Source organism: Paraplanobispora takensis, from assembly GCF_016863195.1.
Lineage (GTDB): Bacteria > Actinomycetota > Actinomycetes > Streptosporangiales > Streptosporangiaceae > Planobispora > Planobispora takensis.
The window spans coordinates 56,505-165,500 of the sequence record NZ_BOOK01000007.1 but is presented as its reverse complement, the minus strand read 5'-3'; the positions used below and the strand labels follow the sequence as shown (position 1 = coordinate 165,500).

The 108,996-nt window shown below is 72.5% G+C and carries 86 protein-coding genes (1 of these 86 cut by a window edge); 43 read left to right on the top strand and 43 right to left on the bottom strand.

The features are described from left to right. Positions 1–103: 103 nt before the first annotated feature. The 8 genes from Pta02_RS06725 to Pta02_RS06695 all read left to right on the top strand — a co-directional run bounded on the left by Pta02_RS06725 (position 104) and on the right by Pta02_RS06695 (position 14,555). The gene (locus Pta02_RS06725) at positions 104–4,345 is read left to right on the top strand and encodes a fibronectin type III domain-containing protein (protein WP_275423563.1); all 4,242 of its coding nucleotides are present in this window, start codon (positions 104–106) and stop codon (positions 4,343–4,345) included. A gap of 358 nt (positions 4,346–4,703) precedes the next feature. After that, positions 4,704–5,444: a hypothetical protein gene (locus Pta02_RS06720; RefSeq protein ID WP_203873805.1), complete on the top strand. Its 741-nt coding sequence runs from the start codon at positions 4,704–4,706 to the stop codon at positions 5,442–5,444. Between the two features lie 1,795 nt (positions 5,445–7,239). After that, positions 7,240–8,157 carry a hypothetical protein gene (locus Pta02_RS41845; protein WP_275423561.1) on the top strand — a complete coding sequence of 306 codons (918 nt, stop codon included), beginning with the start codon at positions 7,240–7,242 and terminating at the stop codon, positions 8,155–8,157. Then, the gene (locus Pta02_RS06715; RefSeq protein ID WP_275423562.1) at positions 8,067–9,965 is read left to right on the top strand and encodes a DNRLRE domain-containing protein; all 1,899 of its coding nucleotides are present in this window, start codon (positions 8,067–8,069) and stop codon (positions 9,963–9,965) included. Before Pta02_RS41845 ends, Pta02_RS06715 begins: the two co-directional genes overlap by 91 nt. Continuing rightward, on the top strand, positions 9,962–10,348 hold the full coding sequence (locus tag Pta02_RS06710) for a hypothetical protein (RefSeq protein ID WP_203873803.1): 387 nt from the start codon (positions 9,962–9,964) through the stop codon (positions 10,346–10,348). Before Pta02_RS06715 ends, Pta02_RS06710 begins: the two co-directional genes overlap by 4 nt. Before the next feature lie 261 nt (positions 10,349–10,609). Further along, positions 10,610–10,984: a hypothetical protein gene (locus Pta02_RS06705; RefSeq protein ID WP_203873802.1), complete on the top strand. Its 375-nt coding sequence runs from the start codon at positions 10,610–10,612 to the stop codon at positions 10,982–10,984. Between the two features lie 253 nt (positions 10,985–11,237). Continuing rightward, the gene (locus tag Pta02_RS06700) at positions 11,238–13,409 is read left to right on the top strand and encodes a hypothetical protein (protein WP_203873801.1); all 2,172 of its coding nucleotides are present in this window, start codon (positions 11,238–11,240) and stop codon (positions 13,407–13,409) included. A 141-nt stretch (positions 13,410–13,550) separates the two neighbouring features. Beyond that, positions 13,551–14,555, top strand: coding sequence for a M28 family metallopeptidase (locus Pta02_RS06695; RefSeq protein WP_203873800.1), 1,005 nt, complete (start codon positions 13,551–13,553; stop codon positions 14,553–14,555). Positions 14,556–14,687: 132 nt separating this feature from the next. Here the strand turns inward: Pta02_RS06695 and Pta02_RS06690 are convergent, their stop codons facing one another. The 12 genes from Pta02_RS06690 to Pta02_RS06635 form a co-directional block, all read right to left on the bottom strand. Further along, a complete protein-coding gene (locus Pta02_RS06690; RefSeq protein WP_203873799.1) occupies positions 14,688–16,298 on the bottom strand; it encodes a monocarboxylic acid transporter in 1,611 nt (536 codons plus the stop codon). Beyond that, positions 16,295–16,585, bottom strand: a complete 291-nt coding sequence (locus Pta02_RS06685) for a DUF485 domain-containing protein (RefSeq protein ID WP_307837450.1) — start codon at positions 16,583–16,585, stop codon at positions 16,295–16,297. The genes Pta02_RS06690 and Pta02_RS06685 overlap by 4 nt, the downstream gene beginning before the upstream one ends. A gap of 19 nt (positions 16,586–16,604) precedes the next feature. Beyond that, positions 16,605–17,744 carry a hypothetical protein gene (locus Pta02_RS06680; protein ID WP_203873797.1) on the bottom strand — a complete coding sequence of 380 codons (1,140 nt, stop codon included), beginning with the start codon at positions 17,742–17,744 and terminating at the stop codon, positions 16,605–16,607. A 68-nt stretch (positions 17,745–17,812) separates the two neighbouring features. Then, the gene (locus Pta02_RS06675; protein ID WP_203873796.1) at positions 17,813–18,595 is read right to left on the bottom strand and encodes a hypothetical protein; all 783 of its coding nucleotides are present in this window, start codon (positions 18,593–18,595) and stop codon (positions 17,813–17,815) included. 74 nt (positions 18,596–18,669) lie between these two features. Further along, complete coding sequence (locus tag Pta02_RS06670) at positions 18,670–20,169, bottom strand: sodium/solute symporter (RefSeq protein WP_203873795.1); 1,500 nt, start codon at positions 20,167–20,169, stop codon at positions 18,670–18,672. A gap of 124 nt (positions 20,170–20,293) precedes the next feature. Beyond that, a complete protein-coding gene (locus Pta02_RS06665) occupies positions 20,294–20,737 on the bottom strand; it encodes a hypothetical protein (RefSeq protein WP_203873794.1) in 444 nt (147 codons plus the stop codon). A gap of 51 nt (positions 20,738–20,788) precedes the next feature. Continuing rightward, positions 20,789–21,550: a LytR/AlgR family response regulator transcription factor gene (locus Pta02_RS06660; RefSeq protein ID WP_203873793.1), complete on the bottom strand. Its 762-nt coding sequence runs from the start codon at positions 21,548–21,550 to the stop codon at positions 20,789–20,791. 55 nt (positions 21,551–21,605) lie between these two features. Beyond that, the gene (locus Pta02_RS06655; protein ID WP_203873792.1) at positions 21,606–22,907 is read right to left on the bottom strand and encodes an MFS transporter; all 1,302 of its coding nucleotides are present in this window, start codon (positions 22,905–22,907) and stop codon (positions 21,606–21,608) included. 164 nt (positions 22,908–23,071) lie between these two features. Then, on the bottom strand, positions 23,072–24,268 hold the full coding sequence (locus Pta02_RS06650; protein ID WP_203873791.1) for a sensor histidine kinase: 1,197 nt from the start codon (positions 24,266–24,268) through the stop codon (positions 23,072–23,074). Positions 24,269–24,340: 72 nt separating this feature from the next. Then, positions 24,341–25,501 carry an acyl-CoA dehydrogenase family protein gene (locus tag Pta02_RS06645; RefSeq protein WP_203873790.1) on the bottom strand — a complete coding sequence of 387 codons (1,161 nt, stop codon included), beginning with the start codon at positions 25,499–25,501 and terminating at the stop codon, positions 24,341–24,343. 33 nt (positions 25,502–25,534) lie between these two features. Next, on the bottom strand, positions 25,535–26,032 hold the full coding sequence (locus Pta02_RS06640; protein ID WP_203873789.1) for a MaoC family dehydratase: 498 nt from the start codon (positions 26,030–26,032) through the stop codon (positions 25,535–25,537). A 131-nt stretch (positions 26,033–26,163) separates the two neighbouring features. After that, positions 26,164–27,303 (bottom strand): acyl-CoA dehydrogenase family protein, encoded by a 1,140-nt coding sequence (locus Pta02_RS06635; protein WP_203873788.1) that lies wholly within the window; start codon positions 27,301–27,303, stop codon positions 26,164–26,166. An 87-nt stretch (positions 27,304–27,390) separates the two neighbouring features. Between Pta02_RS06635 and Pta02_RS06630 the strand changes: the two genes are divergently transcribed. From Pta02_RS06630 to Pta02_RS41075, 4 genes are all read left to right on the top strand, one after another. Next, positions 27,391–28,065 carry a winged helix-turn-helix transcriptional regulator gene (locus Pta02_RS06630; RefSeq protein ID WP_203873787.1) on the top strand — a complete coding sequence of 225 codons (675 nt, stop codon included), beginning with the start codon at positions 27,391–27,393 and terminating at the stop codon, positions 28,063–28,065. 675 nt (positions 28,066–28,740) lie between these two features. Continuing rightward, entirely contained in the window at positions 28,741–29,517 is a 777-nt protein-coding gene (locus Pta02_RS06625) for a carotenoid biosynthesis protein (protein WP_239129751.1), read from the top strand. Next, positions 29,505–30,962 carry a phytoene desaturase family protein gene (locus tag Pta02_RS06620; protein ID WP_239129749.1) on the top strand — a complete coding sequence of 486 codons (1,458 nt, stop codon included), beginning with the start codon at positions 29,505–29,507 and terminating at the stop codon, positions 30,960–30,962. Before Pta02_RS06625 ends, Pta02_RS06620 begins: the two co-directional genes overlap by 13 nt. Before the next feature lie 37 nt (positions 30,963–30,999). Beyond that, positions 31,000–32,289 (top strand): glycosyltransferase family 2 protein, encoded by a 1,290-nt coding sequence (locus tag Pta02_RS41075; RefSeq protein WP_275423560.1) that lies wholly within the window; start codon positions 31,000–31,002, stop codon positions 32,287–32,289. Here Pta02_RS41075 and Pta02_RS06610 read toward each other — a convergent pair. Continuing rightward, positions 32,237–32,836, bottom strand: a complete 600-nt coding sequence (locus Pta02_RS06610; protein ID WP_203873786.1) for a glycerol-3-phosphate acyltransferase — start codon at positions 32,834–32,836, stop codon at positions 32,237–32,239. The two genes, Pta02_RS41075 and Pta02_RS06610, sit on opposite strands and share 53 nt — an antisense overlap. 40 nt (positions 32,837–32,876) lie before the next feature. Between Pta02_RS06610 and Pta02_RS06605 the strand changes: the two genes are divergently transcribed. Beyond that, entirely contained in the window at positions 32,877–33,662 is a 786-nt protein-coding gene (locus Pta02_RS06605) for a spheroidene monooxygenase (RefSeq protein WP_239129746.1), read from the top strand. A 119-nt stretch (positions 33,663–33,781) separates the two neighbouring features. Here Pta02_RS06605 and plsX read toward each other — a convergent pair whose 3' ends face one another. The 5 genes from plsX to Pta02_RS06580 all read right to left on the bottom strand — a co-directional run bounded on the left by plsX (position 33,782) and on the right by Pta02_RS06580 (position 38,473). After that, positions 33,782–34,750 carry a phosphate acyltransferase PlsX gene (gene plsX, locus Pta02_RS06600; protein ID WP_203873784.1) on the bottom strand — a complete coding sequence of 323 codons (969 nt, stop codon included), beginning with the start codon at positions 34,748–34,750 and terminating at the stop codon, positions 33,782–33,784. A gap of 43 nt (positions 34,751–34,793) precedes the next feature. Next, complete coding sequence (locus tag Pta02_RS06595) at positions 34,794–35,708, bottom strand: phytoene/squalene synthase family protein (RefSeq protein ID WP_203873783.1); 915 nt, start codon at positions 35,706–35,708, stop codon at positions 34,794–34,796. After that, positions 35,705–37,162, bottom strand: a complete 1,458-nt coding sequence (gene crtI / locus Pta02_RS06590) for a phytoene desaturase family protein (RefSeq protein ID WP_203873782.1) — start codon at positions 37,160–37,162, stop codon at positions 35,705–35,707. Before crtI ends, Pta02_RS06595 begins: the two co-directional genes overlap by 4 nt. A gap of 346 nt (positions 37,163–37,508) precedes the next feature. Next, positions 37,509–38,075 carry a DUF3618 domain-containing protein gene (locus Pta02_RS06585; RefSeq protein ID WP_203873781.1) on the bottom strand — a complete coding sequence of 189 codons (567 nt, stop codon included), beginning with the start codon at positions 38,073–38,075 and terminating at the stop codon, positions 37,509–37,511. Beyond that, complete coding sequence (locus Pta02_RS06580) at positions 38,072–38,473, bottom strand: phage holin family protein (RefSeq protein ID WP_203873780.1); 402 nt, start codon at positions 38,471–38,473, stop codon at positions 38,072–38,074. The genes Pta02_RS06585 and Pta02_RS06580 overlap by 4 nt, the downstream gene beginning before the upstream one ends. Positions 38,474–38,857: 384 nt before the next feature. On the opposite strand from Pta02_RS06580, the gene Pta02_RS06575 reads away from it, so the two are divergent. Then, on the top strand, positions 38,858–40,090 hold the full coding sequence (locus Pta02_RS06575; RefSeq protein WP_203873779.1) for a sensor histidine kinase: 1,233 nt from the start codon (positions 38,858–38,860) through the stop codon (positions 40,088–40,090). Continuing rightward, entirely contained in the window at positions 40,087–40,755 is a 669-nt protein-coding gene (locus Pta02_RS06570) for a response regulator (RefSeq protein ID WP_203873778.1), read from the top strand. The genes Pta02_RS06575 and Pta02_RS06570 overlap by 4 nt, the downstream gene beginning before the upstream one ends. 55 nt (positions 40,756–40,810) lie before the next feature. On the opposite strand, the gene Pta02_RS06565 is transcribed toward Pta02_RS06570, so the two are convergent. Further along, positions 40,811–42,757 (bottom strand): ABC1 kinase family protein, encoded by a 1,947-nt coding sequence (locus Pta02_RS06565; protein WP_203873777.1) that lies wholly within the window; start codon positions 42,755–42,757, stop codon positions 40,811–40,813. 147 nt (positions 42,758–42,904) lie between these two features. Between Pta02_RS06565 and mads6 the strand changes: the two genes are divergently transcribed. After that, positions 42,905–44,383, top strand: coding sequence for a methylation-associated defense system protein kinase MAD6 (gene mads6 / locus Pta02_RS06560; RefSeq protein WP_203873776.1), 1,479 nt, complete (start codon positions 42,905–42,907; stop codon positions 44,381–44,383). An 87-nt stretch (positions 44,384–44,470) separates the two neighbouring features. On the opposite strand, the gene Pta02_RS06555 is transcribed toward mads6, so the two are convergent. The 3 genes from Pta02_RS06555 to Pta02_RS06545 all read right to left on the bottom strand — a co-directional run bounded on the left by Pta02_RS06555 (position 44,471) and on the right by Pta02_RS06545 (position 48,526). Continuing rightward, positions 44,471–44,644 (bottom strand): hypothetical protein, encoded by a 174-nt coding sequence (locus tag Pta02_RS06555; protein ID WP_203873775.1) that lies wholly within the window; start codon positions 44,642–44,644, stop codon positions 44,471–44,473. A gap of 66 nt (positions 44,645–44,710) precedes the next feature. After that, positions 44,711–45,649, bottom strand: coding sequence for a diacylglycerol/lipid kinase family protein (locus Pta02_RS06550; protein ID WP_203873774.1), 939 nt, complete (start codon positions 45,647–45,649; stop codon positions 44,711–44,713). A gap of 84 nt (positions 45,650–45,733) precedes the next feature. Beyond that, positions 45,734–48,526, bottom strand: a complete 2,793-nt coding sequence (locus Pta02_RS06545) for an immune inhibitor A domain-containing protein (protein ID WP_203873773.1) — start codon at positions 48,524–48,526, stop codon at positions 45,734–45,736. A gap of 206 nt (positions 48,527–48,732) precedes the next feature. Between Pta02_RS06545 and Pta02_RS06540 the strand changes: the two genes are divergently transcribed. From Pta02_RS06540 to Pta02_RS06485, 12 genes are all read left to right on the top strand, one after another. Beyond that, entirely contained in the window at positions 48,733–50,094 is a 1,362-nt protein-coding gene (locus Pta02_RS06540; protein ID WP_203873772.1) for an FAD-binding oxidoreductase, read from the top strand. Positions 50,095–50,217: 123 nt separating this feature from the next. Continuing rightward, positions 50,218–52,095 carry a serine/threonine-protein kinase gene (locus Pta02_RS06535; RefSeq protein WP_239129743.1) on the top strand — a complete coding sequence of 626 codons (1,878 nt, stop codon included), beginning with the start codon at positions 50,218–50,220 and terminating at the stop codon, positions 52,093–52,095. Positions 52,096–52,261: 166 nt separating this feature from the next. Then, a complete protein-coding gene (locus Pta02_RS06530; protein ID WP_239129756.1) occupies positions 52,262–53,794 on the top strand; it encodes an acyl-CoA carboxylase subunit beta in 1,533 nt (510 codons plus the stop codon). A 5-nt stretch (positions 53,795–53,799) separates the two neighbouring features. Beyond that, the gene (locus Pta02_RS06525) at positions 53,800–55,920 is read left to right on the top strand and encodes an acetyl/propionyl/methylcrotonyl-CoA carboxylase subunit alpha (protein ID WP_203873770.1); all 2,121 of its coding nucleotides are present in this window, start codon (positions 53,800–53,802) and stop codon (positions 55,918–55,920) included. Between the two features lie 34 nt (positions 55,921–55,954). Next, a complete protein-coding gene (locus Pta02_RS06520) occupies positions 55,955–56,779 on the top strand; it encodes an enoyl-CoA hydratase-related protein (RefSeq protein WP_203873769.1) in 825 nt (274 codons plus the stop codon). A 16-nt stretch (positions 56,780–56,795) separates the two neighbouring features. Further along, the gene (locus Pta02_RS06515) at positions 56,796–58,346 is read left to right on the top strand and encodes an SDR family oxidoreductase (RefSeq protein ID WP_203873768.1); all 1,551 of its coding nucleotides are present in this window, start codon (positions 56,796–56,798) and stop codon (positions 58,344–58,346) included. A 73-nt stretch (positions 58,347–58,419) separates the two neighbouring features. Further along, the gene (locus Pta02_RS06510) at positions 58,420–60,246 is read left to right on the top strand and encodes an acyclic terpene utilization AtuA family protein (protein WP_203873767.1); all 1,827 of its coding nucleotides are present in this window, start codon (positions 58,420–58,422) and stop codon (positions 60,244–60,246) included. 201 nt (positions 60,247–60,447) lie between these two features. After that, a complete protein-coding gene (locus Pta02_RS06505) occupies positions 60,448–61,479 on the top strand; it encodes a phosphotransferase family protein (protein WP_203873766.1) in 1,032 nt (343 codons plus the stop codon). A gap of 122 nt (positions 61,480–61,601) precedes the next feature. Next, positions 61,602–61,808, top strand: coding sequence for a hypothetical protein (locus Pta02_RS06500; RefSeq protein WP_203873765.1), 207 nt, complete (start codon positions 61,602–61,604; stop codon positions 61,806–61,808). Positions 61,809–61,928: 120 nt separating this feature from the next. Then, positions 61,929–62,801, top strand: a complete 873-nt coding sequence (locus tag Pta02_RS06495) for a helix-turn-helix domain-containing protein (protein ID WP_203873764.1) — start codon at positions 61,929–61,931, stop codon at positions 62,799–62,801. Between the two features lie 45 nt (positions 62,802–62,846). After that, complete coding sequence (locus Pta02_RS06490) at positions 62,847–63,107, top strand: hypothetical protein (protein ID WP_203873763.1); 261 nt, start codon at positions 62,847–62,849, stop codon at positions 63,105–63,107. Between the two features lie 157 nt (positions 63,108–63,264). Beyond that, complete coding sequence (locus tag Pta02_RS06485; RefSeq protein WP_203873762.1) at positions 63,265–64,593, top strand: S1 family peptidase; 1,329 nt, start codon at positions 63,265–63,267, stop codon at positions 64,591–64,593. A 151-nt stretch (positions 64,594–64,744) separates the two neighbouring features. Here the strand turns inward: Pta02_RS06485 and Pta02_RS06480 are convergent, their stop codons facing one another. The 7 genes from Pta02_RS06480 to Pta02_RS06450 form a co-directional block, all read right to left on the bottom strand. After that, positions 64,745–65,392, bottom strand: coding sequence for a TetR/AcrR family transcriptional regulator (locus Pta02_RS06480; protein WP_203873761.1), 648 nt, complete (start codon positions 65,390–65,392; stop codon positions 64,745–64,747). 155 nt (positions 65,393–65,547) lie between these two features. Further along, positions 65,548–67,650, bottom strand: a complete 2,103-nt coding sequence (locus Pta02_RS06475; RefSeq protein WP_203873760.1) for a mannosyltransferase YkcB-related protein — start codon at positions 67,648–67,650, stop codon at positions 65,548–65,550. After that, complete coding sequence (locus Pta02_RS06470; RefSeq protein ID WP_203873759.1) at positions 67,650–68,840, bottom strand: bifunctional glycosyltransferase family 2/GtrA family protein; 1,191 nt, start codon at positions 68,838–68,840, stop codon at positions 67,650–67,652. Before Pta02_RS06470 ends, Pta02_RS06475 begins: the two co-directional genes overlap by 1 nt. Before the next feature lie 160 nt (positions 68,841–69,000). Next, the gene (locus tag Pta02_RS06465; protein WP_203873758.1) at positions 69,001–70,488 is read right to left on the bottom strand and encodes a HAMP domain-containing sensor histidine kinase; all 1,488 of its coding nucleotides are present in this window, start codon (positions 70,486–70,488) and stop codon (positions 69,001–69,003) included. Next, on the bottom strand, positions 70,485–71,192 hold the full coding sequence (locus tag Pta02_RS06460) for a response regulator transcription factor (RefSeq protein ID WP_203873757.1): 708 nt from the start codon (positions 71,190–71,192) through the stop codon (positions 70,485–70,487). Before Pta02_RS06460 ends, Pta02_RS06465 begins: the two co-directional genes overlap by 4 nt. An 89-nt stretch (positions 71,193–71,281) precedes the next feature. Beyond that, positions 71,282–72,802: a phytoene desaturase family protein gene (locus Pta02_RS06455; protein ID WP_203873756.1), complete on the bottom strand. Its 1,521-nt coding sequence runs from the start codon at positions 72,800–72,802 to the stop codon at positions 71,282–71,284. 193 nt (positions 72,803–72,995) lie between these two features. Further along, positions 72,996–73,901 carry a LysR family transcriptional regulator gene (locus Pta02_RS06450; protein WP_203873755.1) on the bottom strand — a complete coding sequence of 302 codons (906 nt, stop codon included), beginning with the start codon at positions 73,899–73,901 and terminating at the stop codon, positions 72,996–72,998. Positions 73,902–74,165: 264 nt separating this feature from the next. Here Pta02_RS06450 and Pta02_RS06445 point away from each other — a divergent pair, with 264 nt between their 5' ends. The 4 genes from Pta02_RS06445 (at position 74,166) to Pta02_RS06430 (ending at position 78,759) form a co-directional block, all read left to right on the top strand. Then, on the top strand, positions 74,166–75,104 hold the full coding sequence (locus tag Pta02_RS06445; protein ID WP_203873754.1) for a pseudouridine-5'-phosphate glycosidase: 939 nt from the start codon (positions 74,166–74,168) through the stop codon (positions 75,102–75,104). Between the two features lie 16 nt (positions 75,105–75,120). Further along, positions 75,121–76,062 (top strand): carbohydrate kinase family protein, encoded by a 942-nt coding sequence (locus Pta02_RS06440; protein WP_239129754.1) that lies wholly within the window; start codon positions 75,121–75,123, stop codon positions 76,060–76,062. 64 nt (positions 76,063–76,126) lie between these two features. Then, positions 76,127–77,878 (top strand): hypothetical protein, encoded by a 1,752-nt coding sequence (locus Pta02_RS06435; protein ID WP_203873752.1) that lies wholly within the window; start codon positions 76,127–76,129, stop codon positions 77,876–77,878. A 98-nt stretch (positions 77,879–77,976) separates the two neighbouring features. Further along, a complete protein-coding gene (locus Pta02_RS06430) occupies positions 77,977–78,759 on the top strand; it encodes a class I SAM-dependent methyltransferase (protein ID WP_203873751.1) in 783 nt (260 codons plus the stop codon). Positions 78,760–79,012: 253 nt separating this feature from the next. Here the strand turns inward: Pta02_RS06430 and Pta02_RS06425 are convergent, their stop codons facing one another. From Pta02_RS06425 to Pta02_RS06415, 3 genes are all read right to left on the bottom strand, one after another. Next, entirely contained in the window at positions 79,013–80,356 is a 1,344-nt protein-coding gene (locus tag Pta02_RS06425) for a glycoside hydrolase family 6 protein (RefSeq protein ID WP_203873750.1), read from the bottom strand. Between the two features lie 245 nt (positions 80,357–80,601). Then, complete coding sequence (locus Pta02_RS06420) at positions 80,602–81,162, bottom strand: hypothetical protein (RefSeq protein ID WP_203873749.1); 561 nt, start codon at positions 81,160–81,162, stop codon at positions 80,602–80,604. Between the two features lie 105 nt (positions 81,163–81,267). After that, positions 81,268–81,903, bottom strand: a complete 636-nt coding sequence (locus tag Pta02_RS06415; RefSeq protein WP_239129740.1) for a peroxiredoxin-like family protein — start codon at positions 81,901–81,903, stop codon at positions 81,268–81,270. 42 nt (positions 81,904–81,945) lie between these two features. Between Pta02_RS06415 and Pta02_RS06410 the strand changes: the two genes are divergently transcribed. Beyond that, positions 81,946–82,563: a TetR/AcrR family transcriptional regulator C-terminal domain-containing protein gene (locus Pta02_RS06410; RefSeq protein WP_203873748.1), complete on the top strand. Its 618-nt coding sequence runs from the start codon at positions 81,946–81,948 to the stop codon at positions 82,561–82,563. Between the two features lie 4 nt (positions 82,564–82,567). Here Pta02_RS06410 and Pta02_RS06405 read toward each other — a convergent pair whose 3' ends face one another. Beyond that, the gene (locus Pta02_RS06405; RefSeq protein ID WP_507763414.1) at positions 82,568–83,275 is read right to left on the bottom strand and encodes a DUF8817 family protein; all 708 of its coding nucleotides are present in this window, start codon (positions 83,273–83,275) and stop codon (positions 82,568–82,570) included. Positions 83,276–83,436: 161 nt separating this feature from the next. After that, positions 83,437–84,369, bottom strand: coding sequence for a class I SAM-dependent methyltransferase (locus tag Pta02_RS06400; protein ID WP_203873746.1), 933 nt, complete (start codon positions 84,367–84,369; stop codon positions 83,437–83,439). Between the two features lie 47 nt (positions 84,370–84,416). Between Pta02_RS06400 and Pta02_RS06395 the strand changes: the two genes are divergently transcribed. Further along, positions 84,417–84,989 (top strand): helix-turn-helix domain-containing protein, encoded by a 573-nt coding sequence (locus Pta02_RS06395; protein WP_203873745.1) that lies wholly within the window; start codon positions 84,417–84,419, stop codon positions 84,987–84,989. Positions 84,990–85,008: 19 nt separating this feature from the next. Here Pta02_RS06395 and Pta02_RS06390 read toward each other — a convergent pair whose 3' ends face one another. Continuing rightward, positions 85,009–85,413: a VOC family protein gene (locus tag Pta02_RS06390; protein ID WP_203873744.1), complete on the bottom strand. Its 405-nt coding sequence runs from the start codon at positions 85,411–85,413 to the stop codon at positions 85,009–85,011. Positions 85,414–85,594: 181 nt separating this feature from the next. On the opposite strand from Pta02_RS06390, the gene Pta02_RS06385 reads away from it, so the two are divergent. Next, positions 85,595–86,026: an enediyne antibiotic chromoprotein gene (locus tag Pta02_RS06385; RefSeq protein ID WP_203873743.1), complete on the top strand. Its 432-nt coding sequence runs from the start codon at positions 85,595–85,597 to the stop codon at positions 86,024–86,026. Between the two features lie 149 nt (positions 86,027–86,175). On the opposite strand, the gene Pta02_RS06380 is transcribed toward Pta02_RS06385, so the two are convergent. The 4 genes from Pta02_RS06380 to Pta02_RS06365 all read right to left on the bottom strand — a co-directional run bounded on the left by Pta02_RS06380 (position 86,176) and on the right by Pta02_RS06365 (position 92,156). After that, positions 86,176–87,330: an acyl-CoA dehydrogenase family protein gene (locus Pta02_RS06380; RefSeq protein WP_203873742.1), complete on the bottom strand. Its 1,155-nt coding sequence runs from the start codon at positions 87,328–87,330 to the stop codon at positions 86,176–86,178. Positions 87,331–87,335: 5 nt separating this feature from the next. Beyond that, complete coding sequence (locus Pta02_RS06375) at positions 87,336–88,250, bottom strand: hydroxymethylglutaryl-CoA lyase (RefSeq protein WP_203873741.1); 915 nt, start codon at positions 88,248–88,250, stop codon at positions 87,336–87,338. Between the two features lie 118 nt (positions 88,251–88,368). Continuing rightward, entirely contained in the window at positions 88,369–90,465 is a 2,097-nt protein-coding gene (locus Pta02_RS06370; protein ID WP_203873815.1) for an acetyl/propionyl/methylcrotonyl-CoA carboxylase subunit alpha, read from the bottom strand. Positions 90,466–90,548: 83 nt separating this feature from the next. Next, the gene (locus Pta02_RS06365; RefSeq protein ID WP_203873740.1) at positions 90,549–92,156 is read right to left on the bottom strand and encodes a carboxyl transferase domain-containing protein; all 1,608 of its coding nucleotides are present in this window, start codon (positions 92,154–92,156) and stop codon (positions 90,549–90,551) included. A gap of 89 nt (positions 92,157–92,245) precedes the next feature. Between Pta02_RS06365 and Pta02_RS06360 the strand changes: the two genes are divergently transcribed. The 3 genes from Pta02_RS06360 to Pta02_RS06350 all read left to right on the top strand — a co-directional run bounded on the left by Pta02_RS06360 (position 92,246) and on the right by Pta02_RS06350 (position 94,971). Continuing rightward, positions 92,246–92,845 (top strand): SACE_7040 family transcriptional regulator, encoded by a 600-nt coding sequence (locus tag Pta02_RS06360; protein WP_203873739.1) that lies wholly within the window; start codon positions 92,246–92,248, stop codon positions 92,843–92,845. 267 nt (positions 92,846–93,112) lie between these two features. Continuing rightward, positions 93,113–94,087, top strand: coding sequence for an ATP-binding cassette domain-containing protein (locus Pta02_RS06355; RefSeq protein ID WP_203873738.1), 975 nt, complete (start codon positions 93,113–93,115; stop codon positions 94,085–94,087). 29 nt (positions 94,088–94,116) lie between these two features. Next, a complete protein-coding gene (locus Pta02_RS06350) occupies positions 94,117–94,971 on the top strand; it encodes an ABC transporter permease (protein WP_203873737.1) in 855 nt (284 codons plus the stop codon). Between the two features lie 289 nt (positions 94,972–95,260). Here Pta02_RS06350 and Pta02_RS06345 read toward each other — a convergent pair whose 3' ends face one another. Further along, positions 95,261–96,367 (bottom strand): hypothetical protein, encoded by a 1,107-nt coding sequence (locus Pta02_RS06345; protein WP_203873736.1) that lies wholly within the window; start codon positions 96,365–96,367, stop codon positions 95,261–95,263. Between the two features lie 207 nt (positions 96,368–96,574). On the opposite strand from Pta02_RS06345, the gene Pta02_RS06340 reads away from it, so the two are divergent. After that, positions 96,575–98,785: a thiamine pyrophosphate-dependent enzyme gene (locus Pta02_RS06340; protein WP_203873735.1), complete on the top strand. Its 2,211-nt coding sequence runs from the start codon at positions 96,575–96,577 to the stop codon at positions 98,783–98,785. A 10-nt stretch (positions 98,786–98,795) separates the two neighbouring features. Here Pta02_RS06340 and Pta02_RS06335 read toward each other — a convergent pair whose 3' ends face one another. Then, a complete protein-coding gene (locus Pta02_RS06335) occupies positions 98,796–99,938 on the bottom strand; it encodes a magnesium and cobalt transport protein CorA (protein WP_239129739.1) in 1,143 nt (380 codons plus the stop codon). Positions 99,939–100,150: 212 nt separating this feature from the next. Here Pta02_RS06335 and Pta02_RS06330 point away from each other — a divergent pair, with 212 nt between their 5' ends. The 4 genes from Pta02_RS06330 to Pta02_RS06315 all read left to right on the top strand — a co-directional run bounded on the left by Pta02_RS06330 (position 100,151) and on the right by Pta02_RS06315 (position 106,468). Continuing rightward, complete coding sequence (locus Pta02_RS06330; RefSeq protein WP_203873734.1) at positions 100,151–100,870, top strand: M50 family metallopeptidase; 720 nt, start codon at positions 100,151–100,153, stop codon at positions 100,868–100,870. Positions 100,871–100,984: 114 nt separating this feature from the next. Beyond that, a complete protein-coding gene (locus tag Pta02_RS06325; RefSeq protein WP_203873733.1) occupies positions 100,985–102,202 on the top strand; it encodes a hypothetical protein in 1,218 nt (405 codons plus the stop codon). Next, entirely contained in the window at positions 102,192–103,367 is a 1,176-nt protein-coding gene (locus Pta02_RS06320) for a hypothetical protein (protein ID WP_203873732.1), read from the top strand. The genes Pta02_RS06325 and Pta02_RS06320 overlap by 11 nt, the downstream gene beginning before the upstream one ends. Before the next feature lie 83 nt (positions 103,368–103,450). After that, positions 103,451–106,468: a coiled-coil domain-containing protein gene (locus tag Pta02_RS06315; protein ID WP_239129737.1), complete on the top strand. Its 3,018-nt coding sequence runs from the start codon at positions 103,451–103,453 to the stop codon at positions 106,466–106,468. A 21-nt stretch (positions 106,469–106,489) separates the two neighbouring features. Here the strand turns inward: Pta02_RS06315 and Pta02_RS06310 are convergent, their stop codons facing one another. Both Pta02_RS06310 and Pta02_RS41840 read right to left on the bottom strand, forming a co-directional pair. Beyond that, complete coding sequence (locus tag Pta02_RS06310; protein ID WP_203873731.1) at positions 106,490–107,956, bottom strand: GGDEF domain-containing protein; 1,467 nt, start codon at positions 107,954–107,956, stop codon at positions 106,490–106,492. A 167-nt stretch (positions 107,957–108,123) separates the two neighbouring features. Continuing rightward, on the bottom strand, positions 108,124–108,996 hold the 3' end of the coding sequence (locus Pta02_RS41840) for an AAA family ATPase (RefSeq protein WP_275423559.1). 3,714 nt of this gene lie beyond the right edge of the window; the window shows 873 of its 4,587 coding nt (coding positions 3,715–4,587); the start codon falls outside the window, past its right edge — the gene reads right to left on this strand; its stop codon occupies positions 108,124–108,126.

Sequence of the window (108,996 nt, the reverse complement as noted above, 5' to 3'; positions counted from 1 at the left end):
CATCATGCTGCAAGGCGCCAACGAAAGCGACCCCACCTCCTTCCGCAAATTCAAATCCGCCGAGACCACCACCCCACCCGCCTTGGTGGTCACGTTGGAGCAGGTGGTGAGTTTGGCGCCGGTGGCTGATACGTTCATCTACTCCCTGCAGCCGGCCACCAACTACGCCGCCAGCACCGCGGTGGAGACCGGCACCTGGAGCGGCGCCAACCGCTCGCGCGGGCTGATCGCTTTCGATGCGGCCGCGCTGACCGGCAAGCGCGTCGTGTCGGCGCAGCTGAAGATGTGGAACTACGCCGCCAACCAGTGCGGGGCGGCCGGGGTGGGCGTGCAGGCCCGGCGGGTCACGGCGGCGTGGACTGCTGCGACGGTGACGTGGGAGAGCCAGCCGGCCACCACCGATGCGGGCGCATCGGTGACCAAGGATGCCTTCGGCTTCAGCACCGCCTGCCCGGCCGCGCACATGACCTTCGACCTCACCGCCATCGCCCAGGCCTGGGCCGACGGCCAGCCCAACCACGGCATCATGCTGCAAGGCGCCAACGAAAGCGACCCCACCTCCTTCCGCAAATTCAAATCCGCCGAGACCACCACCCCACCCGCCTTGGTGGTCACGTTGGAAGAGGACGCCGCTCCGGGCGCGCCGTTCATCACTGACGTCTATCCGCGCGATGGTGCGGTGCGGGTCAGCTGGTCACCGCCGGCCACTGGCACGAGCGGACTGAGCGGGTATGTGGTGCAGGCTAGTCCGGGAACGGCCGCGGTCACGGTGAGCGCCAGCGCCTCGGAGGCGATCGTCACCGGGCTGAGCAACGGCACTGCCTACACCTTCACGGTGAAAGCCGTCAACGGCGCCGGTGAGGGTGCGGCCTCCTGGCCGTCGAATCCGGTGGCGCCGCAACCGGCCCGGGTGCCGCTGCGCCCGGCCAATGTGCAGGCCTTTGCGTTGGATCGGCGCATCGAGGTGCAGTGGGTGCCGGTCGGCGATGGCGGGGCGCCGATCACCGGCTATGTGCTCACCGCCCAGCCCGGCGACATCACCGTGAGCGCCCCGGCCGAGGCTTCGACTGCCGCGTTGACCGGCCTGGCCAACGGCACCGCCTACAGCATCACCGTGGTGGCCCGTAATGCGGCCGGTGTCAGCAAGCCCTCCACCATCGAGAACATCACCCCGGCTGCCAGCCGCCCGCCCGCCGCTCCCACCCGGCTGCAGGTGGGGGTGCCGAGCACGGGAACGGCCGAGGTCTCCTGGCAGGCACCGGCCGATAGGGGCACCAGCGCCATCACCGGCTACACCGTGACCGCCAGCCCGGGCGGGCGCAGCATCACCACCACCGCCGCTGCCACTGCTGCCACCTTCACCGGCCTGGATCCGGCCCTCGCCTACACCTTCACGGTGCGGGCCGCCAGCGCCGCCGGCACCGGAGCCGCCAGCATCGCCTCCTCACCTGTCACCCCCAAGGCCACGATCAAGCAGGAGCCGGTGCAACTGTCAGCGGCGGCGCTGGCCAGTCTGCGTGAGGTACGCCAGGACGGCACGCTCGTCTTCGCCAACCCGCCGGCGCAGGTGACGGGGCTGAAAAACGGCGACATCCTCCTGCTCAGCGATGCCCCCCAGGCACCAGAGGGCTTCTTGGGCAAGGTGGTCGGCAGCGCTGCTTCTGGTGACGGGTTCGTCGTGCACACTGTGGCCTCGTCGCTGGATGAGATGTTCACCGACGTCAGCTTCGCCGCCGACATCAGCCCCGATAACAGCGATGAGGTGCACTTCACCGCCGCCCAGCCGGGGGTGCGCCTGGCTCAGCCGCAGGCCGCTGCCGCCGGACCCAACGGCGCGCCCACCGTCTTCATCCGCCAAGGCGGCATCCTGGTCATCGACCTGGCCTGGATTGTGCGGGACAAGGGCCGCACCGCCACCCAGATCAGCGGATGGGTGACCATCGATCCTACCTTCCGCATCGGCATCAGCCCGTATCACGTCGGGACCGAGCAGAGTGTCAAGCTCTCCTCGGAGATGCGATTGGACCACGGTTTCCGCCGCGGTTTCACCGAGAAACTCACCCTCGGGGTGGTGAAGGGCCCATGCGTCAAAATCCCCCTCCCCCGCGGCAAGACCACGGTGTGCACGCGCTTTTACGTCAGCTACACCGTCTCCGGGGAGGTCTCGGTCGGCCTGAGTTATGCCGCCCACTGGGACAAGGAGTTCGGCACCCGGTGCACCATCACCAAAACCAGCACCGGATGCGACGTGGTCAAGAACACCGGTGAGGGGTTCTGGCTGGACAACTGCACCGGCCCCTCGGTGGTCAACTGCCTGGGCCTGTATGGGGACGGCCAGATCAGCACCGGAATCGAGACCGACGTGGCGTTCATGCTGGAAGGGCGCGTCGGCCCGGCCTTGACCGTGAAGTTCCCCCACTTCCAGCTGAAGATGAGCACCACCCAAAATCCCTGGTGCGAACTCAAAGCCCTGGCCGGGCTGGGCGCCGCGATCGACGTCCGGGTGATCGGCAAGACCTACTCGCCCTGGCGCAACAGCGACCTCATCCCGCTGGCCGGGACCTCACGCACCTGCGGCGACACCTTCCAGGGCTTGAAAATCAACCCGCAGGTCGGCCAGGTGGAACCGAGCCAGAGCCTGCAGCTGACCACCGCCGTGTCGGGCTATCCCGATGATGTCACGGTGCGCTGGTCGGTCCGGAGCGGGCCGGGCACCATCACCGAAGGCGGCCGCTACACCGCGCCGGCCAGCGCGGGCGTGGCCGAGATCGAAGCGGTCAGCCCGGCCACCGGCGGCCATCCCGAACTGCGGGCGCGGGCCGCGGTGGAGATCGGCACCTACGGCACGCCCAGCCCGCCGCGCAGCGATGACTGGAGCCGGCCCGGACATCGGTCGCTGACTGTCAGCTGGCGCCGCCCCGAATACCAGGGTGCCAGCGCGATCAAGGACTATGCCGTCGTGGTGCAACGGGCCATTCCCTATGGCCCGTATGTGGGCCCGCCGCCGATCCCCGACGACACCAAGACAATCTACGCGCCCAGTACCGCCACCCACGTGCTGGCAGAGGATCTGGCGCCGGGGGCGACGTATCGGGCCACGATATATGCGCGCAACGCCAACGGCATCAGCGGCCCCTCAGAAACCCTGCTGCTGACCACCGTCGATCTGACCTTCCCGGCTCCGCCGATCCCCGGCATCCCGCAGAGCGGCACGAAAAACATCGTCACCGGTGCAGAGACGCCTCGGCCGCGCCCCGACACCAGCGGATGGGCGCGCGGAGTCGTCTCCGGTGACGGCCGCTATGTGATCTACCTGGCCCAAGGCCGCAGCAACACCGCGGTGGCGCCGGTGGCCAGTCCCGGCAACTACAATTTCTACCTGTTCCGCAAGGACATGATCACCGGTGAGCGCATCGTGGTCTCCAAAGACCTGAGCGGCGCTCCGGTGCCGGCCGCGCAGGTCTTTGCCGCCAGCCGAGACGCCTCCGCGGTGGCCTTCCTCGATTCCGGCGGGACCCTGATCGTCCACCGCATCACCGCGGGCACCAGCTGGAATGTCGGCAGCGGCCTGTCTCCGCAGGCTGTCAGCAGCAACGGCGAGGTCGTGCTGTATCGCAAGCAACTGGCCGGCACCGCCAAGCACAACATGTTCCGCCATGCCGCCGGCGCCGCCGCCCAGCAGCTGGATCACACCTGCACCACCGGCGCCGATGACCAGGACTGCGCCGAAAACACCGCCAGCATGTCCGATGACGGGGCCAAGGTGGTCTATGGCACCCTCGGCAGAGCCACCAGCGGCTATCAGTGGCGGATCTGGCTGTTGGACGCCGCCGGCGCCCGCAGGGAGATCACCTCCGACAGCGTGGTGCCCCGGCTGGAGCATCCGATCATCTCCGGCGACGGCAGCACTATCGCCGCCAACTACACCTGGTGGAACAGCTCCCCCGCCTCCGCGCCTCTAATCAGCGGAACCGTCGTCAAACGCCTGGGCAGCGGGCCGATCATCCGCGCCGACATCGTGGTGCCCCACATCGAAGACACCTCCGGCCAGGGCGGGTCGACCTACCGCGAGTGGGCCACCCCCACCGCTTTGAGCAGGGACGGCCGGGTGCTGGCCTACCACCAGCGCACCAAGGCCGGGCCGGCCATCGGCGAGTCCGTCAACACCTTGCGCGTCTACCGCGCCGGCGGCTTGATGCACATCGCCGGCGGTTCCCCGCTGACCGAGCCGCTGGAGGTCAGCCTGACCGATGATGGCCGCTGGCTGGTCTACAGCCTCACCGGTGCTCTCAGATCCGGGCTGGGCACCATCCCCGGGGTGTGGCAGGACGATCTGCTGGGCTGATGCGCTGAGGCTGCATCTGGGCGCGGGCCCGAGGGCTGGCGGTGGCCAAGGCGGCCCGGGCGGCGGCCGCGCCGGCGACGGCATCGCCGCGGGCGGCCTGGCGTGCGGCGCGCTGGGCGGCCGCCAGTTGCTGGGAGCGTGAGGGCCGAGGAGCGCCATCCACCAGCACTACCTCGAGCGTGTTGCTTGCCTGGAGCGCCCTTACGGGCTGCTGTCGGATGCTCAGCTGCAGCAGCAGATCATCACCGCTACCGCGACCGTTGACACGCTCGCCGAACAGGTCGCCGCCGTCACGGCGGACGCGCAGCTGCGTGGCCAGCGGCGCCTGGCCCACCAGGAGCAGGCGAGCGCCGACCTGATGGCCGAACGCGAGGACCTGGCCGCGCAGCTGAAGCGCATCACCGCAGCCGAGACCGCCCAGGTGCGGGTCGAGAGCGCCGAGGCGAAGGTCGCGCACATGAGTAAGATCGTCGATCGGCGTGAGGACGCCCTGATCGAGCGCTACGGCGGGCCGCTCTCGCAGTTCAAGGTCAGTGGCACCCGCACCCGCATGGAACAGGCGCTTGATCGTGCCGAGACCGAGTTGGCCCGGGTCCAGCAGGTCGCGGTGGCGGCACACCGCCACTACTCCGCTGCCCTGCAGACGGCTCCCGCGCCCGAGCAATGGGCGCAGATCCGTGCCCGGCACGCCGAGCTGGCCAACCAGCGCCGCTTCAACGAGGCGGTGCGCACCGAGGCCGCCGCGCGGGTCCGCCGTGAGTTCGGCGATCCGGACCCCGGCAGCCCCGAAGCCCGCATCCGGGCCGCTAACCTGCGTCCCCCCGGTGTCGGTTTCTCCCAGCTCAGCCAGGCCCGGCAGACCTTGTCGGTGCTGACGGCCGAACAGCACTACCGCCAGGGCTTGAGCCCGGCCGAGCGCCGAGGCGAGGAGAGGGCCCGGCGCGATCCGGCCGCCGCCCGCCACTTGGAGGTCCTGCGCGCGGCCGAGCAGGCGCACCAGGCGCAGCAGGAGCGCAGCCGGCGACAGCGCGAGCGCCAGAGCTACTCCCCCGGCCCGAGTCTGGGGGATTCCTTCCGCCATCGAGGCCCGCGCCTGTAAAGACGAGACGCCGTGTCAGCTTGGACTGCCTTAATAGGCAACCTTCCGAAGACGGGAAGAGGCCGTCCGCCCGGGGCCTGCTCCGCCCTATACCAACGCGCTACGCCGGCAGCGGCTGCCTCAGTATGGCCGCACGGCTAGCTCGGCATATGCGACATAGCCCTACATACAGACAAGATGACGGGATAACTCTTGACGATTTGGCAGTTAATTGTACCGATCTTGTTAAAGAGGCTGTTGTGCGAGCGGCCCCAGGCTTAGCCTGGGGCCGCGTTTCTATCTCTTCGCTGAGTGCTTACCTCAGCAGCAGCCAGGTCGCGATGGCAGTCGCGATCAGGGCGCAAAGCCGGATGGTTCGGGAGGTGCTGCCCAGCGCCTCCTGGACCACTCCGGCGAATCGGCAGGCTGCCTCAGCCCACGTATTTCCTTCCTCCTCTCCGTCAGCCACCTCATTTGGGGACTGATCCTGGTCGCGAGGCACGGGCTGCGCCGTTACCTCGGGAAGCCCCACGTCATTGGGGGGCTCGTGAGCTTCCATCAGTTCTCCACTTTTCTGTTGTCGGAGCGCTCCAGTAGCGCCCCTGGGACTTCTGGATACGCGAAGGGCTCGCCGTGTCCCCACCATCTCGTTCGGCAGCGGAGCTTCAGCGAGCCCGTCTTCGCACGCTAGATCGTCGTCGCAGAGCATGCCGGGCGCATCGGCGCGCACGACCCCTGCTGAGATCCAGGTGCGTAGATGTGTCTACTCCTGAGAAGAGGGCTACGCAAGCAGAACACGCCCAGTTCGCACCCACTGTCCATGTTGTAGTGGAGTCGTCACGATCTGTGAATAGCGCTTCGTCCCGATAACGCATCGGTCATGCTCGTATGGACGGCCCATGAAGAAGCTGCACAACCGAATGGCGCTTTAGATGTGAGGAGGATCACACGTTCGCGGTCTTACGCTCCGTAAGGAGCATGAGGTCAGAACGCTCCTCACGGAAGAGGGGGAGCTGCTGAGCAAGCTTCCTACCGTGGATCACTTACGTAAATATCAACCCTAAAGCAACTTCTGTAACAGGGGTATAGAGACGTATCAGATGGCCACCGAGCCTGCGGTGACATCTGGAGCAGAACTGAAAAGCGGCCGCCGGCCTTGCTCCGGCGTCCTGACCTATTTCTTCCAAGACTTGTATCTGGAGCGTGGTCACGCCGCCAGTACGCCGATGCCCTGCGCGCGGCTTCCGCGCCCGGTACTCCGAGCTGGCCAGCCAGCGCTGTCTTGGCGAGCGCCGGCCCGTCGCCTCCTGCGTTGGCACAGGGTCCATCGAGCACAAGGGCAGGGCGTTCGATCCGCGCCCGGGGCGGCCGCGGCCGGTAACTGGACCCAAAGGTGGCAGACCGGTGCAGCTCTGACGATCACCAGCAGCTGGCTGGGCGCCGACCGGGGTCGGGGCGATCGTCGGGCCGTCACCTCCTGCGGTGACGCTGTGTTATTGGACAGCCTGCACCCGGCTGGCGTTGTAAGGGTGTTCGTCGGCGATGCCGCCTGGCTGATCGAGATCGGCGCGATCTGAGCCGCAAAGGCCTCAGGTGAGCCTGGAGGAGAGGTGTCACGCACCGTGTCTGAGACAGGAAGCAGCTTTTGGTAGCAGTGTGCTCAATAGAAATTGCTCTATGTAGCGAAATGGCCCTTTCGGTGGCGCCTCTTGCCTCGCCCTGGTCCACCAATTAGAGAATATGGACTTTCTGTACGAAACATGCATAAAGCGGACATAAGGTGATGGGGCTTTGTCACACCCAGTGAGGACCCTCTGTGATCCCATCTCCCGCCGCACGGCGACCGCTGCGCACGATGGCCGCCGCATTGGCGATAACCGCCATGACCTCCACGGGCCTGGCCACCGTGACCGCATCGGCCGCGGCCGACCCGCAGCCGGCCCCGGAAACCGACACGACCGCCTCATCAACGATCGGCAAGCAGGCCGCCAAGAAGGCCGCCCGCGAACGCGGCCGGCCGGTGCGCATCGATGAGCTGCTGGCCGAGCAGTCCACCACCTGGGCCATGCCTGATCAGACGCTCAAGACCGAGCTGCACGCCGGCCCGGTCCGCCTCAAGCACAACGGCACCTGGCGCGACATCGACACCACCCTGATCCACGACGGCGGAGTGCTGCGGCCCAAGGTGGCCAAGGCCGCAGTGGAGATCTCCGCCGGCGGCGCGGGGCCGTTCCTGCGCCTGCGCCACGGCAACGGCAAGGCCTTCGGGGTGCGCTGGGCCAAGACCCTGCCCGCGCCGCGCATCGACGGCGACACCGCGACCTTCGCCGACGTCATCCCCGGCGGTGACCTGGTGGTCACCGCCCTGTCCACCGGCTTCACCCACGATGTGGTGCTGCGCAAGCGGCCCACCGGCCCGCTCGAGATCCGCATGCCGCTGGAGCTGACCGGCATGAAGCTGGCCCGCACGGCCGCCAAGGGCGCCAAGCGCGGCGAAGGCCGCCTGGAGCTCACCGATGAGGCGGGGGCCCTCATCGGTGAGCTCCCGACCCGCAGATGTGGGACGCCGCGGCTGAGCAGTCGCCCGACGCCGGCCGGCGCGCGGTGGTCACCACCGAGATCGTCAAAGAGCGCGGCCAGCAGGTGCTGGTATTGCGCCCGGATGCCGGCTTCCTGGCCGACCCGGCCGTGCACTACCCGGTGCGCATCGATCCGTGGACCTCGCTGGCGCTGAGCACCGACACCTTCGTCTCCACCGACTACCCCAGCCCCGGCAACGCCTCCACCTGGCTGCACGCCGGCAAGTTCGGCAACGGAGCCAAGGTCGCCCGCACCTACCTGAAGTTCGACACCACCGCGCTGACCGGCAAAGCCATCCTCAACGCCGATCTGAAGCTGTGGAGCTACAAGTCCAACGCCTGCGGCATGGTCGTCGGCTCCGGCATCCAGGTCCGCCGCATCACCTCGGCCTGGACCAAGGTCACCTTGTCGGCCCAGCCGACCACCACCGCCGAGGACGCCATCACCAACCGGGCCTCCTACGGCGCACCCAACTGCAAGGAAGAGTGGCTGTGGTGGTCGATTGAGGGCATCGTGGCCGACTGGGCGAACGGCGCTCCCAACTACGGCCTGCAGGTGCGCGCGGCCAATGAGAGTGACGTCACCAACTGGCGGATGTTCCACTCGGCCGAGTTCGCCGGCGGCCACCCGCCCACCCTGGTGGTCAAGTACGAAGACCAGGGCATCGTGGCTCCGGCCGGCGCCGATGGGGTGGAGGTCTTCCGCGGCAACGGCGAGGACGTGCCGCAGATGTCGGATGCCCTGTCGGCCGCCCTGGACAAGGCCACCGAGGCCGCCGAGGCCAATCCGGTCGACCTGGCCCAGCCGTATGCCGATGCCGAGACCGGCCAGCTCATCACCCCGGCGGTGACCACCACCGGGCAGACCCTGGCCGCCAAGACCCTCACCGGCCAGGCCGTCACCGGCGAGGGCAGCGACGATCCGACGGTCCCCGGCGCGGTGGAAGCCTCCGAGGAAGGCGATGCCGCAGAGATCCCGGACACCTCGGCGGCCACGACCGTCTCCTACAGCATCACCTCCGCGGTGGCCAACGCCAAATACAGCGCTGGATCGCTGCAGGCGATCGCCGATGAGATCGCCGACCTCGACGCCACGCAACTGCCCGGCGCCGGCGACATCCACATCAGCGGGGTGCAGCCGCAGCGCAACCGCGTGGTGGTGGAGGCCACCAGCGCCAGCGTGGAGATGCGCCAGGCCCTGGCGGCTCGTTACGGGCTGGACAAGGTCGCCATTCGGTTGATCGACCCTGCCCAGGTCCCGATCACCACCGAATCACGCAACAACGACATCGGCGACTACATCGCCGGAGGCGCCGCCTACGGCCCGTGCACGACCGGGTTCGCGTGGATGGACGGTAGGACCGCGGCCATGCTGACCGCCGGGCACTGCCACGACAGCACCGGTGCAAGCTTGGGCCTGGTTGCTTACGACACCTATGGCCCCAAGGGAACGGTGAAGCTGTCCGGGCAGTCGAAGTACCGCGGTGATCTGGCACTGATCTACCTGACCCAGCGCAAGGGAGGAGGATCGGCCTCGGTTTGGATCGGCAGCCCCACCTCCACGCAGCGTCGTTATGTCTCCGGGGTGTACAGCGAGTATGCGAAGGTCGGTGATCGATACTGTGTCTCGGGAAGGGTGAGTGGAGAAACCTGTGGCTGGACGGTGAAAGAGGTGGGCAAGAGCGTCCGCTACGGCAACAGCGAGACCGTCCGCTACCTGGTCATCGGCGAGAAGTCTTCCGGCACGTGCACCCAGCCAGGCGACTCCGGCTCCCCGGTCTACACCATCCGGCAGCAGGACGGGCGGGTCGTGGCGCGCGGTATCACCAGCGGCGGCCGAAGGGATCAGACAGAGGCGAACTTCTTCCTGCCCTGCCGTCACCTGTTCACCGACATCCGTCATGCGGTCAACGCCATGCCCGGAAGCATCAAGCGGACCACGCAAACCGGAATCGCCCGATGAAGTGCCACCGCAGCAGCGCGCTTCGACTGGCCATGGTGGCGACACTCACCGGTCTGCTGACCGCGGGATGCGTGCACAGCGAGCGGCTGGCCGTGATCACCGAAGCGGTGATCTCGCCTGATGAGCGGACGGTGAGCGTCACCTTCACCGGGGATCGCATCGACGGGAAGGTGTGCACGGCCGTCGATGACACTGAGGTCACCGAGACGGCTCAACGCGTCACGATCGGGATCCACCTCGCAAACGTCTGTGAAGGAAGCCCCACCGAGCTCGTCGCCGGCACCGGTGTCGAGCAGACCGTGCAGATCCATCTGACCGCCCCGTTGGGGGATCGGGTGGTGGAGATGCCCGATGGGCAGTCCATCACCATCCGCCGCCCGTAACCGAAACACCCCTCTGTCCCTGCCGAGCTGCCGATGCGCGGCAGGGACAGAGGGGTACGGCAAACTATCCGAAGGGCTTGCGCCTGGTATTTGCCGCGCTTAAGGGCGATGACGACCTAGTGGGTCCCTTCATCGGTGCCATCACGGGCATCGTCACAACCCCAAAGACAACCTTCCACGCGGAAGGCGGCTGCCAGGGCGCTCGAAGCACGGCAGCATCAAGCGGGGCACCCGTACCGGCATTATCCGATAGGACCGGTCATGATCCGTACGCTTCGCCCGGCCATGGTGGCGGCGCTTCTCGGGGTGCTGATCACCGCCTGCGGCCACCAGCCATGGTCGGCCCGCATCACCAAGGCCTCCATCGCCGGTGACGACCAGACGGTCACTGTGACGTTTGAGGGCGAACGCTTCACCGACGGCCCGGTCTGCACCGAGGTCGACCGGACTGAGGTGACCGAGACCTCCGCCGTGGTCACCGTCGAGGTGTTCATCAACTACAGCTGCGTAGAGCCGGGAGATCCTTTCCGGGGCACGTCTGCTGAGCAAAGCACCCACATCCGGCTGGAGAGCCTGCTGGGTGAGCGCAGGCTCGAAACCCCGGACCGGCAATCGATAGCGATCACCCGCCCCTAACAGGGCGTTTCATCCTGCAGAGTCCGTCTGTCGGGGCTGTGCGGTGGCGGGTTAGGTGCCGCGCCAGGTAGGAGTGGCACCTGAGTACGGATCAGACGGAAATCACGGGATCAAACACCCACTTAGGGAAATCCCTAGGTCCCCCACGGAAGCGGTGACGGCGCCGCCGTTCCTAGGGTGAGAAGCCACTGCAGGCTCTCTTTCCCCCTCTTCTCCGTCGCATTGGTCTCCGGCCCACCGAGGAGCGCGTGCCATGGCGAGCAACCAGCAACCGAGTGACGGCACCGCGGATCCCCTGCGCGTCGCACCCGACGTCGGGGACACGGTGCGCGACGACGTCCTGCGCCGGTACGACGATCCGGCCGGGACGCGACGGCGGGCCGCCTCGGCCCGTGCCGCCATCGAGGAGTTCATGTCGGGGCGGGCGGGCGAGATGAAGACCGCCGGCCTGGACCTTCGCGAGACCGGCGCCACCGAGGGCGTCAACACGCTGCGGATCAGGTACCAGCAGTTCCACAACGGCCTGCCGGTCTTCGGCGCGGGGGTGCAGGCCGTCGCCGACATCCGGCTCGCCGGCGTCACGAACGTGGACAACTCCACCGACGAGCAGCTCGCCTCGGCGCCCGGCCCCGGACAGGCGAGAGCGCCCGACGAGATCGGCGCGGCGGCCGTGGCCCCGTTCGCGGAGTACGCGGCCGCGGCCGAGGTGACCGGGCAGACCCTGGGCTACACGCGGGACGACCGAAGGCCGCCGCTGCCCGAGCACGACTATCCGACCGCGCCGCTCTCACTGCTCCGCACGGGCGCCGGGGCCGACGGCCGCGTCCACCTGGTCTACGACTGCCAAGTGCGGACCACCGGGCCCTACGAGCAGTTCAGCGTGGTCGTGGACGCCGTCTCCGCCGAGGTGCTGTGGGTGGCCCTGCTCGGCAAGTACGTCACCGCCAACCTGCGGGTCTTCATGCCCGACCCGGTGACCGAGTCCGATGACGCCACGCTGGGCTCGGCCTCCCCGGCGGGCACCCTGGACGCCTTCCGGCACACGGTGCAGGCCGAGGTCGACCCGGCCGACGACGGCACGTTCACGCTGAAGGGCGAGTGGTTCCGCTGCGTCGACTGGGACACGCCCGCCTTCCCCCAGCCGGGTGAGGCCACCCCCGACTTCGTCTACCAGACCCATCCCGCGGACCGGCGCTTCCTCAGCGCCAACGCGTACTACTGGCTCGACACCTTCGCCCGCTACCTGCGCGGGCTCGGCCACCCGGCGCTCAACGCGAACATGCGGCGCGTCGATGTGGATCCGCAGGGGCTGAACGGGCAGGACAACAGCCAGTGGGTGCCGGGAGACCCGCCGCGGATCCGCTTCGGCGAGGGCGGCACGCCGGACGCCGCGGACGCGGGGGTGATCCTCCACGAGTACCTGCACGGCGTGTTCGAGTTCCTCGACAGCAACCACGGCGGCTCGGGGTCCTACGAGCACAGCTTCTGCGACGCCATCGCGGCGGTCTTCCGGGACAGCGCCGCCATGGCCCGGCACCGGCGCACCGAGACCTTCCCCTTCGACAACAACGCCACCGACCGCTGGAGCACGGAGCGCACCCTCGACCGCGCCGAGCGCTTCGACGACGCCGCTTTCTTCCGGTACGGCGCCAACCTGCGCAACTCGATGCTCGGCACGGCCCTCTGGCAGGCGTATCTCGGGCTCGGCGGCGACTCCGACGACCGGGACCTGCGGCAGCGCGCCGCCGACACCGTCATCAGGACGTTCGTGGAGATGCTGACCCTGGTCCCCGACAACACCTCCACCGGCGCCGCCCACGCCGTCCAGCTCGCCCAGGGCATGATCAGCGCCGACCACCGGCTGACCGGCGGCCTGCACGGCAAAGTGCTCGACGCGGTCTTCGTGGCGCGCGGCCTGTGGGCGCCACGGGCCGTGGACGTCTACATCACCGACAGCGAGGAGGACACCGGCCTCATCCCCGGCCCGGTGTCGCACCGGAGCTCGCCGGACATCTGGGTGCGCACCACCGCCCCGGAGGACGGAGACGACCCCGAACTCGGGCACCAGCCCCCGGCCGGCGGTCAGCCGAACCACCTGTATGTGCGCCTGCGCAACCGCGGCAGCCAGACGGCCGCGGCGGGCTCCTTCACCGTCGAGGCCTTCCGGTGCGACCCGGACACGGAGATGATCTGGCCGACGCACTTCCAGCCGCTCGGCACCCTCACCGTCACCGACCCCGTCCCGCCGGGCGGCACCGCCCGGGTCGGCCCGTTCGTCTGGACACCGCAGAGCGCCGGGCCCGTGCTCCTGCTCGCCGTGGCCCACGGCGCCGAGGATCCGGCGGTTCCCGCGACCCTCACCACGCCGGTCCCGCACGACCGGATCGTCCGCTACGACAACAACGTCGGACGGCGCAGCGTGTAGCCGCGGCCGCCGGTTCCCGAGCGGGGACGCTCCGGTCCGCGGCGGCGACGGCCGCGCGCTCCACCCGCCCGCCATCACCACCGACCGAGGCGGAGACATGACGGCATCCGTACCACCATCCAGGCGATCGGCGGCGGCATCATGACCGGGCCGGACGACTCCCCCGCCCCCGGCGGCTATCCCGTCCCCGACAAGCGCCGTCCGCCCTCGCCGAGCGTGCTCGTGCCGGCGCCCGCCGCCGAGCGGACGGACACCGCGGCCCACGAGCGCATCACCGCGCTCGTGCGGCTCGTCTCCGCCGACCGGCTGCGCGAGCACGTGACGGCGTTGACGGCCTTCCACACCCGGCACACGTTCTCGCCGAACCTCGCGGCGGCCGCGGAGTGGCTCGTCGGCCGGTTCACGGCCGCCGGGTACGGCGACGCGGTCAAAGTGCCGTGGACGCGCTCGGGGCACACGGCCGACAACGTCGTCTGCGCCAAGCCCGGCGCGGACGGGGCCGGCCCCGTGGTGCTGCTGTGCGCCCACTACGACTGCCGGATGGCCGATCTGGCCGACAGCGTGTCGAGGGCGCCCGGCGCCGACGACAACGCCAGCGGTGTGGCGGCGGTCCTGGAGATCGCCGGGATCCTGCGCGAGGTGCCCCTGCGGCACACCGTCCGGTTCGTCGCCTTCTCCGGCGAGGAGCAGGGGCTGTGGGGCTCCGCCGCGTACGCCGCGCAGCTCGGGCTCGCCGGCACGCACGTACATCGCCTGATAAATCTGGACATGATTGGGTTCCGTCCTCCGGACGGCTCGATCACGGTGGAACGCGATCTCGGCAACGCCGTCCCCGGGAACGACGCCGACTCACAGGCGTTCGGCGAGATCATGGCGCGGGCGGCCGCCGACCACACGACCCTGCCCGTACGGCTCGGCCCGATCTTCGCCAGCGACTACATGCCCTTCGAGGCCCGCGGTCACGTCACCATCGGCGCCTACGAGGGCGAGGGCAACCCGCACTATCACGAGACCTCCGACGACGCGCACACGCTCGACTACGGCTATCTGGCCGCGGTGACCCGCCTCACGCTCGCCACCCTTCTCATGCTCAGCCTGGACGAGGACGAGGACGAGCCCGCGCCGCCGGCCGACGCCTCCCGCTGACGGCACGTCACCGCGAGGAGAGCCCCGGCACGCAGAAGGGCCCGGCCGCGTGATGCGGCCGGGCCCTCGCCGTCGAGCGGCCGGAGGGGGTGGCCCCCGGCCCGTCCCCGCCGTGGCGGGAGCGGGCCGGACTCAGTGCTCGACGGCCTTCTCTGCGCCGACGCCGGTGAGCGAGCGGACCTCGATCTCGGCGTACTTGGCCGCGTTGTACTCCTTGCTGAGCTTGGTGCCGAGCCATCCGGCCAGGAAGCCGATCGGGATCGAGATCAGACCCGGGTTGCTCAGCGGGAACCAGGCGAAGTCCGCGTCGGGGAACAACGCGGTGCTGCTGCCCGACACGACCGGCGAGAAGATCACCAGCACCACCGCGGAGATCAGGCCGCCGTAGATGGCCGAGACCGCGCCCGCGGTGTTGAAGTCCTTCCAGAACAGGCTGTAGAGGATCGCCGGCAGGTTGCCCGAGGCCGCCACCGCGAAGGCCAGCGCGACCAGGAAGGCCACGTTCTGCCCCTGGGCGAGGATGCTGAGCCCGATGGCCACCGCGCCGATGACGAACGCGGAGATCCGGGCGACCACGACCTCCTCCTTGTCGGTGACGTTGCCGCGCTTGAACACGTGCGCGTACAGGTCGTGGGCGAAGGAGGAGCTGGAGGCCAGCGTCAGGCCGGCGACGACCGCCAGGATCGTGGCGAAGGCGACCGCCGCGATGACGGCCAGCAGGATCGTGCCGCCCACGTCGCCGAAGATCTCCTGACCGATCTTCTGGGCGAGCAGCGGCGCCGCGGTGTTGCCTCCCTTGTCCTGCGCCGCGATCGTCTTCCCACCGACCAGCGCCGCCGCGCCGAAGCCCAGCACGAGGGTGAGCAGGTAGAAGGTGCCGATGATGCCGATGCCCCAGATGACCGACTTGCGGGCGTCCTTGGCGGTGGGCACGGTGTAGAAGCGGATCAGGATGTGCGGCAGGCCGGCCGTGCCGAGCACCAGGGCCAGGCCCAGGCTGATCAGGTCGAGCTTGCCCGCCAGGCCCTGCGCCTCGGTGCCGTACTTCAGGCCGGGCTCCAGGAAGGCGGCGCCCTTTCCGCTCTGCGCGGCGGCGTCGCCCATCAGGCCGGAGAGGTTGAAGCCGTACTTGCCCAGCACCAGCAGCGTGATCAGGGTCGCGCCGCTCATGAGCAGCACGGCTTTGACGATCTGCACCCAGGTGGTGCCCTTCATCCCGCCGACGACCACATAGATGATCATCAGGACGCCGACGCCGACGATCGTCCACGCCTTGCCCGCCGGGTTGGTCACGCCCAGCAGCAGGCCGACCAGCACACCCGCGCCGAGCATCTGCGCCACGAGGTAGACGATCGACACGACGATGGTCGAGACGCCGGCCGCGGTGCGGACCGGGCGCGGGCTCATCCGGAAGGCCAGCACGTCGGCCATGGTGAACTTGCCGGAGTTTCGCATCAGCTCCGCGACCAGCAGCAGCGCCACCAGCCACGCGACCAGGAAGCCGATGGAGTACAGGAACCCGTCATAGCCCGACAGCGCGATGATCCCGGCGATGCCCAGGAAGCTCGCCGCCGACATGTAGTCGCCGCCGATCGCCAGGCCGTTCTGCACGCCGCTGAAGGAGCGGCCGCCGGCGTAGTAGTCGGCCGCGGTCTTGGTCTGGCGGCTCGCCCAGAACGTGATGCCCAGCGTCGCGACGACGAAGAGCAGGAACAGGACGGTGGCAAGGGATTGGGAGCTCATTCGGGCCTTCCCTCGATCTCATTGCGGATCTCGTCGGCGATCGGGTCGAGCTTCTTCTCCGCGTGCCGGGAGTAGGCCCAGGCGATCCAGAACGTGGAGACGAACTGGAGCAACCCGAGGATCAGGCCGACAGTGATGTTGCCCAGCACCTTGATGCCCATGAAGTCACGCGCCCAGCCGGACAACACCACGTAGAGCAGGTACCACGAGAGGAAGGCCGCGGTCATCGGGAACGTCCACGAGCGGAAGTGGCGCTTCAGCTCCTGGAAACGTTCACTGGCCTGCACCTGTTCATAGACAGATGAGTCATGTTGTTGGGTGGCCACGAGGAGACCTCCTGCGCATGTGATCTGGATCACGAACAACGTAGGAGCGCACGGTACCCCCCGAGGAGACCTTGGGGCGCACTCTTCGCCCAGCCGCCGCCGACCGGCGGTCAGTTGGGACCGGCGTGCGGTGAAAGGTCCTTCTGGCGCGACGAACGGTTCTCCGTCGGCTACCCCGGCTCCCCGGGCGGCGACGGCACTGGGCAGGCGGGGCGGGGCGGGGCGGTCCCGTCACGCGGAAGAACTCCAGCCGGAGCGTCTTGTCGTCCGGCAGCCCGATCACCCGTGACCGGCCGTCGCCCCGCCAGCAGACGGGCAGCAGGAAGTACTGCCGGCCGGCGTGGATGAGCAGCCGCAGGCCGTCGTAGCGGTAGCGGTGCCGCGGCCTGTCACCCGGCGGCACCGGCAGCGCGCTCTCCTGCACGCCCGGTCCCTCGATGGGCAGGCGCTCGGGCGCGTACACCACGACGCCCGGCAGCCTCCTGGCGTCCACCACCAGGTCGCGGGCCACGTCGACGCCGCGGTTCTGCGCGTAGACGGCCGCGGACCACAGCGCCGTCAGGATGAGAAGGCCCATGAAGGCCACCCGCCGCGCCGTCCGCAGCGGCGGGGACTCGCCGCCGGGCCAGAGTCTCCGGCCGGAGGTCAGGGAGTGCAGGTGGACGGCGTAGCCGATCAGCATCACCCCCAGCCCCAGGCTCATCGGGACGATCGGCCACTCCGAGCGGTATCTCCCCAGCCCGGTGATCCCCGCGAGTCCGGCCAGGCACGCCCCGGCCCCGGCCGCGGCCACCGCCGCGACCGCCCACCGCGCCGCCGCCCGCAAGCGCGAGAACAGCCCGGTGAGCAGCAGGTGGACCGGGATCGCGATCATGACCGCCAGCAGCAGGCCGGCGAGCGGCTCGATGGTCGCGTCGATGCTGCGGAACAGGTAGTCCTGCAGGGACAGGCCCAGGACGCTCTGGTCGAGGCCGAAAACGCGGTAGGTGACGCTCGCCCGGGCCCAGCCGAAGTAGACCATGAGCGCGGTGACCAGCGTCGTCGGGGCCACGACCTTGGCCAGGACCTGCCAGAGGCGCGCGAAGTCCGTCGCGGAGTCCTCCGACGCGGAGCCGTCCACGGCGCCCGCCGCACCCCCGGCATCCGCCGTACCCGCCGGGGGACGCGGCTTCCTCCCCCGCCGCGCGGTCATCGGCTCCCGCTCTCGCCGGAGCCCGGCTCGGTCTCGGCTCCATCCGGGCTCGCCGGGCTCGCCGGGTCCGGTCCCGGCCCGGTGGGGCCGGTCCCGCTCGCGTCCGGGCTCGGCTCCGGCTCGGCGGAGCCGGTCGGGGACTCCTCCGGGTCCGGCGTCCCGGAGGTGTCCGAGGGGTCCGGTGTCCCGGCCGGTTCCGGCGTCCCGGACAACTCGCACCGCACCTGCGAGCCGGACCGCTTGGCCGACTCGCACTCCCCGACGTACTGCTCGGCCCTCTCCGGTTCGAGCCGGACCAGGTCGCCGAGGGCCTCGCTCACCCCGGCCTCCTGCCCCGTCACGGCGTATCCGACGACCTCGGCGCGGTACAGCAGCGCCAGCATCTGCCCGCGGACCGCCTCGGGCAGGTCCGCGCTCATCGCCTCGGCCTCGTTCAGGTCCGCCAGCCCCTCCTCGACCTGCCCGGCGTTGACCTTGGCGGTCCCCCCGCACACCCGGAGTACGGCCGCGGCCTGCGGACCCTGCCCGGCGCTCCGGTCCGCGGAGGCGGCCAGTTCCTCATACTCGCCCGCGCGCAGCCGCCGATCGCACTCCTCGACCGCCGCGAGCGCGACCGCGGGGATGTCCTCCCCGCCTCTGACCGGCACGAGACTGTCGTCGGGCGTCACGACGACCTCGGGGCCCGGCCCCGCCCCGTCGTCTCCGGCCCCGCACGCCGCCGTCATCAACGCGGCCGTCGTCAGCGCGGCCACGGCGGCGCACACCCCCGCGCCCTTCATGGAGTACCCCCGAACCCCGTTCCCGGACGCTCTGACGAATACCCGCTACGCCGGATCGGAAGCGTTCGGAGGCGTCAGCTGTGGCGGGGCCGCCAGTCGCCCCGGTTCACGTTCAGCGTCTCGGGCGTGTGCAGGCGCACCATCGTGCGGGCGACGCCGGCCGGGATGCGCTCCGGGGTCAGCAGGGAGACGATCACCATGACCGCGAAGGCGACGGGCACCGTCAGGGCGGCGGGCTGGGCCAGCAGGGCGCCCGCCAGGCCCGTGTACGGACCTCCGGCGATCGTGACCAGGACCGCGCCGCAGGCCAGCCCGCCGCCGACGAGCAGCCCGGCCAGCGCCCCGGCGGAGGTCAGCCGCCGCCACCAGATGCCCAGGACCAGCAGCGGGCAGAACGACGAGGCGGCCACCGCGAAGGCCAGCCCCACCACGTCGGCGACCGGCAGCGCGCGGGCGGAGGTGGCCAGGGCCAGCGGAACGATCACCGCCAGCACCGCGGCGGTCCGGAACGAGCGGACCCCGCCCTTGAGGATGTCCTGCCCGATCACGCCCGCCACCGAGACGGTCAGCCCCGAGGAGGTGGACAGGAAGGCCGCGAACGCCCCGGCCGTCACCAGCGCGGTCAGCAGGTCCCCCGCCACCCCTCCGACCAGGTGCCCGGGCAGGGTCAGCACCACCGTGTCGCGTCCCTCCAGGCCGGGCACGTAGATCCGGCCCAGCGCGCCGTACACCGCCGGCAGCAGGTAGAAGGCGCCCAGCAGCGACAGCACGACCAGCGTCGTACGGCGGGCGGCCCGGCCGTCGGGGTTGGTGTAGAAGCGGACCAGCACGTGCGGCAGGCCCATGGTGCCCAGGAACGTCGCCAGGATCAGCGAGTACGTCGAGTAGAGGCCGTACTCCCGGTCGCCCGACAGGGGCAGCGCCCAGCCGGCCACGTCCTGCGCGTTCAGCCCCGGGGACCCGTCGGCCCGCCAGGCCATCAGCAGGAACACCAGCGGCAGGGCGAGCGCGGTGAGCTTGAGCCAGTACTGGAAGGCCTGCACGAAAGTGATCGAGCGCATGCCCCCGGACATCACGTTGACCGCGACCACCGCCGCCACCAGCACGCCGCCGACCCACACCGGCGCGCCGGTGACGGTCCTGAGCACCAGGCCGGCGCTCTGGAACTGCGGCATCAGGTACAGCCAGCCGATCAGCACGACCAGCACGCTGGCCACCCGCCGCACCGCCATCGACTCCAGCCGCGCCTCGGCGAAGTCCGGCAGCGTGTAGGCGCCCGAGCGGCGCAGCGGCGCCGAGACCAGGACCAGCAGCACCAGATAACCGCCGGTCCAGCCGACCGGCAGCCACAGCATGTCGGCGCCGTAGGCCAGGATCAGCCCGGCGATGCCCAGGAAGCTCGCGGCCGACAGGTACTCCCCGCCGATGGCCGAGGCGTTCCACAGCGGGGAGACCGTCCGGGAGGCGACGTAGAAGTCGGAGGTGGTCCGCGACAGCCGGATGCCGAAGGCCCCGATCAGCACCGCGGCCACCACCACCAGCACGACCGCCGTCACGCCGTAGGCGGTGCTCATCCGGTCCAGCCTCCCCGCGGGTCCCGTACGCGCCGCGCCCTCGCCGCCCGTGCCCGCCGTTCCCGCGCCGCCCGTGCCCGCCGTTCCCGCGCCGCTCGCACCGTCCGCTCCCGCACCGCGGCCGTCACTGGCGGTCCACCAGCTCGGCGAAGTGGCGCTCGTTGCGCTCGGCCTGCCGTACGTAGAGCCAGGCGCCGAGCACGAAGGCCGGATAGATCAGTCCCGCCAGCACCACCCACGGCAGCGGGATGCCCAGCATCCGAACCTCGCGCAGCTGCGGCACCAGCAGGAACAGCAGCGGCAGCCCGCCCACCACGCAGCCGAGCACCGTGCAGACGAACATGGCCAGCCGGAACTGGGTGCGGACCAGCGAGCGCATGTAGACCTCGCCCAGCCGGGTCTGCTCGTCGATCTCCCTGCTGGCGGTGTAGCGGAGGTGACGGGCGGCCATCGTGCGGGGGCTGGTCACGACCTCCCTGCGCGGCTTGTCGCCCTCCTTGCGCGCGCGGTCGCCGTCGCGGCGGAACCGGTCGGTCTCCTTGCGCACCCGCTCGCGTTCCCTGCTCACTTCACCGCTCCTCGCCGGCCCGATCGCGTTCCCCGCCCGCTCCGTCCCCGCTCACTCCGCACGCCCCTTGCGCGCCCGCCGGACCAGCAGGTCCCTCAGTTCCCTGGTGTGGCGGCGGCTGACCGGGATCTCGGTCTCGCCGATGCGGACCACGCAGCGGCCGGAGTCGATGTGCAGCTCGTCGATGTGCTTGACCGCCACCAGGTGGCTGCGGTGCACCCGGACGAAGCCGGCCGAGGCCCAGCGTTCCTCCAATGTCGCCAGCGAGATGCGGACCAGGTGGCTGCCCCCCGCGGTGTGCAGGCGGGCGTAGTCGCCCTGCGCCTCGACGTAGCGGACCTCGGTGCTGGCCACGAAGCGGGTCACCCCGCCCAGCTCGACCGGGATGGTGCCGGGGTCGGTCCGGGCCGGGGCGTCGCCGTCCGGCAGCTCGGCCGAGACGAACACCCGGCGGATGGCCTCGGCCAGCCGTTCCGGCCGGACCGGCTTGAGCAGATAGTCCTCGGCCTTCAGCTCGAAGGCGTCCACCGCGTGCTCCTCGTAGGCGGTCACGAAGACCACCCGCGGGGGGTTGGCGAACTGCGACAGCAACCTGCCCAGCACCACCCCGTCCAGCCCGCGCATGCGGATGTCCAGGAAGACCGCGTCGATCGGCCTGCCGTCGGCGATGGCCCGGTCCAGGGCGCGCAGCGCCGCCGCGCCGTCTCTGGCCAGGGACACCTCGGCGATGCGCGGGTCGGCCCGCAGCAGGTAAGCCAGGTCCTCCAGGGCGGGAAGCTCGTCGTCCACCGCCAGGACACGCAGGCCGGTCACGCTCGCTCCTCCGGTCGTTCACTACGGAATTCCCTAGAGGGTGATGAATCAGACATCAGGTGTCAACTGTATCCGCGCTGTTCAGCGTGTCCAGCTCCCTCCGGTGCCGGTGGAGCGTCAGCGCGAGCGGGACCAGGAGCACCAGCATCAGGCTCCCGCCGATCACCGCCAGGGTCCGCAGCCCGAACAGGCCGGCCATCAGGCCGCCCGCCAGCGCGCCGAGCGGGATCAGGCTCCACAGGAGCGTGCGGATCACCCCGAGCACCCGGCCGAACAGGTGCGGCGGGATCAGGGCCTGACGGATCGACATGACCACGACGTTCGACACCACCGTGCCCATGCTGCCGATCACGCAGGAGGCCACCAGCGTCGCCGTCGAGGGCAGGGCCCCGATGAGCACGAAGAAGACCGCCGGGGCTCCCAGCCCGGCGGCCATGACCGCGCCCCTGGGCAGCCTGGCGGCCAGCGGCGCCGCGATCAGCCCGCCGACCATGCCGCCCGCCGCCGAGGCCAGCAGGAACCAGCCGAACGCGGCGGCCGGCAGTTCGAGGACGTCCACCACGAACAGCACCAGCACCGCCATGACGGAGCTGAACGCCCCGGCCGACAGGGCGCCGACCAGGGTGAGGTTGCGCAGGAACGTGTGGTTCCAGAGCCAGCGCACGCCCTCGGCCATCTCCGCGCCCATGCTCGCGGGCCGGTCCCCGGCGGCGCGCTCGGCGCGATAGCGGCCCGGCAGCAGGAACAGCAGCGCCCCGGCGAGCAGGAAGCCCAGCGAGTTCGCCAGGAACGGGAGGGCGGCGGCGATCATGAACAGCGCGCTGCCCAGCGGGGCGCCCAGGAAGCTGTCGGTGACGGCGGTGGCCGCCTCGGTGCGGCCGTTGGCCTTCTCCAGCTGGTCGCGCCGTACCACCGCGGGCATGATCGCGCGGATCGCGTTGTCGTAGAGCGTCTCGACGGCGCCCAGGGCCAGGGCCGCCGCGTAGAGCATCCACAGGGCCGCCTGTCCCGTCGCCACCGCCAGCGTCAGCAGGCCGACGACCACGACCCTGACCAGCTGGGAGACGATCATCGCCCAGCGCCGGTCGATCCGGTCCACCAGGACCCCGCTGGGGATCGCGAACAGCAGCCACGGCAGGAAGGTCAGCGACGACAGCGCCGCGACGGGCACCGGGTCGCGGGTGAGGGTCACCGCGAGCAGGGGCAGGGCGACCCGGCCGATGCCGTCGGCGAGGTTGGAGACAGAGCCGGAGGAGAACAGCACCCAGAAGCGCCGCCCCAGCCCCCGCCCGGGCGCGTCACCGGAGACGGTCGTCTTACCGGCCGGGTCCGGCGCGTCCGTGCGACTGCTGCTCATGAGTCCTCCGGATGGGGGGCGGCTCCGTAAGAATGCTCGAGAAGATAGGTGATCTTGACATGTGGTTGTGTGATAACTCAACAGTTGTTGTGATATCTCCATCACTATGTGACATACCAAACCGCGCGGCGGGCGGCCCGCGGCGCCTCTCGACGGAGCGGCCCTCAGTGCGCGGAGACGCCCGGGTGATACTTGGGCAGACGCACGTTGACCTTGGTTCCCGCACCCTTGCCGGTCTCCACCACCAGGCCGTACTCGTCGCCGTAGACCTGGCGCAGCCGCTCGTCCACGTTGGCCAGGCCCACTCCCCCGGCCCCCGACCTCTCCTCGGCGTCCCCGGCCAGGATGCGGCGCAGCCGGTCGGGCTCCATCCCGACCCCGTCGTCCTCCACGCCGATCCGGCACTCCGCTCCGGCGTCCTCGGCGACGATCGAGATGCGGCCGACCCCGGGCTTGCTCTCCAGGCCGTGCCGTACCGCGTTCTCGACCAGGGGTTGCAGGCACAGGAACGGCACCGCCACCGGGAGCACCTCGGGGGCGATGCGCAGCGTCACCTGGAGCTGGTCGCCGAAGCGGGCGCGCTCCAGGGTCAGGTAGCGGTCGATGGAGCGCAGCTCCTCGGCGAGCGTGGTGAACTCGCCGTGCCGCCGGAAGGAGTAGCGGGTGAAGTCGGCGAAGTCCAGCAGCAGCTCGCGTGACCGGTCGGGGTCGGACCTGACGAAGCTCGCGATCGTGGTCAGCGAGTTGTAGATGAAGTGGGGGGAGATCTGCGCCCGCAGCGCCCGGACCTCCGCCTCCATCAGGCGGGTCCGGGAGCGGTCGAGCTCGGCCAGCTCCAGCTGGGAGTCCACCCAGCTGGCCACCTCGTGGGCGGCCCGGACCAGGCCGGCCGAGGCGCTGCCGCCGTAGGCGGCCAGCGAGCCGACCACCCTGCCGTCGGTGGTGAGCGGCACCACGACCGCGAACCGGATCGGGCACTCGGGCAGGTCGCAGGAGACGACCTCCGGCCCGAGGACCTGGGTACGGCCGTCGGCCAGGGTCTTGGCCGCGTTGTCGAAGACCTCCTGGGCGTGGTGGTCGCCCTCGCCGTCGTAGACCAGCAGCCGATGCTCGTCGGTGATCGCCAGCGCCGGGGAGCCGAGCAGTTCCCTCAGGTGGCGGGAGGCCTTCTGGGCCCCGGCCTCGGTCAGCCCGGCCCGCAGCGGAGGGGCGGCCAGCGAGGCGGTGTGCAGGGTCTCGAAGGTGGCCCGCTCCGCCGGGCTGCTGCCCAGGTCCCGCCGTCCGCGCAGCACCTGCCACAGCACCAGCGCGGGGACGCCCACGAGGGCGACGACCAGCAGGACGGCGACGACGGGTTCCACGCTCCGGACCTTATCCGTCCCCGCCCGGTACCGGGGACGCCATCGGATTCCCGGTACGGGGCATTCAGCCGGTCACCAGCCGACCTTGGCCTCGCCCGCGACGAGGGACCTGGCGATGACCATCCGCTGGACGTCGTTGGTGCCCTCCCCGATGGCCATGAGCGGCGCGTCCCGGTAGAGGCGCTCGACCACGAACTCCTGGGAGTAGCCGTAGCCCCCGTGGATGCGCATGGCCTCCATGGTGGTGCGCAGCGCGACCTCGGAGGCGAAGTACTTGGCCATGGCGGCCTCGGCGTTCACCGCGCTCGCCTCCGAGCGGACGGCCGCCCAGTAGGTGAGCAGCCGGGCGGCCTGGATCTCGGTGGCCATGTCGGCGAGCTTGAGCTGGATGGCCTGGAAGCCGGAGATGGGCTTGCCGAAGGCGTGCCGCTCGCGGGAGTAGTTCAGCGCGGCGTCGTAGGCGCACTGGGAGACCCCGACGGCGCGGGCGGCGATGTTGATGCGGCCGAGCTCCAGGGCGGACAGCGCCTGCTGCATGCCCCGGCCCTCGACCCCGCCCAGCAGCCGCGAGGCCGGGACGCGCACGTCCTCCAGCGCGATCTCGCAGGTCTCGGTGCCCTTGTAGCCGAGTTTGGGCAGGTCGCGGCTGACGGTGTAGCCGGGGGTGCCGGCGTCCACGAGGATCAGCGACATGCCCCGGTGGGCGGGCTCGGTGATCGAGGTCTTGACCAGGACGGGCATCGGGTCGGCGTGCCGGGCGTTGGTGATCCACGTCTTGGTGCCGTTGATCACGTAGTGGTCGCCGTCGCGGACCGCCCGGGTCTGGATGCCCTGCAGGTCCGTGCCCGCGCCCGGCTCGGTCAGCGCGATCCCGGTACGGCGGGCGCCGGTGGCCAGGTCCGGCAGGAGGGTCTTCCTCTGCTCCTCGGTGCCGTAGCGGGCGATCATCCACGCGGCCAGCGAGTGCGAGCCGAGCACCCCGGCCACCCCCATCCAGCCGCGCGCGATCTCCTCGAAGACCAGGGCGAAGGAGACCCGGTCCAGGTCCAGCCCGCCGTACTCCTCGGGGATCGTGATCCCGAACAGTCCCATGCGCTTGAACTCTTCGACGATCTCGGCCGGGTAGCGGCCGGTGCGCTCCCACTCCGGCGCGACGGGCACGATCTCCCGGTCGACGAACTCCCGCAGGGTGCGGCGGAACATCCGCTGCTCGTCGTTCAGCTCGAAATCCACACTGGTCCTTTCCGGAGCGGGCGTCGGCGGCCGTCAGGACCGGGGGACCGGGCGTCCCGGCTGGTCCCCGCGTTCCTTCAGGTAGGTCTCCGTCGGGACCATGACCTTGCGGCGGAAGACGCAGACCAGGGTGCCGTCCTGCTTGTATCCCCTGGTCTCCACCTCGACGATGCCGCGGTCCTCCTTGGAGGCCGAGCGCCGCTTGTCCAGCACGGTCGTCTCGCCGTAGATCGTGTCCCCGTGGAAGGTCGGGGCGACGTGCTTGAGCGACTCGATCTCGAGGTTCGCGATCGCCCGCCCGGAGACGTCCGGGACGGACATGCCGATCAGCAGGGAGTAGACGTAGTTGCCGACGACGAGGTTGCGGCCGTGGTCGGTGGTCGCCGAGTAGTTGTCGTCCATGTGCACCGGATGGTGGTTCATGGTCAGGAGACAGAACAGGTGGTTGTCGTACTCCGTCACCGTCTTGCCCGGCCAGTGCCTGTAGACGGCGCCGACCTCGAACTCCTCATAGGTGCGCCCGAACTGCATGCCTTCCCCTCCGCCATGGGTCCACGCGCCGTCCGGCGGGCGCTTCGGCCGCGCCGGACCGGAACATTGTTCCATCGGGGAGGACGTTACCCTGTGCCGTCCCACGGGGTCTACAACGGAGCCGCCCGTGCTCAGCTCCTCCTCAGCGCACCGGTCCCGGTCAGCGTCAGCGTCGCCTCGGGGGTGAGCGGGTGGAAGGGGCCTCCCCGGACGTCGCGGTAGGCCCGCTCCAGCGGAGAGCTCCGGAAGAAGGCGGGCCCGCCCACGGTGTCGAGGGCGAGATCGACGATCTCCTTCGCCTCGCACACGGCGTGCCGTTTGGCCACCATCAGCGTGATCAGGGTCTGCTCGTCCGCGGTCGGGTCCTCGCCCACCTCCTCGACGGCGGCCAGCAGCGCCCACCGGGCCACCCGCAGCCGGGCGGTCATCTCCCCGACCCGCCGTACCGTCGCGGGATCCGGATCCTGCGGGCGTGCGCCCAGGACCCGCAGCGCCTCGTCGCAGGCGCCCTGCGCGATGCCCAGGTAGACCGCGCTCACCACGGGCGCGAAATGGATCACCGCGACCAGCAGCGGCCCGGTGAGACTGCCGTACGGCCGCCGCCCGACGACCTTCTCCGCCGGGACGAACACGTCCTCGAACACGAGGTCGTGGCTGGCGGTGCCGCGCATGCCGAGCGTGTCCCAGGTCTCGACCAGTGACACGCCCGGGCTGGACAGCGGCACCGTGGCGTGCAGCACCTCGGCGTCCGGGCCGGGCTCGCCCAGCACCGCGGAGGTCGACAGGACCGTGGCGACCGGCGCCTGCGAGCAGAACTTCTTGCGTCCGGTGAACCGGAAGCCCCCGTCGGCCTCGACGGCCGTCGTGGTCGGGGACACCCAGTCCGATCCGCCGCTGGTGGCCATGATCAGCTCGTCCGCGGCGACGCGGCGCAGCGCCCCCTCGGCGTCGGGCGCGCCCCTGCGGTGCCGCCAGCACTGCACGAGGGTGAGATACAGGTGCATGGCCGCGGCGAGCGCGGCCGAGCCCGCCCGGCGGGCCAGTTCGCTCTCGGCCAGCACGACCTGGCGCAGGCCGGCGCCCAGACCGCCGAACTCGGCGGGGACCGCCAGCCGCAGGTATCCGCATTCGCGCATCGCCTTGTAGGCCTCGGTCACGAAGGTCGCGTCGCGGTCGTGCTCAGCCTCGCTCGGCGCGCAGCGCAGGCCGAGTTCGGCGGCCAGCGCGACGATGTCGTCATCGGTCGGGATGGGGTTGACTGTGATGGTCATGGAGCCACGGTAGGAACGCCAGGTCACCGGCTCCTAGTACGAGATGTGTATCTGCCCGGAGCACCGGGGCGGAGCTAGCCTGACGGCATGGGATCCTCCTACGGACAGTTCTGCCCCGTCGCCAAGGCGATGGAGCTGCTCGACGAGCGCTGGACGCTGCTCATCGTCCGCGAGCTGGTCACCGGGAGCCGTCACTTCAACGAGCTGCGCCGCGGGGTGCCGAAGATGTCCCCGTCCCTGCTGTCCAAGCGGTTGAACCGGCTGGTGCGGGCGGGCGTCCTGGAGCGCCGCCCCGACGGCGGCCGGGTGAGCTACACGCTGACCCCCGCCGGGCGCGAGCTGCAACCGGTGGTCGAGGCCCTGGGCGCCTGGGGCATGCGCTGGATCCCCGAGATCGGCGATGAGGACCTCGACCCGCAGTTGCTGCTGTGGGACATGCACCGCAACGTCGATCACGACGCCGTCCCGCCGGGCCGCACGGTGGTGCAGTTCAGCTTCCCCGACGTCGCCCCCCACACCCGCGACTGGTGGCTGGTCATCGCCTCCGGCGACGCCGACGTCTGCGACCAGGACCCCGGCCATCCCCCGACGGTGAGGATCACCGCGCGCCTGCGCCGGATGATCGAGATATGGCGCGGCGACCTCGCCTGGCCCGAGGCCCTGCGCTCAAGCGCGGTGGAGGTGTACGGCCCGCAGCAGCTGCGCCGGTCCGTACCCGCGTGGTTCAAGCTGTCGTCCTTCGCCCACACCCCCCGGCCCTAGATGGGCGGATCCACGGCGTACACCCCCACAGGCCCCCGTGGAGCACGCCCCCGGCGGGCCGGGTGTCGCCCACCCCGGCTGCGTCGCACGGCAGCCGAACCGGCGACCGGCGCCCGTCCACCGGGGAGGCCGTGCCGCAACGCCGACGGCCCCGCCGGGAGGAGTCTCCCGGCGGGGCCGTCGACGTTGCGTGTGTACCGGTGTGCGTGTCGCCTCTCGGCGAAAGGCACAACGCGGCTCCAGCCGAACGGTAGTCCGCGAAGGCGGTTATAGGTGAGGCCCGGGGACACTGGGCACACCGGCCACGATGTATGTAACCGGCCGACGGCGCCGGATGTTCCCGCTGCCGGTCCCCAATCCTTTCGTCCCGCCGGCTCCGGCGCCGGCGGGACGGTCGGACGTGGGCGGTCGACTCCGGCGGCGCGAGCTCCCCGACCCTGCTCGGCCGCGCCTCCGCCCCATCCGCTTCAGGACTCACCCGTCCGGTACCGGCCCCGCGTCTCCGCAGCTGGTAAAGGCTCCTCGCGGCGGGCCGCCGCGGCGGGTTTGCCACGGAGATGATCCGGATAGCACGGAGAAGGTCCGGACAGGGGGTGCCGGGATGCGTCCGGCGGAGACGGCCGCTCGAAGGAACACCCGTAGGAGAGATCACACGGAGGGCGGGAGCGGCGAGCGGTGACGACGACACGGGTCCCTGCGACACGGGCCCCCGCCGCGCGCCGGGTGCTCGGCGCGGCGGGGACGCTGCTGCTGGCCGCGATGGTCGCCGCGCAGGTGGCGACCGGGCTGCACCCGCGGCCGATCCTGCTCACCAGCGTGGTGGTGCTCCTGCTGGCGGCGAGCGCGGTCGCCTTCGCCGCGGCGGCCCACACCCTCCCCAGGGCCGTCGCGGCCTTCGCCGCCGCGGTGGCGGCCGGGTACGCGGCGGAGTGGGTCGGCGTCAGGACCGGGTTCCCGTTCGGGGACTACCACTACACCGAACTGCTGCAGCCGCAGCTCGGCGACGTCCCGGTCGTCGTGGCGCTGGCCTGGGGCGGCATGGGGCTGGCGGCCCACGCGGTGGCGGCCGCCGCGGTGCCGGGCTCGCGCGCGGCCCGGATCGTCGTGGGCGCGGTGGCCCTGACGGCCTGGGACCTGTTCCTCGACCCGCAGATGATCCGGCTGGGACTGTGGGTCTGGCACGAGCCCGGGCCGTACCGGGGCGTCCCCCTGGAGAACTTCGCCGGCTGGCTGGCGGTGTCACTGGTGATGATGGCGCTGGTGGACCGCATCGTGGCCAGGCCGCAGGCCCGGGGCACCGGGCTGGTCACGCTCTACACCGTGATGGCGGTCATGGAGACCGTCGGCTTCGCGGCGGTCTTCGAGCCGCCGGACCCGCTGGTCGCCGCCGCCGGGGGGACCGGCATGGGCCTGTTCGCACTGCTCGCCTGGAGGCGTCGATGGCGGAAGTGATAGTGGTCGGGGGCGGCGTCGGGGGGATGGTCTCCGCGCTGCTGCTGGCCCGTGAGGGACATCTGGTGCGCCTGCACGAGCGCCTGCCCCGGCTGGGCGGCAAGCTCGCCGAGCACCGGCGTGACGGCTTCACCTTCTCCGTCGGCCCCTCCCTGCTGACGCTGCCCGGCGTCTTCGCCGACCTCGGCCTGGAACTGGACCTGGTGGAGCTGCGGGAGCTGTGCCGCTACCGCTTCGCCGACGGCTCGGCCTTCACCGCCCACCGCGACCCCGGACGGACGGCCGAGGAGGTGGACCGCCTGGCGCCGGGCGAGGGCCGTAACTGGCTGGCCTTCCACGACTGGGCCCGCACCTGCTTCGAGGCCTCGCGCCGCACCTTCTTCGCCGGACCGCTGACCCGCCCCCCGGCCGAGGCCCGCCCGGCCGACCTGCTGGCGGTCGCGCCCGGCCGGACCCTGCACGGCCTGGCCCGGCGCTTCTTCACCGACCGGCGCCTGCACCAGTACGCCGGCCGGTACGCCACCTACGCGGGCTCCAGCCCGTACCGGGCGCCGGCCGCGCTGGGCTGCATCCCGGCGATCGAGCACGGCGAGGGCGGCTGGTACGTGCCGGGCGGGCTGCCGCGCATCGCCGACGCCCTGGCGGTGCTGCTGGAGAAGGCCGGCGTGGAGGTGGTGACCGGCTCCGAGGTCGCCGAGGTGCTCGCCGACGGCGACCGGGTCCTGGGGGTACGGCTGGCCTCGGGCGAGCGCGAGCACGCCGACGTCGTGATCGCCAACACCGACGCCGCGGCGCTGTACGGGCGGCTGCTGCCCGACCGGCGCAGGCTGCGGCGCATCGCCGGTCTCGGCCTGTCCTCCTCGGCGTTCCTGCTGCTGGCGGGTGTGGAGGGGCGGACCGAGGGCCTGCCCCACCACTCGATCGTCTTCTCCGCCGACTACGAGCGGGAGTTCGCCGACATCTTCGACCGGCGGCGCCCGCCCGGGGACCCGACGGTCTACATCGGCTGCTCGGCGGTCGACGACCCCTCGCAGGCCCCCGAGGGCGCCGAGAACTGGACGATGCTGGTCAACGTCCCGTCCCGGGACCCCGGACGCTGGCCGCTCTCCCCTGAGGCCTACCGGGACCTCGTCCTGGAACGCCTGGCCTCCCGCGGCCACGACCTGTCCGGACGGCTCCGCTTCGTCGAGCTGTTCACCCCCGCCGACCTGCGCGACCGCTACGGCGCCTGGGGCGGGTCGATCTACGGGGGCGCCTACGACGGCGTGCTGGCCCCCTTCCGCAGGCCCGGCAACCGGGGCCCGCGGCGGGGCCTGTACCTGGTGGGCGGCTCGGTGCACCCGGGCGGCGGGCTCCCCTTGGTGGCGATGGGCGGGCGCATCGTCGCCTCCCTGGTCGCCGAGGACTTCCCCCGCCGGTCCCGGCCCGCCGGAGGACGCGCATGAGCCGCCCGTCACGATCCGCCGACATCGGGGAGCACGCATGAACCGCCGGTTCCGGGGGGTGCGCGTGAGGCCGCTCACCGCGTTGCAGGCCGCCGCGGCCGTCGCGGTGGCCGTACGGCTGGCGCGCGGGCGCACCCGGCTGCCGCCGCTGTCCGCGGCCTCCGGGACTCCGGCCTCCCCGGCCCCCGCCGCCGGAACCCCGGCCTCCGGGACTCCGTTCTCCGGAACCGCAGCCGGAACGGGGGTCGGAGCCGGGGCCGGAACCAGGGCCGGGGCCGGGACCGGGGAGATCTCGGTGGTGATCCCGGCGCGCGACGAGGAGCACCGGATCGGGGCCTGCCTGACGGCGGTGCTGGCCGACCCGGACGTCGCCGAGGTGATCGTCGTCGACGACGGCTCCTCGGACGGCACCGGGCGGATGGCCGCCGGGCTGGGGGCGAAGGTCGTGACGGGGGCTCCCCTGCCCCCGGGCTGGGTCGGCAAGCAGTGGGCGCTGCGCCAGGGGGTCGAGGCGGCCCGGGGGGACGTGGTGGTCACCCTGGACGCCGACACGCGCCCGGCGCCCGGCCTGGCCGGGGCCGCGGCCCGCGCGCTGGAGCACTACGACCTGCTCACCGCGGGGCCGCGCTTCGTCTGCGACGGGACCGCCGAGCAGGCGCTGCACGCCTCGTTCCTGGCCACCCTCGTCTACCGGTTCGGGCCGATCGGCCCGGCGAAGCCTCCGGTCCCGCACCGGACCGTGGCCAACGGCCAGTGCACGGCCTTCCGGCGTACGGCGATGCTGGAGATCGACGGGTTCGCGCGGATCCGCGGGCACATGACCGACGACGTGGCCCTGGCCCGATCCCTGGCCGCCGCCGGCTGGCGGGTGGGCTTCCTGGAGGCGGGCGGGCTGCTGGAGGTCGACATGCACGAGTCCGCGGCCGAGGTCTGGCGGGAGTGGGGGCGGTCGCTGCCGCTGCGCGACGTCACCTCCCCCGGCTGGCAGGCCGCCGACCTGGCGGTGGTCTGGCTGGCCGCCGCCCTGCCGGTGATGCGGCTGGCGGCCGGGCGGCCCACCCGGCTCGACCTGGCCCTGCTGGCCGTACGGCTGCTGCTGACCGGGGCGCTGCGCGGCAGCTACACCCGGCCCGGTCCCGGCGTGCTGCTGTCTCCTCTGCTGGACCCGCTGACGGCGCTGCGGCTGACGCAGGCGACGCTGCGGCCCGTGCGCACCTGGCGGGGCCGTACCTACCCGGGTGCCGCGACGGGCGCCGGGACCGGCGCCCGCGGGGTCACGACGGACTCCGGGCCGCCCGCGCGGCCTGGCCGAAGCGCAGCCCGATGAGGCACATCAGCGCCCCGGTCCCGGCCACGTACTCGACCGGCGTGAACAGCAGCTGCAGGACGGGGATGCCGAACACCCCGGCCCGCGCCCCGATCGCGAACGACCGGGTGGCCAGGGCGGTCACCACCAGGACGGCCACGCCCAGCAGGAACGCGGGCGGGCAGATGACGGCGAAGCCGCCCACGAAGGCGAGGATGGACCGCCCGCCCCGGAAGCCGGCGAAGACCGGCCAGGCGTGCCCGATCATCGCCGCGGCCGTGGCCAGGTACACCGGCAGGACGCTGTCGCCGGTGACCACCCCGAAACCGGTGGTGTGCGCGCCGCTCACCAGCAGGGCCGCCAGCGCGGCGAACGTGCCCTTGAGCGTGTCACCCGCGAAGACCGGCACGGCGGCGCGCCAGCCGAGCTGTTCCTTCATGTTCCAGAAGCCCGGGTTGCGGTCGCCGACCGCGCGGGGGTCGAAGCCGTGCGCGCGGGCGACGAGCACCGCCACCGGCACGGATCCGAGAAGGTAGCCGCCGATGACGGCCACGAGCACCGGGACCATAGCCTCGTTCCACCTCGTCAGGTATGCGGATCTGGGAGCCATGCGGTACATGGCGTTCGACCGGCCGGTGCTGGCGCGCACGCCGGGACTGCGGTTCTGGCGGCTGCTCGGCTCGGGCCGGGGCGCCTCGATGAGCCTGGGCGCGGACCTGCGCCGCTGGGCCCTGTTCGCGGTGTGGGACGGCGAGCCGGCCCTGGACGACTTCCTGTCCCGCTCCCCGATCGCGGCGCGCTGGGATCGGGAGGCGCAGGAGTCCTGGCACGTACGGCTGGCGCCGCTGGCCTCGCGCGGCCGCTGGGGCGGAGTGGACCCCTTCGCCCTCGCGGAGACCGCGAACCCTGCGGACGCCGCGGAGACCGGGAAGGCCGGGAAGGCCGGGGAGACCGGGGAGACCGGGGACGGAGCGTCCCGGCGGGGGGACGGGCCCGGGGAGCCCGGCCGAGAGGCCGGCACGCGCTCCGGGGCGGGATCCGGACCGGCCGGGCTCCGGCAGGCGGGGCCGGTGGCGGTGCTCACCAGGGCGTCGATCCGGCCCTCGCGGCTGGTCGCGTTCTACCGCTCGGTGCCGGAGGTGGACGCCCTGCTGCGGGAGCAGGAGGGCTGCCTGGCCTCGGTCGGCGTCGGGGAGTGGCCGCTGGCGCGGCAGGCCACGTTCTCGCTCTGGCGCGACGCCGCGGCGGTGCGGGACTTCGCCCATCGCGCGGGGGCGCACCGGCGGGTGATCGAACGGACCCGTTCCGGCGACTGGTACTCCGAGGAGCTGTTCGCCAGGTTCGTCCCGTACGGCAGCGCGGGCACCTGGAACGGGGCGGACCCCCTGGCCTGAGCGCGCTCCCCCACCGGGCCCGGGCCCGGGCCCGGACTCGGATCCGGACTCGGATCCGGACCGCGGGGCGGGCTCCGCATGCCGCCGCCCCCGGCCGGGGCCGGGGGCGGCACGCCGGGTCATCCGACCGCCTCCACCTCGAGGTGGTCCCGTACCCGGGAGACGACCCCGCCGCCCGCCAGCTCGTGCGCCACCACGCAGGCCCGGGCGATCGTCCGGGCGCGGGAGGAGCCGTGCGCGACGACCACGGTGCCGCTCAGGCCCAGCAGCGCGGCACCGCCGTGCGTCTCGGGGTCATAGCGGCGCGCGACCTCGCGCAGGGCCTCCGGTCCGGCGATCCCGGCCTGCGCGATCATGGTCAGCACGGTGCGGACGGTGCCCTCGACGTTCTTGAGCACGACGTTTCCGGTGAACCCGTCGGTGGCGATCACGTCGACCGTGCCCGCCAGCACGTCGTGCCCCTCGATGGGACCGTGGAAGCGGAACGGCGAGGACGCCAGCAGCCTCTCCGCGCGGCGGCTGAGCCGGTTGCCCTTGCCGGGCTCGGAGCCGATCGACAGCAGGCCCACCCTCGGCTCCGGCACGCCCAGGACCAGCTGCGCGTAGGAGGCGCCCAGCAGCGCGAACTGGGCGATCATCTCGGGTGTGGGGTCGGAGGTCGCCCCGGCGTCGATCAGTACGGCGGCCCCGCCGGTGATCTGGGGCAGCGCCACGGCCAGCGCGGGCCGCAGCACGCCCTCGGCCCGGCCGGCGCTCCGCACCGCGCACGAGACGACCGCGCCCGTGGACCCCGCCGACACGAAGGCCCCGCCGGTCCGCTCGGCCAGCAGCCCGCAGCCCACCGCGACGCTGGAGGCCCCGGTGATCGCGCCGGACCCCCGTTCGGTCATCGGGACGACCTCCTCGGCGTGCACCACGTCGATCTCGCCCGCCGCGTCGTGACGCGCCAGCTCCCGGCGGACCTCTCCGGCCCGGCCCACCAGCAGCACCGGCACGCCGTGCTCCCGCAGGGCCGTCACGGCCCCCGCGACGACCTCCCGCGGTCCGTGGTCCCCGCCCATCGCGTCGACGACGACCGGTCCTGACATCGAGTCCTCCTCGGAGGGGTGGTGGACGGGAGCGGGGGCGGCCTCAGGGGACATCGACGGTCACCCGGCGTTCGGCGCGGTCGGCCGCGGTCGCCGCGAGCAGGTGCCGGGTGAAGATGGCCAGCCGCCGGGAGCGGGGCACGACGGCCCGGCTGCGCAGGACCTCGTACTCGCAGGCCTCGATCCGGTCGAGGATGCCCCCGTACAGCCCGTAGGCGGCGCGGATGCACGGCCGCGAGGAGGGGGTGAGCAGGTCGATCCCCTCCAGTGCCCGCCGGTAGTGCTCGCGGGCCCGCGCCGCCTCGAAGGCCAGCAGCTCCCGCAGCGCGGGGGTGCACGTGGGGCGGCGCAGGTCGGCCACGTCCACGCCGAACCGGTCCAGGTCGGCCAGCGGCAGATAGATCCGGCCGCGTGCCAGGTCCTCGGCGACGTCGCGCAGGAAGTTGGTGAGCTGGAAGGCCAGCCCGAGCTGGCGGGCCGGTTCGCGGGCCCGGTCGGCCATGCCGGGCAGGGGTTCGAGCACCGGCAGCATCATCGTGCCGATGACCGCGGCCGAGCCCTCCATGTAGCCGAGCAGGTCGTCGTAGGTGGCGTAGCGGGTGACGGTCAGATCGGCCCGCATCGCGCGCAGGAACGCCTCGATGTCGGCGTGGTCGATGCCGAAGGAGCGCACCGTCTGCACGAACGCCGGGAGTACGGCGTCGCCGGGCGGACCGCCCGCCAGCGCGGTCACCAGCCGGCTCCGCAGCCCGTCCAGGGCCGCCGCCCGGTCCCCGGTCATCGTGAAGGAGTCCACGATCTCGTCGGCGTAGCGGGCGAAGCCGTACAGCGCGTGCACGTGCGGCCGCTTCCAGGCGGGCAGCAGCATGGTCGCCAGGTAGTAGGAGCGGCCGTGGCGGGCGTTGAAGCGCCGGCACAGCTCGTAGCTGCGGGTCAGGGAGACGGGTGCGTTCGTCATCGGCCGGCCTTCAGGATGCGCTCGGCGGCCAGCCTGCCCGAGATCAGCACCGGTGGCACGCCCACCCCCGGAGCGGTGTACATGCCCGCGAAGTGCAGGCCGGGGACGCGCCGGGCGGCGCCGGCCGGGCGGAACCAGGCCGTCTGGCGGAAGCGGTGGTCCAGGGCGAAGGGGGTGCCGGCCGAGTGCCCGAGCCGGGCCCAGGCCGGGGGGTCGAAGCCGAGCCGGGGAGCGGCCGACAGGTCGCCGTAGCCGAGGTCGGAGAGCCTGCCCAGCAGGCGTTCCTCCAGCCGGGGGGCCAGCCGCCCCCAGTCGCCGCCGTCCAGGTTGGGGGCGGGTTCCAGCGCGGTGAGCGTGGCGTGCCCGGCGGGCGCGGCGTCGGTGTCGGACTCCGGGTAGGTGACCAGGATGTTCGGGTCGGACTGCGGCCTGCCCGAGGTCAGCTCGGCGAAGCCGGAATGCCACCGGCCGCCGAAGTGCAGGGTGTGGTGGGCCTGATCGGCCAGCCTGCGGTCGAGGCCGAAGTGCAGCACCAGACAGGACGGCGAGTAGCGGGGGCGGCGCAGCCGCCAGTCGCCCGAGCCCTCGGGCAGCAGGCCCGCGTGGGCCGCCGGGAGGTCGCAGGCGACCACGACGTCGCGGGCGGCCAGGCGTTCCCCGGTGTCGAGCCGGACGGCGGCGACCCCGGAGGCGTCCTTGTCGATCCTCACCGCGCGCACGCCGTACCGCATCTGCGCCCCGGCCTTCTCCGCGACCGCGGCCATCGCCTGCGGAATGGCGTGCATGCCGCCGTGCCGGGGGAAGTAGACGCCGCCGACGGTGTCCATGTGGGCGATCACCGCGTAGATCCCGAGCGCCGTGCGCGGTGACAGCCCGACGTAGAGCGCCTGGAAGGTGTGCGCCTTGATCAGCCGGTGGTCGGTCAGGTGGCTGCCCACCAGGCGGTCCAGCCGCCGGAAGCCGCCCAGGGCCGCCAGCCGCATCAGCGCGCGCGGCCGGGCCAGCTCGCGCAGGCGCGTCATGTCGCGGTCGATGAAGGAGTCCCACTCGGCGGCGAACAGCTCGCCGAGCCTGGCCCGGAACCGGCGGTAGCGTACGGCCTCCGCCGCCCCGCACAGCCGGCGCACCTGCTCGATCATGGCCTCCTCGCCGGGCACGATGTCCAGGTGCGAGCCGTCGTGGTAGCGCAGCCGGTAGTACGGGTCCAGCCGGCGCAGGGGCAGCCAGCGCTCCATGTCCTCGCCCGCCGCGGCGAAGGTCTCGGCCAGCACGTCCGGCATGGTGAGCACCGAGGGGCCGGTGTCGAAGCGGTACTCCCCCGTGCGCGCGGTCCCGCAGCAGCCTCCCGGGACGTCCCGGGCCTCGACGACGGTGACCTCCCGCCCCGCCGCGGCCAGCCGCATGGCGGCCGCCAGACCTGCTAGCCCGGCTCCGACCACCACGGTCCGGCTCATGTGCTCCTCCTCCTCGCCCGGCGGGCGAGTCCGGTCCATCCACGGACGACTAGCGGCGATCATGCCCGTTTCCAGCGCTTCAACCGCCCGGCTCGCCGAGCGGTGGGGCACCGGCCGCTCCCGCCGCCCCGCGGGCGCGGCGGGCCGGGCCGTCTGATCGCTACATGGCTCTTCGAGGGGTGACGGCGTTCGGTTGCGGGCGGCGGGGAACCGATCGGGGAACCGGCCGCGGGACCACCGGTGTGCGCGGACGAGAGGAGCCGAGGGAGGCGAGACGACGGCAGACGAAGGGCCCGTCCCCTTGCCGGGACGGGCCCTTCGTCTGCGATGTCTCGCCGGTCGCGGCCTACCTGCTCCGCCTGCGGCGCATGGCGCGGAACACCAGCAGCGCGAGCGCGCCCGCCACCGCCAGCGTCGCGGCGGGCCGCTTGGAGACCTCGGCCGAGACCTTCCCCGCGGTCTGCCTGACCTCGACCGGGGTGACGTCCCTGACCTTGTCCAGCGCGTGCGGGGCCGCTTCCTTGACGCGGTCCACCAGGCCGGTGGCGGTGTCGGCGGTGGCCGTACCCATGCGCTTGACGTCGTCGCCGACGTTGGCGACGGTCTCGTGGACGCGTCCCTGGACGCGGCCCTTGACGTCGGTCTTGTGGATCAGCGCCTCCACGCTGTCCCCGAGCTCGCGGCGGGTCTCCTCGATGTCGCGCCGTACGGCCTGCTCCTCCGTCGTCCCGGCGGAGGACGCGCCGGAGCCGCTGTCGCGCGAGGTGTCGCCGGTCGCCCGCGCGGAGGCGGGGGTGCCGCTGAGGGAGGCGCTCTCGTCGGGGGGCACGGAAGCGCCGATGTCCTCCCTGCGGGAGCCGGTCATCCCGGCCTCCGCGGTGTCGCGGCGCCGGCCCGGGTCGGTCTCGGTCATCGGTGTGCCCTTTCCTTCACGGCGTCGATGTCGTTCTTGACGCTGCGGATGGTTCGCTCGGGAGCCGGCGAACCGGCCTCCTGGACCTGGCGCTTGCCCATGAGCCCGAGGACCGCGGCCGTGGCCAGCAGCACCGCCCCGACGACCGCCGCGGCGGCCCAGGCGGGCATCACCAGGGCGAGCAGCAGGATCACCGCGGCCACCATCGCACCGGCTCCGAACAGGGCCACGACTCCGGCCCCGCCGAACAGCCCGGCACCGCGTCCCGCGTGTCTGCCCTTCTCCGCGAGCTCGATCTTCGCCAGGCGGAGCTCGTCTCTGACCAGACGGGAGACCCCCTCAGAAACCTGCCGGACCAGCTCGGCGGTGGACAGGGACTCCTTCGTGCTGTGCGTCATGACATGCCTCCTCCCTATAGGAGTAGGCGTCTACCCGCTGTAAGCCCCGCAAACCCTCGCGTGACCGGGACCGGGTCTCCCCTCCGGTCCCGGCCACAGCTCGGGGCCGCGCCCGCCGTCCGTCACGCGGTCGCGACCTCGGAGATCGCCCCCGTCCGGATCTCCGACGGCGCGCGTACGGCGCCGCCGCGCGCGGGGCGGACGTCATCGATCACCCGGCGACGGGTCAACGGTAGATCGTTCCCGCCGCCCCCGCATCGCTCGCGAGTCTGATCCGGCCGCGACCCGCGCGGTAGGCGCGGCCCCGCCGTACAACTCCCGCGGTACGCGTCCTCAACCGGACACCGGATGAGAGGACCCGGCCGGGCTGGCTAGCATGCGCGGATGCGGGCATGGACGGCGCTGGTGAAACGGGCGGGCGGGGTGGACCCCGGGCTCGTGGACGCCGTGTTCGCCGTCGCGCTCACCGCGATCACCCTGGTGTGGGCGGCCTCCGACCGCAGCGGCACGTGGCGGCGGCCGGACGCGGCGGCGGTCCTGCTGACCTGCGCGGCGAACCTGCCGATCGCCGTGCGCAGGATCGTCCCGATGACCGCGCTGCTGGTCTGCTCGGCCGCCTCGATCTGCCACCACGCGCTGGGCTACCAGGCCGACGTGAACAACTTCTCCAGCCTGTTCGTCCTGTACAGCGTCGCGGCCCTGCGCCCGCTCCCGGTCATGACGGCCGGGGCGGCGGTCGCGACGGTGGCGTGGTGGTGGGCCGCGGCCACCGCGCAGGACGGCATGGCGCTGCTGAACGCCCTTCAGGGCCTGGCCATCGTCGGCATCACCTGCGCGCTCGGTCTGGGCACCCGCAGGCTGGCCGAGCGCAACCGGCGCCTGGCCGAGCTCACCGAGCGGCTGCGGCGCGAGCAGGAGGACCGGGCCAGGCGGGCGGTCACCGAGGAGCGGGTGCGCGTGGCCGGGGAGCTGCACGACATCGTCGCCCACCACATGTCGGTCATCTCGGTGCAGGCCGGGCTGGCCCGTTACGTGTTCGCCAGCGACCCCGGCACGGCCCGGGCCGCGCTGGCCACGGTCGCCGACACCAGCCACGAGGCGCTTGAGGAGATGCGCCGGCTGCTGGCGGTGCTCCGCCTGGACCACGGGCGCGGCGACGACGCCGTCTACGACCCCACTCCCGGCCTGAGCCAGCTCGGCCAGCTCGTCGACCGCGTGCGCACCGCCGGGGTGCCGGTCGAGCTGGAGGTGACCGGCAGCCCCCGGGCGCTCAATCCCGGGGTGGAGCTGTGCGCCTACCGGGTGGTCCAGGAGAGCCTGACCAATGTGATCAAACACGCGCTCGGCGCCGGGGCCACGGTCCGGCTGCACTACGGCGGGGAGGAGCTGCGCGTGACGGTGACCGACGACGGACCCTGCCGGGAGACGCCCGGCGAGGACGGGCACGGGTTGATCGGGATGCGCGAACGCGTCAGGCTCTACCGCGGCACGGTGATCTCCGGGCGGCGGCCGGAGGGCGGGTTCGAGGTGGCGGCCACGCTGCCTCTGTCGCCCCCCAAGGGCGAGCCCGGCGAGCCGGGGCCGGTGGACGGATCCGACGGGCGGGGAAGACAATGATCAAGGTGCTGGTCGTGGACGACCAGATCCTGGTGCGGGCCGGTTTCGCCGCGCTGATCCGGGCGACGCCGGATCTGGAGGTGGTGGGCGAGGCCTCCGGCGGCGAGGAGGCCGTCAGGATGGCCGCCGCCGCGCGGCCCGAGGTGATCCTGATGGACGTGCGGATGCCGGGCCTGAACGGCATCGCCGCGACCGAGCGCATCCTGGCCGCCGGGAACCCGCCGCCGAAGGTGCTGATCCTGACCACCTTCGACCTGGACGAGTACGTCTACGACGCGCTGCGCGCCGGGGCCTCGGGGTTCCTGCTCAAGGACACCCCGCCGGAGCGGCTGATCGCCGCAGTGCGCACGATCGCCGCGGGCGACATGTTGTTCGCCCCGACCGTGACCCGCCGCCTCGTGGAGGCCTACACCAACGGCCGCGGCTCCTCCCTCGTCCAGGATCCCGGCCTCGACGCGCTCACCGCCCGCGAGGCGGAGGTCCTGCGCATGGTCGGCCGCGCGCTGTCCAACGCGGAGGTCGCCGACGAGCTGTGCGTCAGCGAGGCGACGGTCAAGACCCACCTCAACCGGGCGATGGCCAAGCTGGGCCTGTCCAGCCGCGCCCAGGCCGTCGCGCTGGCCTACGAGACCGGGCTCGTCAGCCCCCGCAGAGGAGCGCGCTGACCCCGTGGCCCGGGCTCGGCGTCCGGGTCCGGACGTCCGGGCCCGCCGGGCGGGCTCAGCGGCCGGACCGCAGGACGACCACCAGCACGCGCAGGCCCAGGATGGCGCTGACCGCCAGCAGGTTGTAGCCGAGGAGCTGCAGCAGGCTGACGGTGGAGGTGACGGCCGGGCCGCCGTCGGTGCCGAGCAGGAGCACGGCCATGATCCCCGTGGTGGCGGCCAGGATGGTGAGCAGCACCTGGTGGAGCAGGCCGGTGACGTGACGGCGGTCGCGCTCGTCGGCGAACAGGCGCACGTTGACGCCGAACCGGCCGTTCTCCGCGGCGCCGACGATCCGCTCCACCCTGCGGGGCAGGCGGCGCATCATGGGCAGCAGGCCCAGGGCCTCCTGCACCACCGTCTCGCGCAGCCGGTCCGGCGTGCTCCGCTCGGCGATGTGGCGGGTGGAGAAGGCCCGGGCCTCGGCCACCACGTCGAAGCCGGGGGCGAGCCGGGCGAGGGTGCCCTCGACCGTCGCCAGCGCCCGGAACACCGCGGCCACCTCGGGCGGGACGGCCAGCCCGTGGGCGGAGACGATCCGGAACAGGTGGCCGAACATCTGCACGTCGGGGACGGTGCCGGCGGTCAGGTGCCGGGCCATGAACCGGCCGAGTTCGCGTTCCAGCCCGCGTTCGTCGATCTCGTCGGGCCGCGCCACGACCTCCAGCAGGGCGTCGCCCACTCCCAGCACGTCGCCCCGGTCCATCGCGAGCAGCAGGCGCTGCAGCGCGGCGCGCAGGGAGGCGTCCAGCCGCCCCACCGAGCCGAAGTCGAGCAGCGCCAGCCGCCCGTCGGACAGCAGCATGATGTTGCCCGGGTGCGGGTCGGCGTGGAAGATCCCGTGCAGCATGATCTGGCGCAGCAGCGTCTCGAACAGGGTTCTGGCCAGCTCCCGCCCGTCGGCCCCCTCCGGTACGGCGCCGCCGAACGGCACGCCGTCCAGCCGTTCCATCACCAGGACCCGCCGGCCGGACAGCTCGGGGCGGGGCGCGGGCACGCGGACCGGTTCGCCGGCCGAGGCCGCGGCCACGGCGGCCATGTTGGCGGCCTCGACGCGGAAGTCGAGCTCCTCGCGCAGCGCCGCGGCGAACCCCAGCGACAGCTCGGCCACACCGAAGGCCCGGCCCCACCGGGTGCGCCGCTCCAGCGACCGGGCCAGGCGGGCCACGATGTCGAGGTCCTGTTCCACCACGGCGGCGATCCCGGGCCGCTGGACCTTGACCACGACCTCCTCGCCTGTCCTCAGCCGGGCCCGGTAGACCTGCGCGATCGAGGCCGCAGCCAGGGGCTCGCCGTCGAACTCCTCGAACGTCTCCGACACCGGCCCGCCCAACTCGGCGACGAGCACCGGTTCGATCTCCGCCCACGGGGCGGCGGTCACCCGGTCCTGCAGCAGCCGGAGCTCCTCGACGAACTCCGGGGCCAGCAGGTCGCTGCGGGTGGACAGGATCTGGCCGAGCTTGACGAAGGTGACGCCGCCCTCGTCGAGGGCCTCACGCAGCGACCTGGCCAGGCGCGCCCGGCCGGAGGGACCGCCGAGGCCGGGATCGCGGCCGCGCAGGTAGGGGCCCAGGCCGTGCCGTACGAAGATGCGGGTGATCGCCAGATAGCGCCGGGAGCGGACCACCCGGCGGCGTATCCCGCGGGCGGCCTCCAGCGGCCCGGGGAACGTCCCCTGCGGCACCAGCACCTCGGCGACCACCAGGAAGACGAGCCCGGCCAGCAGCGCGCACACCACGCCCAGCAGCAGGAACCACAGCGGGGTGAGGCCGGGGTCGCCGGGGTCCATCCCGCCGGCGAACGCCTGCATGAGCGGGCCGCCGATCACGAGCGCGAGCGCCCCGGCCAGCAGCGTGCGCACCATTCCGAACCTCAGGTCCAGCAACCGCCGCGCGATCATCGAGAACCCGGCCAGCGTCACCACCACCGTGACCGCGAAGACCACCGTCACGCCGAAGTCCATGAGCCCGCCTCTCCCGTCAGCCTGCGACGGCGGACACACTAGATCAACCGCGGGACGGATGCGGTGGTACGGGAATGCCCGTGACAATGGGAACCTTGTTCCGTTGAGGTTCCGTTGGGATCACGGTGAGAGAGGCGGCGCGCTCGGATGGCACAGATCGTCGGTGGCGGACGCCCGGTCAACGACGCCGAGCGACGGGTGATCGCGCACCTGCGGGACAACGCGCCGCACGACTGGCTGCTGCTGCACAACATCGAGGTGCCGCGCGACGACGACGTCTTCGAGGTCGACCTGATCGTGCTGACGGGTCACGCGCTCTGCGTGATCGACGTCAAGGGCACGCGCGGCCGGATCGAGGTGTCGGGCACGCGCTGGTTCCCGGCCCGGCGCAGCGCGTTCGGGTCCCCGGTGACCAAGCTCCGGGGCAACGGCCGGGCGCTCAAAGGGCTGCTCATGCGCGAGCGCCGCGAGCTGGAGCGGGTGTACGTCGACAGCGTCGTCGTGCTGACCGGCCCGGACGCCCAGCTGGTCGACCCGGCCGGCCGCGACTCGCGGCACGTCACCGACCTGACGGGCCTGATCGGCACGCTCGGCGACGTCTCCCGGGTCAGGCGCGGCTACAGCACCGACGTCACGCCGTACCGCACGGCGATCATCGAGGCGCTGAACGGCAGCGTGCGCCGCTCCACCGCGCCGCCCAGGTTCGGCAACTGGGAGGTCGAGGAGGAGCTCGGCGGCGACAACCGGGTCACCGAGTACCGGGCGATCAACGCGACCGTGCCGGGCAGCGAGACGGTCCTGCTGCGGGTCTACCGGGCCGACCCGCTGGCCGACCCCGAGCCCAGGGCGGCCGAGCGGCGGCTGATCGCCAACGCCTACCAGTCCCTGACCCGGATCCCGCCGCACCCGTGCGTCGTGCGCTCCCGGGACTTCTTCGCGATCGACGACGAGAGCAGATTCGTCCTGGTCCTGGACGACGTGCACGGCCGGGCGCTGCACCTGTACCTCGGCGGCTCCGGGCGCGACGCCCTCTCGACCGCGGCCAGGCTCGACGTCGTGGCGGACATGCTGCGCGGGCTCGCCCACGTCCACGCCAACAACGTCGTGCACCGGGCGCTCAGCCCCGCCTGCGTGCTGGTGGCCGAGGGCGGCCACGCGATGCTGACCGGCTTCGACTACGCCAAGCCCGGTCCGCGGGCGCACACCGTGGCCAACGAGCTGCCCAACGTGCTGGACACCCACTACGTGGCCCCGGAGTGCCAGGCCAGGCCGGAGCTGATGACGGCGGCCTCCGACGTCTACGCGGCCGGGGTGATCGCCTTCCAGCTGCTGACGGGCGCGCTGCCGCCGGCGAGCCCGGACGCGGGGACCGCGACGGGCGGCGTCGCCCCCGAGGTCATGGACCTGCTGCGCCGCATGCGCGACCACGCCCCGGCCAAGCGGCCCTCGGCCGCCGAGGCGCTGGCCGCCCTGGTGCGGGCCGGAGGCGGGCCCGTGAGCGGACCCGGGGCGCAGGACCCCGCGCCGCCGCAGACCTGGGCGCCCCCCGCCCCGCCGCAGGAGCCGCCCGCCCGGTTGAGCGGGTTCCGGCGGACCCTGCGCCGCATCACCGGCAAGGGTGATTGAGAGGCCGTCCCGCCGTGTCCGCAGTCGGCTGGACGGCCCCGTCGTGGCCGCGCCGGCCGGTCCCGCGACCGGCCGGTCCGGCGGCGGTCAGTACGGCCTGCGGTTGACGGAACGGCTCTGGCCGCCGCGGAAGCGGCTGATGAGCCGGCGCACCTTCTGCTGGTTGCGCGGATCGCGCGCCATCGTCTTGGCCTTCTCGAGGTTCCTGCGCCCCTGCGGGGTGCTCAGGTAGCTGCGGATACGGGATATCAGGGATGCCATGTCTCCTCCATCGACTGTGATGGACGGCTACCCGGATGAACGCGCTTCAACCACCCGGGCCGCGCGTCAGGAGTCGACGAAGCTCTCCGGGACCATCACGCGCAGGCCGTTGGGAACGGTCCTGACCGTGATCGGGGTCAGCAGGCGCACCTCGCCGTCGACGTCGGCGGCCATCGGAGGATCGGTCTCCAGGTATATCTCGGTGCCGACGACGAAGGGCCCGCCGGCGAGGCTGCGCCAGCGGCCGGTGCTGGCCCGCACCAGGGTCTCCAGCAGCAGCCGCAGGCGCTTGCCCGAGCCGAGCTGGTAGGCGACCAGCATGCCGTTGTCGATGCTGATGTCCTTGGCGACCTGCCAGCCGCCGTGGAAGCGGCCGTTGGCGATGTTGAGCTGGTGGGTGAGCAGCTCGTGGCGCTTGCCGTTCACCGTGAGGAAGGCGCGGAAGGGCCGGTGGCCGGGCAGGATGGTCAGGGCGGTGAGCGGGTAGGCGGCCCGGCCCAGGATGCGCTTGAGCCAGGGCCTGACCTTCCCGGCCACCTCGACCGAGACGCCGAAGCTGGTCAGGTTGGCGAACTCCCGGTCTCCGGCGATGCCGAGGTCGATGTCGGCGACCTTGCCGGTGCGCAGCACCCGGATCGCCCCGGCCAGATCCAGCGGCAGGCCGAGGCTGCGGGCGAAGTTGTTGGTCGTGCCCAGCGGCAGCACCCCGAGGGCGACGTCGCGGTGGGCGACGTGCTTGACCGCGGCGCTGAGCGTGCCGTCGCCGCCGCCGACGACGAGCACGTCGGGCTTGGCGTCCAGGGCCGCGTCCAGGGTGGCGCGCAGGCGCTTGGGATCGTCCACCGGGAAGACGCCGAGCAGGTCGAAGCCTTCGGAGCGCAGGATGTCCAGCACCCGGGGATAGCGGTGACGCCCGCGCCGCGAACGCGTGTTGACCACCACGCACACCCTCCGCCCGGCCCGGACGGCCTCGGTGTGCTCGGCCTTGCTGCGAAGCTCGCCCACGCTTCCCCTTCTCCCTGAGATCCTCCGGGTAAATGGTAGGGGCCCCGCAGCCTTCCGGCGGCAGGGCCCCTTGGTCGGGAACGGTTACTTCTTGGGCGGGGTCACCTGGATGATCACGCCGAGGTTGGCCGGGAGCGGGGCGACCAGCTTGAGCTGCACGCCCAGTTCCTTGCCCTCGTCACCGGGGTTGCCGCTGCCCAGCACGTGGCCGCCGCCGATGTCGGTGCCGTACAGCTCGGTGGCCGGGCTGCCGTCGGCGTTGACGACGCGGGTGCTGTAGGGCTGGCCGCCCTTGGACGGCACGACCGCCGAGGCGTCGCGCAGGCGGTAGTACAGGCTGCCGTCGCGGGTCTCCAGACCCGGGTACCAGGTCTTGGCGTCGGTGAAGGTCTTCACCGCCGGGAGCGCCGGGAACTTGGTGCAGTACTGGGTGAAGGGCTCACCCTCGATGCACTCGGTGAAGGGGTAGGTCTTGCCGAAGGTGAACGCCGCGTTGGAGGACTGCGGACGCGAGGGGAGGTTCTTCAGCAGCGACGGGTCCTTCGTGGCCGCCTCGCCGCTGCGGCGCAGCGGGTCGTAGTGCGAGTCGACGACGAGGATCTCGCCCTTGGGGCCGACCGAGGGCAGCTCGAAGGTGTGGGCGTCGCCGTCGTTGGCCGGGTAGGCCGCGTCGCGGTACCAGACCAGCAGACCGGGCGCGTTGTACTTGAGCTTCTCCACCTTCCAGGCGTTGGGGTGCGACCAGGTGGTGTCGTAGGCGTACTGCAGGCCCTTGTCGAAGCCGTCGAAGTTGCGCCACTCGGCCAGGTAGTACTGGACGCTCTGCAGGCTGCCGCTGTGGGTCTTCCAGCCCGCGCCGGTGGTGTCGGTGAAGGTGCCCGTGACGTTGGTCCAGCCGTTGTCGCCGCCCTCGACGTCGTCGCTCCACACCGTGGCGTCGCCGGCGGTGACGGAGAAGTCGTCGGAGAACCAGCCGGTGTCCTCGAACCCGGCGTCGGTGGCGTAGCGCAGGCGCAGCTGGACCGTCTGGCCGGCGAACGGCGACAGGTCGACGTAGTCGTGCCGCCAGCCCTGCGTGGCGCCGGTCAGGCCGTACTTCTTGGGGCCGTCCTCCGTCCGGCCGTAGTCGGACATCCGCTTGTTCGGGTCGGCGTAGTCGTCACCGGTGGAGACCAGCGCGCCGGACTCGTCGTAGATCTTCTGCTCGTTCCAGGTGGTGCCGCCGTCGGTGGAGACCTCGACGAAGCCGTAGTCCCAGTCGGCCTCGATGGCGTACTGGTTCCACATCCAGAACTTCTGGCCGGTGCCGGCCGGGACCTCGACGGTGCGGGTCAGCTTGACGTCGGCCCAGCTCTGGTCGTTGCCCGACCACCACAGCTTGGAGCCGCTGTGCGGGACGGCCATCACGGTGGTCTTGTCGGGCAGGTTCACGCGGACGCCGTCGGCGGTGTACTTCGGCGTGCGCGAGGCCTGGCCGACGGTCACCGTCTGCGTGCGGTCACCGGGGTTGACGATCTTCGGGTCCGCCCAGCCGAGCACCCACTTGGCGTACAGGCCCATGTGGGTCGGCATCGACTGGATGAGCGGGCCGGCGTGCGAGCCGGAGGACATCAGGTCCCAGAAGTCGACGCTGGTGTCGCCGCCGCCGGTGGCGTCGTAGAAGTCCGGCAGGCCCAGGTCGTGGCCGTACTCGTGCGCGACGACGCCGACGCCGGAGTCCTCGGGCTGCACGATGTAGTTGGAGATCTTCTTGTTCGTGCCCGGGATCGTGTAGCCGCCGGGGATGGCGCTGGAGTGCGCCCAGATGGCGTAGGGACCCTCGGCTCCGCCGCCACCGGACTTGTCGGCGCCGGCGTGGATGAGCACGAGGTGGTCGATCACGCCGTCCGGCTCCAGGACGTTGCCGTCGCCGTCGGCGTCGGAGGTGTCCTCGACGTCGTAGTCGGCCCAGGGGAAGTTCGGGTTCTGCGCGGCCAGCACGTTGACCGCGTCCACGCCGAGCGCGGCGGGACCCGCCGGGTTGTCGGGGTGACCGGACATGTCCTGCGCCCGGGTGCCGCAGGCGCCGGCGCCGTACCAGGCCTCCGAGTGCGGGACCTTGAGCCAGCCGATGGCCTCACCGGTGACGGTGTAGGCGCCCTTGGACATCTCCTCGTACATCTTCTTGACCGTGTAGCCGGAGATGTCGATGCCCTTGCGCCCGTCCCGGGGGTCGGTCAGGTCCATGCGCACGCGCTTGGTGATGCCCTTGTCGGAGTAGAGCATCTTGTTGTAGTGCTCCGGGCTGAAGTCCGGAACCCACATGGTGTTGTTGTCCTTGCCCGCGCCGGAGTCGGCCGGGTTGGGGATCTTGTTGTGCAGCGGGCCGTTGAGCTTGGTGCCCGGCGGCTCGGTGATGCAGTCGTTGACGTCGTCGATCGTCTTCGGCCGGCTGAAGCCGGAGAAGTCGTCGTTGGCGTTCTCGTTGAACTCCACCAGGAGGGTCAGCAGCTTGGCCTGCTGGGTCTGGCCCGCCTTCTTGAAGATGAAGTCGTAGGGGTTCTTGCCCGACCTGATCGCCCGGGTCTCCCGCGAGGCGAGCATCTTGGCGGCGACCGGGTTGCCCTCGGCGAACTTGCGGTCGTACTCCCGCGCCTGCGCCAGTCCCGAGCGCTTGGCGGACCCCGGCTGGAACCGCTCGTCGGTGGTGGTGCTGTCACTTTGGATGAGCGGATCGGCGTAGTTGATGTAGTAGTCGCTCGCCTTGGGGACGTAGCGGGCGACAGAGTCATCGGTCTGCGCCGACGCGCCGCTCACGGACAGTCCCGCGGCGGCCAGCCCGAGCACGGGCACGATCGCGAGCAGGCGCCTGCGAGCGCCTCTCCCTCTGATGGACAACGGATACCCTCCCTGCCCGGGTTCGCCGGGCGCGGACGTTCCCGGCACGCCCGATATTGCGTGCCGACCGGGACGTTAGAGGAGAGAGTAAAGGAGAAGTAAAGTCTCCGACTTATGTTGTCAAAGTGTGATCAATTGTTTATGTCTAGAAGTTGTGACATAACTGCGTTTCCTCAGGTGGGGACGGCAGGCCGTACAGTCCCCATGTGACCGCTATCGCCGAACTCACCGCCGTTCTCACGCCCGCGAAGGTGCTGACCGACCCCGATGTGACCGACTCCTACGCGCGGGACCGCACGTTCCTGGAGCCGGGCAGGCCGCTGGCCGTCGTGCTCGCCGAGAGCCGGGACGACGTCGTCGCCGTCATGCGGTGGGCGAGCGAGCACCGGGTGCCGGTCGTGCCGAGGGGGGCCGGCACGGGACTGGCCGGCGGGGCGACGGCGGCCGAGGGGTGCCTCGTGCTGGCCCTGCACCGGATGACGGCGATCAGGGAGCTGTCGCCCGCCGACGAGATCGCGGTGGTGGAGCCCGGCGTCATCACCGCCGACCTGGACCGGGCCGCCCGCGAGTTCGGGCTGATGTACGCCCCGGACCCGTCGTCCTACGAGATCTCCACGATCGGCGGCAACCTGGCCACCAACGCGGGCGGGCTGCGCTGCGTGAAGTACGGCGTGACCCGCGACTCGGCGCTCGGCCTGGAGGTCGTGCTGGCCGACGGGAGGATCCTGAACACCGGCAGGCGGACCGTCAAGGGCGTCACCGGCTACGACCTGACCGGGCTGTTCGTCGGCTCGGAGGGCACGCTCGGAGTGATCACCGCGGCCACCGTACGGCTGCGCCGCGCGCCGCTGGCCTACCCGGCGACGATCGCGGCGGAGTTCGGCTCGCCGCGCGACGCCGCGGCGGCGGTGGCGGCCATCATCGCCGACGGCTGCCAGCCGTCGCTGCTGGAGATGCTCGACCGGGCCACCCTGAAGGCCATCGACGACTGGAAGAACATCGGCCTGGAGCCGTCGGTCCAGGCGATGCTGATCGCCCAGTCGGACGCGGTGGACGGGCAGGCGGTGGCCGGGCGGATGAGCGCGCTGTGCGCGGAGAACGGGGCCTCCTTCGTCGCGGTCTCGGCCGACCGGGCGGAGGCCGAGGAGCTGATCGGCCTGCGGCGCCTGGCCTACCAGGCCAAGGAGCGGCTCGGCGCCTGCCTGGTGGAGGACGTGTGCGTGCCGCGCTCGGAACTGCCGGGCATGATCACCGCCATCGAGGAGATCGGCGCCCGGCACGGGGTGCTGATCTGCACCGTGGCCCACGCGGGCGACGGCAACCTGCATCCGGTCTTCGTCTTCGAGCACGGGCTGGCCGAGCCGCCGCCGCACGTCTGGGCCGCGGCCGACGAGGTCTTCCGCGAGGCGCTGCGCCGGGGCGGCACGCTCACCGGGGAGCACGGGGTGGGCCTGCTGAAGCGGCGCTGGCTGGCGCTGGAGACCGGGCCGGTGGCCGGGGAGATCCATCAGGGCATCAAGCAGGTGTTCGACCCCCTGGGCATCCTCAACCCGGGCAAGGCGATCTGACCCCGGGCCTCCCACCTGGCCTTCCGTCCGGGATCTCGCCGTCGTACCGATCACCCCACCCCTCACACTGGTAGCGTTCTGCCGCACATCGCCTAATTTGCAGGTATTTGCCGGGGGGTCATCGTGGTACAGCCGCTCACGGCGGAGGATCCCAGGCGGCTGGGGCCCTTCGAACTGACCGGGCGGCTCGGGGAGGGCGGCCAGGGGGTCGTCTACCTCGGACGGGGGCCGGAGGGCGAGCAGGTCGCCGTCAAGCTCCTGCACCACGGGCTGGCGGCCGACGCCGAGGCCCGTGCCCGTTTCCTGCGGGAGGTCGCGGTCGCCCGGCGCGTGGCGCGGTTCTGCACCGCCCCGGTCCTGCACGCCGACCTGGAGGGCAGCCGGCCGTACATCGTCAGCGAGTACGTGCCGGGCCCGTCCCTGCGCCAGCTCGTCGACCGGGAGGGCCCCCGGCGCGGGGCCGCGCTGGAGCGCCTGGCCGTCAGCACGGCCACCGCCCTGGCGGCGATCCACCGCGCGGGGATCCTGCACCGCGACTTCAAACCGGCCAACGTGCTGATGGGCCCCGAGGGCCCGGTGGTGATCGACTTCGGCATCGCCAGGGCGCTGGACTCCCCCGGCATGACGGCGACCGGCATGGCCATGGGCACGCCGTCCTATCTCGCGCCCGAGCAGCTCGGCGGCGGCGAGGTCACGGCCGCCGCCGACGTGTTCGCCTGGGGCGTCACGATGGCCTTCGCCGCCAGCGGGACGCCGGCGTTCGGCCAGGACTCCATCGCCACGGTGATGAACCGCATCCTGACCGTGGAACCGGACCTGAGGGGGCTGAGCGGCCCGCTGCGCGACCTGGTCGCGGCCTGCCTGTCCAAGAACCCGGCGGCGCGGCCGACCGCCGAACAGCTCGTCGCCCACCTGATGAGCGGCACGGCCCCCACCCCCGTCCCGGGCCCCGGTCCCGCGCCCGGCCACACCCCGGCCGCCGGCCTCGCGCCCGGTCCCGCCGCCGCGGACACCCGGCCCCCCGCCGCGCCGTCGCGGACGGGGGCCGCGCGGCGGCGCCCGCCCGGCCTGCTGCTGGCGGGGATCGCGGGCGCGGCGGCGCTCGGCGTGGCCGCCGGGACCGTGGTCGTCGTCCAGAACATCGAGAACGCCTCGGCGGAACGGATCGCCGCGTCGGCGGACCCGGTGGCGGGCCGGGAGCAGGACGCGCAGGCCGCCGCGGAGCCCACCCCGGACGACCCGGCCCCGGCGCAGGAGTCGACGGCCCCCGAGCCGCGCGAGGAGGTCCTCGAACCGCAGGAGGAGGAGCCCGCGCCGGTCGGCGAACTCACCGACGACCCGGGGGCCGAGCGGGAGAGCGAACCGGGCCGGCGGCCGACCGGGAGGCCGACCTCCGGCGCCGGGAACGGCACCGGCGACGACACGGAGAACGACGCCGGGGACGACGGCGGCGACGAAACCGGGAGCGGCACGCAGGACCCGACCGCGAAGCCCAGCGCGACGCCCACGTCCGGGCCCACCTCCAAGCCGACCCCTAAGCCCACCCCTAAGCCGACGCCCAAGCCGACACCGAAGCCCACCGCGACCGTCAAGCCGACCTCCAAGCCCACGGCGACCGTCAAACCGACGCCGAAGCCCACCGCGACCGTCAAGCCGACGGCCACGGCGAAGCCCAGGCCGAACCCGTACACGGCGGCGGGCGTGTGCGGAGCGGGGTTCAAGCAGATCGACTCCCACGCCCTCGGCGGCGCGACCGTCCACCTGCTCTACAACGCCACGAGCAAGCAGAACTGCGTCGTCACCATGTCCAGGTACGTGGTCCCCGGCAAGATCAAGATGAACGCGACCCTCCAGGTGCAGGGCGGGGCCTCGGCGGGCAACCCGGGCAGCTTCACCGCCTACGCGGGCCCGGTACGGCTCGCCGCGGCCAAGAAGTGCGTCATCTGGGGCGGCGTGTACGGCTCGCTGTCGTGGAAGAGCGGCTGGAGCCACTGCGGCTGACCGCAAACCCCGTGACCCGCCCTCCCTTACCGACGGGTAGCTCCGTGTGGCACGCTCTGGACCTGGGCACAGCCGGTCCGACGAGATCACCGGCTACGGCGAAGGGAGACGGTTCTTGAGCCGGTTGGACACCTCCTCGGGCGACTATCCCGCCCGGCGCGAGGCGATGCTCGCCAAACTGGCCGGCCTTGAGGCCGAGCACGCCAAGGCCGTGGCGGGCGGCGGCGAGAAGTACGTCGAACGGCACCGCCGCCGCGGCAAGCTGCTGGCCCGCGAGCGGATCGAGCTGCTCGTCGACCCCGACTCGGCGTTCCTGGAACTGTCGCCGCTGGCCGGGTGGGGCAGCGACTTCCCGGTCGGGGCGAGCGTGGTCACCGGCATCGGGGTGGTCGAGGGCGTCGAGTGCGTGATCATCGCCAACGACCCGACGGTGCGGGGCGGGGCCTCCAACCCGTGGACGCTGCGCAAGACGCTCCGCGCCGCCGACATCGCGCTGGAGAACCGGCTGCCGCTGGTCAACCTGGTCGAGTCCGGCGGCGCCGACCTGCCGACCCAGAAGGAGATCTTCATCCCCGGCGGGCGGATCTTCCGCGACCTGACCCGGCTGAGCGCCGCCGGGATCCCGACGATCGCCCTGGTGTTCGGCAACTCCACCGCCGGGGGCGCCTACGTGCCAGGGATGAGCGACCACGTGGTCATGGTGCGCGAGCGCGCGAAGGTCTTCCTGGGCGGCCCGCCGCTGGTGAAGATGGCCACCGGCGAGGAGGCCGACGACGAGTCCCTGGGCGGCGCCGAGATGCACGCCCGCGTCTCCGGCCTGGCCGACCACCTGGCGGCCGACGAGCACGACGCCCTGCGGATCGGGCGGCGGATCGTGCGCGGCCTCAACTGGGTCAAGCGCGGCCGCGCCGCGGGAGCCGTACGCGATCCGCTGCACGAGGAGGACGAGCTGCTCGGGATCGTGCCGGAGGACCTGCGCATCCCGTTCGACCCGCGCGAGGTGATCGTGCGGATCGTGGACGGCAGCGAGTTCGAGGAGTTCAAACCGCTGTACGGCGCCAGCCTGGTCACTGGATGGGCCCGGCTGCACGGCTATCCGGTCGGGATCCTGGCCAACGCGCGGGGAGTGCTGTTCAGCGAGGAGGCCCAGAAGGCCGCCCAGTTCATCCAGCTGGCGAACCAGACGCGCACGCCGCTGCTCTTCCTGCAGAACACGACCGGTTACATGGTCGGCCGGGAGTACGAGCAGGGCGGCATCATCAAGCACGGCGCCATGATGATCAATGCGGTCTCCAACTCGACCGTCCCGCACCTCACCGTCGTCATGGGCGCCTCCTACGGCGCGGGCAACTACGGGATGTGCGGCCGGGCCTACGACCCCCGCTTCCTGTTCACCTGGCCGAGCGCGAAGTCGGCCGTCATGGGCCCCGCCCAGCTGGCCGGGGTGCTGTCCATCGTCGGCCGGGCCGCGGCCGAGGCACGCGGGCAGGTCTACGACGAGGAAGCGGACGCGGCGATGCGGGCGATGGTCGAGACGCAGATCGAGACCGAGTCCCTGCCGTTCTTCCTGTCCGGCCGGCTCTACGACGACGGCGTCATCGACCCCCGTGACACCCGCACCGTCCTGGGCCTGTGCCTGTCGGCCGTCAACAGCGCCCCCGTCCCCGAGCCCGCCGGCTTCGGCGTCTTCCGGATGTGACCGTCATGATCACACGTTTGCTCGTCGCGAACCGGGGCGAGATCGCCCGCCGTGTCTTCCGCAGCTGCCGCGATCTCGGCATCGAGACCGTCGCGGTCTTCTCCGACGCCGACGCCGGCGCGCCGCACGCCGCCGAGGCCGACCACGCCGTACGGCTCCCCGGCGCCCGGCCCGCCGACACCTACCTGTCGATCGAGAAGGTCGTCGAGGCCGCCCGGCGCAGTGGCGCGGACGCCGTCCATCCCGGCTACGGCTTCCTGTCGGAGAACGCCGCCTTCGCGCGCGCCGTCCTCGACGCCGGTCTGACCTGGGTGGGCCCGAGCCCTGCGTCCATCGCCGCGATGGGCTCCAAGATCGAGGCCAAGGCCCTCATGTCCGCCGCCGGCGTCCCCACCCTCCCCAGCCTCACCCTCCCCAGCCTCACCCTCCCCGGCCTCACCGTCCCCGCCGCGGACTCCCCCACCGGGGGCGCGGCCGGGGGATGGCCGTACCCGCTGCTGGTCAAGGCGTCGGCGGGCGGCGGCGGCCGGGGGATGCGGATCGTCCGCGCGCCCGGCGACCTCGGCGGGGCGATCGAGGCGGCGCGGCGGGAGGCGGAGTCGGCCTTCGGCGACGGGACGGTCTTCGTCGAACCGCTGCTGGAGGACGCCCGGCACATCGAGGTGCAGATCCTGGCCGACGGGCACGGGACGGTCTGGGCGCTGGGCGAGCGGGAGTGCTCGATCCAGCGGCGGCACCAGAAGGTGATCGAGGAGGCGCCCTCCCCGGCGGTCTCCTCCGAGCTGCGGGCGCGCCTGTGCGAGGCGGCGGTCAGGGCGGCCCGGGCCATCGGCTACGTCGGCGCGGGCACCGTGGAGTTCCTCGTCAAGGACGACACCGTCGCGTTCCTGGAGATGAACACCCGCCTTCAGGTGGAGCACCCGGTCACCGAGTGCGTCTACGGCCTCGACCTGGTCGAGCTCCAGATCCGGATCGCCGAGGGGGCCGAGCTCCCGCCGGCTCCCCCTGAGCCCCGCGGCCACGCCGTCGAGGTGCGCCTGTACGCCGAGGACCCCGCCTGCGACTGGCGCCCGCAGAGCGGCGTCCTGCACCGCTTCGACGTCCCCGGCGCGGGCGTCCGCTTCTCCCCCCTCTCCCGCGGCCTGCGCCTGGACTCCGGCGTCGAGGACGGCTCGGAGATCGGCGTGCACTACGACCCGATGCTCGCCAAGGTCGTCGCCCACGGCGAGACCCGCGCCGAGGCCGTGCGCAGGCTGTCCGGCGCCCTGGCCCGAGCGAGGATCCACGGCCCCGTCACCAACCGGGACCTGCTGGTGCGCGTCCTGCGCCACGAGGCGTTCCTGGCGGGCGAGACCGACACCGGCTTCCTGGACCGGCACGCCGCCGTCCTCGGCCTCACCGGGCCGGAGTCCTCGGGCGCGGGCTCCGGCAGCGATCCCGGCGATCTTCCAGGAGCTCCGCGGGACGCCGAGGGCGGAGAGACCCGCCATGACGCCGGGGCGTCCGCCGTGCCGCTGTCCGCTCTGGCCGCCGCGCTGGCCCAGGCCGCCGCGAACCGGGCGGCGGCCGCCGTACAGGCCGGGCTGCCCGGCGGCTGGCGCAACGTGCCGTCCCAGCCGCAGCGCGTGTCCTTCACCGTCGGCGGGGAGCGGGCGGGCGACGGGGCGGACCCGGCGGTGTGGGCGGTGGACTACCGGCTCACCAGGGACGGCCTGCGCGCCGAGGGCTTCCCGGACACCGTCCTCGTCGCCGCCGCGCCGGGTGAGGTCGTCCTGGAGACCTCCGGCGTACGGCGCCGCTTCGAGGTCGCCCGCTACGACGGCGTGACATATGTGGACTCCTCCCTGGGCGCCGTACGGCTCACGCCCCTGCCCCGCCTGCCCGAGCCGGTCGAGCACCTGGCGCCGGGCTCCCTGATCGCGCCCATGCCCGGTACGGTGCTGCGCGTCGGGGTCGAGCCCGGCGAGCCGGTCGCCGCGGGCCAGGTGGTCGTGGTGCTGGAGGCGATGAAGATGGAACACCGCATCACCGCGCCCGCCGAGGGCACGGTCAAGGAACTGAACGTGACGCCCGGCCGCCAGGTCGAGGCGGGGGCCGTACTGGCCGTCATCGAGGAACGGACATGAGCGCCGCGCGGCGCCGGAGGACGGAGCGAGCCGGGTGAACAGGGACGGGGGCTGGCCGGTGGAACGGCTGGTGCACAAGGAGGTGTCCGGCGGGATCGCGACGATCACGCTCGACTCCCCGCGCAACCGCAACGCGCTGTCGGTGCGCCTGCTCGGGGATCTGGAGGACCGGCTCAACTGGGCGCTGGCCGAGGAGAGCGTGCGGGTGATCGTGCTCACCGGGACCGGGCCGGTGTTCTGCGCCGGAGCCGACCTGAAGGAGCAGCGCGTCGAGCCCGGCAACGCGCACGAGGCGCCGGTGACCGCCTCGTTCCCGGAGATCATGAGCATGATCTGGAACAGCCCCAAGCCGGTCATCTGCCGCCTGAACGGCACGGCGCGCGCCGGCGGGCTCGGCCTGGTCGCCGCGTGCGACTTCGCCGTCGCGCCGGACTCGGCGTCGTTCGCGTTCACCGAGGTCCGGCTGGGCGTGGTGCCCGCGATGATCTCGGTGACCGTGCTGCGGCGGCTCGATCCCCGGGCCGCGGCCGAGTACCTGCTGACCGGCGAGACCTTCGACGCCGCCCGCGCCCAGGAGATCGGCCTGCTGACCCGGGCCGTCCCCGCCGGGGAACTGGACGCCACGGTCGCCCGCTACGCGGACATGCTGCTGCGCGGCGGCCCCGAGGCGCTGGCGATCACCAAGCAGCTGGTCCGGCAGGTGCCGTCGCTCTCCGTCGAGGAGGGCATGCAGCGGATGGCCGAGCTGTCGGCCCAGCGGTTCACCTCCGCCGAGGGCCAGGAGGGCATCGCCGCCTTCATGGACAAGCGCCCCGCCGCCTGGATCCCGGCCCCTGCCGTGCAACCGCCCCGCGAGTGACGCACGAAGCACTGGCATGGGGATGATCCTGGTGACGGGGGCCACCGGCTACATCGGCGGGCGGCTGGTGCCGCAACTGCTGGAGGCCGGGCACCGGGTCAGGTGCGTGGCCCGCAGTCCGCAGCGGCTGCGGGACCTGCCGTGGGCCGGGCAGGTGGAGGTCGTGGCGGGCGACGTCGGCGACCCCGGCGCGATGCGGCGCGCGCTGGACGGCGCCGACGTGGCCTACTACCTGGTCCACTCGATGGCCGGCGGTCCCGCCTTCGCCGAGCGCGACCGCAGGGCGGCCGAGACCTTCGCCGGGGCCGCGGCGCAGGCGGGGGTGGGCAGGATCGTCTATCTGGGCGGGCTGACCCACGCCTCCGGGGAGCTGTCGGCGCACATGCGCTCCCGCGCGGAGGTGGGAGAGATCTTCCTGCGGGCTCCGGCGCCCGCCGTGGTGCTGCGGGCCGCGACGGTCATCGGGTCCGGGTCGGCCTCGTTCGAGATGCTGCGCTATCTGACCGAGCGCCTGCCGGTGATGACCACGCCCCGCTGGGTGCGCACCCGCACCCAGCCCATCGCCATCCGCGACATGCTGCGTTATCTGACCGCCTGGGCGGAGGTCCCCGGGGAGGTCAACCGGGCCTTCGACATCGGCGGGCCGGAGGTGCTGAGCTACGAGGAGATGATGCAGGGGTACGCCGCGGTCGCGCAGCTGCCCGCCCGGGTGATCGTCCCGGTGCCGGTCCTGTCACCGAGCCTGTCCAGTCACTGGGTCGGCCTGGTCACGCCGGTGCCGGCGAGCATCGCCCGGCCCCTGGTGGAGTCGCTGCGCCACGAGGCCGTGTGCGCCGAGCACGACGTCGCCCGCTTCGTCCCCGACCCGCCGGGCGGGCTGATCGGCTTCCGGGAGTCCGTACGGCTGGCGCTGCGCAAGATCAAGGACGCCGACGTCGCCACCCACTGGTCCTCCGCCTCCACCCCCGGCGCACCGAGCGACCCCCTGCCCACCGACCCCGGCTGGGCGGGCGGCAGCCTCTACTCCGACGAACGCGAGCTGACCGTGGCCGCACCCGCGCAGCAGGTCTGGCGGGTGATCGAGGGCATCGGCGGGGCCAACGGCTGGTACTCGCTGCCCGTCGCCTGGCGGGCGCGCGGCCTGATCGACCGGCTGATGGGCGGAGTGGGCCTGCGCCGGGGGCGCCGCGACCCCCGCCGGCTCCGGGTGGGCGACCCGCTGGACTTCTGGCGGGTGGAGGAGATCGAACCCGGGAGGCTGCTGCGGCTGCGCGCCGAGATGCGCCTGCCGGGCCTGGCCTGGCTGGAGCTTTCGGTCTCCCCTGACGGCTCCGACCGGTCGGATCCTGCGCAGGACCGCCCCCCTCGGCCTGCCGCCCCCGATGACTCCGGCCGGGCGGGTTCCCCGGCCGGCGCTCCCGCCCGGTCCGTCTACCGGCAGCGCGCGCTGTTCCATCCGCACGGGCTGCTGGGGCACGCCTACTGGTGGGGCATCGCCCCCTTCCACAACCTCATCTTCGGCCGGATGCCGCGCAACATCGCCCGTGCGGCGCGGCAGTGGCGTTGACCGCAGCCGGTGCACCCGCCCGGCCGGCCGTCTGGAACAATGCTCCAGTCCCGAACGGCCGAGGGAGGACCCGATGCTCCGTGTCGCCAACTGTTCCGGCTTCTACGGCGACCGGTTGTCGGCCGCGCGGGAGATGGTCGAGGGCGGGCCGATCGACGTGCTCACCGGTGACTGGCTGGCCGAGCTGACGATGCTCATCCTGGCCGGGAACCGGCTCAAGGGCCGCCCCGGCTACGCGCCGACGTTCCTGAAGCAGATGGAACAGGTGCTCGGGACCTGCGTGGACCGGGGCATCAAGATCGTGTCCAACGCGGGCGGGCTGGATCCCGCCGGGTGCGCCGCGGCGGTGGCGGAGCTGGCCGACCGGCTCGGGCTGGCGGTGCGGGTGGCCCACGTGACCGGGGACGACCTGCTCGCCGGCGGGCCGGACGGGGACTGCGGAGGTTGCGGGGAGCGGGGCCGGTGGGGCCTGCCGGGCGAGGCGATCAACATGGACACCGGGGAGAGGCTGCCCTCCGCACCCCTGACCGCCAACGCCTACCTCGGCGGACGGCCGATCGCGCAGGCCCTGTCGGCGGGGGCCGACGTGGTGGTCACCGGCCGGGTCACCGACGCGGCGCTGGTCACCGGACCGGGCATCTGGCGGTACGGCTGGCGCCCCGACGACCTCGACGCGCTGGCCGGGTCGGTCGTCGCCGGGCACGTCATCGAGTGCGGCTGCCAGGCGACCGGCGGCAACTACGCCTTCTTCGGCGAGGTGCCCGACCCGGCGCGCTGCGGCTTCCCGCTGGTGGAGCTGGAGGCCGACGGGTCCTGCGTGGTGACCAAGCACCCCGGCACCGGGGGCCTGGTCTCGGTCGGCACGGTCACGGCCCAGCTGCTGTACGAGATCGCCTCGCCCCGCTATCCCGGCCCCGACGTCGTGGCCCGCTTCGACACGATCGCACTGGAGCAGCAGGGCCCGGACCGGGTCCGGATCTCCGGCGTGCGCGGCGAGGCCCCGCCGCAGACGCTCAAGGTCGCGGTCAACTATCTCGGCGGCCACCGCAACACCATGACCCTGGTCCTGACCGGCCTGGACATCGAGGCCAAGGCCCGCCTCGCCGAGGAGGCCGTCTGGGCCCGCGTGCCGAAGGAGTCCTTCGAACAGGTCCACACGGAGCTGACCCCGCTCGCCGAGACCGCCCTGCTCCGGATCACCGTGATGGACCCCGACCGGAGGAAGGCCGGCCGCGCGTTCTCCTCCGCGGTGGTCGAGACCGGCCTGGCGAGCTATCCCGGTTTCTACGGCCTCACCCCTCCCGGCGACGCCACCCCGTACGGCGTCTACTGGCCCGTGCTCGTCCCCGCCGCCTCCGTGCGGCCCCGCGTCTGGCTCGACGGCCGCGAACTCCCCGCCCCGGACGCTCCCCCCGCACCCCCCGCCGGGGAAATCCCCTCCGCCGCCCCGGCCTCGTCGCCGCACGCCAGAAGCACCGCCGTCCCGGTCTCCGGAGGGACACCCATACCGGCGCCGGGTCGGCGGGAGGGGGAACGGAGTGGATCGGCGCCGGTGGGCGGCGAGGAGGAGATCGTCCGGGCTCCGCTGGGGGCGATCATGGGGGCCCGGTCCGGGGACAAGGGGGGCAATGCGAACCTCGGCGTCTGGGTGAGGACCCCGGAGCAGTTCGCGTGGCTGGCCGGTCACCTGACGGCCGGGCGCCTTCGAGAGCTCCTGCCCGCGACGGCCGGGCTGACGGTCGAGCGCTTCGAACTGCCGAACCTGCTCGCGCTCAACTTCGTCGTGCACGGCCTCCTCGGCCGGGGCGTCGCCGCCAGTCCTCGCCTGGACGCCCAGGCCAAGGCGCTGGGCGAGGAACTGCGCGCCGCCGTCACGGAGATCCCCCGATCCCTCCTGTGACGCCCGTACGGCCCGCGCGGTCCGGTCCCGGGTCCCTCTCAAGATGCCTGTACAGCCCGCGTGATCCGGTCCCGGGTCCCTCTCACGACGCCCGCACGGCTCCCGCCACCCGGGCGCCGGGGCGGCGCGGGTGCTATTGACCCGCGCCGCGCGGTCTCGTAGATTCGCCAACACTAGAACATCGTTCGGTTAGGTGTCCTCATGACCTCCACGCACATCGACGTCAACGTGATCGACCTGGACGTGCTCGGGGCGTGGATGGACGAGCAGGGACTGCCCGGCGGGGAGTTCGGGGCGGTCGAGCCGGTCGCGGGCGGGACGCAGAACGTCATGCTCCGCCTGACCCGTGGCGGCGTGCCGTACATCCTGCGCCGCCCGCCCCTGCACCTGCGGGCCCGGAGCAACGAGGTGATCCGGCGCGAGGCCCGGGTGCTCGCCGTCCTGCGGGACACCCCCGTCGCCGCGCCCCGGCTCGTCGCCGCCTGCCCGGACGAGACCGTCATGGGCGGCGCGGTCTTCTATCTCATGGAGCCGGTCGACGGCTTCAACGCCACCGTCGGGCTGCCGGAGCCGCACGCGGGCGACCCCGCGATCCGCCACCGCATGGGGCTGGAGGCGGCCTCGGCGCTGGCGGAGCTCGGCCGGGTGGACCCAGCCCCGCTCGACGGTTTCGGACGGCCCGAGGGGTTCCTGGAGCGGCAGGTCCCCCGGTGGACGGGCGAGCTGGAGGGCTACTCGGCCCTGGACGGCTATCCCGGCCCCGACATCCCCGGACTGGCCCGGACCGCCGACTGGCTGGAGCGCAACCGGCCGCGGGACTTCACTCCGGGGATCATGCACGGGGACTATCACCTGGCCAACCTGATGTTCGCCCACGACGGGCCGCGGGTGGCGGCGATCGTCGACTGGGAGATGTGCACGGTCGGCGATCCCCTGCTGGACCTCGGCTGGCTGCTGGCCACCTGGCCCGACCCCGACGGCCAGGGGCTCATCGGCGGCGGCATAGCCGATCTGGCGACGGCGCAGGAGATCGTCGCGTGCTACACGGCCCTGTCGGACCGGGACCTGTCGGCCATCGACTGGTATGCCGTGATGGCCTGCTTCAAGCTGGGCATCGTGCTTGAAGGCACCCACGCGCGGGCCTGCGCGGGCAAGGCCCCCAAGGACATCGGTGACGCGCTGCACGCCACCACTCTCGCGCTGTTCTCCAGAGCGGAGACGCTGATGGCCTGACGCCGACGACCCGGCACCCGCGAGCGGCGGGGAAATTTCGTGATTTATGGATGTCCTGATCTTCCAGGCTTTAGGATTGCGCGCAATTGCAATATGAGGCTGGCTCGGGGAAGGACACAGTCATGCGTTTGCGGTTTCTCGGCTCCACCTCGGAGGCGGGGGCCTGCCCCTCCCTCTACGAAACCGACCGGGGCACCATCGTCGTCCAGGGGCTGCACGTCACCGACGCCGCCGCCCTGGCCGATCTGCGCCACGTCCTGGACGGTGAGACCGCCGTCGAGGTCCCACGGGAGCTGCTGATCGACATCGCCCGCAAAGTGCTCTCCTGACACCCGCCGGACGCTCCCCTGAGTGACCGCGGGTCACCTGTTGATCACGATTGGGGCGGCCCCTATGGCACCTTCCGTCCCGTCGGGTCTACCCTCGTGCGGCACCGTACGGGAGGTCTTATGAGTGGGTTCCAGCAGGCCCGGGTCGAGCTGGGGGCGCAGCTCCGCCGATTGCGGGAGACCGCGGGCCTGTCGGGCAAGGAGCTCGCCGAACGCCTGAGGTGGCAGCCCTCGAAGATCTCCCGGATCGAGAACGCCCGCCAGACCGCCACGGAGGACGACGTCACCGGGTGGGCGCGCGCCGTACAGGCCGCGCCCGAGGTCCTGGAGGAGCTGATCGAGCAGGCCAACGGCCTGTTCGAACGCCAGGACTCCTGGCGGCAGCGGCACCGCAGCGGCCTGGCGGCCCTCCAGGAGGACATCCGCGACCTGGAGGCGCGCACGACCACCTTCCGGGTCTTCGAGCCGGGCGTCGTCATCGGCCTGCTGCAGACCACCGAGTACGCCCGCAGCATCTTCACCAGGATCAAGCGCCTCTACAACGCGCCCGACGAGATCGACGCGGCGATCCGGGTGCGCATGCAGCGCCAGGAGATCCTCTACGACCAGAGCAAGCGCTTCCGCTTCATCCTGCCCGAGGCGGTGCTGCGCTATCGCCTGGCCCCGCTGGACGTGATGCGCGGCCAGCTCGACCGGCTGCTCGCGGTGACCGCGCTGCCCAACGTGGAGTTCGGCGTGGTGCCCTTCGAGGCGCCCCTGCCCTCCGCCCTGCTCAACGGATTCTGGATCTACGACCAGGACCACGTCGCGGTGCCGACCAGGACCAGGGACCTGATCCTGCGCGACCCCGAGGACATCGCCTTCTACGAGCGCGCCTTCGAGGAGTTCGGCGAGATCGCGGCCTTCCGGGAGGACGCCAGGCTGGTCATCATGCGAGTCCTCGATGATTTCGCTCGACAATCCGCCAATCAGTCACCGCAATTGCTTGATTAACCTCCCAAGATCGTGCAATCCTCGGCAAGACGGAGGTGAAGCACGATGCTCGACACGCTGTCCTGCCTTGAGAGGTTCGCCGCGGCGATCCGTTCGCACGCCGATCTGTCCCTGCAGAACGTGTCGCTCGGCGATCCGGCATACGTGTGCGTCCGCAACCGCTTCAGCGAGACCCTCATGGAGACCGTGACCTGCTCCCCGGACGGCGGCTTCATCACCTCCTGGGGCTACCGGCTCGGCACCGCCGACAACATCGAGGACGCCGCGGCCCGCCTGGCCTTCCTGCTGGCGGCCCTGCCCGCCTGATCCCGGCCGCCCCGGCGGACACCCGCGATCCGCGAGGCCCCTCACACGGACCGGCCGTCGCGCCGGGCCCGCGGTGAGCTGGAACGTCAACCCGGATGCAAGCCGCGCTCTAGTGACGCGGCGCACCCTCCCGCCTATACCACAGGGGAGGGAAGGTATGGCTAACTCACTTCGGCGGAGGCTCGCGGCGGGACTCGCCGTGACCGGCGTCGTGATCTCACCGGGTCTCGTCGCGGGCGAGGCCCTGGCGGCCCAGGCGCCGCCGGGCGACGTGGCGGTCGGCACCAGGCTGGCCGCCGAGAGCGATCCCGCCGTCCAGCTGATCGCGCTGGACTACACGGCCACCGTGGTCGTGCCCCAGGCGGGCCCGCGCAAGACGTTCGCCGCTCTGCGCGCCCAGGCCGGGCGGCACGCCAAGGCCAAGCGCATCCCCGGCGACCAGCAGAGCCAGCTGAAGTGGGTGCTCCGGAAGGCCGCGGCCGACGTGGACCGCTATCTGCGGCCCACGGGTGACGACCGCAGGGTCCGTACGAGCTTCGGGGGCGCCTGCACCGGATGGTGGATCACCTCCGACGGCTACATGGTGACGGGATCGCACTGCGTCGGCTCGCCCAAGGCCCAGATCCGGGCGGGCCTCGCCGGCAAGACCCTGCCGAAGATCGGCGACGGCGACGTCAGGACCTTCCTGAAGGAGATCTCGCAGGTCGCCCAGGCCGACGACGAGCTGGTCAGGCTCACCAGGAGCATGTTCGACCGGTTCAACGCCAAGAACATGCGGGTGACGGGCCTGAAGAGGTACATCTCCCTCGTCAGCCCCCTGCCCGGCGGCGGGATGGACAAGACGGCCAAGATCAGGCCGCTGAGGCTGGTCGCGCGGGGCCGGGACTATCCAGGCGAGGACTTCGCCCTGCTGAAGCTGGCCGGCGCCAGGAACCTGCCCACCGTGCCGCTGGGCCGGGACACCGACGTCCGCGTGGGCGACACCCTCTACATCAACGGCTTCCCCGGGCTCATCACCACCAGCACGGTCTTCGACCTGCGCTCGCGGCTCTATCCGGCGCTGACCGAGGGGGCCTACAACGCCAACCGGACCACGGTTTGGAACGTTCCATACATCCAGGCCCAGGCGCCGTCCTACCCGGGCAACTCGGGCGGGCCGGTGTTCAGCAGGGAGGGCAAGGTCATCGGGATGCTGATCGCGGGATCCCCGGAGCCCGGCGGGGGCGTGACCGAGAACCACAGCTTCATCCTGCCGGTGGGCGTCGTCAGGAAGCGGCTCGCCGCCGCCGGGGTGACGGCCCGCCAGTCGCCGACCAGCCGGGTCTACGACTCCGCGCTCGACGACTTCTTCGCCCACCGCTATCGGGCGGCCCTGCCCAAGTTCCGCAAGGTGCGCGCGCTGTACCCGGCCCACCCGTACGTCGCCGGCTACATCGCCGACTCGCGCAAGGCGATCGCCGCGGGCAAGGACAGGAGCAAGCACTGAGACCACGCCGCGCGTCCCCGCGAGGCCGCCGCGAAGCCCGCGGGGAACGCCGGTGTTCGGCTGACGGCCCCCGGAGAACGGCGGCGCCCGGCGAACGGCTTCGCGGGGACGACCGGCGCCCGGTCAACGGCTTCGCGGGAAAGCGTGCTGCTCAGGGAGCGGCCTCGGCGGGGAACGCGGAACGCTCCAGCCCCACCTCCCGCGCCGCGGCGACGCGGGCGTGTTCCAGCAGGCGGGCCCGGGACATGTTCCCGGCGTCCAGGGTGTAGCGGATGGCCAGGCCGTCGAGCATGCCGTCGAGGCGCTCGGCCGCGCCCTGCGGATCGTCGCAGACGAACTCGCCCAGGGCCACGCCGTGGGCGATCACGTCCCTGAGGACGTCGATCCAGGCACCCTCGAACTGCAGCAGGATGGTCCGCACGTGCTCCTCGCGCATCCCGACCGCCCAGGCGTCGAGCCAGAGGATCCAGCCCTGGTCGTCCCGGGAGGCGGGGATGCACACGCGCAGGATGTGGTCCAGCCGCTCGACCGCGCTCTCGGGGCCGTCGGCGATCTCCCGCAGCCGCTGGATCTCCGCCTCGCTCGTGCTGCGGAGCATCTCGGTGATGAGATCGTCCTTGGTGGCGAAGTGATAGTGGATCAGCCCGCCGCTCACGTTGGTCGCCTTGGCGATGTCGGCCACGCGGGTGCTGGCCAGCCCCCGCTCCAGAACCACCTTCCGAGCGGCTTCGAGCAGTTCGGCCCGCCGCTGGTCTGCCTGGTCGGCGCGGCTGCCGCGCGCTCCTCCTCCGCTGTGCACGGCGCAAGACTACAGCAGCACGCCTGCCCGCCCCCGTTCCCTGTGATCCGGTCATCGGCGAGGGACGACGGAGGCGGGAGGGGGGCCGGAGGCGGGTGCGGAGGAGGGGCCGGAGAGGGACCGCGGGGCCCGCGCCCGCCGGCCCTCCCCGTCGTTCAGCCGCAGCGGTAGAGGGACGACTGCTCGCTCTCCTGCCCGCCGTACTCCGACGGGGCGACCGCGGTGCAGTTGGTCTGCACCCACGTGTTCACCTCGGAGCCGCCGCCTCCCCCGGGACCTCCCCGGCCCCCGCCGGGCATCAGGTACCTGAGCCGGCCGGAGGAGAGGAGTTCCTTGAGCCGGTCCACGGTCATCGCCGGGTCGCCGCCGGTGAAGCCGCCCATCGCGATGACCGGCTGACCGGTCGACAGGATGATCGACGAAGCGCTCTGCGCGCTGCTCACCGCGACCAGCCAGCTCGCCTCGCCCCGGTTCTCCCGCAGGTACTCGATCATCTGCGAACTCACGCTCCCACCGGGACCGCCCCGCATGCCGCCCCGGCCGCCACCCGGCGCCCCCTCCGCGGCACCGCTGGGAGGCGCCCCTGGCGCGGCGTCACCGGGAGGCGTCCCGCCGGGAAAGCCCTCGCGCGTCCCGCCGGGAAAGCCCTCGCGCGTCCCGCCGGGCATCCGCATGCCCCCGGGCCCGCCGAAGCCGCCGCCCGCGGGGCCCGCGGTGGGGTTGGTGCCGTTGACGGCCGAGCCCAGCGGGGTCACGGCGTAGGCGGCCGGACCGGCCAGGCCCGCCGACAGCCCGGCCGCCAGGGCGACGGCGGAGATCCGCAGCCGCAGGCGCCGGCTCATCCGGGCCGACAGCAGCCCGGCCGCGGCGACCGCGGTCAGCCCCGCCACCGCCCACGCCAGCCAGGGCACGAAGTCCGGAGTACGGCGCAGCACCGTGAACGCCCACGCCCCGGTCACCGCGATCCCCGCCGGCAGCGCCCAGGCCCAGGCGCGCGAGCGCCGGTACGCCCGCCACATCAGCGCCCCGCCCAGGCCGGTCAGGGCCGCGACGGCCGGGGCCATGGCGGTGGAGTAGTACGGGTGGAAGGTGCCGCTGGAGAAGCTGAACACCGCATAGTGGACGGCCAGCCAGCCGCCCCACATGATCAGGGCCGCGCGGGCCCCGGGGAGGTCCTCGCGTACGGCCGGCGCCCGCGTCACGGACGGAACCGTCCGCGAGGGCGCCGCCTCGCCCGTGGACGGCGCCGCCGCCCGCGTGGCCCGGCGGGTGGCCAGGATCAGGCCGCACACCAGGGCGAGGACCGCGAAGGGCAGCAGCCACGAGATCTGCCCGGCCATGACGTCGTTGAACAGCCGTCCCGCGCCCGGCTCACCGCCGAAGCCGCCGCCTGCGCCGCCCCCGCGGCCCTGTCCCCCGAAGATCCGGCCCAGGCCGTTGTAGCCGACCACCAGGTCCCAGACGGAGTTGTCGGTGCTGCCCCCGACGTAGGGACGATCGGCCGCGGGCCACAGATCGACGATCAGCATCCACCAGCCGCTGGAGACCACCAGCGCCGCGCCCGCCGCGAGCAGCCGGCCGAAGCGGCGCGGCACCGTGCCGGGGGCCGTCACCAGGTAGACCACGGCGAAGGCGGGGACCACCAGGTAGGCCTGGAGCATCTTCGTGTTGAAGGCCAGGCCGACCAGCACCGCCGAGAGGACCAGGGTCCGCGTCCTGCCGTCGCGCACGGCCTCCAGGCAGAACCACCCGGCCAGCACCAGGAGCAGGACCAGGACGGTGTCGGGGTTGTTGTCCCGGTTGATGGCGACCGTGATCGGGGTCAGCGTCATCACCAGCGCGGCGGCCAGCGCCGCCGCGTGGCCCGCCGTACCGGACAGCGAGCGCCGCACGGCCGAGTGGACCACGGCGACCGCCGCGACGCCCGCGGCCGCCTGGGGCAGGAGCATGCTCCACGTCCCGTACCCGAAGACCCTCGCCGACAGCCCCATCACCCACAGGGCGAACGGCGGCTTGTCCACGGTGATGAACGATCCGGCGTCCAGGGCGCCGAAGAAGAACGCCTTCCAGCTCTGCGTGCCCGACAGGATGGCCGCGGCGTAGTAGGAGTTGGCGTCGCCGTTGCGGCCCAGCGCCCACACGTGCAGGACGGTCGCCAGGGCCAGCACGGCCCAGAAGGCGGGACGGGCCCAGCGGGGGGCGGCCCCCCGGGAGCGCGCGGACGGGGCCGCGCGCCGGGTGACGGTGGCGGCGGTCATCACGCGGCCTCCGCCCGGCGCGGGTTGAAGACCCACGCGCGCAGCAGGAAGAAGCGGACCAGGGTGGCCAGGGCGTTGGCGGCGATGACCGCGGCGACCTCGGCGGCGGTGGAGGCGTCCGGGGCCAGGGCGGTCAGCACGGCCAGGCCGCCGGTGCTCAGCACCAGGCCGATGACGAAGGCCAGGCCGCCTTCGAGCTGCTGGCGCAGGGCCCCCGCCCGGCCGGTGACGCCGAAGGTGAAGCGGCGGTTGGCCGCGGTGTTGGCGACGGCGGTGATGAACAGGGCCAGGGCGTTGGCCGCCACCGAGGGCACCAGCATCCGCAGGAACACGAACAGGCCGAGGTGGGCCAGCGTGCTGATCACGCCGATGACGGCGAAGCTGGGCAGCTGGCGGGCCAGGCCCTTGGGGAGGGTGGCGTTGCGTACCCGGGGCGGGACCGGGATGCCGGCCGGGCCGGACAGGGTCTTGCGCGCCACGCGGGCCATGCCCTTCAGATCGTCCTTGATGGTCTTGACGATGTCCACCCGGCTGTCGGGGTCGTCCACCCAGTCCACCGGGACCTCGTGGATGCGCAGCCCGTGCCGCTCGGCCAGCAGCAGCAGCTCGGTGTCGAAGAACCACTCCTCGTCCTCGACCGCCGGCAGCAGCGCCTGGGCGATCTCGGTGCGGACCGCCTTGAAGCCGCACTGGGCGTCGGAGAAGCCCGCGCCCATCGCCCCGCGAAGCAGCAGGTTGTAGGAGCGCGAGATGAACTCCCGCTTCGGCCCGCGCACCACGTTCGAGCCCCGGGACAGGCGGGTGCCGATCGCCAGGTCGCTGTGGCCCGACAGCAGCGGGGCCACCAGCGGCAGGAAGGCGTCCAGATCGGTGGACAGGTCCACGTCCATGTAGCCGACCACGTCGGCGTCGCTCTCGGACCACACCCGCCGCAGCGCCCGTCCCCGGCCCTTGGCCTCCAGGTGCACGGCCCGCACGTACGGCAGCTCCCGGCTCAGGCCGACCGCGATCGGCCAGGTCTGATCGGTGCTGGCGTTGTCGGCGATCGTGATGCGGAAGCCGTAGGGGAAGGTGGCGACGAGGTAGGAGTGCAGGCGGCGGACGCTCTCGGCGAGCACCCGCTGCTCGTTGTACACGGGAACGACGATCTCCACCAGCCGGGTGCGTACCGGCGCCGTCAGCTGGGTCATGCTGCCCCCCGTGGATCGTGGCTCTGAGCTGTCATGGCCTCAGGTTCGGCGACCGGTCTTGGGCGTTCCTGAGGCGATCATTAATGCGGGGTGAGAAAAACGACGATCCACAGCATGATCAATTGATCTTGTAAATGACTTGCGGGCGCCGGGCGGTCCTCTACGGCGTGGGCGAGCCGGGAAGGCGCAGCCGGGCCAGGGCCCCGCCGCCCTCGGCGTTCTCCAGGACGACCTCTCCCCCGGCGTCCCGTACGGCCTGCGCCACGATGGCCAGCCCCAGCCCGGACCCCGGCATGCTGCGCGCCGAGGACGAGCGCCAGAACCGGTCGAAGACGTAGGCCAGTTCCTCCTGCGCGATTCCGGGGCCGTGGTCGCGCACGGTCAGCTCGCCGCCGCGCAGCCGTACGACCACGGGGCCCCGCCCGCCGGAGCCGCCGCCCGCCTCCTCCTCCCCCGCCGGGCCGTCCGCCGTGTCCCGCCCGGCCGGGCCGCCGTCCGGAGCCCCGGAGAACTTCACCGCGTTGTCCAGCAGGTTGACCACGGCGCGTTGCAGCGCCGCCTGGTCGCCCCGGACGTACCACGGCTCGATGCCGACCTCGATCGGGATGTCCCCGGCGCGCAGCCGGGCCCGGTTCACCGCCGACTCGACCACGCCGTGGAAGGCCACCTCGACGTACGGTTCGTGCTCCCCCGCCGAACGGGAGAGCTGGAGCAGGTCCCCGATCAGGGTGGACATCTCCTCGAACTGGGCCTTGAGGCTGCCCAGCAGCCGGTGCCGGGTCTGCGGGGCCAGCGGGCGGCCGGTGTTCTCGCTGCGCAGCAGCAGGTCGACGTTCGTCCGCAGGCTGGTGAGCGGGGTGCGCAGCTCGTGCCCGGCGTCGGCGATCAGCCGCCGCTGCCGTTCGCGGGACCCGGCCAGCGCGGCGGTCATCGCGTTGAAGGAGCTGCCGAGCCGGGCCAGCTCGTCGGTGCCCTCCACCGGGATCCTGGTGTCGAGGTCCTCGGTCCTGGCGATGTGCTCCACCGCCCCGGTCAGGCGCTCGACCGGCCGCAGCGCCGTACGGGCGATGATCCTGCCGGCGGTCGCGGCGCCCACCACGCCGAGCCCGGCCACCCCGGCCAGGATCACGGCGAGCGTGGTCAGCGTGGTCTGGAACTCTCCCAGCTCCCGGGCCTCCATCACCACGTAGCCCGAACCGATGGAGCGGGTTATCACCCGTACCTCGGACTCGTCGGAGGTCACCCCGTTGCGGAGCGCGTCCGTGCCCTTCGGCGCCTTCGCCAGGGCGAGATCCGCCGGAATGACCTTGATGGTGGTGTCGCCGCCGGCGCACACCTTCCCGTCGGGGTAGACCAGCTGGATCGGGGGGAAGTTCGGCGGCAGTCCGCGCGGGAGAACCCGGCCGTCCATCCGCGGCCGGGCGTCGTCCGGCGCGGGGGTGTCGCCGACGGCGGTGTCTCCCAGGCAGTGGCTGACGACCCACGCGCTCTGCCGTGGCCCCGGCCCGTCCAGCGAACGGTCGACCTGGTTCAGCAACGCCGTGCGCACGATGAACCAGCAGGCCCCCGCGCACACCGCGATGGCCGCCGCCACCGCCACCGCGACCAGCAGGGTCAGCCGCGAGCGCAGTGAACGGCGGCCCCTCACGGGGAGCTCCGCAGCACGTAGCCGACGCCACGGACGGTGTGGATCAGGCGGGCGAGCCCGTCGACCTCGGTCTTGCGGCGCAGGTACATGACGTAGACGTCCAGGGAGTTGGAGGACGGCTCGAAGTCGAAGCCCCACACCTCGCTGAGGATCTGCTCGCGCGTGAGAACCTGCCTGGGGTGGAGCATGAACAGCTCCAGCAGCAGATACTCGGTCCGGGTCAGCTCCAGCGGGAGGCCCGCCCGGGTGACCTGCCGGGCGGCGACGTCCATCCGCAGGTCGTCGAAGACCAGTTCCCCGGAGTCCTCGGCCGCCGGGGCGGCCATCGCGCCGCGCCGCAGCAGCGCCCGGACCCGGGCCAGCAGCTCGTCCAGCTCGAACGGCTTGACCAGATAGTCGTCGGCGCCCGCGTCCAGCCCCGACACCCGGTCGCCCACGGCGTCGCGCGCGGTGAGCATGAGCACGGGGACGCGGTTGCCGGCCGCCCTGAGCCTGCGGCAGGCGGTCAGCCCGTCCAGCCGGGGCATCATCACATCGAGCAGCACCAGTTCGTACTGCTCGCGCTCCAGGGTCTCCAGCGCGGCCTGCCCGTCGGCGGCCAGGCCCACCCGGTAACCCTCGAACTCCAGGCTGTTCTGCAGCGCCTCCCTGAGCGCGGGCTCGTCGTCCACGACCAGCACCCGCGCCGTCTCACCGTCACCCATGGTGACCACGTTAGGCGCCCTTCATGAGAGCCTCATGAAGGGACCCGTGTGTTTCCCCTGAGAGACCCGGGAGAGGCGCCCGAGCTTCCTCAGGAGCCCCCCAGCACCGCCATCGCGGCGTTGTGCCCGGGGATGCCGCTGACGCCGCCGCCGCGCCGGGCGCCCGCCCCGCACAGCAGGATCCGCTCGTGACCGGTCTCCACGCCCCAGGTCCCCGGCTCGCCGAACGGCCACGACAGGTCGCGGTGGAAGATGTGGCCGCCGGGCAGGCCGGCCTCGTTCTCCAGGTCCACCGGCGTCCTGGCCTCCAGGCAGAGGCTCCCGTCCGGGGCGCGCAGCAGGCAGTCCTCGATCGGCTCGGCGAGCACCGCGTCCATCGAGGCCAGCGTCGCGCGCAGCGCCCGCTCCCGGGAGCCGGCCGGGTCCTCGCGGAACAGCCGGGCGGGCATGTGCAGGCCGAACAGCGTCATCGTCTGCGCCCCGGCCGCGCGCAGGTCCGGCCCCAGGATCGACGGGTCCGTCAGCGAGTGGCAGTACACCTCGGCCGGGGGCAGGGCCGGGATCTCCCCCCGCGCGGCCTCGGCGTGCGCGCGGGCGAGCTGGTCGCGGCCCTCGTTGATGTGGAAGGTGCCGCTGAAGGCCGCCACCGGCTCGACGTCCGGGTCCTTCAGCCGGGGCAGCCTGGACAGCACCATGTTGACCTTGAGCTGGGCGCCCTCGGGCGCGGGCTCCCCGGCTCCCAGCAGCCGGGCCAGTACGGCGGGCGGCACGTTGGCCAGCACCCGCTCCCCGCTCACCGTGTGCTCCCCGGCCGCGTCGCGGAAGACGACCTCGCCCGACGGGTCGATCGCCACGGCCTCGGCGCCGGTCGCGATCTCGGCCCCGGCCGCCCGCGCGAGGTCCGCCAGTCCCCCGGAGACCGCGCCCATGCCGCCGACGGGGACGTTCCAGTCCCCCGTGCCGTCGCCGATCACGTGGTAGAGGAAGCAGCGGTTGGCCAGCAGGCTCTCGTCGCACGGATCGGCGAAGGTGCCGATGAGCGCGTCGGTGAGCACCACGCCGCGCACGGTGTCGTCGGCGAAGCGCTCGTCCACGACCTGCCCGACGGGCCGCTCGAACAGCTCCCGCCACGCCTCGCGGCCGACCAGGTCCCGCATCGCCGTACGGTCGGCGAGGGGTTCGAGCAGCGTCGGCGCGACCTTGGCGGCCACCTCGGCGGTCATCGCGTAGAAGCGTCGCCACGCCCGCAGGTCGGCGGTCCCGCCGGTGACCCGCTCGAACGACGCGGCGGTCCGCCCGGCGTCGTCGTTGTCGACCAGCAGGCCGGTGCCGCCCACCGGGGTGTAGGAGGCGTACCGGCGGCGGCGCAGCTCCACCGCCAGGCCGAGGTCCTTGACGACCTTGGAGGGCAGCAGGCTGACCAGGTAGGAGTAGCGCGAGAGCCGGGCGTCGACCCCGGGGAACGCCCTGGCCGAGACGGCCAGGCCGCCCACGTGGTCCAGGCGCTCCAGGACGAGCACGCGGCGGCCTGCGCGGGAGAGGTAGGCGGCGGCGACCAGGCCGTTGTGGCCGCCTCCGACGATCACGGCGTCATAGCGGGAACGGAGCACGGGACATCCAGGGGTGAGACGTGACGGGGCCGCAGGATCCGGCGGTCGGACACGGCCGGGGACGCCCGGTGGCCGGACAGCCGGGAGCGCCCGCGCCTAGAGCCCGGTCTGCCAGTGCGGCTCCGGCCGGAGAGCATCCGGCATCTCGATCCACGCCATGGCCGAAACCATACAGCGAATCCGACAAAACGGTCTATGGTCGCGCGGTGGACAGGGCGATCTCCAGAAGCGTCCCCGCCGGCCCGGTGGGGGTGCGCCCCCGCCGCCAGACGGCCCGCAGCCTGCGCTGCAGGTCGATCCCCCGCGTGGGCACCTCCGCCAAGCGGCCGGCGGCCAGCTCCGCCTCGACGGCGTAGCCGCTGAGCACCGCCGGGGCCGCGCCCTCACGCGCGGCGCCCTTGACCGCCGCGTTCGAGCCGAGCTCCAGCCGGGGAGCCGCCACGGCGTGCCCCGCCAGCGCGCGGTCGAGGGTCTCCCTGGTCCCCGACCCGCGCTCGCGGACCACCAGCGGCGTGGCCGCCAGCTCCGCCTCCAGCAGCGGGGTACGGCGCCGCGCCCACGGATGCTCCGGCGCGACCACGACCACCAGCCGGTCGGCGGCCACCACCCGCGAGGCCAGCCCCTGCGGCACCGAGGGTCCTTCCACGAAGCCGAGCTCGACCCCGCCGATCTCGCCGCCGACCAGCCTGACCACCTCCGCCGAGTTCTGCACGTCCAGCCCGACCTGGACCTGCGGCTCCCGGTGCTGCAACTCCCCCAGCCAGCGCGGCAGCAGATACTCGGCCACGGTCATGCTGGCGGCGATGTGCAGGTGCGCCGCCCGCGCGTGCCGTACGGCCTGCGCCCCGCGGACCAGCTCCTCGGCCGCCGCCAGCACCTGCGTCGCCCAGGCCGCGACCATCGCCCCCTGCGCGGTGAGCGTGGAGCCGCGGGGGGTGCGTTCCAGCAGCGTCAGGCCGAGACGGCGCTCCAGGAGCGCGATCCGCTTGCTCGCCGACGGCTGGGCGAGACCCGCCGCCCTGGCCGCCTGTCCCAGGCTGCCCAGCCGGTCGACGTCGACCAGCAACTGCAGGGAATCGAGATCGGGCAGGCGGCTCATAGCTCCAGGCTATGACCCCGATGATCGAGAAGGTCCGGTGACCCCGGCCGACTGCCTTTACAAAGTAGATTCACTTTTCCGGCGGGAGGCCGCCGCGGTCATCGGCATGATCTCACCACGCCGCGCCCCCGCCCTCGGCTGATCTCCCGATGGACGGTCCGGGAACCGGCCCCCTACCGTGCTCTTTTTAGAACGGAGATCCCTGTTTACACCGTTCTAATCAGGCAAGCATACGTTTCTGACCCGAGGAGACAGACCCAGCCCATGCGTACCTCCCCGCTACCGATCGACACCGTTCTCCGTCCGTCACAGGAGGTGGCCGAGGCGCTGGCACAGGGCGCGCCCGTCGTCGCGCTCGAGTCGACGATCATCTCGCACGGCCTGCCCCAGCCCCGCAACCTCGAGGTCGCCGTCGAGCTGGAGGAGATCGTCCGGGCACAGGGGGCGGTGCCCGCGACGATCGCGGTGCTGGACGGCGTGGCGCGCATCGGGCTGGACGCCGCCGAGCTCAAGCGGATCGCCACCGAGCCCGGCCTGCGCAAGCTGGGCTACCGCGACCTGCCGGCCGCCGCCGCGCTGAAGGCCAGCGGCGCGACCACGGTCTCGGCCACCTCGTTCCTGGCGGCCCGGGCGGGGGTCCGGGTCTTCGCCACCGGCGGCCTGGGCGGCGTGCACCGCCAGTGGTCCGACAGCCAGGACGAGTCGGCCGACCTCGACACGCTCAGCCGTACCCGCATCACCGTCGTCTGCGCGGGCGTGAAGTCGATCCTGGACGTCCCGGCCACCCTGCAGCGACTGGAGACCCGGGGCGTCACCGTCACCGGGTTCAGGACCGACGAGTTCCCCGGCTTCTACCTGCACACCTCGGGCGAGCGGATCGACTGGCGGATCGAGACCCCGCAGGAGGCCGCGGCCGTCATGCGGGCCCAGGACGCGTTCGGCGGCCCGGAGACCGCGCTGATCGTGGCCAACCCGGTGCCGCCGCAGGAGCAGCTCGACCCGGACCTGCACGACAGGGTCCTGGCCGAGGCCCTGGCCGCGGCGGAGCGCGAGAAGGTCACCGGGCAGGCGATCACCCCGTTCCTCCTGGACTACCTGGTACGCGGCACCGACGGCGCCTCCCTTGAGGCGAATCTGGCGGCCGTGCGAGGAAACACCCGCCTTGCCGGACAGATCGCGGCATCATGGAGTAAGGAAAGTTGAGGTACCCGTGACCGAAATGGGCCTGCTGGTCATCGGCGACGTGGTCACCGACGTCGTCGCGCTTCACGGAGAACTGAGCCTGGCGGGCCTCGCGGCCGGCACGGACACCGCCGCCGACATCGTGCTCCGGCCCGGCGGCTCGGGGGCGAACACGGCCTCCTGGGCCGCCCGCCTGGGCGCCGACGCGCGGATCCTGACCAGAGTCGGCTTCGACACCAGCGAATGGCACAGCGCGGAACTGCTGCGCAGCGGGGTCCGGCCCCACCTGAGGGTGGACCCCGAGCGGCCCACCGCCGTGGTGATCGCCATGGTGGACGTCACGGGAGAACGGTCCATGCTCACCAACCGGGGGGCGGGCGGCCACATCGGCACCGAGGACTGGGACGAGGGCCTGCTCGACGGGGTGGGCCACCTCCATCTGTCCGGATACACCCTGTTCGCCGAGCCGGGCCTGCGCCTCTCCCGGCTGGCCCTGACCGCCGCCACCCAGCGGGGCGTCACGACCAGCGTGGACCCGGCCTCGACCGGGTTCCTGCGCGCGTTCGGTCCCGAGCGCTTCATCGAGGAGACGCTGGTCGCCCGGCTGATCATCCCCAACCTGGACGAGGCGCTGCTGCTCACCGGCGCGACCTGCGGAGAGCGCGCGGCCGAGGAGCTCAGCCTGCGGTACGGCGCCGCCGCGGTGAAGCTGGGGCCGCGGGGTGCCCTGATGGCCAGAGAGGGGTGTCTCACCGCCAGGGTGCCCGGCCTCGCGGTGAAGGCAGTCGACTCCACCGGAGCAGGTGACGCGTTCGCCGCCGGCCTGCTCACCGCCCTGCTGACGGGGGCCGGTGACGAGGCCGCGCTCGCGGCGGGCTGTCGGGCGGGCGCGGAAGCGGTTACAGTCATCGGCGGTCGCCCGCATATCCTTCAATCGGATTTGAGTTCCAACCAGCTTTACCCTCTTAGCACCAATTGATAGCTTGCGGCGTAGACTGCACCATTAGCCACATGCGTCACTTTGGGGAGGTTGCGGTCCGCCGATGGATGCCGAGTCATCGATCTGCCTGAGTGATCTGGTCCCGGCCCTGCGCTGGAGCAGGCAGCAGCAGATAGCCGAAGCCCTGGCCGATCCCCGCCTGCCCGCGGGCTGGTGGTCCTCTGTCACCTTGCCCAAGGCCCTCGGCGCCACCGGCCTGGACTGGATCTGCGACCGGCTCGCCCGGCTCTCGGTCTCCCGATGGGACCACCTGCCGCTGAGCGACGTCCTGCCCGCGCTGCACGTGCACACGGTCGACCCCAACCTGCCCGGCTGGTCCGAGCCCGCGCGCTCGGCCATCACCGGCCTGGGCGGCTGGTCCCGGCTGCGCCGCCTGACGCCCGGCGACCTCACCGGCCCCGCCGTCCCCGCCTCCCCCGAGGTGCTGGTCACCGCCATGTTCCGCGAGGTACTCGGCCGGATCCCGGGCATCTCCGAGCAGATCGCCCCCGCCGCGCAGGCCGCCGCCTCCGCCCCCGTGACGCAGAGCGCCCCGGCGCCCTCCCGCACGGCCACGGCCCCGCAGGCCCCCTCGCACACGGCGCCCGCCGCGCAGGTCCTCCCGCACGCGGTGCCCGCCCCACAGGCCCCCTCGCACGCGGCGCCCGCCGCGCAGAGCGCCCCGGCGCCCTCGCACGCGGCCCCGGCCGCGCAGCCCGCCGCTCCGGAGCCGCAGGCGCTGCCGTCCCGGCGGCCGCAGGTCGACCTCAGCGAGTACCCGCTGGTCCGCCTCGTCGACAACATGTTCCGCGATTGGAACCCGCTGGAGCGCGCGGTCGCCGTGGAACGCCTGTTCGCCGTCGACCCGATCAGCCTGCGGGCGCTGGCCCACAAGCTCAACGCCGACCTCAGCGCCCTGTCGCAGGCCCAGCGCGCCGCCGAGGAGCGCATCCTGCTGTGGCTGCGCTCCTCGGAGTCGGCCCCGCTGACCGGTCACATGTTCGGGCTGACCGAGTGGCTGGGCGCCGCCGCCACCCAGGAGCAGCTCCTGGGCGCCGACCCCGCCCACCCCGTCGAGGTGCCCACGCTCCGCACGCCGCTGTGGCGGGTGCTGGTCACCCTCATGCCGGATCGCAGGCTCCAGGACGGCTGGCTCGTCGTCGGCGACCTGGGCAGCCTGCGCGACCGCACCAGGAAGCTGCTGGCGGGCAAACCGGCCGACGCCGACGTCGTCGTGCTCATGGAGCACCAGCTCGGCATCCGCGCCCACTCGGCCCAGGCCTGGCTGGACGCGCTCGCCGCGACCCCGGCGCAGGAGGAGGCCTTCGAGCCCGCCGCCGAGACCGCCCGCCAGCTGCCCCGCCGCACGCCCGGCGCCAACGGCCACCACCGCGGCGGCCAGCCGGTCCCGCAGGTCAACACCTCCTCGATCGACCCCCGTGCCGCGCTGGCCACGCTCTCGGCGCTGTCGGGCAACAGCCGCCCGCACCTGATCACCAGCCAGCGCGCCCCGCTCCCCCCGCCGACCAGCCCGACCACCGACCCGAGCCGCTGGCAGCGGATCGAGGTGACCAGCGAGCACCTGCGCGGCGCCCCGGTCGCCGTGCCGGAGGGGTACGCCACCCAGCTCGGCATGCGCCCCGGCACCCTGCTGTCGGTGACCGGCCCCGGCGACAACGCGGTGGTCCTGGTCTGGCGCGACCACCCGGTCTTCGACTCGCTCCAGCCCGTGCTCATGCGCCTCAACGCCCGTCCGGGCGACCAGGTCTACGTGACCGTGGACGGTTACCGCCTGGAGGCGCAGCTGCCCAGCTGAGGGACCCGTCGCCGAGCACCCGGTCCGCCCGCGGGCGGCGGTGGAAGGTCTGCCGCGAGCGCCCGGCCCGCCCCTGCGGGCGGCGTTAGGGTGAGCCCGTGAACGGATCATCCGCCTTCGGGGACATCGATCCGGAGGCCCTGTCCCTGCGGGCCTCCTCCTTCGGCGGCCAGGCGGCCGCCTACGCCCGGGAGCGGCCCGGCTATCCCGACGCCGCCGTGCGCTGGTCGCTGGAGCCCGTCTCCGGCCCGGCCCGGCCGCGCGTGCTCGACCTGGGGGCCGGGACGGGCAAGCTCACCGAGTCGCTGCTGCGGCTCGGCGCCGACGTCGTCGCGGTGGAGCCCGATCCCGCCATGCTCGCCCAGCTCCATACCGGCCTGCCCTCGGTCAGGGCGATGCGGGGGTCGGCGGAGGAGATCCCCCTGCCGGACGCCTCGGTGGAGGCGGTCCTCGTCGGGCAGGCGATGCACTGGTTCGACCTCGACCGCGCCCTGCCGGAGATCCGCAGGGTCCTGGCGCCGGGCGGCGTGCTGGCGGGGCTGTGGAACCTCGACGACGACCGGATCTCGTGGGTGAGGGGACTGAAGGAGGTCGCGCGCAGCACCGTGTCGTTCCGGCAGTGGCACCCCGGCACCGGCCCTCTGGAGGGGCGCGGGTTCCGCGTGGTCGAGCGGGCCGAGTTCGCCCACGGCCAGCGCAGGACCGCCGAGTCGATGGCCGCCACGATCGCCACCCACTCCCACGCCCTGACGCTCCCCGAGGCCGAGCGCACGGAGCTGCTGGCCCGCGTCCTCGGCTATCTGCGCTCCACTCCGGAGACCGCGGACGGGGAGTTCGAGCTCCCGATCGTCACGGTGGCGGTCCGCGCGCTGACCGGCTGACGGCCCCGGCGCCCGGGGATCCGTACGGCCCGCGGAGGAGCGGATCCGGCGCCCGGGATCGTACGGCCCGCGACAAGGGCGGGTCCGCCGTCCCGGAACGCGAGGAGAGCGGGCCCGGCATCCCGGAATCCGGTACGGCCCGCGAGGAGACGCCGGGCCGTACCGGATGCCCGGGGTGCGTGCGCGGTACGGCCCGCGCCGGGTCCGGTGGGACGCGGCGCGGGCCGTACCGGATCGCCGGTGGCCGCGCGGGTCAGGCGCAGGTCACCGAGGACGGGGCGGCGCCGCTCCCGGTGCCGACGAACCCGAAGGCCGCCGAGGCTCCGGAGGACAGGTTGCCGTTGTGCGCGACGTTCCGCACCGAGACGGCGGCGCCGCTCTGGGTGTGCTGGCCGTTCCACAGCTGGCTGACGGTCTGGTCACCCGGGAAGGACCAGCGGACCGTCCAGCCCGACAGGGCCACGCCGCCGGTGTTCTTGACCGTCACCTCGGCCTGGAAGCCGCCCTGCCAGGAGTTGACGATCTTGTAGGAGGCCGTGCAGGCCGCGTCCCCGGTCGGCGTCACCGTCGGCGTCGCGGTCGGGGTCGCGGTCGGGGTCACCGTCGGCGTCACGGTGGGCGTGGCCGTGGGGGTCTGCTGGGGCGCCGCCATGGCCAGCTCGTAGGCCCGCTGCGGGACGAACTGACCCGCTCCGGCGATGCAGCCGTCCGCCTCGCCCGGCAGCTTGATCCAGAGGAAGGCGTCGATCATGGAGTCGCCCGTGGCGGTCGTGCTCGGGGTGCCGATCGCCCGGCCGGCCGGGTCGCACCACTCGCTGCCCAGCGGGCCGTTGCCGTTGCGGCTGGTGTCGATGACCGCGCGCAGCCGCGAGACGCCGGTGGCGGACAGGACGTTCTTGGCGTAGGCCACCTCGGTGGAGGTCCACCGGTAGTTGGAGACGTTGAGCGAGATGCCGTCCGCACTGTCGGCGACGCCGGCCGCCCGCAGCCGGTTCGCGGCCTCACCGGCGCCCAGCCAGCCCGAGTGCCCGATGTCGAAGTAGACCTTGGCCTGCGCGGAGGCGGCCTTCAGCTTCTTGCCCGCGTACGCCATGGAGGCGTTGACCTCCTGCTGCAGGGAGGAGCTCATGCAGTTGGTCATGATCGGCAGCACGTCCGGTTCGAGGATGATCGCGGCCGGACGTCCCTGCAGGCCCGCGGCCACCTCGTCGATCCACTGGCGGTAGGCGGTGTGGTTCGGCGCGCCGCCGGTGCTCGCCCCGCTGCAGTCGCGGTTGGGGATGTTGTAGACGACCATGATGGGGACCTTGCCCGCGTTCGCCGCGGCGCCGACGAACGCCGACACCTGCGAGCGCACCGTGGAGGTGTTGGTCGTGGTGAACCAGCGCGCCTGGGGCACCGAGGCGATCCGGTCGCGGATGACCGGGGCCCGGGAGTCCCCGGGATTGGCCGCGACCCACCTGGCCGCACCGGTGTCGGGGTCGACGTAGAACGAGGAGTCCGCGGCCGAGGCCCCGCTCGCCAGGGACACGCCGGCCGCGCAGGACAGTGCGGCCAGCGCTGTGCAGACCGTGGCCAGAATGGACTTTCTCCGCATGTAACGGCTCCTTAGGGGGTGATGTGGGAGCCTTGCCAAGCTAAGCCGCACACCCTGCGGGCACCTAGCCGGAGTCCCTCTCCGGGTCGGCGCCGGAGCCTCTGAGCTGGGCGGACACCGCTGTCCCCCGATGAAAATTTCACGAGTCCCGCCGGTCCCGCCTGAGGGGACCGGCCGTCATGCGTGGAGAGGACACCTCCGATACGGCCCGGCCGGAGCGGGTGCGCTCCGGCCGGGCCCGCGGGTCAGGACGTCTGGCCGGAGTCCCCGGTGGCGTCCCCGCCGTGCCTGCCGCCGTGGTGGCCGCCGAGCAGGCCCGCCTTGTGGGCCTTGAGGACGGCGTCGGCCTCGGCCTGGGTGAGGGTGCCGGCGGTGACGGCCGCCTTGAGCCGCTCGCTCAGTTCGGCTTCGGCCTCGGCGGAGCGCTGCCGGCGCAGCGTGTCCAGGGCCGCGGTGATCTTGTCGGCGCCGACGCCCAGCTCGGCGGCCAGAGCCTCGGCCATCTGCTCGCGGCCGGCCTCCTTGTCGGTCCCGGAGGGACGTCCGGCGCCGCGGACCTTCTCCAGGGCCGCGGTGACCTTGGCCTCGTCGAGACCGAGGGCCTCGGCGAGTTCGGCGGCCATCCGGCCGCGGTCGCCGTGCCGGCCGCCCCGGGTGGTGTCGGACGAGGTGCCGGAGCCGGTGGTGGCCGAGGACGACGGCGTGGGCGCAGGCTCGGACGCCCAGGCCGCTATCGGCATGACCAGCCCGCCGGCCACGGCGGTGCCGATCCCGGCGACGACGGCTATGCGCTTGGTGCGGTTCATGACACTCCTTTGTCGATATGGGTCGGTGACCTGCATCGACAGTCGGTCAGCAGGATGAGATCCCCGTATCCGCAGCCTGAGAATCGGATGAGGACTCCGGCGCGGTCACCGCGCGCCGCCTCCGGGCCGGCGGCCCCGCACGCCCTCGTCCGCCTGCGATCTCCAGGCGGCCGCCAGGGCCAGCACCTCCTCCACCGGCCACTGGTCGTAGACGTGCTCGCCGTACCTGCACGCGACCACCCGGCCGTCGGGATCGATCAGGAAGTCGGCCGGCAGCCCGAACCGGCCGCCGTGCGGGCGGGCGGCCGGTCCGCGCTCGCGCCCGCGGGCGATCTCCCGCAGGCTGCGCACGACGGCCCTGACGATCGTCGCCCACGCCCGGGGGTCGAGCAGCGCCCGGACGGCCGACTCGGCGCCGAACTCCGCGTAGAGCCGCTTACCCGGGTCGGCGACGACGGCGAACGGCAGGTCGGCGACGTGCTCGGCCAGCTCCTCTGCCGGGGAGTGGAAGACCACCACCTCGCGGACGCCGGCCGCCTCGATCTCGGCGTGCCGGGCGACGACGGAGCGCAGGTGCAGGTTGCAAACCGGGCAGCCGGCGAAGCGCCGGAACTGCAGGTGGACCAGGCGCCCGGGATCGGGCAGGGGGACCGCGGGCCCGGTGACGTAGGACAGTTCGCGGGCGGGGACGGTGAAGCCGGGACGGAGACGCATCGGGGACCTCTCGTAGGCGTACGGCATACGCTTACGATTTTAGGCGTATGGCGTACACTTTCAACCGCCATGCCACGCCCCCGCTCGCTCACCCAGGGACAGATAGCCGCCGCGGCCCTCACCGTCATCGACCGCGACGGGCTCGCGGCCCTGTCGATGCGCACGGTCGCCGCGGAGCTGGGGATGAGCACGATGGCGCTCTACCGCTACGTCGGCGACCGCGGCGAGCTGGAGGGACTCGTGGTCGAGCTCGTACTCGACGGCGTCGACACCTCCGTCCCGCCCGGGGCGTCATGGCAGGAGCGGATCACGGTCCTGGCCGGCAGGGTGCGCGACCGGGTGGGCGCGCACCCGGAGGCCGTGCCGCTGACCATGACCCACCGGCACCGTTCGGCGGGCCTACTGCGCTGGTCGGAGGCGGTGCTCGAAGTCCTCACCGAGGCCGGCGTCCAGGGCCCCGAACGGGTCCTCGCGCTGCGCGCCCTGCTGAGCTATCTGATCGGCGCGATCCAGCTGGAGCACCTGGGCCCGCTGTCGGGCGAGGGGACCGCCGCCATCGCCGCTCTGCCCCGCGCCGAGTTCCCCCGCATGGCCGAGACGGCCGGCCACGCACTCCTCCTCGGCGCCGACGAGGAGTTCCACGGCGGCCTGGCCATCGTGCTGCGCGGGATCGCCGCCCGGACCTGACGATCTAGTCCCGCTCCTGCGGGGCAAGCCACTCCCGCAGTCCGGCCAGATGCCCGAGTTCCGACTCGACGCGCCGCCTGTCGTCGGCGGTGAGCTCGAGGCCGCGCAGGTCGGAGGCCCACGGCTCGACGGACTCGCCGAGGACCGCGGCCAGGTCGACGAGGTGGCCCAGGGCGATGCCCCGCTCGGCCGCCGGGGCGTCCGCGCCGTGCCTGCGCATCCCGGACTTGAGCGCGCGGAAGGCCTGCAGGTCGTCGTTCTTGAACTCGCGCAGGATCCGGGCGTTGTCCAGCACCTTGGCCAGGCCCGTCAGCTTCTTCGAGCCGCCGTACTCCAGCTCCTCCGGCTCGTCGCGCCGGATGAAGACGATCGAGTTGCCGGACGGGTCGATCAGCGTGAACCGGGAGGCGCCCGGCCGGTAGCGGGTGATCCGCGGAAGGCCGGAAGTCAGCACCTTTCCGTGGACCCGGCGCATCGCCGCGGCGAACGCGGCGTGGTAGGGCGCCACGTCGTCGACCATGACCAGGCAGCCGCCGGACTCCTCCCGGGCCGGGTCCAGCCCCTTGGGCGCCGGGCCGAAGTGCAGGTGGAACCCGCTCCACTTCAGCGCCAGGTAGACATAGGGTCTGCTCTGCCTGTAGGTGGCCTCGAAACCCAGCGCCTCGTAGAACGCCAGGGTCTCCTCCAGCGAGGCGCACGGCATCAACGGCACCGTCGTCTCGTTCGGCTGAACCGCAGTCCCACTCAATGTCATTCCACCTTCCAGGTCGTCCGACGATGCTCGCACCGCTCGGCGGAACCCGCATATGGATCGTTCCAGCGGGCGGAGGGCGGCCCGGTACGGCACCGCCGGCGACCTGGAGGCGGCTCACCTCACGGGCGCCTGGCCACCCACACCGTCCTGACGGTGCGCACGGACAGGTCCTCGCGCCGCAGGATGCTCTCCGGGCCGTCGCCGTCGAGCAGCCTGTCGAGGGCGGCCAGGTCCTCGGCGTCCAGCCGGCCTTCCAGCCTGGGGCGCGTGCGCCCCAGGGACAGCTGGGCGTAGCGACCGGCGGAGGCCGGCAGCGGAGAGGTCAGTTCGACGGCGAAGACCCGCTCGGCCTCGACGGCGAACCCGGCCTCGGCCAGGCGCGGCCCCCAGTCGGAGCCCATGGTCGGCATGTCGACGGCCCGCATCTCGGCCACGATCGCGTGGCAGCGCTCTTCGAGCCCGGGACGGCCGAAGCCGAGGTCGTCGGGCAGGAAACGCGGGAAGGAGTCGATCTCCGCCGCGATCAGGAGCCCTCCGGGGCGGAGGGTGGCCATGACGTCGGCCAGGACGCGATCGGGGTCCGCCATGTGGTGCAGGGAGGCCGAGGCCCACACCAGGTCGACGGGGTCGAGCTGCGGCCAGGACGCGTCCAGGTCCGCCCGGACGGTGCGGATCCGATCGGCCAGCCCGAGGGCGCGGGCGTTCGCTTCGAGGCGGCGCAGCATGTCCTCGGACATGTCCAGCGCGATCGCCTCGGCCCCTTCGAAGCGCCCGAGCAGGGCGAAGGAGCCGGTGCCGGTCCCGCTGCCCAGGTCGAGGATCCGGCGCGGAGGCCGGTCCGCGGTCAGCTCGCCGACCCAGCCGGTCACTTCGGACAGATAGGAGTGCAGCACCTCGGCGTCGAGATCCAGGACCTCGGCCAGGGCCGCGGATTCGTGGTGCCCGTGCCCGTGCCCGTGACTGTGGCCGTGGCCGTGGCCGTGGCCGTGGCCCTGACTGTGGCCGTGGTCGTGACCTTGGTGTTCGCGGGAATGCCGCTGGTGGCTCGTCATACTCCGACTGTATGCGCGGCTTGCACTTATGACATACAGTTTTGCGTATGAAGCAAGACGCCGAACTCGACGGTCTGGTCCGGCAGCGGATCAGAGGGCTGCGCACGGCCCGCGGCTGGTCACTCGACGACCTGGCCGCCCGTTGCTATCTGAGCCCTTCCACACTGAGCCGGATCGAGACGGGCCACCGGCGGATCAGCCTCGACCAGCTGGTCTCGATCGCCCGCGCCCTGGGCACCACCCTCGACCAGCTCGTGGAGTCCGAGGCCGACGAGGACGTGGTGATCAGACCGCAGCGCGACGAGGCCCGGGGGATGACCTCCTGGCTGCTGAGCCGGGATCCCGGGATGACCGTGGCCAAGATCCGTATCACCAGGCCGGCGCCTCAGCACGGCAGCACGGAGCTGAACGTCCATCCCGGCAAGGACTGGTTCACCGTCCTGTCGGGCACCGTCGTCCTGCTGCTGGGAGAGCGGACCATCCTCGTCGAGACCGGTCAGGCGGCGGAGTTCTCCACGATGATCCCGCACGCCTTCGGCGCCCACGACGGCCCGGCCGAGGTCCTGGCCATCCTCGACCACGACGGCCAGCGCACCCATCTGCGCCCGACCACCTCCTGAAGAGAACCCGCCCGGGGTCTCAGCCGGGCCGCCGGGAGCCGGTACGGCGTCCTTCGACGCAGAACCGGTTGCCCTCCGGATCGGCGAGCACGACGTACGCCGGTTCCTCCGGCCGGGGGTCGCCCGGATAGTGCGGCCAGTCGACGCGCTGCGCCCCCAGCGCCACCAGCCGGTCGACCTCCTCGTCGAGATCGCGCTCCCCCGCACTGAGATCGAAGTGGATGCGGGGGAACTCGGCGGCGGGACTCTCGCTCACGTCCATCGCGATCGCGACCCCCGCCACTCCCGGCGGAGGCTCCAGGACGATCCACTCGTCACCCTCGAAACGCGGCGCCCGCCGCACGTATCCCAGCGCCCGGCTCCAGAACTCCCCCGCCCGCACATCGTCCGCGACACCCAGCGAGATCTGCGCAATCGTCGTCACCGGCCGAGACTACCAAGGCGCCGCCCGGCCGAAGTCGCCGGAATGGAAAGCCTCACGGCTGACAGGAAACGGATATCGCCCGGCATCTTGCTGACTCCGGCATTCATGTCCCAGCCCGCGTGAATGCAGCAAGATTTTCCTTGCAAGCGCGAGTCAATCGCAGCGAAAAAGGAGTCAAGAAATGCAGAACAAGTCCCGTCTCCTCACCAAGCTCGGCATCGCCACCGCCGTCGCCCTCGGCGGACTCACCCTCGCCTCCCAGCCCGCAGCCTTCGCCGCCGCCCCCGGCTTCTCCGTCAGCCCCGCCACCGGCCTGACCGACGGCGCCACCGCCACGGTGACCGTCACCGGCGCCGCCGCGGGCACGGAATTCAGCATCGTCCAGTGCGCCACCGTGAACGACCAGCTGGCGTGCAACGGGGACACCGTCAAGACCGTCACCACCGATGCCGCCGGCTCGGCCGACACGGCCTTCGTCGTGCGCAAGACATTCCAGGGCGCCACCCCGACCGGCGCCTCGGTCGGCACCGTGGACTGCGCCGCCACCACCTGTTTCGTCAGCGTCGGAAACGAAACCGCCTTCCTCGGCTCCCAGGCCCTGACCTTCAGGTAATCCGCTCTCCGAGTGAGGAGACCTTTTTTGTCAACCGAATGGAATGCCATCCGAAATTTCACTGAATGATTTCAGGCCGGCCCCGGAAGGGACGAGAACATGCAGATTATCCATCGCCCCGGAAAGGGCCGGCCGGATGGATTCCCGGATCAGAGGTCGCCCAGGCCGAGCTGGCGGGCGATCAGCATGCGCTGGACCTCGCTGGTGCCCTCGCCGATCTCCAGGATCTTGGCGTCGCGGTAGAAGCGGCCCACCGGGTACTCGTTCATGAACCCGTACCCGCCGAAGATCTGGGTGGCGTCGCGGGCGTTGTCCATCGCGGCGTTGGAGGAGACCAGCTTGGCGATGGCCGCCTCCTTCTTGAACGGCTCGCCGGCCAGCATCTTCTCGGCCGCGTGGTAGTAGGCCAGGCGGGCGGTGTGGGTGCGGACCTCCATGTCGGCGATCTTGAACTGGATGGCCTGGTAGTGGCCGATCGGGTGGCCGAACGCCTGGCGGTCGCGCACGTAGCGCAGACACTCGTCCACGCAGCCCTGGGCCAGGCCGACCGAGAGCGCCGCGATCGCGATGCGGCCCTCGTCGAGGGTCTGCAGGAACTGGGCGTAGCCCCGGCCGCGCTCGCCGAGCAGGTTCTCGGCGGGCACCCGGCAGTCGGTGAAGGCCAGCTCGCGGGTGTCGGAGCAGTTCCAGCCGACCTTGGAGTACTTCTTGGCGACGGTGAAGCCGGGCGTGCCCGCCGGGACCAGGATGGTGGAGATCTCGGGACGGCCGTCGGCGCGCCGCCCGGTGATCGCGGCCACGCCGACGACGCCGGTGATGTCGGTGCCGGAGTTGGTGATGAACGCCTTGGAGCCGTTGATCACCCACTCGTTCCCGTCGAGCACGGCGGTGGTCCGCATGCCGCCCGGCACGTCGGAGCCGCCGCCCGGCTCGGTCAGGCCGAACGCGCCGAGCATCTCGCCGGTCGCCAGCTTGGGCAGCCACTGGGCGCGCTGCTCGGCCGTACCGAACCGGTAGATCGGCATGGCGCCCAGCGAGACCGCGGCCTCCACGGTGATCGACACGCTGGAGTCGACCCGGGCCAGCTCCTCCAGGGCCAGGCAGAGCGCGAAGTAGTCGCCGCCCATGCCGCCGTGCTCCTCGGGGATGGGCAGGCCGAACAGGCCCATCTGCCCCATCTGGCGGACGATGTCGTAGGGGAACTCCTCGCGCTCGTACAGCTCGCCGATCACCGGGGCCACCACGTCGTGGGCGAACGCCTCGACGGTCTTGCGCAGGTCTTCGTACTCTTCGGTCAGCTTCATCGCGCTTACTTCCTGGGTGAGAGGGCCTGGACGACCCGGGAGGGACTGGGACGGCCGAGCCGGGCGGCCAGCCAGGTGCTGGTCTCCACCAGCGCGTCGAGGTTCAGCCCGGTCTCCACGCCGAGGCCGTGCAGCATCCAGACCAGGTCCTCGGTGGCGAGGTTGCCGGTGGCGCTCTCGGCGTACGGGCAGCCGCCGATGCCGCCGGTCGAGGCGTCCACCACGCTCACGCCCGCGCGCAGCGCCGCCAGCGTGTTGGCCAGGGCCTGGCCGTAGGTGTCGTGGAAGTGCACCGCCAACCGGTCGGGGCCGCCGAACGCCTCGATCAGGGCGCTCACGTGCCCGGGGGTGCCGACGCCGATGGTGTCGCCGAGGGAGAGCTCGTAGCAGCCCAGGTCGAGCAACCTGCGCCCGGTCTCGACGACCTGGGCGATCGGGGTCGGTCCCTCCCAGGGGTCGCCGAAGCACATCGAGACGTAGGCCCTGACCTTCAGGCCGTGCTCCAGCGCCCGCGCGACGACCGGCGCGAACATCTCGAACTGCGAGTCGAGCGTGCGGTTGAGGTTCTTGGCGGCGAACGTCTCGGTGGCGCTGCCGAAGATCGCGATCTCGGTGACGCCGTGTTCGAGTGCCCGGTCGAGCCCGCGCTCGTTGGGCACGAGCACCGGGTAGCGCACGCCGGGGACCCGTTCCATCGACGTCAGCAGCTCGGCGGCGTCGGCCAGCTGGGGCACCCACTTGGGGTGCACGAAGCTCGTCGCCTCGATCACCCGGTGCCCGGCCGCCGCCAGCCGGGCCACGAACTCGGCCTTGACCTCGACGGGGATCACGGCGGACTCGTTCTGCAGCCCGTCACGCGGGCCGACCTCGTAGACCGTGACCCGCTGCGGCAGGCCCTCCATCCGGTACGGCTCCTGCATCACGCTCCTCCTCCGGTACGGCTCCCGCCCGGCCGCGTCGCCGTACGGCCCGACGGGGCCGTCGCGGCTGACCCGGTACGGCTCCCGCCGCGCCGCGCCGTCCGGCCCGATCCGGCCCTCACGACTCCTCCGGCCCGACGACGGCCAGGACCGCGTCCATGTCGACCGCCTGGCCCGCGCGGACCGGCAGCTCGGCGACCGTTCCCGCGACGGGGGCGGTCACGGTGTGCTCCATCTTCATCGCCTCGACGATGACCAGCGGCTGGCCCTGCTCGACCCGCTCACCGGCGCTCACCTTCACCAGGAGCACGGTGCCGGGCATCGGGCTGCGGACCACGCCGTCCCCGGCCCCGGCCGCGCCCGCCCGGTCCCCGGGATCGCCCAGGTGGTGGCGGGTGAGCGACCAGGTGTCGCCGTCGCGGCCGAGCCAGACCGTGTCGCCGTCGCGGGCGGCCGTGTAGCGCCGCCGTACCCCGTCGAGGGTGACGAGCAGGCCCGATCCGTCCCGCTCCAGCCGCGCCCGCAGGATGCGGTCGCCGTCCTCGCCCTCGTGCGCGGGCAGCCGGACCTCGGCGCCGGAGGCGGGCAGGCCCCGCACGGCGATCTCGGCCACGCCGTCTCGGCTCTCCAGGCGCCAGGTGGTCCACGCGGCCGGGGAGCCGGGCCGCCAGCCGTCGGGGACATCCCACGGGCCGGCCGGGCCGGCGGGCACCCGCTCGTGCTGCAGGAGCAGGGCCGCGGCGGCCAGGACGTCCTCGGGGGTCGCGGCGCCGGGGACCAGCTCGTCGAGGCGGCGCTCGACCAGGCCGGTGTCGAGGTCGCCGGCGACCACCTCCGGGTGGGTGACCAGCGCCCGCAGGAAGGCGACGTTCGTCGTCACCCCGAGGACGGTCGTCGCGGCGAGGGCGCCGTCGAGGGTGCGCAGCGCGCTCGCCCGGTCCGGGCCCCAGGCGATGACCTTCGACAACATCGGGTCGTAGTCGCTGCCGACCCTCCCGCCGACCGCGATGCCGGAGTCCACTCGGACCATGGGAGATGCTGAAATTTCCGGAATTTCAGGCGCGCCAGCGCCGGAAATTCCGGACCCGCCGGAAGCATCCGGGGTGCCCGCAACACCGGAGACGCCCCGGCCGGGAATGCCCTCGGGGCCGGAGGCGCCGGGCTCGTGGAGGGTGAGGATGCGGCCGCCGGTGGGCAGGAAGCCGCGGGCGGGGTCCTCGGCGTAGACGCGGGCCTCGACGGCGTGGCCGCGCAGCCGTACCTCGTCCTGGGTGAGCGGGAGCCGCTCGCCCGCCGCCACGCGCAGCTGGAGCTCGACCAGGTCCAGGCCGGTGACCATCTCGGTGACCGGGTGCTCGACCTGCAGGCGGGTGTTCATCTCCATGAAGTAGTAGTCGGCCGTGGCCCCCTGGACGATGAACTCCACCGTCCCGGCGCCGACGTAGCCGACGGAGCGGGCCGCCTCCACCGCGGCGGCGCCCATCCGGCCCCGGGTCCCGGGGTCGAGCAGCGGGGACGGCGCCTCCTCGATGATCTTCTGGTGGCGGCGCTGCAGGCTGCACTCGCGCTCGCCCAGGTGGATGACGTTGCCGTGGGCGTCGGCCAGCACCTGGATCTCGATGTGCCGGGGGTTCTCCACGAACCGCTCGATCAGCAGGGTCGCGTCGCCGAACGCGGCGGCGGCCGTACGGCGGGCGGAGGCCAGCGCGTCCGGCAGCTCGGCGGCGGAGCGGACCAGCACCATGCCCTTGCCGCCGCCGCCGGCCGACGGCTTGATCAGCGCGGGGAAGCCGATGTCGGCGGTGAGCAGGTCGTCGGCCGGCTCGGCCGCGCCGGGCACCACCGGTACCCCGGCGGCCGCGACGGTCTCCTTGGCGCGGATCTTGTCGCCCATGGCCTCGATGGCCTCCGCGGGCGGCCCGACGAAGACCAGCCCGGCCTCGGCGCAGCGCCGGGCGAAGGCGGTGTTCTCGGCCAGGAAACCGTAGCCGGGGTGGACGGCCTGGGCGCCGGTGGCCGCGGCGGCCTCGACGATGGCCTCGATGTCGAGGTAGCCGCCGGCGAGCCGGACCGCGACGTCGGCCTCGCGGGCGTGCGGCGCCCCGGCGTCGGCGTCGCTGTGCACGGCGACGGAGCGGACGCCCAGCCGCCGGAGGGTGCGGATGATCCGCAGGGCGATCTCGCCCCGGTTGGCGATGAGGACGGTGTGGAACATCGCGGGCCGTGTCGATTCCTGGGCCGATTCCTGGGCCGATTCCTGGGCCGATGCGGTGGTCGGTTTGCTGGTCATGGTCGCGGTCACATCCGGAAGACGCCGTAGCCGACGGGGTCGAGAGGGGCGTTGGCCGAGGCGGACAGGGCCAGGCCCAGGACGGTGCGGGTGTCGAGCGGGTCGATGACGCCGTCGTCCCACAGGCGGGCGGTGGAGTAGTAGGGGTTGCCCTGGTCCTCGTACTGCTCGCGGATGGGCCGCTTGAACTCCTCTTCCTCATCCGCGCTCCAGGCGTCGCCGAGCTGGTCGCGGCGGACGGTGGCCAGCACGTTGGCGGCCTGCTCACCGCCCATGACCGAGATCCGGGCGCCCGGCCACATCCACAGGAAGCGGGGCGAGTAGGCGCGTCCGGCCATGGCGTAGTTGCCCGCGCCGAACGAGCCGCCGATGACGACGGTGAACTTGGGCACCCGGGCGCAGGAGACGGCGGTGACCATCTTGGCGCCGTGCTTGGCGATGCCCCCGGCCTCGTAGGCCCGGCCGACCATGAAGCCGCTGATGTTCTGCAGGAAGACCAGCGGGATGGAACGGCGGTCGCACAGCTCGATGAAGTGCGCGCCCTTGAGCGCGGACTCGGCGAACAGGATGCCGTTGTTGGCGATGATCCCGACCGGGTGGCCGTGGATGCGGGCGAAGCCGGTGACGAGCGTGGAGCCGTACTCCGCCTTGAACTCGCCGAAGCGGCTGCCGTCGACGATCCGGGCGATGACCTCGCGGACATCGTACGGCGTGCGGGTGTCGGCGGGCACGATGCCGTACAGGTCGCGGGGGTCGTGCGCGGGCTCCTCGGACGGCACGCGCTCCCACGGCGTGGCCGGCCGGGGGCCGAGGGTCGAGACGATGTCGCGGACGATCCGCAGGGCGTGCGCGTCGTCCTCGGCCAGGTGGTCGGTGACGCCGCTGACCCGGGCGTGCAGGTCGCCGCCGCCCAGTTCCTCGGCGGTGACCTCCTCGCCGGTGGCGGCCTTCACCAGCGGCGGGCCGCCCAGGAAGATCGTGCCCTGGTTGCGCACGATGACGGCCTCGTCGCTCATCGCCGGGACGTAGGCGCCGCCCGCCGTGCAGGAGCCGAGGACCGCGGCGATCTGCGGGATGCCCCGCGCCGACATGGTGGCCTGGTTGTAGAAGATCCGGCCGAAGTGCTCGCGGTCCGGGAAGACCTCGTCCTGCCTGGGCAGGAACGCGCCGCCGGAGTCGACGAGATAGACGCACGGCAGGTTGTTGTGGAGGGCGACCTCCTGGGCCCGCAGGTGCTTCTTGACCGTGACCGGATAGTAGGTGCCGCCCTTGACGGTGGCGTCGTTGGCGACGATCACGCACTCGCGGCCGGAGATCCGGCCGACGCCGGTGATGATCCCGGCGGCTGGGGCCTCGTCGCCGTACATGCCGGTGGCGGCCAGCTGGGACAGCTCCAGGAACCGGGAGCCCGGGTCGAGCAGGGTGTCGACGCGGTCGCGGGGAAGGAGTTTGCCGCGCGAGACGTGCCGGGCCCGCGACTTCTCCGGGCCGCCCAGCGCGGCGGTCGCGACCCGCTCTCGCAGGTCGGCGGCGAGCCGCTCGTTGGTCTCGGCGTTGGCCTTGAAACCTTCGCCGCCCGGGTCGCAGGTGCTTCGCAGCACCGGCCAGCCACCCATGTGAGCCCCCTCCACCCGGCTCCGTTGCCGGGGTTAACGGTCACTAACCCTGCCGAGGATGTTAGTCATCATTAACGTCACCGTCTACTATGCGAGAGGTGACGACTGCCCAGACCCCTACCCGCAATCGCGGGTCACGGCGCACGGAGATCCTGGACGCCGCCGCCCGGCTGTTCGCGGCGCGCGGCTTCCACGGCGTGTCCATCGAGGACATCGGCACGGCGGTCGGCACCTCGGGACCCGCTCTCTACCGGCACTTCAGCGGCAAGGAGGCCCTGCTGGCCGAGATGCTGCTGGACATCAGCGAGCGCCTGCACGCCTCGGCCGCCGCCCGGGTCACCGCGGCCCCGGATGCCGAGCAGGCCCTGGACGCCCTGCTCAACGGCCAGATCGAGTTCGCGCTCGGCCACCCCGCGCTGATCACCGTGCACGACCGCGAGCTCGGCAACGTCCCCGAGCCGGCCCGCCGGCAGATCCGCCGCCTGCAGCGCCTGTACGTCGAGGAGTGGGTCACGGTGCTGAGCGAGCTCTACCCCGGCTGCCCGCCGGCCCGACTGCGCGCCGCCACCCACGCCGTCTTCGGCCTGCTCAACTCCACCCCGCACAGCGCGGGCGAGCTGCCGCCCGAGGCCATGGCCCCCCTGATGCGCGCGATGGCCCGCGCGGCGCTCGCCGAGGCCGGAAATTAACGACCGCTAACAAAAAGGGGCGCGCCGGACAGGCGCGCACCCAGGTCGCGCATGACCGAGAGCCGGGCTCTGCCCCCGCTGCCCCCGCTGCCCCCGCTGCCCCCGCTGCCCGCGCTGCTCCTGCTCCTGCTGGCCGCCTCGGTCCTCGCTGAAGATATATCTTTACTATATCTAGATATTCGGTATATTTCGCCCTAGGGGCAAGAAGGAGACGGAAACGGGGTCAGCGGAGAAGAATCGACCAAGACGCACGGAGGGGCGGTGTCGATGGCCGAGACAGCGGTGGCCGTGAAGGGCCTCACGAAGACGTACGGGAAGATCGAGGCCGTCAAGGGCGTCGACTTCGAGGTGGCGCCCGGCGAGGTGTTCGGGTTCCTCGGACCGAACGGCGCGGGCAAGACCACCACGATCAGCATGCTCTGCACGCTCGCCGACCCCTCGGGCGGCTCGGCCACCGTGGCCGGGTACGACGTGGTGCGCGAGCGCGACGAGGTACGGCGCAACATCGGGCTGGTCTTCCAGGATCCGACCCTGGACGGTTACCTGACCGCCGAGCAGAACCTCAGGTTCCACGCCGAGTTGTACGGCGTGCCCAAGGCGCTGGTGGACGACCGGATCCGGCAGGTCATGGAGATGGTCGCCCTGTGGGACCGCAAGGGCGACAAGGTGCAGACCTTCTCCGGCGGCATGAAGCGGCGCCTGGAGATCGCCCGGGGGCTGCTGCACTCCCCCCGCGTGCTGTTCCTCGACGAGCCGACCGTGGGACTGGACCCGCAGACCCGCTCCGCCATCTGGGGGTACATCAACCGGCTGAGGCGCGCCGAGGACATCACGATCTTCATGACGACGCACTACATGGACGAGGCCGAGTTCTGCGACCGGATCGCGATCATCGACCACGGCGAGATCGTGGTGATCGACTCCCCCGAGGCGCTCAAGGCCAGCGTCGGGGAGGACAGGGTGCAGATCCAGACCGCCGACGACGAGGCCGCGATCGCCGCGCTGCGCGACCGCTTCGGCCTGGAGGCCGCGGTCCGCGAGAACCAGGTGACCTTCGCGGTCGCCTCGGGCGAGCAGTTCGTGCCCAGGCTCTTCGCCGAGCTGGGCGTGCCCATCCGCTCGGTGAGCGTGTCCCGGCCCTCCCTGGACGACGTGTTCATGTCCTACACCGGCTCGACCATCCGCGACGCCGAGGCCGAGGGCTCGGCGAACGCCTGGATGCGGGCCATGGCCCGCCGCTGAGGCCGGCCGGTCCCCGAAGGAGGTAGAAGATGGCCACCGACGTGGTGAGCGTGCGGATCCCCCTGCGCACCGCCGGGCACGACATGCGCGCGGTCAAGGTCGTGCTCCACCGGGAGATGCTGCGCTTCGTCAACGACCGCACGCGCATGCTCTCGATGCTGATCCAGCCGGTGCTCTGGCTGTTCGTGATGGGCACCGGGTTCGGCTCACTCGCGCAGGGGGCGATCCCCGGGATCGACTACCGGACGTTCATGTATCCGGGGATGATCGCGATGACGGTCATCATGACCGCGATGTTCTCCGCCGGGTCCATCGTGTGGGACCGGGAGTTCGGCTTCCTGCGCGAGATGCTCGTCGCCCCGGTCAGCCGGGGGGCGATCGTGGTGGGCAAGTGCCTGGGCGGGGCGGTCGTGGCGGTCGGCCAGGGCGTCGTCATCCTGGCCATGGCCGGGTTGGTCGGCGTGCCGTACGACCCGGTGCTGATGCTGACGCTGCTGGCGGAGATGTTCCTGGCGGCGTTCACCATCACCGCCTTCGGCGTCACCCTCGCCGCGCGGATGAAGAACATGCAGACCTTCTTCGGCCTGATGCAGATGGCCATCATGCCGATGATGTTCCTGTCCGGGGCGATGTTCCCGCTGGCCAACCTGCCGCCCTGGCTGCACGCGCTGACCACGGTGAACCCTCTGACCTACGCGGTCGACCCGATGCGCCAGGCGGTCTTCTCCCGCCTGGACGTGCCGCCCGAGGTCGACGCCACGCTGAACCCCGGGGTGAGCTGGTTCGGCTGGCAGGTCCCCGTCCCCCTGGAGCTGGGCCTGGTCGCCCTCATCGGCGCCGTCCTGCTGGGGGTGGCGATCGTGCAGTTCCGCAGGAGCGACTGAGACCGGGGCACCGGGAGCGACTGAGACCGGGGCACCGGGAGCGCCTGAGACCGGGGCACCGGGACAGGGGCACCGGGACCGGGCGTGAAGCAGGGTGCGGAGACCGGGCGCCGAGACCGGGCGGTGCCCGGTGCGGGCACGGGACGGCCCGGGTGCTCGAGCACCCGGGCCGCCGTCGTGTCCGGCCCGCAGGGCGGGCCGGGGTCCTTCAGCTCTCCGGCCGGGGCCGAAGGCCGTCCGGAGTCAGCCTCTGGCCTCGTCCGGAGTCAGCGTCTGACCTTGTCCGAGGTCAGCGCTTGACGCGGACGTAGTCGATCCGGCTGGTGTCGCCGTAGAAGTCGTCGTCGCCCTTGAAGACGAACTTCCAGTAGCCGGACTTGTAGGCCTTGGCCTTGGTGTAGAGCTTGCCGTCGTCGTTGGACCACGCGGTCTTCACGTAGTACCACTTGTGCGAGCCCTTGGGCTTGAAGTACAGCCCCACCTTGGACCGGTAGCCGTCCCAGCTCCCGTCGTCGCGGACCTGGAGCTTGCCGGTGAACTTCAGATGACGGCCGTAGCGGACCGGCTCGGGCGAGGCGTTGAACTTCGCCACCCGGCTGTCGGCGCGCTCGGGCTCGGGCTCCGGCTCGCGGACCGCCACGTGCAGGGTGCGGTCGGTGCCCTTGACGCCCTTGGCGCCCTCGAACACGGCCTTCCAGTGGCCGGAGGTGCGGGCCTCGGCGTTGACGCCGAAGCGGCCGTGGTGGTCGGTCCAGTCGGAGGCCACGTGCTCCCAGCGGGACGAGCCGTCGGCGCGGAACAGCACGTGGACCTTCTGGCCCTTGTAGCCGTCCCAGCCCTTGTCGGTGTCGACCTGCAGGACGCCGCGGACGTGGACGGTGTCGCCCTTGTCCACGGGGTCGGGCCAGGCGCGGTAGTCGACGATCCGGCTGTAGACGAACTTCGGCGGCGTCTTGACGTCGACGCGGTCGGTGTCGCTGACCGAGCCCCTGGCCGCCGAGGTGGCGAAGAACTCCGCCCGCCACCAGCCGGTGACCTCGGCCTTGACCGTCGCCTTGAACGAGCCGTCGGAGTTGGTCTTGATCGTGACGATGTGCTGGTAGGCGTCGGTGTCCTTGGCGCGAAGAGTGATCTTCACGTCCTGGCCGCCGTAGCCCTTCCAGCCCTTGTCGTCCTGGAGCAGCCGGCCGGAGACCTCGATCTTGTCACCCTTGTCGACCAGGTCGGGGGTGGCGTCGAAATCGACGATCTTGGTGTCCAGCAGGGCCGCGACCTCCGCGCTGGAGGCGGCGGGGACCAGGGCGGTCCCGGTTGCGGCCGTCGCGGACGGGGCCAGAGCGAGGGCTCCGGCACCGATGGCCACCACGACGGCGATGGATCGGGTGCGTTGCAACATGCGGATGTCATCCTCCCCGTTGCATGGAACGCGGCATGAGGGTGCCACGTAATCGTTCTGTCAAGTAGACGTCCCGATCCGGCAAATCGATGCCACATCTGACAAATAGTTATTAATAACTGTTGAATAGGACCGATCCACAGGATCCGCCGAGCAAAGCAGTCAAGGGTGACGACGGGGACGCTCCGCCAGGACATAATCGGTTGCGTGGCGCGCGACACTGTTGAGACTCACTTCTCCGAGACGGTGGCGACCCTGGTTCCCGGGGTTCCCCGTGATCCCGCCTCTCCGGTGCGCGACGGGACGAGCCTGACGGGAGCCCGCTGCAGAGAGCTGTTCGGCTTCCAGCTCGGCAGCCGCCTGCTGGACATCGCGGCACGTCACCTGCGCGAACAGGGCGAGGGCTACTACACCATCGGCTCGGCGGGCCACGAGGGCAACGCCGCGGTCGCCGCGGCCCTGCGCACCACCGACCCGGCCCTGCTGCACTACCGCTCGGGGGCCTTCTACCTGACCAGATCGGCGATGGCCGGACGGCTGCCCGAGGAGGGCATGCGCGACGTGCTGCTCGGTCTGGTCGCCGCGGCCGAGGAACCGATCGCCGGCGGCCGCCACAAGGTCTTCGGCCATCCGGACCTGGCGGTGATCCCGCAGACCTCCACGATCGCCAGCCACCTGCCGCGCGCGGTGGGCACGGCCTTCGCCATCGAGCGCGCCCACCAGCTCGGCGTGCGCGGCAGGTGGCCGCAGGACGCCATCGCGGTGTGCAGCTTCGGCGACGCCTCGCTCAACCACGCCAGCGCCCTGTCGGCCTTCAACACCGCCGCCTACTGCTCCTACCAGGGCCTCGGGCTGCCGCTGCTGTTCGTGTGCGAGGACAACGGGCTGGGCATCAGCGTGCGCACCCCGAACGGCTGGGTGGAGGCCGCCCGCCACCCCCTGCTGGAGTACTTCCCGGCCGACGGCTGCGACCTGGCCGACGCCCACGACGTGGCGCGGGCCGCCGCCGACCACGTCCGCGCCCACCGCTCCCCCGCCCTCCTGCACCTGCGCACGGTCCGGCTGATGGGCCACGCGGGCTCCGACGTGGAGCTGTCCTACCGGACCAGGCGGGAGATCAACGCCGACATCGGGCGCGACCCCCTGGTCGCCACCGCCAGGCTGCTCGTCGAGGCCGGCCTGGCCACGCCCGACGGGCTGATCTCCCTGTACGAGACGACCCGCGAGCACCTGTTCAAGATGGCCATGGAGAGCTCCCGGCGCCCGCGCCTGACCTCCGCCGCCGACATCGTGGAGCCGCTGGCCCCGCGCACCCCCGAGGCAGTCGCCCGGACCTCGGCGGTGGCCTCGCCGGACCGGGAGAGGGCCTTCGGCGGCAGGCTGCCCGAGCAGGAGGGCCCGCTGACCCTCGCCCAGGCGATCAACCGGACGCTGGCCGACACGCTGGCCTCCCACCCCGAGGCGATGGTCTTCGGCGAGGACGTGGCGCGCAAGGGGGGCGTCTACGGCGTCACCCGCGGCCTGCAGAAGCGTTTCGGCGCCGGCCGGGTGTTCGACACGCTGCTGGACGAGCAGACCGTCCTGGGCCTGGCACTCGGCACGGGCGTGTCGGGCCTGCTGCCGATCGCCGAGATCCAGTATCTCGCCTACCTGCACAACGCCCTGGACCAGATCCGCGGCGAGGCGGCCACCCTGTCGTTCTTCTCCCGCGGCGCCTACCGCAACCCGATGGTCGTGCGCGTCCCCTCCTACGCCTACCAGAAGGGCTTCGGGGGCCACTTCCACAACGACGACTCCATCGCCGCGCTGCGCGACATCCCCGGCCTGATCATCGCCTCCCCGGCCCGGCCCGACGACGCCGCCGCGATGCTGCGCACCTGCATCGCCGCCGCACGCACCGACGGCAGCGTCTGCCTGTTCCTGGAACCGATCGCGCTGTACAACACCCGCGACATGTTCGACGACGGCGACAACGGCTGGCTGGCGCCGTACGCCCCCTCCTCCCGCTGGGCGGAGACCCACGTCCCGGTCGGCCGCGCCCGCAGCTACGGCGACGGCCGCGACCTGACCATCGTGACCTTCGGCAACGGCCTGCGGATGAGCCTGCGCGCGGCGGTCAGGCTGACCGCCGAGGGCCACAGCTGCCGGGTCCTCGACCTGCGCTGGCTGTCCCCGCTGCCGGTGGACGACCTGCTGCGGGCGGCGGAGCTGACCGGCAAGGTGCTGATCGCCGACGAGACCCGCCGCACCGGCGGCGTCTCCGAGGGGATCGTCACCGAGCTGCTGGACGCCGGTTTCACCGGCAGGATCGCCCGGGTGACCTCCTCCGACAGCTTCATCCCGCTGGGTGACGCGGCCAGGCACGTGCTGCTGTGCGAGGGCGAGATCGAAGAGGCCGCCCGCAAGCTCCTGGGCTGAGCCGCCCCCTCTAAAGCCAGTCGCGGCGTTTGAAGACCAGATAGAGGGTGACGCAGACGACCGCCATCAGCAGGACGGCGAACGGATAGCCCCAGGCCCAGTGGGTCTCGGGCATGACGTCGAAGTTCATCCCGTAGACCGTGCCGACCAGTGTCGGCGCGAACAGGATGGCGGCCCAGGCGGAGATCTTCTTGACCTCCTCGTTCTGGGCGTTGCTGGCCTCGGTGAGGTTGGTCATGTGCTCGTTCTGGGCCTGGGCGACCATGGTCGAGTTGACCACGAGGATGTCGTGGAGCATCTGCCGGAACCCGCCGACGCGTTCCACCACGGTGATCGCGTGGTCGGCCACATCGCGCAGGTAGGTCTGCAGGTCCTCGGTCAGGCCGTACTTCTCGGCGCCCGCGACGAAACCGTCGATCATGGCGAGCAGCGGCCTGGTCGCCCGCTGGAACTCGATCACCTCGCGCGACAGCTCGTAGATCCGGCGGGAGACGCCGGGCTCGTTGCCGAAGACCTCCACCTCGATCTCGTCGATGTCGTTCTGCAGACCGGCGACGACCGGGGCGTAGCCGTCCACGACGGCGTCCAGGATGGCGTACAGCACCGCCTGCGGACCCTGGGCCAGCAGTTCGGGGTCGTCCTCCATCCGGCGGCGGACCTGTGACAGGTCCGGGCTCTCGCTGTGCCGTACGGTGATCACGAAGTTGGGGCCGACGAAGACGTGCAGCTCGCCGAAGTCGACCTCCTCGACGTCGTCGAGATACCGGGCCGGGCGCAGCACCACGAACAGCGTGTCGTCGTAACGGTCGGCCTTGGGCCGCTGGTGGGCCACGATGGCGTCCTCGACGGCCAGCTCGTGCAGGTCGAACTCCTCGGCGACGTTGCAGATCACCGAGCCCTCCGGCCGGTAGAAGCCGATCCAGGCCATGCCGCCCGGGGTGTCCTTCAGGATCTCGAAGGCCTCGGGCAGCGAGGCGGGGGTGGCCGCCCGCCGCCCGCCCGCGTAGATCGCGCTGTCGATGACACGCGAGCGCGAGGAGATCGGCTCGCCCTCCCCCGAGCGGGGGTCCATCGACCGCTCCGGGGAGTCGAGCCCGCCCCGGGAACGGCCTCGTACCAGGGCGCGCATGTCCTGCACCCGACGATCCGCCACGTCCGCCTCCTCGTCCGGTCTGCCGGGCCCGCCCGGCGACGGCGGCCCCGCCCGGCGCTCCTGCCCCGGATCACCGGTTTTCACCATCTATCAGGTGCGATCTCGAGATAATCCCGGCAGCTATCCACCATTCCCCGCCTGTCGCCACCAGACTCGATGTCATGGGACGCTTTGCTGCGCCGTTCCGAAACGCCCGTGAGGAGAGCTGATCGTTGACCGACGTCTGGGTGACCCTTACCACGGCCCAGCCCGGGCCGCCCGCATGGGTCGTGCTGCTGTCCGCCGTGGCGGCACTGGCCGTCGTGGCGTGGTCCACCTCCTGGCAGCTCTCCCGGGGGCTGATCACCATCGCGCACGAGGGCGGGCACGCGCTGATGGCGCTGCTGACCCGGCGCAAGCTCCAGGGCATCCGGCTGCACTCCGACACCTCCGGCGTCACCCTGACCCGGGGCAGGCCCACCGGCCCCGGCATGATCCTGACGGCCGCCGCGGGATACGTCGCGCCGTCGCTGCTGGGGCTGGGCGGCGCGTGGCTGACCGCCTCCGGGCACATCGCCGTCCTCATCACGGTCGTGATCGTGCTGCTGGTCGCCATGCTGCTGATGATCCGCAACCTGTTCGGGGTGGTGAGCCTGCTGGTCACCGGCGGGGCGATCGCGGCGCTCACCTGGTACGCGCCGCCGGAGGTCGACGCGATCATCGCCTATCTGGCCGTCTGGTTCCTGCTGTTCGGCGGGGTCCGGCCGATCCTGGAGCTGCGGCGCAAGCGCAGGCACGGCCGGGTGCCCGACTCCGACGCCGACCAGCTCGCCCGGCTGACCTTCCTGCCCGCCGGGGCCTGGGTGGTGCTGTTCCTGTTCGTCGCGGCCGCCTCCCTGGCGGGCGGCGCCTACCTGCTGGTCCCGCTGCCTGCGCTGACCGGCCTCTTCTGAGCGGCCCCCTTCCGAGCAGGTCTTTTCCGTACGGCCCGCGCCGGGCCGCCCGGATCGATCGCCCCGGGCGGATCGGGGACGGGATTGTCGGGCGCAGGCCGTACGGTATACCGCGTGCCAGAGACGAACCACGAGATCACGCTGGACTCCGCCCTGGGCGAGGAGGCCGTGCTCGCGACCTACCGCCGGATGTTCGCCGCGCTCGCGCGCGACAGCGGCGCGGTCGTGGACGACCCCGTGCTGGTCGACATCGCCGAGACCCTGTTCGCCGCCTTCGCCGAGGCCGGCGAGGAGTGGCTGACCCACGAGCAGATGCGGCACGCCTGCCGGGCGCACCCGGTGGAGCTGTTCGAGAACCGCCTGCGCGTGCTGCGCGGCCTGGGCGCGATCCGCGAGGTCTTCCCCAAGCCCAACCAGCTGCGCTACCGGGCGTCGTTCACCAGCGTGGTGGGGCTGATGTTCATCCGGCGCATGATGGACGACGGCGGCCAGTCCGAGATGCACCGGCTGCTGGCGCTGGAGGATCTCAACGTCGCCGACCCCCGCACGACCATGGAGGAGGCGCGCGCCAGCGCGCAGAACCTGGCGCGGGCGTTCCGGCTCTGGGCGCTGGAGCTGATCACGCTGACCGGCGGCACCATCGAGGAGTTGCGCGAGCAGGCCCCCAAGCTCTGGGGCACCGAGGAGATCGCCCGCCGGGCGCAGAGCCTGCACGGCACGATCCTGAACCGCTGGCCCGACCTCGACCGCACCTGCACCGAGCTGCGCGCCGCGATCTACTCCTACAGCGACGCCTCCCGGCGCGCCGCCGGACGGCTGGCCGACTCCGCGGGCACCACGAGGAACCTCACCCTGCTGCCCGCCGAGACCTGGCGGACCTTCGCCCAGACCGCCAGCAAGGAGCGACTGGCCGCGGTGCTCGACGGCTTCGTCTTCGACGCCCCGGCCCCCTGGCACGACCCGGCGGCGATCGTCAGGGCCGTCGACGAGAGCCCGCGGCCCGCGCCCGCGCAGCCCACTCCCCCGCGTTCGGCGCTGCCCGACCCCGGTCCCGCCGATTCCCACGACGCGGGCCCGGCCGGGCTCGACCGGCTGGCCTCGGTGGCCGAGAGCGCGCTCGGCGGGCGCTCCTCGGCGCGGCTGGAGGAGCTGCTGACCGCCGACGGCGAGTGGGTCTCCGCCCGCCGGCTGCTGGCCGACCTCGTCTCGATCGACCTGCGCTCCGAGTCGCCCTACCGCCTGCGCTGGTCCGACGGGCTCACCGCCGCCCCCGGCGCCGAGCCCGCCTGGCTCTCGCACGGCGTGCTGGAGAGGACCGGCAATGACGCCTGATCTCGCGCACGCCCGCGCCCGGGCGACCGGCCCGCTGCCGCTGGGGGCCGGTGAGCCCGTCCCGCACGGGATGATCCGGCTGGAGCACGGCGACGGCACCGGCCTGGCGCTGCCCGCCTGGCCCGACGGGGCGACCCCCTCGCTCCTGGAGGAATACCAGGTCGCCCCGGTGGCCGTGGAACGGTCCGGGGAGACCCGGCGGGTGCTGGCCGCGGCGCTGAAGTGCTGCTGGAGCGACCTGGCCGCCGGTCCCTGGCCGGGCGTGCCCGCGCCGGTCGACGAGGTGCTGGCGGCCTACCGGGCGCTGATCGGCCGTGGTGACGACCTCATGCGCAACTGGGCGATCGGCGCGCTGCGCCGCCTGCACGACTCGGCCTGGCTGGTGGTGGCCGACGGCCTCGTACGGCTCGGCCCCCGGTGCGCCTGCTGGCCGGAGGAGTCGCACGCGCAGCTGCGGGAGCTGGTGCGCCGCCTGCCCGCCCCCGGCCAGGAGGCGGCCGGTCTCGACGTGCTGCCCGCCGCCGGGCCGGACGGGGGCTCGGCGAGCGTCACACCGCCCGGCGGCGTGGACGAGGACCTGCTCGGCCCCTTCGACGAGCGCCGCCGGGCGGAGATCGTCGCCGCGTTCATGGCGGTGGAGCACGCGGCCGAGCCGGTGCACGAGGCCCGCTTCCCCGCGCTGCGCGATCCGGCTCCGCGCCGGGTGCTGGCGGAGATGCTGGAGCGCCGGGGCCGGGTCCTGATCCAGGACCGCGAGCGGTGGACCTCCGGTTACGCCGACGGTGCGGCGGCCGAGGCGGGCGCGCTCCCGGACGAGGCCCAGCGCGCCGTCCTGGTGCTGGTGCTGATCCACTCGGTGGCGATCCCCCGGGCCGAGGGCCTGCTGCCCGCCGACAGCTGGCTGTCGCCGTTCCCCGTCCAGGCGGAGGAGCTGCGGCGGCACACCATGCTGCCGATCGGCGAGCTGGAGGCCGCGCTGCGGGCCCTGCGCCACGCCGGCCTGGTGACCCAGGTGAAGGCCGGTGAGGAGGCCGGCGGCTACGTGCCCGGCCCGCAGTTCCACCGGCTGACCGGCCCGGCCCGGCGCCGCCTGCAGGAGGAGCTGATCCTCGCCGCGGGCCCGCACACTCCGCTGGCGGCGGCCGTACGGGCCAGGCGCCGGTGAGCGCGGTGCACCCGGGGACCACGCCGGGCGGAGCCGGCACGAAGGCCGATACGAAGATCGCACGCAGGGAAGGAACGACGGGGTTGACCGAGCAGCCGGAGCAGGCCGCGAAAGCCGCCGGACGGAAGAACGCCGGAGAGGCCGCTCAGGAGAGTCTCGTGGCGGTGGACTCCGGAGCGGGCGCGCCGAGTGAGAACGTCGTCGGCGACCGTGTCCTGGTCGCCGTGCAGGCCGTCAACATCTCCCGGCTGTCCACCCACCCGGTGCCGATCGTGCCGGGCACGCTGATCGTGGTGGCCGGGGCCGGGCCGAAGGACTCCAACGGCGCGGGCAAGTCGTCGTTCATCGCGATGATCACGGCGCTGCTCGGCGACGAGCAGTGGCGCTTCGCCTCCGGCGCCAAGGCGGTCGCCGAGCTGCTGTTCAACGCCGAGCTCGCGGCCGGAGCCGGGGGGAAGTCCTGGGCCAGCGCGGCCCACGGCTACATCGTGGGCGTCTTCTCCGAGCCCGGCACGATGGACGACGCGGTGACCGTGTGGCTGCGCGTCAACCAGGAGGCGCCGCACCTGGAGATCCGCTGGACGCGGGGGGTGCGCATGGCCGTCGCCCCCTCCGAGGCGGAGCGGGTGGCGCGGGCCGACGAGATCTGGGCGACCCTGCCGCGCTCGGCCGGGCGGCGCGACGTGGTCGCGCGCGACCTGACGCGCTTCCTGTACGGCGACCGCGTGCGGTGCGTGTCGTTCCTGTCCACCTCGGTGCGGAGCAAGGTCGCCACCAACCTGCTCTCCCAGCCCCTCAACGAGATCTCCCCCGAGCGGGTCTTCGAGGCGATCGCCGCGCTGACCGGTCTGGACTCCGAGCTCGACCAGGAGCGCGAGGCCCGGCGCGACGAGCACGCCAAGCGGGTCCGGGCCGAGCGGGCCATGGAGCTGCTCAAGGAGTTCGAAGGCGAGTCGCGGGCGCTGCTGGAGACCTTCGACCGGCGCGACCGGGCCAGGGTCGGTCTGGCGGACGCGCTGCGCTGCTGGCGGGGACGGCTGGCGCGCAGGCTCGCCGACGCGGCGCGGCGGGACGAGGCGCTGGCCGCCGAGCTGGAGCGGTTCGAGGAGGCGGGCGAGCGCGCGGCGGAGGCGATCCGGGAGGTCCGCGCGGAGATCGCCACGCTGAAGGAGGACACGCTCGACCGTGCCCTGGCCGCGGCCCGCGCCGAGCTGGCCGGTCTGCAGGCCCGTGCCGCCAGGCTCGAGGCCGACCGGGCCGTGGCGGAGAACTCCGCCGACGAGCTGCGCGCCCGGATCCCCGCCCTGCAGGAGCGGCGGCGCCTGGCCGACGGCCGCGACGTGCCGGCCGCCGAGGGCGAGCTGGCGCAGGCGAGGGCCCGGCTCAACGAGGCGCTGAAGGCCCTGGGCGTGGCCGACCGCGAGGCCGGCGACGCCCGGGCGGCGCTCGACGACGCCGAGGGCGGCCCGGCCGCCGCCCAGCTCAAGGCCCTCGGCGAGGCGGGCGTCGGCGCGACGGGCCTGCTGGACGCGATCGACGTGGCCGAGCACGCCCGCGACGACGAGGCGTCCGGGCCCGGCGTCACCGGGGGCCGCGGGTGGCCGCACGAGCACGCCGTCATCGTGGACGCCGGCGACCTGGAGGCGGCGGGCCGCGCCCTGGCGGGGCTGCCCGGGTCGGTGCTGGTCAGCGCCGCGGGGGTCACCGTGGTGGGGTCGTTCGAGGCGGTGGCCACCGGCAGAGAGGCCCGGATCAAGGCCGCGGAGCTGCGGCTGCACCGGGCGCGTGACGTGCAGGAGGCGGCGGCGGGCGCCGTACGGGCCGCCGAGGACGGGGTGGCCGACGCCGGGCGGCGGCTGGAGGGCGCCCGGGCGGCTGTGGAGCTGGACGGCCTGGAGCGGCGGCTGGCCGGGCTGCGCACCCGGCTGACCGAGCTGACCGAGGCGCTGACCGAGGTCGCGCCCCAGGTCGACGAGGCCGAGCGGGAGGCCGGTGCGCTGGACTTCCGCGCCCGGACCAGGAACATGGAGATCGAACGCCTGGAGGGCCGCCGGGCCCGCCACGAGGGCGAGCGCGACCAGGCCCGTGAGCGGGCGGCCGCGGTCGCCGCCGACCGCGAGAGGCTGGGGCTGGAGGCGCTGGCCCGCGACTGGGGCGGCACCGCCGCGGGGGCGGTGGAGTGGCTGGAGGCGCTGCCCGAGCACGAGCTCCCGCTGACCGCCGAGGAGTGGTGGCGGGCGGCCGAGCGCCGCCTGGACGAGGCGCTGCGCGACACCTTCCCCGGCCAGGACGAGGAGATGCCGGAGGAGCTGCGCTTCCTGCTGCGGGAGCGGACCGAGCCCGGTGCCGGCCGGACCGCGCGCGAGCAGGCCACCTTCCCCGGCGTGTGCGCCGCGCTCTCGTCCTACCTGCGCGGCCAGGAGGAATACGAACGCCACCAGCGCCGCCAGATCGAGACCCAGCTCGCCACCCGGCAGCGCGACCTGACCGCCGCCGCCCGGGGCGCGGAGGAGGCCGCGCAGTCCACCGCCGTCCACCGCGCGGCGCTGACCGCGGCGATCAAGGCGCGGCTGACCCGGGTGGCCGAGGAGTTCGACCGGCTGGACACCTCCTACGGCGGGTACGGCGCGACGCTGGAGTTCCCCGTCCCGGCCGCGCCCGCCGACCCCGAGCAGCGCTGGGCCTGGCGGGTCACGCCGAAGTGGCGCCGGGGCGAGGGCCAGGGGTTCGTGCCCTACAACCGGCGGGCCAACACGGCGCTGATGGACGAGAAGGCGGTGAAGCTGGTCTGCGCGGCGGCGATCGCCTCCTCCGGCGGCGGGCATCTGTGCCTGGTCCTGGACGAGCTGGGCCGCAACCTCGGCAAGGAGCACCGGCGCGAGGCGGTGGCGCTGTTCCGCCGGATCGGCGAGACCTACGGCATCACGGTGATCGGCGCCCTGCAGGACGACATGGAGCCCTACGCGGTGGACGCCTGCGGCCAGTACATCAAACTGCGCCGCTCCTCCGACGCCATGCCGTACAACGAGCCGCCGGTGATCATCGGCCACGACGCCCACGCCGATCGCGTACGCGCCCTCGCCTCCGCGGTGATCCGATAGCCCGCCTGTCCCCGGGCGGGGCTATCCTCCCGCGAACGCCGAGGGCTCCAGGGACGGGCCCTCGGTCTCGGACGGCGGGTCCGCCCGCACGACGCGGTCGCGTCCGGCGGTCTTGGCGGCGTACAGCGCGGTGTCGGCGCGGCGCAGCAGCCGCAAGGGGGTCTCCCGGCCGTCCCACAGCGCGAGACCGGCCGAGAAGGTCTGCTCGTGCGGGGTGACCAGGCGCAGAGCCTGCAGCAGATGCTCGGCGGCCGCCAGATCGCGGCCGGGCATCAGCAGCACGAACTCCTCACCGCCGTAGCGGGCCAGCATGTCGGCCGAGCTCAGCAGCAGGCTCCAGGCCCTGGCGGCCCCGGCCAGCAGCTGGTCGCCGCCCTGGTGGCCGTAGGTGTCGTTGAAGCGCTTGAAGTGGTCCAGGTCGAGCATGGCCAGCGTCAGCGGGACGTCCTCGTGGGCGGTGCGTTCGTAGTCGCGGACCAGCTGGGCGTCCAGGGTGCGGCGGTTGGGCAGGCCGGTGAGCATGTCGGTGCGGGCGATCTCGTCCAGGCGGCGGGCCTGGTGCTGCAGGCGGCGCAACATGACGGCCATGCGGGCCACGACCAGGACGAACAGCACCGCGGAGGTGATCGCGACCGGCCAGGCGCTGAGCTCGAAGCCGAAGGCGAGCTGCACGATCAGGGTGCCGGGGGCGAGCAGGACCACGGCGGTCAGCGTGAGCAGGCGGCCGGTGGTGAAGGCGGGCGGCGTGTCGGAGGTGGGGCGCAGCAGGTCCCGGGCCGAGGGGTGCAGCGCGGCGGCGCCCCAGATCACGTAGGACAGCAGGAACGGCGCCAGTGAGATCGGCATGCCGTAGACGATCGCGTCCCCGGTCAGGACGAAGATCATGTCTCCGGCCATGACCAGGATCATGGCGGCGATGACCATGCGCCCGGCGGCGGTCCGCGCGCGGGAGGTCGCCAGCACCAGCACGAGCCCGGCCAGCAGCAGCACGTCGCTGAACGGATAGCCCAGCGTGATCAGCTGTTCCAGAGGGGACTCGTATCCGCCGAGGTTCGGGCCGATCACGAGCACCCAGTAGGGCAGGACCAGGCCGACCGTGAGGATGGCGCTGTCGAGCAGGGCCTCCCGGTTCTCGGGCGAGCGGTGGTGCCGGGCGAGCATGAGCAGGGCGCCGGCGACGAGCGGATACTGCAGCAGATAGAAGGCGTCGGCCGGTGACGGGAAGGGGTCGACCTCGGCGACGTGCTCGTAGTAGACCCACATGGCGTCGCCCACGGCCGCGGCGAGCTGCCCGGCCGCCATGAGCGCCCAGAGCATGCGGACCCCGCCGCGGGATCGGGCGGCCGCCACGAACGCGGCCGTGGCGCTGGACATGCCGATGGCGACGTATGTCAGATCACGGCCGATGCCGTACGGCATCGCCAGGTAGATCGCCACGACGACCATGCCGCCGAGGAGATAGGCGCGCCAAACCCGCGAACTGTCCATGCCGCTCCATCGGCGGGCATCAGCCACTCCTTAGCGTAGCTGTGACATCGCTTACTGTCAGTACGGTTGGAGTCTCATCGGAGCCGTCACCGCGGGCCGCGGCCTCCGCGCGGGCGCCGCCGGCGGCCCGGGGCGGCCGGCGGGCGTCCCGCCGGTGGACGGCCGGATCACTGGTGGATGGTCGAGCCGTGACGGTCCTTGCGGATCCGCAGCTGGGCGGGGACGCGGGTGCGCAGCTCGCCGACGTGGCTGACGATGCCGACGGCCCGGCCGCCGTCGCGCAGGCCGTCCAGGATGTCGAGGACGCCGTCGAGGGTGTCCTCGTCGAGGGTGCCGAAGCCCTCGTCGACGAAGAGGGTGCCGAGCTCCGCTCCCCCGGCCTCCGCGGTGACCACGTCGGCCAGGCCGAGGGCCAGCGCCAGCGACGTTATGAAGCTCTCCCCGCCGGACAGCGTCGCGGGGTCGCGGTCCACGCCGGTCCAGCCGTCGAGGATGCGCAGTCCGAGACCGCCGCCCGACCTGCTCCTGTCGCCCGCCGAGCGTCTGAGGTCGTGGTCGAGGAGATAGCGCCCTCCCGACATGTGGTCCAGCCGCTCGTTGGCCGAGGCGACCACCTGCCGGAGCCGCTCACCCAGGACGTAGGACGACAGCCGCATGTTCCACCGGTTGTCGGTGGAGTTGCCGCCGGTCAGCGCGGCGAGCCGGTCGGCCAGGCGGTGCCGTTCGGCGGCGGGCCGCCAGCGGTCCAGGCAGTCGGCCAGCTCGGCGCGGAGCGTGACCAGCCTGGCCCGGCGGGCCTCGGCCCGGTCGCGGGCGGAGATCACACCGGCGTGGGCGGCGTCGGCCGCGTCCCTGGCCCGCTTCAGCGTCTCCAGGTCGGGTTCGGGCTCGGCGGCGGCGCCGATCAGCTCGGGGTCGGCCAGCTGGGCGTCGACGGCGGCGCGCTCCCGGTCGAGGTCGCGCAGCCGTCCGGCCTTGTCCGCCTGCTCGGCGGCCGGGCGGACCGCCGCCCGGGCGTCGTCGAGCCCCAGGAACCCGGC

Bases quoted from the DNA above. Each gene is read 5' to 3' on its own strand.
- Pta02_RS06720 (WP_203873805.1), top strand. From the start codon at position 4,704: ATGGCCGAACGCGAGGACCTGGCCGCGCAGCTGAAGCGCATCACCGCA.
- Pta02_RS06710 (WP_203873803.1), top strand. From the start codon at position 9,962: ATGAAGTGCCACCGCAGCAGCGCGCTTCGACTGGCCATGGTGGCGACA.
- Pta02_RS06705 (WP_203873802.1), top strand. From the start codon at position 10,610: ATGATCCGTACGCTTCGCCCGGCCATGGTGGCGGCGCTTCTCGGGGTG.
- Pta02_RS06700 (WP_203873801.1), top strand. From the start codon at position 11,238: ATGGCGAGCAACCAGCAACCGAGTGACGGCACCGCGGATCCCCTGCGC.
- Pta02_RS06695 (WP_203873800.1), top strand. From the start codon at position 13,551: ATGACCGGGCCGGACGACTCCCCCGCCCCCGGCGGCTATCCCGTCCCC.
- Pta02_RS06690 (WP_203873799.1), bottom strand. From the start codon at position 16,298: ATGAGCTCCCAATCCCTTGCCACCGTCCTGTTCCTGCTCTTCGTCGTC.
- Pta02_RS06675 (WP_203873796.1), bottom strand. From the start codon at position 18,595: ATGAAGGGCGCGGGGGTGTGCGCCGCCGTGGCCGCGCTGACGACGGCC.
- Pta02_RS06670 (WP_203873795.1), bottom strand. From the start codon at position 20,169: ATGAGCACCGCCTACGGCGTGACGGCGGTCGTGCTGGTGGTGGTGGCC.
- Pta02_RS06655 (WP_203873792.1), bottom strand. From the start codon at position 22,907: ATGAGCAGCAGTCGCACGGACGCGCCGGACCCGGCCGGTAAGACGACC.
- Pta02_RS06640 (WP_203873789.1), bottom strand. From the start codon at position 26,032: ATGCAGTTCGGGCGCACCTATGAGGAGTTCGAGGTCGGCGCCGTCTAC.
- Pta02_RS06635 (WP_203873788.1), bottom strand. From the start codon at position 27,303: ATGACCATCACAGTCAACCCCATCCCGACCGATGACGACATCGTCGCG.
- Pta02_RS06630 (WP_203873787.1), top strand. From the start codon at position 27,391: ATGGGATCCTCCTACGGACAGTTCTGCCCCGTCGCCAAGGCGATGGAG.
- Pta02_RS06620 (WP_239129749.1), top strand. From the start codon at position 29,505: ATGGCGGAAGTGATAGTGGTCGGGGGCGGCGTCGGGGGGATGGTCTCC.
- Pta02_RS41075 (WP_275423560.1), top strand. From the start codon at position 31,000: ATGAACCGCCGGTTCCGGGGGGTGCGCGTGAGGCCGCTCACCGCGTTG.
- Pta02_RS06610 (WP_203873786.1), bottom strand. From the start codon at position 32,836: ATGGTCCCGGTGCTCGTGGCCGTCATCGGCGGCTACCTTCTCGGATCC.
- Pta02_RS06605 (WP_239129746.1), top strand. From the start codon at position 32,877: ATGCGGTACATGGCGTTCGACCGGCCGGTGCTGGCGCGCACGCCGGGA.
- plsX (WP_203873784.1), bottom strand. From the start codon at position 34,750: ATGTCAGGACCGGTCGTCGTCGACGCGATGGGCGGGGACCACGGACCG.
- Pta02_RS06595 (WP_203873783.1), bottom strand. From the start codon at position 35,708: ATGACGAACGCACCCGTCTCCCTGACCCGCAGCTACGAGCTGTGCCGG.
- crtI (WP_203873782.1), bottom strand. From the start codon at position 37,162: ATGAGCCGGACCGTGGTGGTCGGAGCCGGGCTAGCAGGTCTGGCGGCC.
- Pta02_RS06585 (WP_203873781.1), bottom strand. From the start codon at position 38,075: ATGACCGAGACCGACCCGGGCCGGCGCCGCGACACCGCGGAGGCCGGG.
- Pta02_RS06580 (WP_203873780.1), bottom strand. From the start codon at position 38,473: ATGACGCACAGCACGAAGGAGTCCCTGTCCACCGCCGAGCTGGTCCGG.
- Pta02_RS06575 (WP_203873779.1), top strand. From the start codon at position 38,858: ATGCGGGCATGGACGGCGCTGGTGAAACGGGCGGGCGGGGTGGACCCC.
- Pta02_RS06570 (WP_203873778.1), top strand. From the start codon at position 40,087: ATGATCAAGGTGCTGGTCGTGGACGACCAGATCCTGGTGCGGGCCGGT.
- Pta02_RS06565 (WP_203873777.1), bottom strand. From the start codon at position 42,757: ATGGACTTCGGCGTGACGGTGGTCTTCGCGGTCACGGTGGTGGTGACG.
- mads6 (WP_203873776.1), top strand. From the start codon at position 42,905: ATGGCACAGATCGTCGGTGGCGGACGCCCGGTCAACGACGCCGAGCGA.
- Pta02_RS06555 (WP_203873775.1), bottom strand. From the start codon at position 44,644: ATGGCATCCCTGATATCCCGTATCCGCAGCTACCTGAGCACCCCGCAG.
- Pta02_RS06530 (WP_239129756.1), top strand. From the start codon at position 52,262: ATGCTCGCCAAACTGGCCGGCCTTGAGGCCGAGCACGCCAAGGCCGTG.
- Pta02_RS06525 (WP_203873770.1), top strand. From the start codon at position 53,800: ATGATCACACGTTTGCTCGTCGCGAACCGGGGCGAGATCGCCCGCCGT.
- Pta02_RS06515 (WP_203873768.1), top strand. From the start codon at position 56,796: ATGGGGATGATCCTGGTGACGGGGGCCACCGGCTACATCGGCGGGCGG.
- Pta02_RS06510 (WP_203873767.1), top strand. From the start codon at position 58,420: ATGCTCCGTGTCGCCAACTGTTCCGGCTTCTACGGCGACCGGTTGTCG.
- Pta02_RS06505 (WP_203873766.1), top strand. From the start codon at position 60,448: ATGACCTCCACGCACATCGACGTCAACGTGATCGACCTGGACGTGCTC.
- Pta02_RS06500 (WP_203873765.1), top strand. From the start codon at position 61,602: ATGCGTTTGCGGTTTCTCGGCTCCACCTCGGAGGCGGGGGCCTGCCCC.
- Pta02_RS06495 (WP_203873764.1), top strand. From the start codon at position 61,929: ATGAGTGGGTTCCAGCAGGCCCGGGTCGAGCTGGGGGCGCAGCTCCGC.
- Pta02_RS06490 (WP_203873763.1), top strand. From the start codon at position 62,847: ATGCTCGACACGCTGTCCTGCCTTGAGAGGTTCGCCGCGGCGATCCGT.
- Pta02_RS06485 (WP_203873762.1), top strand. From the start codon at position 63,265: ATGGCTAACTCACTTCGGCGGAGGCTCGCGGCGGGACTCGCCGTGACC.
- Pta02_RS06475 (WP_203873760.1), bottom strand. From the start codon at position 67,650: ATGACCGCCGCCACCGTCACCCGGCGCGCGGCCCCGTCCGCGCGCTCC.
- Pta02_RS06470 (WP_203873759.1), bottom strand. From the start codon at position 68,840: ATGACCCAGCTGACGGCGCCGGTACGCACCCGGCTGGTGGAGATCGTC.
- Pta02_RS06460 (WP_203873757.1), bottom strand. From the start codon at position 71,192: ATGGGTGACGGTGAGACGGCGCGGGTGCTGGTCGTGGACGACGAGCCC.
- Pta02_RS06450 (WP_203873755.1), bottom strand. From the start codon at position 73,901: ATGAGCCGCCTGCCCGATCTCGATTCCCTGCAGTTGCTGGTCGACGTC.
- Pta02_RS06445 (WP_203873754.1), top strand. From the start codon at position 74,166: ATGCGTACCTCCCCGCTACCGATCGACACCGTTCTCCGTCCGTCACAG.
- Pta02_RS06440 (WP_239129754.1), top strand. From the start codon at position 75,121: ATGGGCCTGCTGGTCATCGGCGACGTGGTCACCGACGTCGTCGCGCTT.
- Pta02_RS06435 (WP_203873752.1), top strand. From the start codon at position 76,127: ATGGATGCCGAGTCATCGATCTGCCTGAGTGATCTGGTCCCGGCCCTG.
- Pta02_RS06425 (WP_203873750.1), bottom strand. From the start codon at position 80,356: ATGCGGAGAAAGTCCATTCTGGCCACGGTCTGCACAGCGCTGGCCGCA.
- Pta02_RS06420 (WP_203873749.1), bottom strand. From the start codon at position 81,162: ATGAACCGCACCAAGCGCATAGCCGTCGTCGCCGGGATCGGCACCGCC.
- Pta02_RS06415 (WP_239129740.1), bottom strand. From the start codon at position 81,903: ATGCCGTACGCCTACGAGAGGTCCCCGATGCGTCTCCGTCCCGGCTTC.
- Pta02_RS06410 (WP_203873748.1), top strand. From the start codon at position 81,946: ATGCCACGCCCCCGCTCGCTCACCCAGGGACAGATAGCCGCCGCGGCC.
- Pta02_RS06400 (WP_203873746.1), bottom strand. From the start codon at position 84,369: ATGACGAGCCACCAGCGGCATTCCCGCGAACACCAAGGTCACGACCAC.
- Pta02_RS06395 (WP_203873745.1), top strand. From the start codon at position 84,417: ATGAAGCAAGACGCCGAACTCGACGGTCTGGTCCGGCAGCGGATCAGA.
- Pta02_RS06385 (WP_203873743.1), top strand. From the start codon at position 85,595: ATGCAGAACAAGTCCCGTCTCCTCACCAAGCTCGGCATCGCCACCGCC.
- Pta02_RS06380 (WP_203873742.1), bottom strand. From the start codon at position 87,330: ATGAAGCTGACCGAAGAGTACGAAGACCTGCGCAAGACCGTCGAGGCG.
- Pta02_RS06375 (WP_203873741.1), bottom strand. From the start codon at position 88,250: ATGCAGGAGCCGTACCGGATGGAGGGCCTGCCGCAGCGGGTCACGGTC.
- Pta02_RS06370 (WP_203873815.1), bottom strand. From the start codon at position 90,465: ATGTTCCACACCGTCCTCATCGCCAACCGGGGCGAGATCGCCCTGCGG.
- Pta02_RS06365 (WP_203873740.1), bottom strand. From the start codon at position 92,156: ATGGGTGGCTGGCCGGTGCTGCGAAGCACCTGCGACCCGGGCGGCGAA.
- Pta02_RS06360 (WP_203873739.1), top strand. From the start codon at position 92,246: ATGCGAGAGGTGACGACTGCCCAGACCCCTACCCGCAATCGCGGGTCA.
- Pta02_RS06355 (WP_203873738.1), top strand. From the start codon at position 93,113: ATGGCCGAGACAGCGGTGGCCGTGAAGGGCCTCACGAAGACGTACGGG.
- Pta02_RS06350 (WP_203873737.1), top strand. From the start codon at position 94,117: ATGGCCACCGACGTGGTGAGCGTGCGGATCCCCCTGCGCACCGCCGGG.
- Pta02_RS06345 (WP_203873736.1), bottom strand. From the start codon at position 96,367: ATGTTGCAACGCACCCGATCCATCGCCGTCGTGGTGGCCATCGGTGCC.
- Pta02_RS06320 (WP_203873732.1), top strand. From the start codon at position 102,192: ATGACGCCTGATCTCGCGCACGCCCGCGCCCGGGCGACCGGCCCGCTG.
- Pta02_RS06310 (WP_203873731.1), bottom strand. From the start codon at position 107,956: ATGGACAGTTCGCGGGTTTGGCGCGCCTATCTCCTCGGCGGCATGGTC.